The sequence below is a fragment of the Bradyrhizobium sp. SZCCHNR1098 genome (genome assembly GCF_032489375.1).
GTDB lineage: Bacteria > Pseudomonadota > Alphaproteobacteria > Rhizobiales > Xanthobacteraceae > Bradyrhizobium.
The window spans coordinates 1-115,343 of record NZ_JAUEXY010000019.1 but is presented as its reverse complement, the minus strand read 5'-3'; the positions used below and the strand labels follow the sequence as shown (position 1 = coordinate 115,343).

General features: G+C 64.7%; 97 protein-coding genes and 2 pseudogenes. 77 read left to right on the top strand and 22 right to left on the bottom strand.

What is annotated here, in order from left to right; genetic code table 11:
• Positions 1-440 precede the first annotated feature (440 nt).
• The 4 genes from rpoB to QX135_RS30530 all read left to right on the top strand — a co-directional run bounded on the left by rpoB (position 441) and on the right by QX135_RS30530 (position 13,686).
• Positions 441-4,559, top strand: coding sequence for a DNA-directed RNA polymerase subunit beta (gene rpoB / locus QX135_RS30545; RefSeq protein ID WP_315737592.1), 4,119 nt, complete (start codon positions 441-443; stop codon positions 4,557-4,559).
• 131 nt (positions 4,560-4,690) lie between these two features.
• Positions 4,691-8,890, top strand: a complete 4,200-nt coding sequence (gene rpoC / locus QX135_RS30540) for a DNA-directed RNA polymerase subunit beta' (protein WP_315737593.1) — start codon at positions 4,691-4,693, stop codon at positions 8,888-8,890.
• Positions 8,891-9,228: 338 nt separating this feature from the next.
• Positions 9,229-11,292: an FAD-dependent oxidoreductase gene (locus tag QX135_RS30535; protein ID WP_316182119.1), complete on the top strand. Its 2,064-nt coding sequence runs from the start codon at positions 9,229-9,231 to the stop codon at positions 11,290-11,292.
• Positions 11,293-11,379: 87 nt separating this feature from the next.
• Positions 11,380-13,686: an ABC transporter transmembrane domain-containing protein gene (locus tag QX135_RS30530; RefSeq protein ID WP_316182117.1), complete on the top strand. Its 2,307-nt coding sequence runs from the start codon at positions 11,380-11,382 to the stop codon at positions 13,684-13,686.
• Here the strand turns inward: QX135_RS30530 and QX135_RS30525 are convergent.
• Positions 13,629-14,846 (bottom strand): NAD(P)/FAD-dependent oxidoreductase, encoded by a 1,218-nt coding sequence (locus QX135_RS30525; RefSeq protein ID WP_316182115.1) that lies wholly within the window; start codon positions 14,844-14,846, stop codon positions 13,629-13,631. The genes QX135_RS30530 and QX135_RS30525 overlap by 58 nt on opposite strands.
• A 647-nt stretch (positions 14,847-15,493) precedes the next feature.
• On the opposite strand from QX135_RS30525, the gene rpsL reads away from it, so the two are divergent.
• From rpsL to rplQ, 31 genes are all read left to right on the top strand, one after another.
• Positions 15,494-15,865: a 30S ribosomal protein S12 gene (gene rpsL / locus QX135_RS30520; RefSeq protein ID WP_006611834.1), complete on the top strand. Its 372-nt coding sequence runs from the start codon at positions 15,494-15,496 to the stop codon at positions 15,863-15,865.
• A gap of 30 nt (positions 15,866-15,895) precedes the next feature.
• Positions 15,896-16,366: a 30S ribosomal protein S7 gene (gene rpsG, locus QX135_RS30515; protein ID WP_316182113.1), complete on the top strand. Its 471-nt coding sequence runs from the start codon at positions 15,896-15,898 to the stop codon at positions 16,364-16,366.
• 33 nt (positions 16,367-16,399) lie between these two features.
• Entirely contained in the window at positions 16,400-18,472 is a 2,073-nt protein-coding gene (gene fusA, locus QX135_RS30510) for an elongation factor G (protein WP_315737597.1), read from the top strand.
• A gap of 39 nt (positions 18,473-18,511) precedes the next feature.
• Positions 18,512-19,702, top strand: a complete 1,191-nt coding sequence (gene tuf, locus QX135_RS30505) for an elongation factor Tu (protein WP_006611837.1) — start codon at positions 18,512-18,514, stop codon at positions 19,700-19,702.
• A gap of 91 nt (positions 19,703-19,793) precedes the next feature.
• Positions 19,794-20,102 carry a 30S ribosomal protein S10 gene (gene rpsJ / locus QX135_RS30500; protein WP_002712302.1) on the top strand — a complete coding sequence of 103 codons (309 nt, stop codon included), beginning with the start codon at positions 19,794-19,796 and terminating at the stop codon, positions 20,100-20,102.
• Between the two features lie 58 nt (positions 20,103-20,160).
• A complete protein-coding gene (gene rplC / locus QX135_RS30495; RefSeq protein WP_006611838.1) occupies positions 20,161-20,880 on the top strand; it encodes a 50S ribosomal protein L3 in 720 nt (239 codons plus the stop codon).
• On the top strand, positions 20,881-21,501 hold the full coding sequence (gene rplD, locus QX135_RS30490; protein WP_315737598.1) for a 50S ribosomal protein L4: 621 nt from the start codon (positions 20,881-20,883) through the stop codon (positions 21,499-21,501).
• Positions 21,498-21,797, top strand: a complete 300-nt coding sequence (locus QX135_RS30485) for a 50S ribosomal protein L23 (protein WP_315737599.1) — start codon at positions 21,498-21,500, stop codon at positions 21,795-21,797. The genes rplD and QX135_RS30485 overlap by 4 nt, the downstream gene beginning before the upstream one ends.
• A gap of 12 nt (positions 21,798-21,809) precedes the next feature.
• Complete coding sequence (gene rplB, locus QX135_RS30480; protein WP_006611841.1) at positions 21,810-22,643, top strand: 50S ribosomal protein L2; 834 nt, start codon at positions 21,810-21,812, stop codon at positions 22,641-22,643.
• Positions 22,644-22,655: 12 nt separating this feature from the next.
• The gene (gene rpsS, locus QX135_RS30475) at positions 22,656-22,934 is read left to right on the top strand and encodes a 30S ribosomal protein S19 (RefSeq protein WP_006611842.1); all 279 of its coding nucleotides are present in this window, start codon (positions 22,656-22,658) and stop codon (positions 22,932-22,934) included.
• Positions 22,935-22,944: 10 nt separating this feature from the next.
• Positions 22,945-23,325, top strand: a complete 381-nt coding sequence (gene rplV / locus QX135_RS30470) for a 50S ribosomal protein L22 (RefSeq protein WP_315714562.1) — start codon at positions 22,945-22,947, stop codon at positions 23,323-23,325.
• 21 nt (positions 23,326-23,346) lie between these two features.
• Positions 23,347-24,057 carry a 30S ribosomal protein S3 gene (gene rpsC, locus QX135_RS30465; protein ID WP_012045041.1) on the top strand — a complete coding sequence of 237 codons (711 nt, stop codon included), beginning with the start codon at positions 23,347-23,349 and terminating at the stop codon, positions 24,055-24,057.
• A gap of 40 nt (positions 24,058-24,097) precedes the next feature.
• Entirely contained in the window at positions 24,098-24,511 is a 414-nt protein-coding gene (gene rplP / locus QX135_RS30460; RefSeq protein ID WP_315737600.1) for a 50S ribosomal protein L16, read from the top strand.
• Between the two features lie 5 nt (positions 24,512-24,516).
• Entirely contained in the window at positions 24,517-24,723 is a 207-nt protein-coding gene (gene rpmC / locus QX135_RS30455) for a 50S ribosomal protein L29 (RefSeq protein ID WP_006611846.1), read from the top strand.
• 10 nt (positions 24,724-24,733) lie between these two features.
• Positions 24,734-24,982 carry a 30S ribosomal protein S17 gene (gene rpsQ, locus QX135_RS30450; RefSeq protein ID WP_008963469.1) on the top strand — a complete coding sequence of 83 codons (249 nt, stop codon included), beginning with the start codon at positions 24,734-24,736 and terminating at the stop codon, positions 24,980-24,982.
• A 99-nt stretch (positions 24,983-25,081) separates the two neighbouring features.
• Positions 25,082-25,450, top strand: coding sequence for a 50S ribosomal protein L14 (gene rplN / locus QX135_RS30445; protein WP_006611848.1), 369 nt, complete (start codon positions 25,082-25,084; stop codon positions 25,448-25,450).
• On the top strand, positions 25,450-25,764 hold the full coding sequence (gene rplX, locus QX135_RS30440; RefSeq protein ID WP_315737601.1) for a 50S ribosomal protein L24: 315 nt from the start codon (positions 25,450-25,452) through the stop codon (positions 25,762-25,764). The genes rplN and rplX overlap by 1 nt, the downstream gene beginning before the upstream one ends.
• Positions 25,757-26,314 carry a 50S ribosomal protein L5 gene (rplE, locus tag QX135_RS30435; protein ID WP_315737602.1) on the top strand — a complete coding sequence of 186 codons (558 nt, stop codon included), beginning with the start codon at positions 25,757-25,759 and terminating at the stop codon, positions 26,312-26,314. The genes rplX and rplE overlap by 8 nt, the downstream gene beginning before the upstream one ends.
• 43 nt (positions 26,315-26,357) lie before the next feature.
• Complete coding sequence (gene rpsN / locus QX135_RS30430; protein ID WP_315737603.1) at positions 26,358-26,663, top strand: 30S ribosomal protein S14; 306 nt, start codon at positions 26,358-26,360, stop codon at positions 26,661-26,663.
• Positions 26,664-26,676: 13 nt separating this feature from the next.
• On the top strand, positions 26,677-27,075 hold the full coding sequence (gene rpsH / locus QX135_RS30425) for a 30S ribosomal protein S8 (RefSeq protein WP_315714559.1): 399 nt from the start codon (positions 26,677-26,679) through the stop codon (positions 27,073-27,075).
• Positions 27,076-27,088: 13 nt separating this feature from the next.
• On the top strand, positions 27,089-27,622 hold the full coding sequence (gene rplF, locus QX135_RS30420; RefSeq protein ID WP_172108074.1) for a 50S ribosomal protein L6: 534 nt from the start codon (positions 27,089-27,091) through the stop codon (positions 27,620-27,622).
• A gap of 11 nt (positions 27,623-27,633) precedes the next feature.
• A complete protein-coding gene (gene rplR, locus QX135_RS30415) occupies positions 27,634-27,996 on the top strand; it encodes a 50S ribosomal protein L18 (RefSeq protein WP_006611854.1) in 363 nt (120 codons plus the stop codon).
• Between the two features lie 48 nt (positions 27,997-28,044).
• Positions 28,045-28,617 (top strand): 30S ribosomal protein S5, encoded by a 573-nt coding sequence (gene rpsE, locus QX135_RS30410; RefSeq protein ID WP_006611855.1) that lies wholly within the window; start codon positions 28,045-28,047, stop codon positions 28,615-28,617.
• Positions 28,618-28,662: 45 nt separating this feature from the next.
• Positions 28,663-28,854 carry a 50S ribosomal protein L30 gene (gene rpmD, locus QX135_RS30405; protein ID WP_006611856.1) on the top strand — a complete coding sequence of 64 codons (192 nt, stop codon included), beginning with the start codon at positions 28,663-28,665 and terminating at the stop codon, positions 28,852-28,854.
• 11 nt (positions 28,855-28,865) lie between these two features.
• Positions 28,866-29,351, top strand: coding sequence for a 50S ribosomal protein L15 (gene rplO, locus QX135_RS30400; protein ID WP_315737604.1), 486 nt, complete (start codon positions 28,866-28,868; stop codon positions 29,349-29,351).
• Positions 29,352-29,507: 156 nt separating this feature from the next.
• Entirely contained in the window at positions 29,508-30,842 is a 1,335-nt protein-coding gene (gene secY, locus QX135_RS30395; protein ID WP_315714557.1) for a preprotein translocase subunit SecY, read from the top strand.
• 84 nt (positions 30,843-30,926) lie between these two features.
• Positions 30,927-31,808, top strand: a complete 882-nt coding sequence (locus QX135_RS30390) for an adenylate kinase (RefSeq protein WP_316163226.1) — start codon at positions 30,927-30,929, stop codon at positions 31,806-31,808.
• A 196-nt stretch (positions 31,809-32,004) separates the two neighbouring features.
• Positions 32,005-32,373: a 30S ribosomal protein S13 gene (gene rpsM, locus QX135_RS30385; protein WP_006611860.1), complete on the top strand. Its 369-nt coding sequence runs from the start codon at positions 32,005-32,007 to the stop codon at positions 32,371-32,373.
• A 128-nt stretch (positions 32,374-32,501) separates the two neighbouring features.
• On the top strand, positions 32,502-32,891 hold the full coding sequence (gene rpsK / locus QX135_RS30380; RefSeq protein WP_012045029.1) for a 30S ribosomal protein S11: 390 nt from the start codon (positions 32,502-32,504) through the stop codon (positions 32,889-32,891).
• Between the two features lie 112 nt (positions 32,892-33,003).
• Positions 33,004-34,035: a DNA-directed RNA polymerase subunit alpha gene (locus tag QX135_RS30375; protein WP_315737606.1), complete on the top strand. Its 1,032-nt coding sequence runs from the start codon at positions 33,004-33,006 to the stop codon at positions 34,033-34,035.
• A 160-nt stretch (positions 34,036-34,195) separates the two neighbouring features.
• The gene (gene rplQ, locus QX135_RS30370; protein ID WP_315754213.1) at positions 34,196-34,609 is read left to right on the top strand and encodes a 50S ribosomal protein L17; all 414 of its coding nucleotides are present in this window, start codon (positions 34,196-34,198) and stop codon (positions 34,607-34,609) included.
• A gap of 199 nt (positions 34,610-34,808) precedes the next feature.
• Here rplQ and QX135_RS30365 read toward each other — a convergent pair whose 3' ends face one another.
• Positions 34,809-36,809: a HAMP domain-containing methyl-accepting chemotaxis protein gene (locus QX135_RS30365; protein WP_316234445.1), complete on the bottom strand. Its 2,001-nt coding sequence runs from the start codon at positions 36,807-36,809 to the stop codon at positions 34,809-34,811.
• Positions 36,810-37,022: 213 nt separating this feature from the next.
• Here QX135_RS30365 and QX135_RS30360 point away from each other — a divergent pair.
• A pseudogene (locus QX135_RS30360) lies at positions 37,023-37,265 on the top strand (chloride channel protein); the annotation flags it as partial.
• Between the two features lie 4 nt (positions 37,266-37,269).
• A complete protein-coding gene (locus tag QX135_RS30355; RefSeq protein ID WP_316234444.1) occupies positions 37,270-37,449 on the top strand; it encodes a hypothetical protein in 180 nt (59 codons plus the stop codon).
• A 143-nt stretch (positions 37,450-37,592) separates the two neighbouring features.
• Here QX135_RS30355 and QX135_RS30350 read toward each other — a convergent pair whose 3' ends face one another.
• Positions 37,593-39,056: a hypothetical protein gene (locus QX135_RS30350; protein ID WP_316234443.1), complete on the bottom strand. Its 1,464-nt coding sequence runs from the start codon at positions 39,054-39,056 to the stop codon at positions 37,593-37,595.
• 364 nt (positions 39,057-39,420) lie between these two features.
• On the opposite strand from QX135_RS30350, the gene QX135_RS30345 reads away from it, so the two are divergent.
• Positions 39,421-39,717, top strand: coding sequence for a hypothetical protein (locus QX135_RS30345; RefSeq protein WP_316234442.1), 297 nt, complete (start codon positions 39,421-39,423; stop codon positions 39,715-39,717).
• Between the two features lie 79 nt (positions 39,718-39,796).
• On the opposite strand, the gene chrA is transcribed toward QX135_RS30345, so the two are convergent.
• Both chrA and QX135_RS30335 read right to left on the bottom strand, forming a co-directional pair.
• A complete protein-coding gene (gene chrA / locus QX135_RS30340) occupies positions 39,797-41,026 on the bottom strand; it encodes a chromate efflux transporter (RefSeq protein WP_410053234.1) in 1,230 nt (409 codons plus the stop codon).
• Between the two features lie 217 nt (positions 41,027-41,243).
• Positions 41,244-42,260 (bottom strand): zinc-binding alcohol dehydrogenase family protein, encoded by a 1,017-nt coding sequence (locus QX135_RS30335; protein WP_316234441.1) that lies wholly within the window; start codon positions 42,258-42,260, stop codon positions 41,244-41,246.
• Positions 42,261-42,376: 116 nt separating this feature from the next.
• Here QX135_RS30335 and QX135_RS30330 point away from each other — a divergent pair, with 116 nt between their 5' ends.
• From QX135_RS30330 to QX135_RS30315, 4 genes are all read left to right on the top strand, one after another.
• Entirely contained in the window at positions 42,377-42,754 is a 378-nt protein-coding gene (locus tag QX135_RS30330; protein ID WP_316234440.1) for a helix-turn-helix domain-containing protein, read from the top strand.
• Between the two features lie 59 nt (positions 42,755-42,813).
• Entirely contained in the window at positions 42,814-44,208 is a 1,395-nt protein-coding gene (locus QX135_RS30325; protein ID WP_316231720.1) for a DegQ family serine endoprotease, read from the top strand.
• Positions 44,205-45,539 carry a replication-associated recombination protein A gene (locus tag QX135_RS30320; RefSeq protein ID WP_316234439.1) on the top strand — a complete coding sequence of 445 codons (1,335 nt, stop codon included), beginning with the start codon at positions 44,205-44,207 and terminating at the stop codon, positions 45,537-45,539. The genes QX135_RS30325 and QX135_RS30320 overlap by 4 nt, the downstream gene beginning before the upstream one ends.
• Positions 45,540-46,004: 465 nt before the next feature.
• A complete protein-coding gene (locus QX135_RS30315) occupies positions 46,005-47,099 on the top strand; it encodes a hypothetical protein (protein ID WP_315737616.1) in 1,095 nt (364 codons plus the stop codon).
• 133 nt (positions 47,100-47,232) lie between these two features.
• Here the strand turns inward: QX135_RS30315 and QX135_RS30310 are convergent, their stop codons facing one another.
• Entirely contained in the window at positions 47,233-48,180 is a 948-nt protein-coding gene (locus QX135_RS30310) for an alpha/beta hydrolase (RefSeq protein WP_316234438.1), read from the bottom strand.
• 106 nt (positions 48,181-48,286) lie between these two features.
• Between QX135_RS30310 and QX135_RS30305 the strand changes: the two genes are divergently transcribed.
• On the top strand, positions 48,287-49,675 hold the full coding sequence (locus tag QX135_RS30305; protein WP_316231724.1) for an RluA family pseudouridine synthase: 1,389 nt from the start codon (positions 48,287-48,289) through the stop codon (positions 49,673-49,675).
• Between the two features lie 101 nt (positions 49,676-49,776).
• Here the strand turns inward: QX135_RS30305 and QX135_RS30300 are convergent, their stop codons facing one another.
• A complete protein-coding gene (locus QX135_RS30300; protein ID WP_316234437.1) occupies positions 49,777-50,217 on the bottom strand; it encodes a hypothetical protein in 441 nt (146 codons plus the stop codon).
• 89 nt (positions 50,218-50,306) lie between these two features.
• On the opposite strand from QX135_RS30300, the gene QX135_RS30295 reads away from it, so the two are divergent.
• The 4 genes from QX135_RS30295 (at position 50,307) to blaOXA (ending at position 53,976) form a co-directional block, all read left to right on the top strand.
• Positions 50,307-51,089, top strand: a complete 783-nt coding sequence (locus tag QX135_RS30295; protein ID WP_316234436.1) for an ATP12 family chaperone protein — start codon at positions 50,307-50,309, stop codon at positions 51,087-51,089.
• Positions 51,090-51,150: 61 nt separating this feature from the next.
• A complete protein-coding gene (locus QX135_RS30290; RefSeq protein ID WP_316234435.1) occupies positions 51,151-52,800 on the top strand; it encodes a flagellar hook-length control protein FliK in 1,650 nt (549 codons plus the stop codon).
• Positions 52,797-53,078, top strand: a complete 282-nt coding sequence (locus QX135_RS30285) for an EscU/YscU/HrcU family type III secretion system export apparatus switch protein (RefSeq protein ID WP_315714536.1) — start codon at positions 52,797-52,799, stop codon at positions 53,076-53,078. Before QX135_RS30290 ends, QX135_RS30285 begins: the two co-directional genes overlap by 4 nt.
• Positions 53,079-53,157: 79 nt before the next feature.
• Complete coding sequence (blaOXA, locus tag QX135_RS30280) at positions 53,158-53,976, top strand: OXA-1091 family oxacillin-hydrolyzing class D beta-lactamase (protein WP_316234434.1); 819 nt, start codon at positions 53,158-53,160, stop codon at positions 53,974-53,976.
• A 158-nt stretch (positions 53,977-54,134) separates the two neighbouring features.
• On the opposite strand, the gene QX135_RS30275 is transcribed toward blaOXA, so the two are convergent.
• The 5 genes from QX135_RS30275 to QX135_RS30255 form a co-directional block, all read right to left on the bottom strand.
• Positions 54,135-54,620 carry a hypothetical protein gene (locus QX135_RS30275; RefSeq protein WP_315737623.1) on the bottom strand — a complete coding sequence of 162 codons (486 nt, stop codon included), beginning with the start codon at positions 54,618-54,620 and terminating at the stop codon, positions 54,135-54,137.
• A 100-nt stretch (positions 54,621-54,720) separates the two neighbouring features.
• Complete coding sequence (locus QX135_RS30270; RefSeq protein ID WP_410053233.1) at positions 54,721-55,806, bottom strand: dienelactone hydrolase family protein; 1,086 nt, start codon at positions 55,804-55,806, stop codon at positions 54,721-54,723.
• 231 nt (positions 55,807-56,037) lie between these two features.
• Positions 56,038-56,316: a DUF3883 domain-containing protein gene (locus tag QX135_RS30265; RefSeq protein WP_316234447.1), complete on the bottom strand. Its 279-nt coding sequence runs from the start codon at positions 56,314-56,316 to the stop codon at positions 56,038-56,040.
• Between the two features lie 96 nt (positions 56,317-56,412).
• Positions 56,413-58,014 carry an alkaline phosphatase D family protein gene (locus QX135_RS30260; protein WP_316234433.1) on the bottom strand — a complete coding sequence of 534 codons (1,602 nt, stop codon included), beginning with the start codon at positions 58,012-58,014 and terminating at the stop codon, positions 56,413-56,415.
• Positions 58,015-58,056: 42 nt separating this feature from the next.
• Positions 58,057-58,494 carry a DUF4260 domain-containing protein gene (locus QX135_RS30255; protein WP_409998844.1) on the bottom strand — a complete coding sequence of 146 codons (438 nt, stop codon included), beginning with the start codon at positions 58,492-58,494 and terminating at the stop codon, positions 58,057-58,059.
• A gap of 125 nt (positions 58,495-58,619) precedes the next feature.
• Here QX135_RS30255 and QX135_RS30250 point away from each other — a divergent pair, with 125 nt between their 5' ends.
• The 3 genes from QX135_RS30250 to QX135_RS30240 all read left to right on the top strand — a co-directional run bounded on the left by QX135_RS30250 (position 58,620) and on the right by QX135_RS30240 (position 61,658).
• Positions 58,620-60,152: an acyl-CoA carboxylase subunit beta gene (locus tag QX135_RS30250; protein WP_315776609.1), complete on the top strand. Its 1,533-nt coding sequence runs from the start codon at positions 58,620-58,622 to the stop codon at positions 60,150-60,152.
• Positions 60,153-60,382: 230 nt separating this feature from the next.
• On the top strand, positions 60,383-60,850 hold the full coding sequence (locus QX135_RS30245; protein ID WP_315737629.1) for a hypothetical protein: 468 nt from the start codon (positions 60,383-60,385) through the stop codon (positions 60,848-60,850).
• A 448-nt stretch (positions 60,851-61,298) separates the two neighbouring features.
• Positions 61,299-61,658 carry a twin-arginine translocation signal domain-containing protein gene (locus QX135_RS30240; RefSeq protein WP_315737630.1) on the top strand — a complete coding sequence of 120 codons (360 nt, stop codon included), beginning with the start codon at positions 61,299-61,301 and terminating at the stop codon, positions 61,656-61,658.
• A gap of 62 nt (positions 61,659-61,720) precedes the next feature.
• Here the strand turns inward: QX135_RS30240 and QX135_RS30235 are convergent.
• Together QX135_RS30235 and QX135_RS30230 are read right to left on the bottom strand one after the other, a co-directional pair.
• Positions 61,721-61,846: pseudogene (locus tag QX135_RS30235) on the bottom strand (alpha/beta hydrolase); the annotation flags it as partial.
• Positions 61,847-61,970: 124 nt separating this feature from the next.
• The gene (locus tag QX135_RS30230; protein ID WP_315737631.1) at positions 61,971-62,669 is read right to left on the bottom strand and encodes a winged helix-turn-helix domain-containing protein; all 699 of its coding nucleotides are present in this window, start codon (positions 62,667-62,669) and stop codon (positions 61,971-61,973) included.
• A gap of 75 nt (positions 62,670-62,744) precedes the next feature.
• Here QX135_RS30230 and QX135_RS30225 point away from each other — a divergent pair, with 75 nt between their 5' ends.
• Together QX135_RS30225 and QX135_RS30220 are read left to right on the top strand one after the other, a co-directional pair.
• Positions 62,745-63,059, top strand: coding sequence for an NIPSNAP family protein (locus tag QX135_RS30225; protein ID WP_315737632.1), 315 nt, complete (start codon positions 62,745-62,747; stop codon positions 63,057-63,059).
• Between the two features lie 48 nt (positions 63,060-63,107).
• A complete protein-coding gene (locus tag QX135_RS30220) occupies positions 63,108-63,926 on the top strand; it encodes an isocitrate lyase/phosphoenolpyruvate mutase family protein (RefSeq protein WP_315737633.1) in 819 nt (272 codons plus the stop codon).
• A 103-nt stretch (positions 63,927-64,029) separates the two neighbouring features.
• Here QX135_RS30220 and QX135_RS30215 read toward each other — a convergent pair whose 3' ends face one another.
• Positions 64,030-64,347 carry a hypothetical protein gene (locus QX135_RS30215; RefSeq protein WP_315714522.1) on the bottom strand — a complete coding sequence of 106 codons (318 nt, stop codon included), beginning with the start codon at positions 64,345-64,347 and terminating at the stop codon, positions 64,030-64,032.
• Between the two features lie 172 nt (positions 64,348-64,519).
• The gene (locus tag QX135_RS30210) at positions 64,520-64,924 is read right to left on the bottom strand and encodes a hypothetical protein (protein ID WP_315737634.1); all 405 of its coding nucleotides are present in this window, start codon (positions 64,922-64,924) and stop codon (positions 64,520-64,522) included.
• A gap of 155 nt (positions 64,925-65,079) precedes the next feature.
• On the opposite strand from QX135_RS30210, the gene QX135_RS30205 reads away from it, so the two are divergent.
• The 3 genes from QX135_RS30205 (at position 65,080) to QX135_RS30195 (ending at position 69,811) form a co-directional block, all read left to right on the top strand.
• A complete protein-coding gene (locus QX135_RS30205) occupies positions 65,080-65,724 on the top strand; it encodes a trimeric intracellular cation channel family protein (RefSeq protein WP_315737635.1) in 645 nt (214 codons plus the stop codon).
• 317 nt (positions 65,725-66,041) lie between these two features.
• Positions 66,042-69,533, top strand: coding sequence for an indolepyruvate ferredoxin oxidoreductase family protein (locus tag QX135_RS30200; protein ID WP_316234432.1), 3,492 nt, complete (start codon positions 66,042-66,044; stop codon positions 69,531-69,533).
• A 47-nt stretch (positions 69,534-69,580) separates the two neighbouring features.
• Positions 69,581-69,811, top strand: a complete 231-nt coding sequence (locus QX135_RS30195) for a hypothetical protein (protein ID WP_316234431.1) — start codon at positions 69,581-69,583, stop codon at positions 69,809-69,811.
• A 76-nt stretch (positions 69,812-69,887) separates the two neighbouring features.
• Here QX135_RS30195 and QX135_RS30190 read toward each other — a convergent pair whose 3' ends face one another.
• Together QX135_RS30190 and QX135_RS30185 are read right to left on the bottom strand one after the other, a co-directional pair.
• Positions 69,888-70,865, bottom strand: a complete 978-nt coding sequence (locus QX135_RS30190) for a sensor histidine kinase (RefSeq protein ID WP_315798647.1) — start codon at positions 70,863-70,865, stop codon at positions 69,888-69,890.
• A 102-nt stretch (positions 70,866-70,967) separates the two neighbouring features.
• Positions 70,968-72,020: an alpha/beta hydrolase gene (locus QX135_RS30185; protein WP_316182139.1), complete on the bottom strand. Its 1,053-nt coding sequence runs from the start codon at positions 72,018-72,020 to the stop codon at positions 70,968-70,970.
• Between the two features lie 987 nt (positions 72,021-73,007).
• Here QX135_RS30185 and QX135_RS30180 point away from each other — a divergent pair.
• The 8 genes from QX135_RS30180 (at position 73,008) to QX135_RS30145 (ending at position 81,993) form a co-directional block, all read left to right on the top strand.
• Complete coding sequence (locus QX135_RS30180) at positions 73,008-74,156, top strand: thiolase domain-containing protein (RefSeq protein WP_316182080.1); 1,149 nt, start codon at positions 73,008-73,010, stop codon at positions 74,154-74,156.
• On the top strand, positions 74,156-74,545 hold the full coding sequence (locus QX135_RS30175; RefSeq protein ID WP_315811462.1) for a Zn-ribbon domain-containing OB-fold protein: 390 nt from the start codon (positions 74,156-74,158) through the stop codon (positions 74,543-74,545). The genes QX135_RS30180 and QX135_RS30175 overlap by 1 nt, the downstream gene beginning before the upstream one ends.
• Positions 74,546-74,876: 331 nt before the next feature.
• Positions 74,877-75,737 (top strand): MaoC family dehydratase, encoded by an 861-nt coding sequence (locus tag QX135_RS30170; protein ID WP_316182078.1) that lies wholly within the window; start codon positions 74,877-74,879, stop codon positions 75,735-75,737.
• A gap of 140 nt (positions 75,738-75,877) precedes the next feature.
• Positions 75,878-76,756, top strand: coding sequence for an SDR family oxidoreductase (locus QX135_RS30165; RefSeq protein ID WP_315811460.1), 879 nt, complete (start codon positions 75,878-75,880; stop codon positions 76,754-76,756).
• A 75-nt stretch (positions 76,757-76,831) separates the two neighbouring features.
• Positions 76,832-77,785, top strand: a complete 954-nt coding sequence (locus QX135_RS30160; RefSeq protein ID WP_316182075.1) for a dihydrodipicolinate synthase family protein — start codon at positions 76,832-76,834, stop codon at positions 77,783-77,785.
• A gap of 2 nt (positions 77,786-77,787) precedes the next feature.
• Entirely contained in the window at positions 77,788-78,591 is an 804-nt protein-coding gene (locus QX135_RS30155; RefSeq protein WP_315737645.1) for an NUDIX hydrolase, read from the top strand.
• A 113-nt stretch (positions 78,592-78,704) separates the two neighbouring features.
• On the top strand, positions 78,705-81,386 hold the full coding sequence (locus tag QX135_RS30150; RefSeq protein ID WP_316182073.1) for a PAS domain-containing protein: 2,682 nt from the start codon (positions 78,705-78,707) through the stop codon (positions 81,384-81,386).
• A gap of 145 nt (positions 81,387-81,531) precedes the next feature.
• Positions 81,532-81,993 (top strand): hypothetical protein, encoded by a 462-nt coding sequence (locus tag QX135_RS30145; RefSeq protein ID WP_409997751.1) that lies wholly within the window; start codon positions 81,532-81,534, stop codon positions 81,991-81,993.
• A 16-nt stretch (positions 81,994-82,009) separates the two neighbouring features.
• On the opposite strand, the gene QX135_RS30140 is transcribed toward QX135_RS30145, so the two are convergent.
• Entirely contained in the window at positions 82,010-82,393 is a 384-nt protein-coding gene (locus QX135_RS30140) for a VOC family protein (protein WP_315754297.1), read from the bottom strand.
• A 221-nt stretch (positions 82,394-82,614) separates the two neighbouring features.
• On the opposite strand from QX135_RS30140, the gene QX135_RS30135 reads away from it, so the two are divergent.
• The 4 genes from QX135_RS30135 to QX135_RS30120 all read left to right on the top strand — a co-directional run bounded on the left by QX135_RS30135 (position 82,615) and on the right by QX135_RS30120 (position 85,029).
• Positions 82,615-83,319, top strand: coding sequence for a hypothetical protein (locus tag QX135_RS30135; RefSeq protein WP_316182072.1), 705 nt, complete (start codon positions 82,615-82,617; stop codon positions 83,317-83,319).
• Positions 83,320-83,433: 114 nt separating this feature from the next.
• On the top strand, positions 83,434-83,898 hold the full coding sequence (locus tag QX135_RS30130) for a hypothetical protein (RefSeq protein ID WP_315737649.1): 465 nt from the start codon (positions 83,434-83,436) through the stop codon (positions 83,896-83,898).
• A gap of 203 nt (positions 83,899-84,101) precedes the next feature.
• Positions 84,102-84,515 carry a DUF3775 domain-containing protein gene (locus tag QX135_RS30125; protein WP_315737650.1) on the top strand — a complete coding sequence of 138 codons (414 nt, stop codon included), beginning with the start codon at positions 84,102-84,104 and terminating at the stop codon, positions 84,513-84,515.
• 67 nt (positions 84,516-84,582) lie between these two features.
• Positions 84,583-85,029, top strand: a complete 447-nt coding sequence (locus tag QX135_RS30120; protein ID WP_315737651.1) for a host attachment protein — start codon at positions 84,583-84,585, stop codon at positions 85,027-85,029.
• A gap of 72 nt (positions 85,030-85,101) precedes the next feature.
• Here QX135_RS30120 and QX135_RS30115 read toward each other — a convergent pair whose 3' ends face one another.
• Positions 85,102-85,296 carry a hypothetical protein gene (locus QX135_RS30115; RefSeq protein ID WP_315737652.1) on the bottom strand — a complete coding sequence of 65 codons (195 nt, stop codon included), beginning with the start codon at positions 85,294-85,296 and terminating at the stop codon, positions 85,102-85,104.
• Between the two features lie 163 nt (positions 85,297-85,459).
• Positions 85,460-85,642, bottom strand: a complete 183-nt coding sequence (locus QX135_RS30110) for a hypothetical protein (protein ID WP_316182137.1) — start codon at positions 85,640-85,642, stop codon at positions 85,460-85,462.
• 472 nt (positions 85,643-86,114) lie between these two features.
• Here QX135_RS30110 and QX135_RS32475 point away from each other — a divergent pair, with 472 nt between their 5' ends.
• A complete protein-coding gene (locus QX135_RS32475) occupies positions 86,115-86,354 on the top strand; it encodes a hypothetical protein (protein WP_409997750.1) in 240 nt (79 codons plus the stop codon).
• Positions 86,355-86,558: 204 nt separating this feature from the next.
• Here the strand turns inward: QX135_RS32475 and QX135_RS30105 are convergent, their stop codons facing one another.
• Positions 86,559-88,016 (bottom strand): acyltransferase, encoded by a 1,458-nt coding sequence (locus tag QX135_RS30105; protein WP_316182069.1) that lies wholly within the window; start codon positions 88,014-88,016, stop codon positions 86,559-86,561.
• A gap of 313 nt (positions 88,017-88,329) precedes the next feature.
• Between QX135_RS30105 and QX135_RS30100 the strand changes: the two genes are divergently transcribed.
• From QX135_RS30100 to QX135_RS30060, 9 genes are all read left to right on the top strand, one after another.
• Entirely contained in the window at positions 88,330-88,725 is a 396-nt protein-coding gene (locus QX135_RS30100; RefSeq protein WP_315737654.1) for a hypothetical protein, read from the top strand.
• 223 nt (positions 88,726-88,948) lie between these two features.
• The gene (locus QX135_RS30095) at positions 88,949-89,701 is read left to right on the top strand and encodes a hypothetical protein (RefSeq protein ID WP_315737655.1); all 753 of its coding nucleotides are present in this window, start codon (positions 88,949-88,951) and stop codon (positions 89,699-89,701) included.
• A gap of 7 nt (positions 89,702-89,708) precedes the next feature.
• Positions 89,709-93,332: a hypothetical protein gene (locus tag QX135_RS30090; protein WP_316182066.1), complete on the top strand. Its 3,624-nt coding sequence runs from the start codon at positions 89,709-89,711 to the stop codon at positions 93,330-93,332.
• Complete coding sequence (locus QX135_RS30085) at positions 93,329-94,744, top strand: hypothetical protein (RefSeq protein ID WP_316182064.1); 1,416 nt, start codon at positions 93,329-93,331, stop codon at positions 94,742-94,744. The genes QX135_RS30090 and QX135_RS30085 overlap by 4 nt, the downstream gene beginning before the upstream one ends.
• 14 nt (positions 94,745-94,758) lie before the next feature.
• Positions 94,759-105,303, top strand: a complete 10,545-nt coding sequence (locus QX135_RS30080; RefSeq protein ID WP_316182061.1) for a LysM peptidoglycan-binding domain-containing protein — start codon at positions 94,759-94,761, stop codon at positions 105,301-105,303.
• A gap of 1,521 nt (positions 105,304-106,824) precedes the next feature.
• On the top strand, positions 106,825-107,688 hold the full coding sequence (locus QX135_RS30075) for a hypothetical protein (RefSeq protein ID WP_315780885.1): 864 nt from the start codon (positions 106,825-106,827) through the stop codon (positions 107,686-107,688).
• Positions 107,689-108,151: 463 nt separating this feature from the next.
• Positions 108,152-110,887 (top strand): FG-GAP-like repeat-containing protein, encoded by a 2,736-nt coding sequence (locus QX135_RS30070; protein WP_316182059.1) that lies wholly within the window; start codon positions 108,152-108,154, stop codon positions 110,885-110,887.
• A 133-nt stretch (positions 110,888-111,020) separates the two neighbouring features.
• A complete protein-coding gene (locus QX135_RS30065; protein WP_316182057.1) occupies positions 111,021-114,581 on the top strand; it encodes an RHS repeat-associated core domain-containing protein in 3,561 nt (1,186 codons plus the stop codon).
• A 3-nt stretch (positions 114,582-114,584) separates the two neighbouring features.
• Entirely contained in the window at positions 114,585-115,073 is a 489-nt protein-coding gene (locus tag QX135_RS30060; protein ID WP_316182055.1) for a hypothetical protein, read from the top strand.
• Positions 115,074-115,343: the final 270 nt, after the last annotated feature.

The window sequence follows — 115,343 nt, the reverse complement described above, 5'->3', positions numbered from 1 at the left end:
AAAAGAGTTTTGCAGAGGTGTCGGGTCGGGCCGGGATACTGCAAAAGGCGTGCAACAGGATCGCCCGTTGCGGGCCGAACACGGAAAAGTGTGGAGATTTGGGGGCTTCCCCCTCGAATCTCGGCTATCGTCGGCCCATATTGGGTCGGCAGCACGAAAAGCCGGTTATCGGTGGAGTGGCGTCTCCGCCCTTAGACCGTTGGGAGATAGGCAATTTCGGGCTTTTGCAGTCCGTGACGAGATGGTTGTGACGAGCGGGTGCGCCCTCGCGCCTCGCGCGTCGTTTTGCGTTTTGCTGGTCTGAAGAACAGAGCTGGGACGTTTCCGTTCCGGCTTTGGGCCTCAGATCCTCGAAATGGATCGAAATTCAACCCGAAGGGGCGGTGGCAGCCGCTGTTTCGGAAGGTTCGCCCCTCCGGGCGACGAAATGAGAGGCCACGATGGCGCAGCAGACATTCACCGGTCGCAAACGCGTTCGCAAGTTCTTTGGACACATCAAGGAAGTCGCGGAGATGCCGAACCTCATCGAGGTTCAGAAGGCGTCCTACGACCAGTTCCTGATGGTGGACGAGCCCACGGGTGGGCGAGCGGATGAGGGCCTGCAGGCGGTGTTCCGCTCGGTGTTCCCGATCTCCGACTTTTCGGGCACCTCGATGCTGGAATTCGTCCGCTACGAGTTCGAGCCGCCGAAATACGACGTCGACGAGTGCCGCCAGCGCGGCATGACCTTCGCTGCGCCGCTCAAGGTGACCTTGCGCCTCATCGTGTTCGATATCGACGAGGAGACCGGTGCGAAGTCGGTGAAGGACATCAAGGAGCAGGACGTGTACATGGGCGACATTCCGCTCATGACCATGAACGGCACCTTCATCGTGAACGGCACCGAGCGCGTCATCGTCTCGCAGATGCACCGTTCGCCGGGCGTGTTCTTCGACCACGACAAGGGCAAGACCCATTCGTCGGGCAAGCTGCTGTTCGCTGCCCGCGTCATTCCGTATCGCGGCTCCTGGCTCGATATCGAGTTCGACGCCAAGGACATCGTGTTCGCGCGCATCGACCGTCGCCGCAAGCTGCCGGTGACGTCGCTGATGTTCGCGCTCGGCCTCGACGGCGAGCAGATCCTGTCGACCTTCTACAAGAAGCTGATCTACAAGCGCATCAAGGAAGGCTGGCGCGTTCCGTTCGACGCCAACCGGTTCCGCGGCTATTCGACCGTGAACGACCTGATCGACGCCGACACCGGCAAGGTCGTGCTCGAGGCCGGCAAGAAGCTCACCGTGCGCGCCGCCCGCCAGCTCCAGGAGAAGGGGCTGAAGGCGCTGCGCATGTCGGACGAGGAGCTGCTCGGCAACTACATCGCCGAGGATCTCGTCAATCCGAAGACGGGTGAGATCTACGCCGAGGCCGGCGAGGAGATCACCGACAAGCTGTTCAAGGTGCTGAACGAGCAGGGCTACAAGGACCTGCCGCTGCTCGACATCGACCACGTCAATGTCGGCCCCTACATCCGCAACACGCTGTCGGCCGACAAGAACATGACGCGTGAGGATGCGCTGTTCGACATCTACCGCGTGATGCGTCCGGGCGAGCCGCCGACGCTCGATTCGGCGCAGGCGATGTTCCAGTCGCTGTTCTTCGATGCCGAGCGCTACGACCTCTCCGCGGTCGGTCGCGTCAAGATGAACATGCGCCTCGAGCTCGATGCGCCCGACACCCAGCGCACGCTGCGTAAGGAAGACATCCTGTCGGTCATCAAGACCCTGGTCGACCTGCGTGACGGCAAGGGCGAGATCGACGACATCGACCATCTCGGCAACCGCCGCGTTCGCTCGGTCGGCGAGCTGATGGAGAATCAGTACCGCATCGGCCTGTTGCGCATGGAGCGCGCCATCAAGGAGCGCATGTCGAGCGTCGACATCGACACCGTGATGCCGCAGGACCTGATCAACGCGAAGCCCGCCGCCGCTGCCGTGCGCGAATTCTTCGGCTCGTCGCAGCTGTCGCAGTTCATGGACCAGACCAACCCGCTGTCGGAGATCACCCACAAGCGCCGCCTGTCGGCGCTTGGACCGGGCGGTCTGACCCGCGAGCGCGCCGGCTTCGAGGTGCGCGACGTGCATCCGACGCATTACGGCCGCATCTGCCCGATCGAGACGCCGGAAGGTCCGAACATCGGCCTGATCAACTCGCTGGCGACCTTCGCCCGCGTCAACAAGTATGGCTTCGTCGAGACGCCGTACCGCAAGGTCAAGGACGGCCGGGTCACCGACGAGGTGGTGTATCTGTCGGCCATGGAGGAGGGGCGCTACCGCGTCGCGCAGGCCAACGTGCCGCTCGATGCCAAGGGCCGCTTCACCGAGGACCTCGTGGTCTGCCGTCATGCCGGCGAAGTCGTGCCGATGACGCCCGACAAGGTCGACTACATGGACGTGTCGCCGAAGCAGCTCGTTTCGGTGGCCGCTGCGCTGATCCCGTTCCTCGAGAACGACGACGCCAACCGCGCGCTGATGGGCTCGAACATGCAGCGCCAGGCCGTGCCGCTGGTTCGCGCCGAGGCGCCGTTCGTCGGTACCGGCATGGAAGGTGTGGTGGCCCGTGACTCGGGCGCCGCGATCGCGGCGCGCCGCTCCGGCGTGATCGACCAGATCGACGCCACCCGCGTCGTCATCCGCGCCACGGAGGATCTCGATCCGACCAAGTCGGGCGTCGATATCTACCGGCTGATGAAGTATCAGCGCTCGAACCAGTCGACCTGCATCAACCAGCGTCCGCTGGTGAAGGTCGGCGACATCGTCAAGAAGGGCGACATCATCGCTGACGGTCCGTCGACCGATCTCGGTGAGCTCGCGCTCGGCCGCAACGTGCTGGTCGCGTTCATGCCGTGGAACGGCTACAACTTCGAGGACTCCATCCTGCTCTCCGAGCGGATCGTGAAGGAGGACGTCTTCACCTCGATCCATATCGAGGAATTCGAGGTGATGGCCCGCGACACCAAGCTGGGTCCGGAGGAAATCACGCGCGACATTCCGAACGTGTCGGAAGAGGCGCTGAAGAACCTCGACGAAGCCGGCATCGTCTATATCGGCGCGGAGGTGCGCGCCGGCGACATCCTGGTCGGCAAGATCACGCCGAAGGGCGAGAGCCCGATGACGCCGGAAGAGAAGCTGCTGCGCGCCATCTTCGGCGAGAAGGCCTCGGACGTGCGCGACACCTCGCTGCGGGTGCCGCCGGGCGTGCAGGGCACGATCGTCGAAGTCCGCGTGTTCAACCGGCACGGCGTCGACAAGGACGAGCGTGCGCTGGCGATCGAGCGGGAAGAGATCGAGCGTCTGGCCAAGGACCGCGACGACGAGCAGGCGATCCTGGACCGCAACGTCTACAGCCGTCTCGCCGACATGCTGGATGGCCGTCAGGGCATCTCCGGTCCGAAGGGCTTCAAGAAGGACACCAAGATCACGCGCGCGGTGCTCGACGAGTATCCGAAGTCGCAGTGGTGGCTGTTCGCGTCGCCGAACGACAAGCTGATGGCCGAGATCGAGGCCATGCGGAAGCAGTACGACGAGTCGAAGAAGGGGCTGGAACAGCGCTTCCTCGACAAGGTCGAGAAGCTGCAGCGTGGCGACGAGCTGCCGCCAGGCGTGATGAAGATGGTCAAGGTCTTCGTTGCGGTGAAGCGCAAGATCCAGCCGGGCGACAAGATGGCCGGCCGTCACGGCAACAAGGGCGTCGTCTCCAAGATCGTGCCGATCGAGGACATGCCGTTCCTCGAGGACGGCACGCATGCGGACATCGTGCTGAACCCGCTGGGCGTGCCCTCGCGCATGAACGTCGGACAGATCCTCGAGACGCATCTTGGCTGGGCCTGCGCCGGACTCGGCAAGCGCATCGCCCAGACGGTCGATGCCTACCTGTCGAAGCAGGACGTGAAGCCGCTGAAGGAGACCTTGAAGCGGATCTACGGCGATGACGAGACCATCAAGTCGCTCAACGACAACGAGTTGATCGAGCTTGGTCACAATCTGAGCCGTGGCGTGCCGATCGCCACGCCGGTGTTCGACGGCGCCAAGGAGGCCGACATCGAGGAGATGTTGAAGCTCGCCGGCCTCGACGCCTCCGGTCAGTCGACGGTCTATGACGGCCGCACCGGCGATGCGTTCGATCGCAAGGTGACGGTCGGCTACATCTATATGCTGAAGCTGCACCATCTGGTCGACGACAAGATCCATGCGCGTTCGATCGGCCCGTACTCGCTGGTCACCCAGCAGCCGCTGGGCGGCAAGGCCCAGTTCGGCGGCCAGCGTTTCGGCGAAATGGAGGTGTGGGCGCTCGAAGCCTACGGCGCGGCCTACACGCTGCAGGAGATGCTGACGGTGAAGTCGGACGACGTCGCCGGCCGCACCAAGGTCTACGAGGCGATCGTGCGCGGCGACGACACGTTCGAGGCCGGTATTCCGGAATCGTTCAACGTGTTGGTCAAGGAAATGCGCTCGCTCGGCCTCAACGTCGACCTGCACAACTCCAAGCTCGGACCGGCGCCGACGTCGGAAGCCGCCGAGTAGTTCAAGAGGTCAGGCCCGGCCGTCTCGGACGGCCGGGTGCCGGCGCCTTCCCCCGCGGGTCAGGACAAGGCGCCCGTTGAGAGATTTTCGAATTTGCGGCCGACCCCCGATCGGCCCGCGAGGAGAATACGATGAACCAAGAAATTATGAATCTCTTCAATCCGACGACGCCGGCTCAGGTCTTCGACCAGATCCGGATCTCGATTGCGTCTCCGGAGAAGATTCTGTCCTGGTCCTACGGCGAGATCAAGAAGCCGGAAACGATCAACTACCGCACCTTCAAGCCCGAGCGCGACGGCCTGTTCTGCGCCCGCATCTTCGGGCCGATCAAGGACTACGAGTGCCTGTGCGGCAAGTACAAGCGGATGAAGTACAAGGGCATCATCTGCGAGAAGTGCTCGGTCGAGGTGACCCTGTCGCGCGTCCGGCGCGAGCGCATGGGCCATATCGAGCTCGCCGCTCCCGTCGCGCACATCTGGTTCCTGAAGTCGCTGCCCTCGCGCATCGGCCTCCTGCTCGACATGACGCTGAAGGATCTCGAGCGGATCCTGTACTTCGAATACTACGTCGTTCTCGAGCCGGGTCTGACCGCGCTCAAGGACCGTCAGCTCTTGTCCGAGGACGAGTATCTCAAGGCGCAGGACGAATACGGCCAGGACAGCTTCACCGCCATGATCGGCGCGGAGGCCATCCGTGAGCTGCTGCGCGGCCTCGAGCTGGAGAAGCTCGAGCAGACGCTGCGTGCGGAGATGCAGGAGACCGACTCCGACATCAAGCACAAGAAGCTCGCGAAGCGTCTGAAGATCGTCGAGGCCTTCCGCCACTCCGGCAACAAGCCGGAATGGATGATCATGACCGTGGTGCCGGTGATCCCGCCGGACCTGCGGCCGCTGGTCCCGCTCGACGGCGGCCGCTTCGCGACCTCCGACCTCAACGACCTCTACCGCCGCGTCATCAACCGCAACAACCGTTTGAAGCGGCTGATGGAGCTGCGCGCGCCGGACATCATCATCCGCAACGAGAAGCGCATGCTTCAGGAAGCGGTGGATGCGCTGTTCGACAACGGCCGCCGCGGCCGCGTCATCACCGGCGCCAACAAGCGTCCGTTGAAGTCGCTCGCCGACATGCTCAAGGGCAAGCAGGGCCGCTTCCGTCAGAACCTGCTCGGCAAGCGCGTCGACTATTCCGGTCGCTCGGTCATCGTGGTCGGTCCGGAGCTGCGCCTGCACCAGTGCGGCCTGCCGAAGAAGATGGCGCTCGAGCTGTTCAAGCCGTTCATCTATTCGCGGCTCGATGCCAAGGGCCTGTCGACGACGGTCAAGCAGGCCAAGAAGCTGGTCGAGAAGGAGCGTCCGGAGGTCTGGGACATCCTGGACGAGGTCATCCGCGAGCATCCGGTGCTGTTGAACCGCGCGCCGACGCTGCATCGCCTCGGCATCCAGGCGTTCGAGCCGGTGCTGATCGAGGGCAAGGCGATCCAGCTGCATCCGCTGGTGTGCTCCGCGTTCAACGCCGACTTCGACGGCGACCAGATGGCCGTCCACGTTCCGCTGTCGCTCGAAGCGCAGCTGGAAGCGCGCGTCCTGATGATGTCGACCAACAACATCCTGCATCCGGCCAATGGTCAGCCGATCATCGTGCCGTCGCAGGACATCGTGCTCGGTCTCTACTACGTCTCGATCATGCGCGAAGGCATGCCCGGCCAGGGCATGGCGTTCGGCAACATGGCCGAGCTCGAGCATGCGCTGCACGCCAAGGCCATCCATCTCCACAGCAAGATCAAGTATCGCTGGGAGGGCATGGACGAGACCGGCAAGGTCGCCAAGCGCTGGATCGAAACCACCGCGGGCCGCGTCATGCTCGGCAATCTCCTGCCGAAGCATCCGCGCGTCACGTTCGAGGTCATCAACAAGCTGATGACCAAGCGCGAAATCTCGGGCGTGATCGATCAGGTCTATCGTCACTGCGGCCAGAAGGAGACGGTGATCTTCTGCGACCGCATCATGGCGCTCGGCTTCTACAACGCCTTCAAGGCGGGCATCTCGTTCGGCAAGGACGACATGGTCGTGCCGGCGGGCAAGTGGAAGATCGTCGACACCACCCGTACGCTGGCGAAGGATTTCGAGCAGCAGTACAATGACGGTCTGATCACCCACGGCGAGAAGTACAACAAGGTCGTCGACGCCTGGTCGAAGGCCAGCGAAGAGATCGCCAAGGAGATGATGAAGGAAATCTCCGTCACCAAGAAGACGGCGACGGGGGCGGATGCCGACATCAACTCGATCTACATGATGTCGCATTCCGGTGCCCGCGGTTCGCCGGCCCAGATGCGTCAGCTCGCCGGCATGCGCGGCCTGATGGCCAAGCCGTCGGGTGAGATCATCGAGACGCCGATCATCTCGAACTTCAAGGAAGGTCTGTCGGTTCTCGAGTACTTCAACTCGACCCACGGCGCCCGCAAGGGCCTCGCGGACACCGCGTTGAAGACCGCGAACTCGGGCTACCTGACCCGTCGTCTGGTCGACGTCGCGCAGGACTGCATCATCACGCAGGACGATTGCGGCACCCATCTCGGCATCAAGATGCGCGCCATCGTCGATGCCGGCACGGTCGTGGCTTCGCTCGGCTCGCGCATCCTGGGCCGCGTGCCCTGCGATGACGTGCGTGATCCCGCGACCAACGCCGTGCTGGTCAAGGCCGGCACGCTGATGGAGGAGAGCCACATCGACGCCATCCAGCAGGCTGGCGTGCAGGAGGTGAAGATCCGCTCTGCGCTGACGTGCGAGCTTGTCAACGGCATCTGCAAGATGTGCTACGGCCGCGATCTGGCGCGCGGCACGCCGGTTAATCATGGCGAGGCTGTCGGCGTCATCGCCGCGCAGTCGATCGGTGAGCCCGGCACCCAGCTGACGATGCGCACCTTCCACATCGGTGGCGCAGCGCAGCTGAACGAGCAGTCCTTCGTGGAATCGAACTTCGAAGGCAAGGTGGTCATCAGGAACAAGTCGATCGCTCGCAACAGCGAGGGTCACCTGATCGCGATGGTCCGCAACATGGTCGTGACGATCGTCGACCCCGACGGCACCGAGCGTGCGACGCACCGTATCCAGTACGGCTCGCGCATGCACGTCGACGACGGCGACATGATCAAGCGCGGCCAGCGCATCGCCGAGTGGGATCCTTATACCCGCCCGATCCTCACGGAAGCGGAGGGCACGATCGGGTTCGAGGATCTGACCGAAGGTCTGTCGATCTCGGAAACGCTCGACGAATCCACCGGTATTGCCAAGCGCGTGGTCATCGACTGGCGTGGAACGCGCGGTGGCGCGGATCTGCGTCCGGCGATCGTGATCAAGGGCAAGGACGGCAAGGTGCTCAAGCTCGCCCGCGGCGGCGATGCCCGCTACATGCTGTCGGTCGACGCGATTCTTTCTGTCGACGTCGGTGCGACGGTGAAGCCAGGCGACATCCTGGCGCGTATCTCGACCGAAAGCGCCAAGACGCGCGACATCACCGGCGGTCTGCCGCGGGTGGCGGAGCTGTTCGAAGCGCGCAAGCCGAAGGATGCCGCGATCATCGCTGAGATCGCCGGCACCATCCGGTTCGGTCGCGACTACAAGAACAAGCGTCGCATCTCGATCGAGCCGGTCGACAAGACCGAGGAGCCGCGCGAGTACCTGATCCCGAAGGGCAAGCACATCCATCTGCAGGATGGCGACATCGTCGAGAAGGGCGACTTCATCGTTGAAGGCAACCCCGCGCCGCACGACATCCTGGCGATCAAGGGCATCGAGGAGCTCGCGGCCTATCTGGTCAACGAGATCCAGGAGGTCTACCGGCTGCAGGGCGTGCTCATCAACGACAAGCACATCGAGGTGATTGTCCGTCAGATGCTGCAGAAGGTGGAGATCGCCGACCAGGGCGACACCGACATGATCTCGGGCGAACAGGTCGACAAGATCGAGTTCGACCTGCTCAACGCGAAAGCCGTGGAGGAGGCGAAGAAGCCGGCCACAGGCACTCCGGTTCTGCTCGGCATCACCAAGGCGAGCCTGCAGACCCGGTCGTTCTTCTCGGCGGCCTCGTTCCAGGAGACCACCCGCGTCCTCACCGAGGCGGCGGTCAACGGCAAGATCGATCCGCTCGAGGGTCTCAAGGAGAACGTCATCGTCGGCCGTCTGATCCCGGCTGGCACCGGCGCCTCGATGGCCCGCATCCGCGAAGTCGCCTTGAAGCGCGACAAGCTGATTCTCGACGAGCGCGAGAAGCAGGCGGCGATCGTGCCGGCGCAGCCGGAGCCTCAGCCGCTCGCTCTGCCGCCGGCAGAGTGAACGGACGATTGCGGCAGACCCTGACGGTGTTGGGGTCTGCCGTGCGTTCATCGCGCGTAGAAAAAGGCCGGCGGTTGCTGGCCTTTTTTAACATTTTCTTCTCCTGTCGCCGTGCTGCTGCCCCGTTGTTCATCTTCCCTTCAGGGACAGAGGCGCTTTTGGAAGCATCAGATCCGCTGAGCTGATTTCCGTCGACTCCCGTGGCGATGCGCCGATTTGCTCCGGCGCAAATCTTTTGCGGGCCGGGTACGCTATGGCCGATCGAGCCCCGAGGGTGGCAGGACCCCTGATATGGACGACCGGCGATGTCGCTGACAGCCGGAGATGGCGGAACTTCGATGCTTGACCTTGCGATTGTTGGTGGCGGTCCGGGTGGCCTGATGAGCGCCTGGTACCTGAGGCGCAAACTCGGCGATCTCTGCAAGGTGACGATCTTCGAGGCATCCGACCGGCTCGGCGGCAAGATCGTGACGAGCAAGTTCGATACCGCACCGGCGATGTATGAGGCTGGTGTCGCAGAAATCTACGACTACTCGATGACCGGCCCTGATCCGCTGCGCGAGCTGATCCAGCATTTCGGTCTGCAGACGATTCCGATGGATGCGCTGCAGGTCCAGCTCGACGGCGAGCTGCTCGACGACGTGCCCGGGCTGCGCCGCAAGTACGGCCCGAAGACGGCCGCTGCCGTCGAGGCGTTCCGCAAGCGTTGTACGGAGGTAATGTCGCCGGTCGAATATTACGAAGGCGTCGGCGCCCACGATAACGAGCACCCCTGGGCCTACAAGACCTGCGAAGAGCTGCTCGACGAGGAGGTCGAGGATCCCACGGCCAAGCGCTTCTTCAAGGTGATGTCGCGCTCCGACCTCGCGACCGAGGCCCACAACACCAACGGCCTCAATGCGCTCAAGAACTTCGTGATGGATATCGACGACTATATCGGCCTGTACTCGATCCAGAACGGCAATGAGCAGCTGATCGAGTGCCTTCGCTCGGAGGTTGATGCTGACATCAAACTCAATCATCGCGTGCTCCGCATCGGCAAGACCGAGCAGGGCCGCTACCGGCTCAACATGATGAACGGCAAGGGGCCGGAGACGCGCGAGTTCGATCTCGTGTTGGTGTGTCTGCCGCATTCCTGGCTGTCGACGGTCGGCTGGGACGGCGAGAAGCTGCGCCAGTCCATGGTCAAGCACATCGCCTATTTCGATCGTCCCGCGCATTATCTGCGCGTCTCGATCCTGTTCGACGAGCCGTTCTGGGGCGAGAAGATTCCGGGCTCCTGGTTTATGTCGGAGGCGTTCGGCGGCTGCTGCATCTACAACGAGGGCTCGCGCCACGACGTCGGCAAGCACGGCGTGCTGAACTGGCTGATCGCGGGCTCGGATGCGCTCGCCTTCGCCAATCTGTCGGACCAGGAGCTGATCGATGCCGCGCTGAAGTCGCTCCCAGCGGCGCTCGGCGACGCGCGCGCGCACTTCATGGAAGGCAAGATCCATCGCTGGCTGTCGTCGGTCAACGCGCTGCCCGGCGGTCTGCCGGTGCGCGACGTCATGACCAATCACCGGCCTGAGCCGAAGGAGCACCCCGGTATCGTCGTGGTCGGAGACTACCTGTTCGACTCGACCTTGAACGGGCTGCTCGATTCCTCGGATGCGGCCACCGACATCATCCTGACCGAGATGATGCGGCTGCGCCGCGCCCGCTCGCAGGCCGAGATGCCGCTGTCGGACAAGATCGACCGCGACTATTTCGACAATTATCGCGGGCAGGGGCCGTACAGCGAAGCGTGGTCGCAGTTCACCGATCCGGACTATCTGACCAGCCTGATCAAGATCGTCTGGAACCGGGCCGGCAAGGGCAAGGGCTACAAGCTCCTGGTCGCCGGCTCCGCGAGCGGCGAGCTGGTGGGTGCGCTCCGCGAGCGTGGCATCGATGCCTGGGGCATCGAGAACAACCGCTACATCCACGGCAAGACGCCGAAGGCGCTGAAGAAGTACAACAAGCTCGGCTCGATCACCGACATGCCGTTCAAGACCGGTGAGTTCGATTTCGTGTTCGAGACCAGCCTCTGCCACCTCGGTGACAAGCAGGTTGCGCGCGCGGTCCGCGAGCTCAACCGTGTCGTCAAGACCGGCCTCGTGTTCGGCTCGATCACCTCGGACATGGCCCCGGCGCTGGTCGACCGCTACGACCTGCTGCGTGGGGTCAAGAAGCTCGGCACCTGGTGGGAGTGGTCGGAGCTGTTCTTCGGCAACGGGTTTGATCTGGCCATGCACCGCCGCGATTGCACCGACGAGGTGTGGGCTGCGACGCTCGCGGCCAACAAGGGGCCCGGTCAGTGGTACGCCGACGCCGACAGCCTGCGCTATTCGTTCTTCGACAAGGTCGAGGACGAAGATTGAGGACGCTGGCCGCGGCGCTGTGCAGATGTTAAAGGCCTGACGCGCAAGGCTGGCGCTCTCGTCGGCCGCGCTGCTTCGGTTGGTTGCATGGCGCCCAAGAAACCAGAGTCAGAGTCGAGACCGGCTTCCAAATCAGGCTCGAAACGAGGTTCGAAATCCAATTCGACCTCGGCGCCGCCCGGTCAGGCCGCGGACGATCGGATTGCCGGCGAGCGAATTGCGGCTGCCGCGGGCGCCGCAGCCGAGATCGCGAAGCGGCTTTCTGGAACCGCCGCGCCCCAAGCGCCGCAGGCACCCCAAGCGCCGGAAACACCGCTCGCCGCCAACGCGCCACTGGCAGCCGAAGCGCAGCACACATCTGAAGCGCCGCAGCCCTCCGAGCCGTCGCAGCCCTCCGAGCCGTCGCAGGCCGCCAAACCGCCGCAGGCATCCAAGCCGCCGCAGGCCACCAAGCCACCACAGGCAAGCAAGCCTGCGCCGCCGCCCTCCGACGAGGACGACGATGAGGACGGCGAGGACGAGGGCGACGATCTCGACGACGATGATGACGACGACGAGGATCTCGTCGTCTACACGGCCCGCGAGGCCGCCGGTGCGCTTGCGACCATCTACGGCTTCGTCTCGCCGCTGCTCGCCAGATACAAGAAGATGCTGGCTTTCGTGTCGATCGGCGTCCTGATCGAGACGCTGTTCAACGTCATCATGCCGCTCAGCCTCAAGTTCCTGATCGACGATGCGCTCGGCGAGGAGGATTTCGAGGCGCTCTATCGCATCCTCGGCGTGCTGGCCGTTGCGGGCATCTTCACCTCGATCGTTGCCGTGCTCTACGAGCGCTGGGATGCGCGTCTGGCGGCCTGCGTCATCTCGGATGTCCGCACCCGTCTGTTCGACCACGTGCAGAACCTGCCGGCCGCCTATTTCCAGCGCACCAAGCGCGGCGAGATCCTGTCGCGCTTCTCGGTCGACATGTCGGCGTTCGAGAACGTCGTGAAGAGTTTCGCCAACAGCGCTGTGCTGCCGTTCCTCGAGCTGATTGCGGGCATCATTCTGATGCTGTTCCTCAACTGGCAGCTCGCTGCGATCGCGCTGCTGGTGTTTCCGATCACCCTGATCGGCCCGCGCATCCTGACGCCGAAGGCGGTTCAGGCCAATTACGAGCAGAAGCTGAACGAGGCGTCGCTGCTCGGCGTGATCCAGGAGAACATCGCGGCGCAAGCCGTCATCAAGGCCTTCAGCCTGCACCGCAAGGTATTCGGCTGGTTCAGCTTCCGCAACGACGCGGCGCGGCGCAAGATGGCCGATGCGATGTTCCTGTCGACCATGGTCGAGCGCACGGTCACGATCTCCGTGCTGCTGCTGCATCTCGTCGTGCTCGCCCTAGGCGCCTATCTCGCCACCAAGGGCCAGATCACCATCGGCACCTTCGTCACCTTCGAGAGCGCGTTCTGGGAGGTGTCCTACAACATCGCCCATGTCATGCACTTCGTGCCGGTGTCGATTTCCTCGGCGGCCGCAATCCGGCACATGCAGGAGCTGCTGGACGAGCCGACCCGCGGCGCCGACCGGCCGGGCGCGCCGGATCTGCCCCGCATCAGCCACGACATCACCTTCGAGCGCGTGACCTTCCAGTACGAGGGCAGCCAGACGCCGGTGCTCGACAATCTCAGCCTCAAGCTCGACGTCGGCAAGCGGATCGCGATCGTCGGTCCGTCGGGCTCGGGCAAGAGCACGCTGCTCAACCTGATCCTGCGACTCTACGTGCCCAACGAAGGCCGCGTCACCATCGACGGCGTCGACATCCGCAGGGTCACGCGCGATTCGCTGCGCGGCAGCATGGCCGTGGTGTTCCAGGAGAACATGCTGTTCAACATGTCGCTGCGGGAGAACATCCGGCTCGGCAAGGAGGGCGCCACCGACGCCGAGGTGGAGGAGGCGGCCAAGAAGGCCGAGATCCACCGCTACATCATGAGCCTGCCGCAGAAATACGACACGCTCGTCGGCGAGCGCGGCGACACGCTGTCCGGCGGCCAGCGCCAGCGCATCGCAATCGCCCGCGCCATCATCCGCAATCCCTCCGTGCTGCTGCTCGACGAGGCGACCTCGGCGCTCGACCAGACCACGGAAGCCGCAATCAACCGCACCCTGCTCAAGGTCGCCAAGGGCCGCACCATGATCTGGTCGACCCACCGCCTGACCTCGGTGGTCGAGATGGACGAGATCATCGTCATCTCTGGCGGCCGGGCGATCGAGCGCGGCAGCCACGCCGAGCTCTTGGCCAAGAACGGTGTCTATCGCAAGCTGTGGGACGACCAGGGCCACCAGCCGAGTCGGGCCGATCAGGCCGACGACGACAGCGATGAAGACGATGATGATGATGACGATGACGACGAATAAGCGTTGAGCGGCGCAATGGTCTTCGTCAGCCGCTGCCGCGTGCCGCGGCCGAGCGAGACTGCAAAGCGTGCCCAGCGCTGCGCCTGCCAATAGGGGCTGGTCCCGATCGAGACGGATCTGAAATTCCAGGCCTTCTCGAGCGACCACGCATCGCAGGCCATCTTGACCGGGTCCGCATAGAAGGCCGCGATCTTGGCCTCGCCCATGCCGTCAGTCGCCAGCCAGCGCGGAATGTGGACGTTGCAGAGGCGCTCGACATCGGTGAACACCTTGTCGGAGCCGGTGCCGGTGACGGGGCAGGTGGTGCAGAAGGCGTCGCCGACGAGCACCACGCCGGGCATGCGATATCCGCTGTTGGTGATCAGATCGGCCGGCCGGACCTTCACCTCGCCGCTCACGGCGTACTCGCCAGTGATCCGCCGCAGGCCGGGCAGGGCGGTCGTCAGCGTTTCGACCGGGGCGCGCCGGATCGCCCGCAGCCAGGGATCATCCACCTCGCGATAGGCGAACAGGTTCGCCCGCATGCGCTCGCCGATCGGGAACAGGGTGATGTAGGGCACCCGCGCACTGGCCCGCTCCTGGAAGTAGGTCATGGCCGGGAACGGGAAGGCGGCGCGGCCGACCGGCGTCAGGTCGAAGCCGATCGAGACGGAATGCGCGGGGCTGGTGATCTTGCGGGTGATTCCCAGCATGTGCCGCAGCCCAACGTTCAGCCCGTTGGCGAGCACGACGAGGCGGGCCGAGATCGTCTGCCCGTTGGACAGCACGACCGACTGGCGATCCTCGCCTGGCGTGATCGCCACGGCCTTGGCGACGATTCGCGTCACAGGGCCACGGATCTCGTCACGCACGGCCGTCACCAGCGTATCGTACAGGATGCCATATTGCTGGACTGGCGCCCGTTCGAGCACGTAGCCGAATCGGGCGATCCAGTTCTCCGGGGCCAGGGTGGCTTGGGTTAACGCCTTGTCGGCGATCCCGGTGCGACGGAACCGGTCGATCTGCCCGGCACCGGAGATCTTCTCGATTCGAAAGTCGGCCGGGTAGATCGCATGGGGATCGACCAGAATCGCCGGGATGCCCGCACGCCCGAGCATGGCGGCCGTGATCGCGCCGGCCAAGCCGCCGCCAATGATCGCAATATCGGTATGTTCTGTCACCGGGCGCCTCGTCTTGGCGCCATCCTTGTCGGCCAAAGCCGAAAAAAGCCTTATCTTCAATGTCTCTGGATATGTCCCGGGTTGGAGAGGTGACTGCGCAGGCGCGGGTAGGGCTCTGCGGTCTACAGATACCTTAGGACGCGGGGGCACCGTCGGAGCGGAAACTGCAGCGGCCAGAAGCGCTTCTTTGAGCGTCCTGCGGCGTCGTTTTGCTTGACTTGGATATTTACCGCTTATAAAAGGCCGGCACTCAACGACAGGCGGTGAGCTTCGCCAGCGTCGGTACGGATCACCCAGACCACCCAGAACAGGGTGGGACGGGCACCACCCTCGACGAATGCCGCTCAAACGCTGTCGATCATAGCTAGGCAATGCCAAAACGATATTAGATCTCTCGAGCTCGTTCTCCTGAGACCAATTTCGGATGCATGACCTCGGTAGGCCGCCCGCCAGCGCAAGCTGACTGGTGGTGATCGCGGTCCTCTGTGGCGTCAAGCGCTTTCCGTTCAGCGATGAACGGTTGGCGCGATTTCGTTTTGCGTGGGTTTTGATCGCGCGAACGGCCCGGTGAGGCGGGGAACCTCGAACAGAATTTGCGGAAGCCGGTCGCGGTCTCCGTGCGAACGTTGAGAAGGGTGAAGGCCAAGATGCCGACGATCAACCAGCTGATCGCAAATCCGCGCGAAGTGCAGAAGTCGCGCAAGAAGGTGCCGGCGCTGCAGCAGTCGCCGCAGAAGCGTGGCGTTTGCACGCGCGTCTACACCACGACCCCGAAGAAGCCGAACTCGGCGCTTCGTAAGGTCGCCAAGGTGCGCCTGACCAACGGCTTCGAGGTGATCGGCTACATCCCGGGTGAAGGTCATAACCTGCAGGAGCACTCGGTGGTCATGATCCGCGGCGGCCGCGTCAAGGACTTGCCGGGCGTGCGCTACCACATCCTCCGCGGCGTGCTGGATACCCAGGGCGTCAAGAACCGTAAGCAGCGCCGTTCGAAGTATGGCGCGAAGCGTCCGAAGTAAGACGTTCGAGAGAAGCGGGAACAAGATCACATGTCGCGTCGCCATTCAGCCGAAAAGCGTGAAGTGCTTCCGGATCCGAAGTTCGGGAACATCATTGTCACCAAGTTCATGAACTCGGTGATGTACGCCGGCAAGAAGTCGGTCGCCGAAGGTATCGTCTACGGCGCGTTCGGCCTCATCGAGGCCAAGACCAAGCAGAGCCCGCTGACGGTGTTCGAGCAGGCCCTCGAAAACGTCATGCCGACCATCGAGGTCCGCTCCCGCCGCGTCGGCGGCGCGACCTACCAGGTGCCGGTCGAGGTTCGTTCGACCCGCCGGCAGGCGCTGGGCATCCGCTGGCTGATCTCGGCCGCGCGTGACCGCAACGAGAAGACGATGACGGAGCGGCTTTCGGCGGAGCTGCTCGACGCCTCGAACAACCGGGGTAACGCCGTGAAGAAGCGCGAAGACGTGCACCGGATGGCGGAAGCCAACCGCGCCTTCTCGCATTATCGCTGGTAACGGCGACCCGAACGGAAATCAGGGAAAAGATCCATGCCCCGCCAACACGCCATCGAAGACTATCGCAACTTCGGCATCATGGCGCATATCGACGCCGGCAAGACCACGACGACCGAGCGCATCCTCTATTATACCGGCAAGAGCCACAAGATCGGCGAAGTGCACGAAGGTGCCGCGACGATGGACTGGATGGAGCAGGAGCAGGAGCGTGGCATCACGATCACTTCGGCTGCGACCACCGCGTTCTGGAACGGCAAGCGCCTGAACATCATCGACACCCCCGGCCACGTCGACTTCACCATCGAGGTCGAGCGCAGCTTGCGCGTGCTCGACGGCGCCGTCTGCGTGCTCGACTCCAACCAGGGCGTCGAGCCGCAGACCGAGACCGTCTGGCGTCAGGGCGACAAGTACAAGGTGCCGCGCATCGTCTTCGCGAACAAGATGGACAAGACCGGCGCCGACTTCTTCAAGTGCCTGTCCGACATTGTCGATCGCCTGGGTGCGAAGCCGGTGGCTATTCAGCTGCCGATCGGCGCGGAGAACAACTTCAAGGGCTGCATCGATCTCGTGACGATGAAGGCGATCGTCTGGAACGACGAGGCGCTCGGCGCGAAGTTCGACTACGCCGAGATTCCGGCTGATCTCGCCGATCAGGCCAAGGAATATCGCGAGAAGCTGGTGGAAGCCGCCGTCGAGCTCGACGACGACGCCCTGGCTGCGTTCCTGGACGGCAACGAGCCGGACGAGGCGACCCTGAAGCGCCTGATCCGCAAGGCGGTGCTGACCGGCGCCTTCTATCCGGTGCTGTGCGGCTCGGCCTTCAAGAACAAGGGCGTGCAGCCCTTGCTCGACGCCGTCGTCGACTATCTGCCGTCGCCGCTCGACGTGCCCGCGATCAAGGGCACCGACGACAAGGGCAACGAGGTCGTGCGCAAGGCGGACGACAAGGAGCCGCTGGCGCTGCTGGCGTTCAAGATCATGGACGACCCGTTCGTCGGCACCATCACTTTCTGCCGCATCTATTCGGGCGTCCTGACCTCGGGAACCGGTGTCGTGAACTCGACCCGCGAGAAGAAGGAGCGCATCGGCCGTATGTTGCTGATGCATGCGAACAACCGCGAGGACATCAAGGAAGCCTATGCCGGCGACATCGTCGCTCTTGCAGGCCTCAAGGAAGCCCGCACTGGTGACACGCTGTGCGATCCGTCCAACCAGGTGATCCTGGAAAAGATGGAGTTCCCGGAGCCGGTCATCGAGATCGCGATCGAGCCGAAGTCGAAGGCCGACCAGGAGAAGCTGGGCGTCGCGCTGGCGAAGCTGGCCGCGGAGGATCCGTCCTTCCGCGTGTCGACCGATCACGAGTCGGGCCAGACCATCCTGAAGGGGATGGGCGAGCTCCATCTCGACATCAAGGTCGACATCCTCAAGCGCACCTACAAGGTCGATGCGAACATCGGCGCGCCGCAGGTGGCGTTCCGTGAGCGCATCACCAAGCCGGCCAACGTGGACTACACCCACAAGAAGCAGACCGGTGGTACCGGCCAGTTCGCGGCCGTGAGCCTCGTGGTCGAGCCGAACGAGCCGGGCGGCGGCTACGTGTTCGAGTCCAAGATCGTCGGCGGTGCGGTTCCGAAGGAATACATCCCGGGCGTCGAGAAGGGCATCGAGAGCGTGCTCGGCGCGGGCGTCGTCGCCGGCTTCCCGGTGGTCGACGTGAAGGTGGCGCTGGTCGACGGCAAGTATCACGATGTCGACTCGTCGGCGCTGGCCTTCGAAATCGCCTCTCGTGCGGCTTTCCGCGAGGCGCTGCAGAAGGGCAAGTCGGTTCTGCTCGAGCCGATCATGAAGGTCGAGGTGGTGACCCCGGAAGACTACACCGGCTCGGTCATCGGCGACCTGAACTCGCGTCGTGGCCAGATCCAGGGCCAGGACATGCGCGGCAACGCCAACGTCATCAACGCGATGGTGCCGCTCATGAACATGTTCGGTTACGTGAACAACCTGCGCTCCATGAGCCAGGGTCGCGCGACCTTCACGATGCAGTTCTCGCACTACGCTGAAGCGCCGGCCAACGTGTCGGCTGAAGTCCAGAAGAAGTTTGCCTGATTGTCGCGAGCTCAAGTGAGCGACTGAACGGAGAGTCAAATGGCCAAAGCTAAGTTTGAACGTAACAAGCCCCACTGCAACATCGGCACCATCGGTCACGTCGACCACGGCAAGACCTCGCTGACGGCTGCAATCACCAAGATCCTGGCCGAGACGGGCGGTGCGACGTTCACTGCCTACGACCAGATCGACAAGGCCCCGGAAGAGAAGGCGCGCGGCATCACCATCTCGACCGCGCACGTCGAGTACGAGACCAAGAACCGCCACTACGCGCACGTCGATTGCCCCGGCCACGCCGACTATGTGAAGAACATGATCACCGGCGCCGCGCAGATGGACGGCGCGATCCTGGTCGTGTCGGCCGCTGACGGCCCGATGCCGCAGACCCGTGAGCACATCCTGCTCGCTCGCCAGGTGGGCGTGCCGGCGCTGGTCGTGTTCCTCAACAAGTGCGACATGGTCGACGATCCGGAGCTGCTGGAGCTCGTCGAGCTCGAGGTCCGCGAGCTGCTGTCGAAGTACGAATTCCCGGGCGACAAGATCCCGATCATCAAGGGCTCGGCGCTCGCCGCTCTCGAGGATTCGGACAAGAAGCTCGGCCACGACGCCATCCTCGAGCTGATGCGCAATGTCGACGAGTACATTCCGCAGCCGGAGCGTCCGATCGACCAGCCCTTCCTGATGCCGGTCGAAGACGTGTTCTCGATCTCGGGCCGCGGCACCGTGGTGACCGGCCGTGTCGAGCGCGGCATCATCAAGGTCGGTGAGGAAATCGAGATCGTCGGCATCCGCCCGACCCAGAAGACCACCGTCACCGGCGTCGAAATGTTCCGCAAGCTGCTCGATCAGGGCCAGGCCGGCGACAACATCGGCGCGCTGCTCCGCGGCACCAAGCGCGAGGACGTCGAGCGCGGCCAGGTGCTGTGCAAGCCGGGCTCGGTCAAGCCGCACACCAAGTTCAAGGCTGAGGCCTACATCCTCACCAAGGAAGAGGGCGGCCGTCACACGCCGTTCTTCACCAACTATCGTCCGCAGTTCTACTTCCGCACGACCGACGTGACCGGCGTCGTCCATCTGCCGGAAGGCACCGAGATGGTGATGCCGGGCGACAACATCGCGATGGAAGTGCACCTGATCGTGCCGATCGCGATGGAGGAGAAGCTGCGCTTCGCCATCCGCGAGGGCGGCCGTACCGTCGGCGCCGGCGTCGTCGCCTCGATCATCGAGTAACAACAGCGAATAGGGAATGGCGGGTGGCGAATGGAGATTATCCATTCGCCGTTCGCTACTCGCCACTCACTACTCACAGAAAGATACGGCAATGAACGGCCAAAATATCCGCATCCGTCTCAAGGCGTTTGACCATCGTATCCTCGATACGTCGACGCGCGAGATCGTCAACACGGCGAAACGGACCGGCGCGCAGGTTCGCGGACCCATTCCGCTGCCGACCCGCATCGAGAAGTTCACCGTGAACCGTTCGCCGCACGTCGACAAGAAGAGCCGCGAGCAGTTCGAGATGCGCACCCACAAGCGCCTGCTCGACATCGTCGATCCGACCCCGCAGACCGTCGATGCTTTGATGAAGCTCGATCTGGCCGCCGGTGTCGACGTCGAGATCAAGCTCTAAGTTTTTGGATTCACGTTCGCACCTCACGCGGACATAGAGAAGAACAGGAAGCACGCCGATGCGCTCCGGAGTGATCGCACAAAAGGTCGGGATGACGCGGGTCTTCACGGAGACCGGCGAACATATCCCCGTGACCGTGCTGAAGCTCGGCAATTGCCAGGTGGTCGGTCACCGCACCACCGAGAAGAACGGCTACGTCGCTCTGCAGCTCGGCAGCGGCAGCCGCAAGACGGTCTACATGCCGAAGGCCGAGCGCGGTCAGTTCGCGGTCGCCAAGGTCGAGCCGAAGCGCAAGCTCGCCGAATTCCGTGTCAGCGAGGACTCGCTGATTCCGGTCGGCGCCGAGATCCAGGCCGATCACTTCGTCGTCGGCCAGTTCGTCGACGTCACCGGCACCTCGGTCGGTAAGGGCTTCGCCGGCGGTATGAAGCGCTGGAACTTCGGCGGTCTGCGCGCCACGCACGGTGTCTCGATCTCGCACCGTTCGATCGGTTCGACCGGTGGCCGTCAGGACCCCGGCAAGACCTGGAAGAACAAGAAGATGCCCGGTCACATGGGTGTCGATCGCATCACCACGCTGAACCTGCGTGTGGTGCAGACGGATGTCGAGCGTGGCCTGATCCTGGTGGAAGGCGCGGTGCCCGGCTCCAAGGGTGGCTGGATCTCGGTGCGCGACGCCGTGAAGAAGCCGCTGCCGAAGGAAGCGCCGAAGCCCGGCAAGTTCAAGGTCGCGGGTGAGCAGGCTGCCGAAGCGCCGGCCGTGCAGGAGGGCGCATAAATGGAACTGAAAGTCACCACCCTCGAGGGCAAGGAAGCCGGCTCCGTCCAGCTCTCCGACGCCATCTTCGGTCTGGAGCCGCGCGTCGACATCATTCAGCGCTGCGTTCAGTGGCAGCTGAACAAGCGCCAGGCCGGCACCCACAAGGCCAAAGGCCGCGCCGAGATCTGGCGCACCGGCAAGAAGATGTACAAGCAGAAGGGCACCGGCGGTGCTCGTCACGGCTCGGCCCGCGTGCCGCAGTTCCGTGGCGGCGGCCGCGCCTTCGGTCCGGTCGTGCGCTCGCATGCGACCGACCTGCCGAAGAAGGTCCGTGCGCTGGCGCTGAAGCATGCGCTGTCCGCCAAGGCCAAGGACGGTGATCTTGTCGTGCTGGAGAACGCCACCCTCGAGGCGGCGAAGACCAAGGCGCTGATCGGTCACTTCTCCGGTCTCGGCCTGACCAACGCGCTGATCATCGACGGTGCTGAGCTGCACAACGGCTTTGCCGCTGCAGCCCGTAACATCCCGAACCTGGACGTGCTGCCGATCCAGGGCATCAACGTCTACGACATCCTGCGCCGTCAGAAGCTCGTGCTGACCAAGGCGGCGATCGATGCGCTGGAGGCGCGCTTCAAATGAAGACCATTGATCCGCGCCACTACGACATCATCATCGCGCCGGTCGTGACCGAGAAGGCGACGTTCGCCTCCGAGCACAACAAGGTTCTGTTCAAGGTGGCCGCCAAGGCGACCAAGCCGCAGATCAAGGAAGCGATCGAGAAGCTGTTCGACGTCAAGGTCAGGAGCGTCAACACGCTCGTCCGCAAGGGCAAGACCAAGGTGTTCCGCGGCAATTTCGGTTCGCAATCGGACAGCAAGCGCGCGATCGTGACCCTCGAAGAGGGTCACCGTATCGACGTGACCACCGGACTGTAAGGCTGAGCTGCCATGGCACTGAAGACATTCAATCCCACGACGCCGGGCCAGCGCCAGCTGGTGATGGTCGATCGTTCGGCCCTCTACAAGGGCAAGCCGGTCAAGGCGCTGACCGAAGGCAAGCAGTCGAGCGGCGGTCGCAACAACACCGGCCGCATCACGGTTCGCTTCCTCGGTGGCGGCCACAAGCAGTCGTATCGTACGGTCGACTTCAAGCGCGACAAGGTCGACGTTCCGGCCACCGTCGAGCGGCTGGAGTATGATCCGAACCGCACCGCCTTCATCGCCCTGGTCAAGTATCAGGACGGCGAGCTCGCCTACATCCTGGCGCCGCAGCGCCTGGCGGTCGGCGACACCATCGTCGCCGGCAACTATGTCGACGTGAAGCCGGGCAACGTCATGCCGCTCGGCAACATGCCGGTCGGCACGATCGTGCACAACATCGAGGTCAAGATCGGGAAGGGCGGCCAGCTCGCGCGTTCGGCCGGCACGTATGCTCAGATCGTCGGCCGCGACCAGGACTACGTGATCGTCCGCCTGAACTCGGGCGAGCAACGCCTGGTGCACGGCCGTTGCCGCGGCACCATCGGTGCGGTGTCGAACCCGGACCACATGAACACCTCGATCGGCAAGGCCGGCCGCAAGCGTTGGATGGGTCGTCGCCCGCACAACCGCGGTGTCGCGATGAACCCGATCGACCATCCGCACGGCGGCGGCGAAGGCCGTACCTCGGGCGGTCGTCACCCGGTCACTCCGTGGGGCAAGCCTACCAAGGGCAAGAAGACCCGCACCAACAAGTCGACCGACAAATTCATTCTCTTGAGCCGCCACAAGCGGAAGAAGTAAGGAACGACGGACATGGTTCGTTCAGTCTGGAAAGGCCCGTTCGTCGAGGCGTCGCTGCTCAAGAAGGCAGATGCGGCGCGCGCGTCCGGCCGTCACGACGTCATCAAGATCTGGAGCCGCCGCTCGACCATCCTGCCGCAGTTTGTCGGCCTGACGTTCGGCGTCTACAACGGCCAGAAGCACGTGCCGGTGGCGATCAACGAAGAGATGGTCGGCCACAAGTTCGGCGAGTTCTCGCCGACCCGCACCTTCCACGGCCATTCGGGCGATAAGAAAGCCAAGAAGGCTTGAGGATTAAGCGATGAGCAAACCAAAGCGCGAACGGAGCCTCCCCGAAAACGAGGCCAAGGCTGTGGCCCGGATGCTTCGGGTGAGCCCGCAGAAGCTGAACCTGGTGGCGCAGATGATCCGCGGCCGCAAGGCGTCGGCAGCCCTCGCCGACCTGCAGTTCTCGCGCAAGCGGATTGCGGTCGATGTCAAGAAGTGCCTGGAATCGGCGATCGCCAATGCCGAGAACAATCACGAGCTCGAGGTCGACGATCTCGTCGTTTCGCAGGCTTTCGTCGGCAAGGGAATCGTGATGAAGCGTTTCTCGCCGCGCGGCCGTGGCCGTTCGGGCCGAGTTTTCAAACCGTTTTCGCAGCTGACGATCATTGTCCGTCAGGTCGAGGCGAGCGCTTAAAGCAGGCGCTGGGAGAATACGATGGGTCAAAAGATCAATCCGATCGGTCTGCGTCTCGGCATCAACCGGACCTGGGATTCGCGCTGGTTCGCTGGCAAGGCCGAGTACGGCAAGCTGCTGCATGAAGACGTCAAGATCCGCGAGATCCTGCACAAGGAGCTCAAGCAGGCGGCCGTCGCCCGCATCGTGATCGAGCGTCCGCACAAGAAGTGCCGCGTCACGATCCACTCGGCACGTCCGGGCGTCGTGATCGGCAAGAAGGGCGCCGACATCGACAAGCTGCGCAAGCGCGTCGCCGACATCACCTCGTCGGACGTCGTCATCAACATCGTCGAGATCCGCAAGCCCGAGCTCGATGCGACCCTGGTCGCCGAGTCGATCGCGCAGCAGCTCGAGCGCCGCGTGGCGTTCCGCCGCGCCATGAAGCGCGCCGTGCAGTCGGCGATGCGTCTCGGCGCCGAGGGCATCCGCATCAACTGCTCGGGTCGTCTGGGCGGTGCGGAAATCGCCCGCATGGAATGGTACCGCGAGGGCCGGGTGCCGCTGCACACGCTGCGCGCCGACATCGACTACGGTGTGGCCACCGCGTTCACCACCTTCGGCACCTGCGGCGTGAAGGTCTGGATCTTCAAGGGCGAGATCCTCGAGCACGATCCGATGGCACAGGACAAGCGGATGAACGAAGGCGGCGGCGAGAGCTCGCAGCCGCGGTCGCGCCGCGACGCGGCCTGATCGATCAGCCGCGACAAGACAGGTTTGAGGGCTCAAAGCCATGATGCAACCAAAGAAGACCAAGTTCCGAAAGGCGCATAAGGGCCGTATCCACGGCGTTGCGTCCTCGGGCGCGACGCTGGCCTTCGGCCAGTTCGGGCTGAAGGCGATGGAGCCGGACCGCGTCACCGCGCGCCAGATCGAGGCCGCCCGTCGTGCCTTGACCCGTCACATGAAGCGCGCCGGCCGCGTCTGGATCCGGGTGTTCCCGGATCTTCCGGTGTCGAAGAAGCCGGCCGAGGTCCGCATGGGCTCCGGCAAGGGCTCGCCGGAATTGTGGGTGGCCCGCGTCAAGCCGGGCCGGGTGATGTTCGAGATCGACGGCGTGAGCACCCAGATCGCGCGCGAGGCGCTGCTGCTGGCGGCCGCCAAGCTGCCGATCAAGACGCGCTTCGTCGAACGCATTGCGGAGTAATGGTCATGGCCGAGATGAAGATTGCCGACATTCGCGCGATGAGCCCCGATCAGATGGACGATGCGATCGTCAACCTGAAGAAGGAGCGTTTCAACCTGCGCTTCCAGCGTGCCACCGGCCAGCTCGAGAACACCGCTCGGCTGCGCGAGGCGCGTCGCGACATCGCCCGTATCAAGACCATCGCCGCGCAGCAGCGCGCCAAGACGAAGTAAGAGGCTCGACATGCCGAAACGGACCCTCCAGGGCGTTGTCGTCAGCGACAAGCAGGCCAAGACGGTGGTCGTGCGCGTCGACCGGCGCTTCACCCACCCGATCTACAAGAAGACCATCCGCCGCTCGAAGAACTACCACGCCCACGACGAGAACAACGAGTTCAAGCCGGGCGACATGGTGTGGATCGAGGAGAGCAAGCCGATCTCGAAGCTGAAGCGCTGGACCGTGGTCCGGGGCGAGCACAAGAAAACCGCCTGAGGCGCGAAGCGGCCCTCGTCGAAGAGGGCCCATTTCGCTTTCGGGATCAAACAAGGCGCAGCTTTCCTGCGCAGCAGATGAAGAGGACGAGGTGCATCAATGATTCAGATGCAGACCAACCTCGACGTGGCCGATAATTCCGGCGCACGCCGTGTCATGTGTATCAAGGTGCTGGGCGGCTCGAAGCGCCGCTATGCCACCGTCGGCGACATCATCGTGGTGTCGATCAAGGAAGCCATTCCGCGTGGCAAGGTGAAGAAGGGCGACGTCATGAAGGCCGTCGTGGTGCGCGTCCGCAAGGACATCCGCCGCGCCGACGGCTCGGTGATCCGCTTCGACCGCAACGCGGCCGTTCTGATCAACAACCAGTCGGAGCCGGTCGGCACCCGCATCTTCGGGCCGGTGCCACGCGAGCTGCGCGCCAAGAACCACATGAAGATCATTTCGCTTGCGCCGGAGGTGCTGTGATGGCTGCCAAGATCCGCAAGGGCGACAAGGTGATCGTCCTGACCGGCCGCGACAAGGGTCGCACCGGCGAGGTGTTCGAGGTGCGTCCCGACGAGGGCACCGCGCTGGTGCGCGGTATCAACCTGGTGAAGCGTCACCAGAAGCAGACGCAGAACCAGGAGGGCGGCATCATCTCCAAGGAGGCGCCGATCAACCTGTCGAACGTCGCGTATGTCGGTAAGGACGGCAAGCCGACGCGCGTTGGATTCAAGATTCAGGCGGACGGCAAGAAGGTCCGCGTTGCCAAGAGCTCGGGAGTTGAGATCGATGGCTGAGACTGCTTACACCCCGCGCCTCCGCACGGAATATGATCGCCAGATCAAGAGCCAGCTGACCGAGAAGTTCGGCTACGCCAACGTCATGCAGGTGCCGCGGCTCGACAAGGTCGTGCTCAACATGGGCATCGGCGAGGCGGTCAACGACCGCAAGAAGGCGGAGACGGCGGCGGCCGACCTGTCGCTGATCGCCGGCCAGAAGGCGGTCGTGACCTATTCGCGCGTCGCCATCGCGACCTTCAAGCTGCGTGAGAACCAGCCGATCGGCTGCAAGGTCACGTTGCGCAAGACCAAGATGTACGAGTTCATCGACCGTCTGATCAACGTCGCGCTGCCGCGCGTCCGCGACTTCCGCGGTCTGAACCCGAAGAGCTTCGACGGCCGCGGCAACTACTCGCTCGGCATCAAGGAGCACATCATTTTCCCCGAGATCGACTTCGACAAGGCCGGGGAGAGCTGGGGCATGGACATCACGGTGTGCACCACCGCGACGACCGATGATGAGGCCCGTGCCCTTCTGACCGCATTCAATTTCCCGTTCCGGCAGTGAGACGCTGAACAGCTTCTCAAACGCGGATACCCAGGAGCCAAGCATGGCAAAGAAGAGTTCAATCGAGAAGAACAACCGGCGCAAGCGGATGACGAAGAACGCCGCCCCGAAGCGCGCCCGGTTGAAGGCGATCATCGCCGACAAGTCCAAGCCGATGGAGGAGCGCTTTGCCGCGACCCTGAAGCTGGCCGAGATGCCGCGCAATTCGTCGGCGACCCGCATCCGCAACCGGTGCGAGCTGACCGGCCGTCCGCGGTCGAACTATCGCAAGAACAAGCTGAGCCGCATCGCGCTGCGCGAGCTCGGGTCCAAGGGCCTGGTCCCGGGCCTCGTGAAGTCGAGCTGGTAAGGAGGGTCGCACCATGTCAACGCACGATCCCATCAGCGATCTGATCACCCGCATCCGCAACGCGCAGATGCGCTCGAAGTCGAAGGTCTCGACTCCCGGCTCCAAGATGCGCGCCAGCGTGCTCGAGGTGCTGAAGTCCGAAGGCTACATCCGTGGCTATGCCACGCTGGAGCATCCGTCGGGCCGCAGCGAGATCGAGATCGAGCTGAAATATTTCGACGGCGAGCCCGTGATCCGCGAGATCGAGCGCGTCTCCAAGCCTGGCCGCCGCGTCTACACCTCGGTGAAGAACCTGCCGCGCGTGAACAACGGGCTCGGAATTTCTGTTTTGTCGACACCGAAGGGAATCATGGCCGACCATAGCGCGCGTGACGCGAATGTCGGCGGTGAAGTTCTCTTCACGGTGTTCTAAGAAGGATTGAGCCATGTCACGTATTGGCAAGAAGCCTGTGGCGGTGCCGTCCGGTGTGACGGCCTCCGTCGATGGACAGACCGTCAAGATGAAGGGGCCGAAGGGCCAGCTTCAGTTCATCGTCCATGACGACGTGGACGTGAAGTTCGAGAACGGCCAGGTCAAGGTTGCCCCGCGCGCCGAGACCAAGCGCGCCCGTTCGCTGTACGGCACCGCTCGCGCCCAGATCGCGAATCTGGTCGAAGGCGTCACCAAGGGCTTCGAGAAGAAGCTCGAGATCACCGGCGTCGGCTACCGTGCCGCGATGCAGGGCAAGAACCTGCAGCTCGCGCTCGGCTACAGCCACGACGTCGTCTACCAGATCCCGGAAGGCATCACGATCGCGGTGCCGAAGCCCACCGAGATCACGGTCACGGGCATCGACCCGCAGCGAGTCGGCCAGGTGGCTGCCGAAATCCGCGCCTACCGGCCGCCGGAGCCCTACAAGGGCAAGGGCGTGAAGTACGCGGGTGAATTCATCTTCCGCAAGGAAGGCAAGAAGAAGTAACGGAGCCGGACATGTCGAGAGCCAAGGTTACGAATGCCCGGCGCAAGCAGCGTGTGAGGCTGTCGCTGCGCCGCTCCGCCGGCGGCCGTCCGCGTCTGTCGGTGTTCCGCTCGTCGAAGCACATCTACGCTCAGGTCATCGACGACCAGAAGGGCGAGACGCTCGCCTCTGCGTCGTCGATGGAGAAGGAGATGCGCTCGGCCGGCAACACCGGTGCCGACATCGACGCGGCGAAGGCGGTGGGCAAGCTGCTCGCCGAGCGCGCGGTGAAGGCGGGGATCAAGGAAGTCGTGTTCGATCGCGGCGGCTATCTCTATCACGGGCGCGTCAAGGCGCTGGCCGACGCGGCGCGCGAGAGCGGGCTGAGCTTCTAACATCAACGGATTTGGGCGTCAGAGCCCCTCAGAAGATTGGATAGCACCATGGCAGGTGAACGGGAACGAGGCGGTCGCGATCGCAAGGAGCGCGAGGAGCGCGACAGCGAGTTCGTCGACAAGCTCGTCCACATCAACCGAGTCGCGAAGGTCGTGAAGGGCGGTAAGCGCTTCGGCTTTGCGGCGCTCGTCGTGATCGGCGATCAGAAGGGCCGGGTCGGGTTCGGCCACGGCAAGGCACGTGAGGTTCCGGAGGCGATCCGCAAGGCGACCGACTCCGCCAAGCGCAACCTGACCCGCGTCGCGCTGCGCGAGGGCCGCACCCTGCACCACGACATCTTCGGTCGTCACGGTGCGGGCCGCGTCTATCTGCGTGCGGCTCCGGCCGGTACCGGCATCATCGCCGGCGGCCCGATGCGCGCCGTGTTCGAGACGCTCGGCATCCAGGACGTGGTGGCGAAGTCGATCGGCTCGTCCAACCCGTACAACATGGTGCGCGCGACTTTCAACGCGCTGAAGCACCAGGATAGCCCGCGCTCGGTCGCCGCGCGCCGCAACATCAAGGTGTCGACTCTGCAGGCCCGCCGCGTCGGTGGCGATGCCGAGGCAGCAGCCGACTAACGAACGCGCGTCGTCCTGCGGATGGCGCAACTCGGAGTGAACACCATGGCTAGCGCCAAGACGATCAAGATCGAGCAGATCGGCAGCCCGATCCGCCGGCATCACTCGCAGCGCGAGACGCTGATCGGGTTGAAGCTCAACAAGATCGGCCGCGTGACCGAGCTGCCGGATACGCCGGCGGTCCGCGGCATGATCACCAAGGTTCATCATCTCGTCCGCATCGTCGACGAGAAGTAAGGAGAAGGGCGATGAAGCTCAGCGATATCGCCGACAACGCCGGCGCGCGCAAGAAGCGCATGCGCGTCGGCCGCGGCATCGGCTCCGGCAAGGGCAAGACCTCGGGCCGTGGCGGCAAGGGCCAGACCGCGCGCTCCGGCGTGCGCATCAAGGGCTTCGAAGGCGGTCAGATGCCGATGCATCGCCGTCTGCCGAAGCGCGGCTTCAACAACATCTTCGCGCTCGATTTCGTCGAGATCAATCTCGACCGGATCCAGCAGGCGATCGACGCCAAGAAGCTCGACGCCGGCAGCGTGATCAACGCCGAGGCGCTGGTGAAGTCGGGCGCGCTGCGGCGGCCGAAGGACGGCGTGCGTCTGCTCGGCCGTGGCGAGCTCACTGCGAAGATCAACATCGAGGTGCATGGCGCCTCGAAGTCGGCGATCGCGGCGGTCGAGAAGGCCGGCGGCACCGTCAAGCTCCTGGCGCCAGCCAAGGACGAAGGCGAGGCTGCGTAACATCTGCGTCATTGCCCTGCCTCCGGCGCATGCCGGATAGGGCAGGGCAATGGACAGAACGCGCCCGCGCACCAGATAATATCCGGCGTCTGCCCGGCCCTGCGAGCCCTCGCGGGGCCCAATGCGGTGAAGAAGGGCGGCGGGAGAAAGCTAGACATGGCCTCAGCAGCGGAACAACTGGCGGCAAACCTCAATTTCGGCGCGCTCGCGAAGGCCGATGAGCTGAAGAAGCGCATCTGGTTCACCCTCGGTGCGCTGCTGGTCTACCGCCTCGGCACCTACATTCCGCTGCCAGGCATCGATCCGAACATCTGGGACTCGGTGTTCCGGACCCAGGCCGGCGGCATTCTCGGCATGTTCAACATGTTCGCCGGCGGCGGCATTCACCGCATGGCGATCTTTGCGCTGAACATCATGCCGTACATCTCGGCATCGATCATCATTCAGTTGCTCACCACCGTCTCGCCCCAGCTCGAAGCCCTCAAGAAAGAGGGTGAGGCTGGCCGCAAGATGCTGAATCAGTACACCCGCTATCTGACGGTGATTCTCGCCGCGGTGCAGTCGTACGGCATCGCCGTCGGCCTCGAAGGCGCGGGCAACGTCGTTGCCGATCCCGGCCTGTTCTTCCGCCTCTCCACCGCGATCACGCTGACCGGCGGCACCATGTTCCTGATGTGGCTCGGCGAGCAGATCACCTCGCGCGGCATCGGCAACGGCATCTCGCTGATCATCCTGTCCGGCATCGTGGCCGAGCTGCCCTCGGCGCTCGCCAACATGCTCGAGCTCGGACGTCAGGGCGCGCTGTCGACCGGCCTGATCCTGATCGTCATCGTGATGGCAGTCGCCGTGATCGCCTTCATCGTGTTCGTGGAGCGCGCCCAGCGCCGGCTCCTGATCCAGTATCCGAAGCGCCAGGTCGGCAACAAGATGTTCGAGGGCCAGTCCTCGCATCTGCCGCTCAAGCTGAACACCTCGGGCGTGATCCCGCCGATCTTCGCCTCGTCGCTGTTGCTGCTGCCGACCACGGTCGCCAATTTCAACGCCGGCAAGGGACCCGAGTGGTTCCAGTGGATCACGACGCAGCTCGGTCATGGCCGGCCGCTGTTCCTGGTGCTGTATCTGGCGCTGATCCTGTTCTTTGCCTTCTTCTACACCGCGATCGTGTTCAACCCGACCGAGACCGCGGACAACCTCAAGAAGCACGGCGGATTCATCCCCGGCATCAGGCCGGGCGAGCGCACCGCGGAATATATCGATTACGTGCTGTCGCGGATCACCGTGCTCGGCGCCATCTATCTGGCGATCGTGTGTCTGATCCCGGAAATTCTGATTTCCTACGCTTCCGTCCCGTTCTACTTTGGTGGCACTTCGCTTCTGATCGTGGTCAGCGTTACGATGGATACCGTGGCGCAGGTTCAGGGTTATCTGCTCGCCCATCAATATGAGGGGCTGATCAGGAAGTCGAAGTTGCGGGGGCGCCGCCGCGGATAGCGGCGGATCGCGGCCCGGGAACCACAAAGCCAAGAACAAGGTGTGCGGGAGGGTCGCTCACCGTGTGCCGGGGGGCGAAATTCGATGAGACTCATTCTTCTGGGACCGCCCGGCTCGGGCAAGGGAACGCAGGCGCAGCGCCTCGTGCAGCAGTATGGCATCGTCCAGCTGTCGACCGGTGACATGCTGCGCGCCGCGGTGGCGGCGCAGACGCCGATCGGGCTGAAGGCCAAGGACATCATGGCGGCGGGCGGTCTGGTCCCGGACGAGGTCGTGGTCGGCATCATCGCGGACCGGATCGAGCAGCCCGACGCGGCCAATGGTTTCATCCTCGATGGCTTCCCGCGCACGGTGCCGCAGGCCGAGGCGCTGGATGCGCTGTTGAAGCAGAAGCAGATGAAGCTCGACGCGGTGATCGAACTCCGCGTCAATGAAGGTGTGCTGCTTGAGCGCGTCGAGCGCCGGGCCGCCGAGACCCGCGCGCGCGGCGAAGCTGTTCGGGCCGATGACACGCCGGAGGTCCTCACCAAGCGCCTGGCCAGCTACCGCGACCAGACCGCACCCCTGATCCACTATTATTCCGACCATCGGATGCTGGCGACCGTCGACGGCATGATGCCGATCGAGCAGGTGACCGAGGAGATCGGTCGGATCCTGGCCGCCGTTGGCAAGACCGGCGGTAACCGGGCGGCCAAGAAGGCGAGCCCGGCCAAGCGCAGCGCCAAGGCACCGGGCAAGACGGGGCCGGCAAAATCGGCCAAGAAGGCTGCCAAAAAGGCTCCTAAGGCAGCCGCACCGGCGAAAAAGGCAGTCAATAAGTCCGCCAAGACCGCAAGAAAGGCAGTCAAGACGACGCCGAAGAAGGCCTCCAAGGCTTCGAAGAAGGCTGCCAGGCCCGCCGCCAAGGCCACCAGGGGAACCCGCAAAACCTCTGCAAAGGCTGCAAAAAAGCGTGCGGCGAGGTGATCGAATCTTGTAGGGGCGGTTGACGACCGCCGTGTGAATCCATTAATAAGCCCGCATCAAAGTCGGATGGTTTTCCCAGAGATGCCGGGCCCCACGAATCGAGGGGTGGGCGTCTTGTTCGCGTTTGCGGACACCTGCCCGAGATAGCGAGAATGAAGGCCGGTCCGTCCTGGGATCGGTGACAGGAGAGAAGTCCGTGGCCCGTATTGCCGGTGTCAACATCCCGACCAACAAGCGCGTCCTGATCGCGCTCCAGTACATCCATGGCATCGGCCCGAAGATCGCGGGTGAGATCGTGGAGAAGGTGAAGATCGCGGAAGATCGCCGCGTCAACCAACTGAGCGACCAGGAAGTCCTGCAGATCCGCGAGATCATCGACCGTGACTACGTCGTCGAGGGCGACCTCCGTCGCGAGACCGGCATCAACATCAAGCGGCTGATGGACCTTGGCTGCTATCGCGGCCTGCGTCATCGCCGCGGCCTGCCGGTGCGTGGTCAGCGCACCCACACCAATGCGCGCACGCGCAAGGGGCCGGCCAAGGCGATCGCCGGCAAGAAGAAGTAATTGGCGAATTGCGAATGCGCGGATAGCGGGTAGGGGAAGCCCTTCTCGCTATTCGCTATTTACCATTCGCTCGTTTGGTGTAGCCGCTGGCATTACGGCGGCGTTGAGATCTCAAGAAAGGTACTTATATGGCCAAGGAAGCCACACGTGTCCGCCGTCGCGAGCGCAAGAACATCGCCTCCGGCGTCGCTCATGTGAATTCGTCGTTCAACAACACCACCATCACCATCACCGACGCACAGGGCAACACCATTGCTTGGTCGTCCGCCGGTACGATGGGTTTCAAGGGATCGCGCAAGTCGACCCCGTATGCCGCGCAGGTCGCGGCGGAGGACGTGTCCAAGAAGGCCCAGGAACATGGCATGCGCACCCTCGAGGTCGAGGTTGCCGGCCCTGGCTCTGGCCGCGAATCGGCGCTGCGCGCGCTGCAGGCTGCGGGCTTCACCGTCACCTCGATCCGCGACGTGACGACGATCCCGCACAATGGTTGCCGTCCGCGCAAGCGTCGGCGCGTCTAATCTGAAAGAGGCGGACAGCATGTCCGCCTCGTCGTGCTTTTGAGACATTTCGACTGCCGCGATCTGAAGCGCGGTTCTCCAACGCCAGTCAGTCAGATCCCATGACTGGCCCATGGGTGAAACAGTGACGATCCAGAAGAATTGGCAAGAATTGATTCGGCCGAACAAGCTCCAGGTCACGCCGGGCTCCGACGCGACCCGTTTCGCCACCGTGGTTGCCGAGCCGCTGGAGCGCGGTTTCGGCCAGACGCTCGGCAATGCGCTCCGTCGCATCCTGCTGTCGTCGCTGCAGGGCGCCGCTGTGCAGTCGGTGCACATCGACGGCGTGCTGCACGAGTTCTCCTCGATCGCCGGTGTCCGCGAGGACGTGACCGACATCGTGCTGAACATCAAGGACATCTCGATCAAGATGCAGGGCGAAGGCCCGAAGCGGATGGTCGTGAAGAAGCAGGGCCCGGGCGCGGTCACCGCCGGTGACATCCAGACCGTCGGCGACATCGTCGTTCTGAACCCTGACCTGCAGCTTTGCACCCTGGACGAGGGCGCCGAGATCCGCATGGAGTTCACGGTCGCGACCGGCAAGGGCTATGTCGCCGCCGATCGCAACCGCCCCGAGGACGCGCCGATCGGCCTGATCCCGGTCGACAGCCTGTTCTCTCCGGTCCGCAAGGTCTCCTACAAGGTCGAGAACACCCGCGAGGGCCAGATCCTCGACTACGACAAGCTGACCATGACGATCGAGACCAACGGCGCGATCACGCCGGAGGACGCGGTGGCTTATGCCGCCCGCATCCTGCAGGACCAGCTCAACGTCTTCGTCAACTTCGAAGAGCCGCGCAAGGAAGTCGCCCAGGAGATCATCCCGGACCTCGCCTTCAACCCGGCCTTCCTCAAGAAGGTGGACGAGCTCGAGCTGTCGGTGCGTTCGGCGAACTGCCTGAAGAACGACAACATCGTCTACATCGGCGACCTCGTGCAGAAGTCGGAAGCAGAGATGCTGCGCACCCCGAACTTCGGCCGCAAGTCGCTGAACGAGATCAAGGAAGTGCTGGCCCAGATGGGTCTGCATCTCGGCATGGAAGTGCCGGGCTGGCCGCCGGAGAACATCGACGAGCTCGCCAAGCGCTTCGAAGATCATTACTGAGCGAATAGGGAGTGGCGAATAGCGAGTAGGAAGTGGCGAATAGGAAGAACTGTTCGCTACTCGCCATTCGCTACTCGCACTTCTGGGCGAACGCAGGCAGCCCACCTGAGCAACATGTCCGACGAACCGTCGCGGCAGATTGAAATGAAGGACTAAGACAATGCGTCACGGCAAGGTTCATCGGAAGCTCAACCGCACCGCCGAGCATCGCAAGGCGATGTTCGCCAACATGTGCGCCGCGCTGATCAAGCACGAGCAGATCGTCACCACGCTGCCGAAGGCCAAGGAGCTCAGGCCGATCGTCGAGAAGCTCGTTACGCTCGGCAAGAAGGGCGGCTTGGCGCTGCGCCGCCAGGCGATCGCGGAGATGCGCGATGTCGACCAGGTCAAGAAGCTGTTCGACGTCCTGGCGCCGCGCTACAAGGACCGCAACGGCGGCTACACCCGCATCATCAAGGCCGGCTTCCGCTACGGCGACAACGCGGCGATGGCCGTGATCGAGTTCGTCGACCGCGACGTCGATGCCAAGGGCCTGGACTCCGGTCCGGTGCAGGAAACCTCGGAAGCGGCGTAACGGTCGCTCCGATCCAGGGTTTGCAAAGCGGCGCCTTCGGGCGCCGTTTTCGTTTGAGGTGGCGTGGCCGGATGAGGCGGGGAGGGTGTCTCGTCCTCTTGCCACATCGTCACGCGCGCGCAGCGACGCATCCAGGGCTGCGCAAAGTTGATTCCGTCGCTGTGCTCGCAGCGACATGAAGTGAGACGGTCGCGCTCACTCACGCCGCGCGGATGGTGCGGACGAAGTCATCGAGGTCATGGCGGAGGCGGTCGTTGCCTTCGGTCAGCAGCCGGGCTGCGCTGAGGACCTGAGATGAGGCCTCGCCGGTCCGTGAGGCGCCCTGTGTGACCTCGCCGATGCTGTGCGCCACCTGGGCGGTGCGCTCGGACGCGCCTTGGATGTTGCGGACGATGTCGCGCGTGGCATTGCCCTGACCCTCGATCGCGGTTGCGACGTGCGAGGCGATCTCCGAGATGCGGCTGATGATGTCGACGATGGCGCCAATGGCACCGACGGAATCCCGCGTCGCCGTCTGGATGCCGGCGATCTGCTCGCGGATATCCTCGGTCGCATCCGCGGTCTGCTTGGCGAGCGTCTTGACCTCCTGGGCGACCACGGCAAAGCCGGCACCGGCTTCACCGGCCCGCGCGGCTTCGATGGTCGCATTGAGCGCCAGCAGGTTGGTCTGCTGCGCGATCGTGGCGATCAGCTGGATGACGCTGCCGATGCGGTCGGCCGCGGCGGCCAGCATTGCCATCCGCTCGTCGGTCTGCCTCGCCTGATCGACGGCGTCGCGCGCAATGGCTGCGGAGATGTCGACCTGCCGGCCGATCTCGGCCGCCGAGGCCATCATCTGCTCGGTCGCGGCGGCGACGCGCTGCACGTTGTGCGAGGCCTCCTGGGAGGCCGAGGCCACGGCCGCCGAGAGCGCCTGGGTGTGATGGGCCGTCTCGGTCAGTCCATGCGCCGACTGCGTCAGCTCCTGCGATGCCGACGACACCGACACGATCACCTGGCCGGCGGTGGCTTCGAACGCCTCTGCCAGCCGCGCGAGCCCGGCGCGATGGCGCTCGGCAGCGCGCCGGTCCTCCTCGCGGCGGATTTCGAGCTCGGCGTCCGCGCGCTCACGGGCCTTGAGCTTGAACTGCTCGACCGCCTGCGCCATCGCGCCGATCTCGTCGCTTCGTCCGAGGCCGGGCAGCACGATCTCGAAGCGGCCGGCGGCGAGCTCGTACATCGCCGTGCTCATACGCCGGATCAGCCGCGCGACGCGGCGGCCGAACAGCACGGCGGCGACCGCGAGCGCGATTGCGGTCGCACCGGTGATCCATGTCAGCAGCTGCCGGACTTCCGCCGCCCTGCGCTCCCCCGCGTCGGCGCGCTGCTGAGCGGCGGCCGCTGCCTTGACCAGCGCCGGGCGGATGCGATCGAAGATCTGGTCGAGGTCCTCGGCCTGCTCGTCCAGCGCCTGGCGCGAGACCGCCACCGCCGCGAAGGCCTGCTTGTAGGCGCGGACGAACGGCAGGAGCTCCGACTTGCTGGCTGCCGCGACCGGCGCGCGCGCCAGCGCCGCCTCGAACTCGCTTTCGGCCTCGTCGAAGCGGTCGCTGATCCTCTCCTCGCCGCGCAGCAGGAACTCGGTCTCGAGCCGGCGCATGGCCAGCATGGCGAGCGACAGCCTGGGATCGCTGATTTGAGTGACCACGGTCTCGAACGGGCGGGCGGCATTCTGCAGCCGGCCTTGCAGCCCGTCGCCGTCGCGGAAGCCAAGCACGCGCTGCGCGCCGACGATGTTCTGGAACCGCGTCGCGTAGAGGTTGATGCCGGGGCGGAGCGCGCCGACCTCGCCGATGGGGTCTCCCTGGGGCGTGGTCGCGACATAGGCCTCGACGGCGTCGAGCGCGCGCAGCCCCTGCGCGAGGCGATCGGCGTGCCTGGCGATCAGGCTCTCGTCGCGGCTGCGCAGGAATCGCGTGGCGAGCTGTTGGGTCTCAAGAAAGCCCTCCGACAGGGTGGCGATGTGAATGCGGAACCGCATGCCGTCGTCCGCGGCCTGCTGGATCTGGGCCGCATGCTCCAGGCCGCCGAGGCAGAGCGCACCGACCACGATTACGCCGGCGGTGCCGAGCGCCGCGATCTGGGTGGCGAGGCTTGGACGTAGTCGCTGGAAGATAACGGAGAGGAGGCGGCTTGCGTGCGCAAACAGGGCTTGCTGCATTTCTGTCACATCAGGTCTGAACGGGAGCCGTCGGGCGGAGAGACGTCGCAGAGAAGGTTGAGAGTGTTCGCGACGTTTCACACGCGCAACTACGCAAATACCTCGTCGATCTTAAAACGTTCGTGACGGAAAGTTCGAAATGGAGACAAAATCTCCCGCGGAGTCAAACGCATGGACGTTTTCTTGCGCACTGCAGCCTGGTGGTTGTGCGGCGTCGCGCTGGCTGAGCTCGCCGACCTGGCCGGCTCGCCTTCAACTGGCTGCTGTCGAAGTCACGCTACGCGTCGCTGGTGGTGACGCCCGCCGGTTTCGCGCTGTCGGTCTATCTGACCCAGCGCTTCTTCCTGAACGCGCAAGGCAGCGGCAATCCCGCAGGCGATCGCCGCACGCCACCTGACGGATACAAGCGCGCGCAGCCCGCTGGTGTCGATCCGCATCGCCATCGGCAAGGTGCTGCGAGATGACTGACAACCACGTCATGGTGGTGCCGCTGATGACGGCCGCGCTGATCGCCTACGGCACCTCGCGTCTCATCTGCGAGGAGGGGCTCTACCACGCCCTCGCCAAGGGCTTCGTCGCCAGAGCTGAGACAAAGGCTGAGGCAGCGCAAGGACCGAAGCGGTTTGCCGCGCCGTCCTGACCTCGCGCTCATCCACAGTGTTCGGAGCGCGCCGATAACCGGCGTCGGTTCAATCGCTTGATGGCAGATCCTGGGATCTGCCATCAGTTCGAAATGACCGTCGGCGGCCCCGTTGCCGGCGCCGCCGCGCAAGGTTCGTCGCTCTACTTCCTGAACGGATCTGGCCGCATCAGGAGCCGGCCGGAGATCGAGTTCGGCACCTCGTAGGGTGAGCCGATCGACAGCACGTGGCTCAGCGCGATCAGCCGGTTCGGCAGCTTGGCCGGCGGCGGCGTCTGGAACGAATACGACGTCGGGTTGTGGCACAGGAAGCAATTCAGCACGTTCTTGATCGGCGTGTTGTCGGCGTTCTGCACGAAGGTCTCGGCGGTGGCGTTGGCGAGATTGACCGAGCCGACCGCGCTGGTCTGGTTGCTGTTCAGATTATACGAGTTGGGGAGCATCCAGACCGTGCCGTCGAGGGCGTAGTTCGCGAACGTCGATTGCGGGCCTTTCAGGCCGGAGAGAAAGCCCTGGGCTTGCGCCGTGATCGCGAAGATGTTGCCGACGCCATTGGGCTGGTTCTCGCCGCCGGTCTGATTCTCGAGCACGACGTTGCTCACCGGTGTGAGCTTCTGGGTCGCCGGATCGAGCCGCAGTTGCGGCCGGTTGGCGCCGGGCAGAGCCGGGATGTTGACCTGTGAGAACGGCGTGCGGCCCTTGTAGAGCGTGTAGCTCTTCGGATCCGAGCGGCTCGCCGATGGCGCAAAGGTGTTGTCCGGCGTCTGCGGCGAGTTGTTCTTCAGCTCGAACGTACCCCACAGGAATTCGGGGTGGTTCTCGGTGTAGCCGACCACGTGGAGCCCGATCAGCGCCACGGTCACGGTGACGAATTTGCCGGGCACCGGGCGGATCGTGATCAGGCCGGGGGTGATGTTGTTCTCCAGCACCGGCACCTGCGCCTGGGTCGTATAGGCGCCCGCAGGCGGTGCCTGCCCGGGGTCGAGCCGCAGCCACGTCGCCTTGAACACCGCATCGCCAACGGCGAAGGAGGAATCCGCCGGCTGGCTCTGGTAGCCGCCGGTCACGATCAGGTTCTTGCGCGCCGTGCTGAAATAGCTCTGGTTCATGTGAACCGAGGCGTAGACGGGATAGCCGTTCTGCGCGACCAGCATGTTGCCGTCGGCTTCGACGATGGCGCCGGCGCCTTCGGTGAAGCCGGCCGTGCCGTGGAAGACCTGGGCACGGGCCGCCAGCGTCAGCGGGCGCGGCCGTGGTGCGCCGGCATTCTCGGCGTTGCCGAGCAACTCCTCGGGCGTCGCCAAGGTCATGAACCGCGGGACGGCGGCGCCGGAGCCCGAATCCTTCACCAGCGCCGTCGCCCAGACGAACGCCTCCCACGACCATTGATGGAAATTGCAGTCCGGCGTCGGGATGGTCTTGGTGTCGGAGGTGGGGAAGGCGGCGTCCGGCTTGAGATAATTGCCCAGTCCCTCCGACCAGCCGAAGGCCGGGCAGTTCTTCGCCGGCGGTGGAGGGGCGGCGCTGGCCGGGCTGAAGGCGCCGGCAAGGCCGCTTGCGGTGACGGTCGTCGCGAAAGTGAGCATGAGCCACTGAATCGTCTTCATGGCCGGTCTCCATTGATGTGCGCGCTGGGATGGGCCGAAGGTCTCGCCGCCATGCGTCGCAAATGATTGCTGAAAATGATTCATTCAAAAGTAGTGCGTGGCGAACATGCACCCAAAGGTGAGATTTGCAAGACCGGTAGCTCACGCAACCCGCGTTTTTTTTCGGAGGCGCCTCGCGGCGTGAAATGCGGCTCTGCCGGACGGTCGATCGCGGCTGCATTCGTCTTCATCGGCCGACAGGGGCTGCAGTGTGAGCGCGGGCACGGTCGACACCGCTGATCGTGCGCATCCTTGCGGCCGTTCGCTGGAGAAGTGCGGACAATGAGGTCTTCACGCCAGTGGACGACAACCGCAGGAGAGTGAAATGAAGTCCATCATGGCCGCTGCGTTGCTGCTCGTGCTGACATCGGGCGCAAGCCTTGCGGGCACGCCGCTGATCGATGCGCGTCAGCACAACCAGTCACATCGCGTCTACAACGGCATCGCGAGCGGACGGCTGACCTATCCGGAGGCGCAACAGCTCGTCCGCGGTCAGATCCACGTCCAGAAGCTGGAAAACAAGACCAAGGTGGACGGCGTGGTGACGCCGTTCGAGCGTGCCCGCATCAACGTCGCGCAATCCGTGCAGGGCGCGCGCATATTCTGGAAGAAGCACAATTAGCCGCGCACGGCGGTTCGCTGGTGGCAAGGCGCCGCCGCGCACGGCGCTTTGCCACCATGTGATGCGACGGCGGCGCCGCTCACACCAGCGCGACCGTGACGCCGGCAGCGGCGCTGAACGCGACCACGACGAGCGGCGGCGCGCGCCATGCGACCAGCAGGACGAAGCCGATCAGGGCGATGCCAAAATCCGCGGCGTTGTGGATGGTGGTTGTCCAGACCGGGTCGTACAGGGCCGCTCCCAGCACACCGACCACCGCAGCGTTGACCCCCCGCATCATGGCCTGGGCGCCGGCGCGTTTGCGGAACGAGTCCCAGAACGGCAGCGCGGCGAGCAGGACAAGCATGCCAGGCAGGAAGATGCCCAGGAGACCGAGCGCGGCTCCGACGATCCCATGCGGCTCCGGAGCGACGACGGTGCCGAGATAGGCGGCGAAGGTGAAGAGCGGGCCCGGGACGGCCTGCGCGGCGCCGTAGCCGGCGAGAAAGGCGTCGTCGCTCAGCCAGCCAGGTCCGACGAAGGCCTCGCGCAGCAGCGGAAGCACGACGTGCCCACCGCCGAACACGAGTGCGCCCGAGCGATAGAAGGCATCGAACAAGGCGACGCCGGTCGATCCCGTCACGCCGCGCAGCAGCGGAAGTCCCGCCAACAGGATGACGAACATGGCGAGCGCAACCAGCCCCACGGTCCGCGACACCGGGATCGCGACGTGTCCGGACGGCGCCGCCTCGCCGCGGCAGAGCCACAGACCGGCGAGTCCGCCGAGAACGATCGCTCCGATCTGGGCGAGCGAGGCGGTGCTGAATAGGATGACGAGGGTTGCGGCGACCGCGATCGAGGCGCGCGTCCGGTCGGGGCAGAGCGTGCGCGCCATGCCCCAGACCGCCTGCGCGACGATGGCGACCGCGGTCAGCTTCAGTCCATGCAGCAGGCCGTCGCCGACCGGACCACTCAATTGGCCGGCACCATAGGCGAACAGCACGAGAATCGCGGCCGATGGCAGGGTGAAGCCGGTCCAGGCGGCGAGCGCGCCGAGATAGCCGGCCCGCATCAGCCCGATGGAGAATCCGACCTGGCTGCTGGCGGGGCCGGGTAGGAACTGGCAGAGGCCCACCAGATCGGCATAGGCATGCTCGTCGATCCACTTCCGCCTGACGACGAACTCGTCGCGGAAGTAGCCGATGTGGGCGATCGGACCGCCGAAGCAGGTCAGGCCGAGCGTGAGGAAGATCCGCAGGACCTCGAGCGCAGATCCGGAGCGATGCCCATGATCGGCGGACGCATTGGTCTCTGAATTCAGGCTGCTCACGGCCGCTTATTCCAGTTGTAAGGAGGCTCTTCTCGGCTTTCGTTAAGGGGAAACGGGACGGTCGGCCAGTCTCAATCGCTCACGGCCGCTGATCGGACCGCGCGTCGGTTGCCGGCCATCTTATGCTTTCGATCGGCGGGATGGTGGGCACGGCGCCACCGCGATCTCGCGCGTGGAGAGACCGCGTGTGCGCCTTTGCCTACTGTTGGCCTGTTAGTTAGCTCCACCCCTCCAGCACGATCTTGCCGCGTGATTTGTTGCTCTCGATCAACGCATGCGCGCGCTTGAGGTTGGCGGCGTTGATGGTGCCGTAATTGTCGCCGAGGGTGGTGCGGATCACGCCCTTGTCGATCAGATCCGACACGTCGTTGAGCAGATGGTGCTGCGCGATCATGTCCGGGGTCGTGAACGAGGAGCGCGTGAACATCGATTCCCAATGGATCGAGATCGCCTTGCCCTTGAAGGCGGCGATCGAGAACTCGGCGGGATCGTCGATCAGGCCGAACTTGCCCTGCGGCGCCATGAACTCGGCGATCGCCTTGTAGTGCTGGTCGCTGTGGGTGAGGCTCGCCGCGAGGCCGACCGGCGGCAGCTTGAGCGCCTCGATCTGCTCCTTCATGGGCTTGCCGTGATCGATCACGGCATGGGCGCCGAGCGCAAGGCACCAGTCGCGGGATTCCGGGCGAGTGGCGGTCGCGAGCACGGTCAGGCCGGTGAGGCGGCGCGCGAGCTGGATCAGGATCGAGCCGACGCCGCCGGCCGCACCGGTGATCAGCAGCGTGCGGTCGTCGAGGCTCTTGCCCGGGGTGGCGCCGAGCCGGTCGAACAACAGCTCCCACGCGGTGATCGAAGTGAGGGGCAGGGCGGCGGCCTCGGCAAATGAGAGGCTCTTCGGTTTGCGCCCGACGATGCGCTCGTCGACGAGGTGGAATTCGGCATTGGTGCCCTGACGCAGGATCGAGCCGGCGTAGAACACTTCGTCGCCCGGCTTGAAGAGGCTCACGTCCGGGCCGACGGCGTCCACAAGGCCCACGGCGTCATAGCCGAGGATCTTGGTCTCGCCGGCCGGCGGCGCGGCGCGCTTGCGCACCTTGGTGTCGACCGGATTGACCGACACCGCCTTCACCGCGACGCGGATGTCGCGCCCCTTGGGCTCGGGCTTTGCGGTCTCGAAATCGAACAGTGCGCGCTCCTCGGTAATGGGCAGCGACTGCTGGTAACCGACGGCCTTCATGACAACCTCCTGGCTGGCCTCTCCATTGGGTCTACTTGTCCTGCTGGCGCCGTCCTCGCAAGTACTGTAAAAACAGGGAACTAGTCCCCGTTTGGATACTATTGGGCCAAAAGCCGATGAAACGGAAGAATTTCGCCCGCCGTCCGGGCTGCGCGGTGGAAGCCACGCTCGACCTGATCGACGGCAAGTGGAAGGGCGTCATCCTCTACCACCTGCAGGGCGGCAGCCAGCGCTTCGGCGAGCTGCGCCGGCTGATGCCGAGCGTGACGCAGCGCATGCTGACCAAGCAGCTTCGCGCGCTGGAGGAGGATGGGCTGATCGTCCGCAAGGTCTATGCCGAGGTGCCGCCGCGCGTCGAATACAGCCTGTCCGAGGTCGGCGAGAGCCTGCGGCCGGTGATCGAGGTCCTCAGAAGCTGGGGCGAGCGGCGCCAGGAACGGCTGTCCTGCGCACCCGTTGCGGAGACCATCAAAGCGCCGCATCAGACCGCCTGAGCTTGGCCGCACCCGCCGTTCCGCCTATATCGAAGTCCTCATTGTCCGGGATTCTTTGCATGACGTTGATTCGCACTTCCGTGGTCCTGCTGCTGTCCCTGCTGGCCGCCTCTCCGCTCGCGGCCCAGGACCGGCGCGTGCCGCAGTCCCAGGCCGAGCTCCGGCTGTCCTATGCGCCGATCGTGCAGCGGGTGCAGCCGGCAGTCGTCAACGTTTACGCCGCCAAGGTGGTGCAGAACCGCAATCCCTTTCTCGACGATCCCATCTTCCGCCGCTTCTTCGGCCTGCAGGGCGGACCGCAGGAGCAGATGCAGCGCTCGCTCGGCTCGGGCGTGATGATCGATCAGTCGGGTCTCGTCGTCACCAACGTGCACGTGATCGAGGGCGCCGATGAGGTGAAGGTGTCGCTGTCCGACAAGCGCGAGTTCGAGGCCGAGATCGTGCTGAAGGACAGCCGCACCGACCTTGCTGTGCTCAAGCTGAAGGGAACGCGCGAGTCGTTCGTCACGCTCGACCTCGCCAATTCCGACGATCTGCTGGTCGGCGATATCGTGCTGGCGATCGGCAATCCCTTCGGCGTCGGCCAGACCGTGACCCACGGCATCGTCTCGGCACTCGCGCGCACGCAGGTCGGCATCACCGACTATCAGTTCTTCATCCAGACCGACGCGGCCATCAACCCCGGCAATTCCGGCGGTGCGCTGGTCGATATCAACGGCCGTCTGGTCGGCATCAACACCGCGATCTATTCCAAGTCCGGCGGCTCGCAGGGCATCGGCTTCGCGATTCCCGCCAACATGGTGCGGGTCGTCGTGGCGTCTGCCAAGAGCGGCGGCAAGGCGGTCAAGCGTCCGTGGCTCGGCGCGCGGCTGCAGGCGGTGACCCCTGAGATCGCCGAGAGCCTCGGCTTGCGCTCACCGACCGGCGCGCTGGTCGCCTCCGTGGTCGCGAACAGCCCGGCGGCGAAGGCGGGCATCAAGTCGTCCGACCTGATCGTGTCGATCGACGGCCAGACCGTCGACGATCCCAACGCCTTCGACTACCGCTTCGCCACACGGCCGCTCGGCGGCTCCGCGCAGATCGAGGTGCAGCGCGGCGGCAAGCCGATGAAGGTCGCGGTCGCGCTGGAGACGGCGCCGGACACGGGGCGCAACGAGATGGTCATCAACGGCCGCTCGCCGTTCCAGGGTGCCAAGGTCGCCAACATCTCGCCCGCGGTGGCCGACGAGCTGCATCTCGATGCCGACACCGAGGGCGTCGTCATTCTCGAGCCGGGCGACGGCACCACGGCGGCCAATGTCGGCTTCCAGAAGGGCGACGTGATTATGGCGGTCAACAACCAGAAGATCGCCAAGACCGCTGATCTCGACAAGGCCGCGCGCGAGACCGCCCGCGTCTGGCGCATCACCGTGCTGCGCGGCGGCCAGCAGATCAACGTCACGCTCGGCGGATGAGTCCGAAGCGCCCCCAGCAGGGAGGCCCGAGCCTCTTCGCCGCGGCGGGGATGGAGCACGATGCGCCGCGGCCGCTGCCGGAGCGGCTGCGCCCCCACAAGCTCTCCGACGTCGTCGGACAGGATCACATCCTCAGCCCCGACGGCGCGCTGACGCGCATGCTGGAGACGCGGACGCTGGGCTCGCTGATCTTCTGGGGCCCGCCCGGCACCGGCAAGACCACGGTGGCGCGGCTGTTGGCCGATGCCACCGAGCTGCATTTCGAGCAGATCTCCGCGGTGTTCTCCGGCGTCGCCGACCTGAAGAAGGTGTTCGACGCCGCGCGCGCCCGCCGCGAGACCGGGCAGGGCACGCTTCTCTTCGTCGACGAGGTGCACAGGTTCAATCGCGCCCAGCAGGATTCCTTCCTGCCGGTGATGGAGGACGGCACCGTCGTGCTGGTCGGCGCCACCACCGAGAACCCGTCCTTCGAGCTCAACGCCGCTCTGTTGTCGCGTTCGCGCGTACTGGTGTTCCACTCGCTCGACGCCGCTGCGATCGAGCAGCTCTACAGCAACGCCGAAGCGGTCGAGGGCCGCAAGCTGCCGCTCGACGACGAGGCGCGCGCTGTGCTGATCCGCATGGCCGACGGCGACGGCCGCGCCGCGCTGACGCTCGCCGAGGAAGTCTGGCGCTCGGCGCGCAAGGACGAGGTCTTCAACGCGGTGCAACTGCAGGAGATCCTGCAGCGCCGCGCGCCGATCTACGACAAGTCGGCCGACGGCCACTACAACCTGATCTCGGCGCTGCATAAGGCGGTGCGCGGCTCCGATCCCGACGCGGCGCTGTACTATTTCGCACGCATGCTCGACGCCGGCGAGGACCCGCTGTTCCTGGCGCGCCGCATCGTGCGCATGGCGGTGGAGGACATCGGTCTGGCCGATCCGCAGGCGCTGGTCATCGCCAACGCCGCCAAGGACGCCTATGATTTCCTGGGCTCGCCGGAAGGCGAGCTCGCGATCGCGCAGGCCGTGATCTATGTCGCGACCGCGCCGAAATCCAACGCCGCCTACAAGGCCTTCGGCGCCGCCAAGCGGGTGGCGAAGGAGGGCGGCTCGCTGCTGCCGCCGAAGCACATCCTCAACGCGCCGACCAAGCTGATGCAGGGCGAAGGCTACGGCGCCGGCTACCAGTACGACCACGACGCCCCCGATGCGTTCTCCGGGCAGGACTACTTCCCCGAAGCCCTCGGCCGCCAGCAGTTCTACGACCCGCCCGAGCGCGGCTTCGAGCGCGAGATCAGGAAACGGCTGGATTATTGGGCGAAGCTGAGGAAGGAGCGGGGCGGTTGAATAGCGCCTCGTTCCAGAGGCGTTGATCGTTGCTCCGCCGGACTACGTTGATTTTACCGTCCAGCAAGAAAATCAGACTGGTACCGCGGCCCTTCTTCTAGCTTCCGCCATCTTGCGCAGTGCAGCAAGCCTGCCGTTGGGTGCAGCGGTCGCGATGCGGCCTTGTTAAGCAGGCGGGATCGATCTTGGACTTCGCTTGACACCTTCATCGACTCTGGCGACTACTTTTGAAATCCCGAGACCGATTTTTGCGTCGCGCGTCCAGCTCATCTTTCTCGTTGGCCCAACAAGTGCGTTGTCGGTAAGTGTTGTGAAGGCGGGGCTGCAGTTCGACAGCAGCCCTAGTTGTTGTGAGACCCTGTCCGGTCGCAACTCATTTTGGGAGCTGGACAAAGCGATTCTTTAAGGGCAGCTTCCTCTCATTAGGAAAGCTTTTTTTAAAATTCATACCCGCAGGAGCGAGCCATGATATTCAAGCTGGGAGCGGTCGCATCCACTGTAAGCCTTGTGATTTTCGGCGCTGGAAGTGCAGCGGCTGCGTCCTTGTCGGAGTGCAACGCAGCACTGATCGTCTCTACCTACAACAAAATAGATGCTTCCAAGTCCGATTGGCGAATGGCGACGTTCGTAGACAAGGAGGCTTATAACAAGATCAAGGAATCGGCCGGTGCATCTGCTGTCATATACGGAGTGCCGGTGGGCGCAAATTACGACCAGTTCCGCGAGAGTATCGACCGCTACAAGACAAGCACGACGGAGAGTTTTTCGCAGGAGCAATTCCACAACATCTCTTGGACAGGCCTCGGGGCCGAGGCGGCGGATGCTTACAAGGAATGTATCAGGCAGAAGAGTCGAGGCTTGTACATTGTTCCCGATAAGGCAACCGATTCCGACCTGTCGTTCCGTGTAGTTTACGGCGTGGTTGGCGGCAGTCCCAACCCGCTTCCTGTGAAATGGATGGGTGCCGCGGCGAAGGACGCCTCCCTGCCGGGAACGGTGAGTGCCGGTGAAAAAATTATCGTCATCGACAGACCGGCCAAGTCCTCCATGCTGGCGCTCAACGACGATGCAAACGCCGGTTTTTCCGATTCGCTGATTCTGACGCCTTTGCCGCCTCCGATTCCTCCGGAGCAAAAATTCGCCAACCGGTGTGTTATTACACAGACCGATGACCCCGGACCCGTGACTAGAGGCAATTCGTTCTCATGGACTTGCGACAGGTTGAGGGCTGGCACCTACGCAGTTTCGTTGAGCGTTGTGCCCAGTGCGGCACGACCGGTCCGCTTAAACTGGCATTCGCAGATCAAATTCATTGGAGACAAGGAGACCGAGGTCTTCGATCTTGCCAAGTCTTCTGGCGGCACCATCGATACTGTGAATGCCGGCATCGGAACAAGCTTCCAGAGCAACGGTAACAACATCACCGTTAAACAGTCGGGGGCGCTTCCTGTAATCAGCGTCTTCATAGATAATACCTGGTGGCACATGGACTTTGCCAACCAGTCCAACGACCCAATCAACATTCCAAAGAATGTCAGCATATCGGTGATCGGAAAATAGACGCAAGCGCTGCAGCGGAAATGCAGTCTCTCCAATTGCACGCGCAGCGCTAGGGCCGGAGGACGCGCCCGACGACCCGGCGCGTCCTAGGTTGAGAGAGCTGCCGTCGTTGCGGTGACAGCAGAACGTTAGTTTACTTGCCGCTCTGCACGAACTCCACGATCTCCCGCGTCAGCCGGTCGTCCTCGGTGTTGATGGAGTAGACCTCCGACATGTGACTATGCTGCGGCAGCATCACCGCGCGCGCACAGCCCGCAGGCCGTTTGCAGGCGGCCTGCTTCAGGAGGTCGAACTGCTCGACGAAGCGCGGCGGGTCGAGCTCGGCGGAGGCGATCATCAGCGGCAGGCTCGAGGCCTGCAGGCCTGATAGCGACGAGCGCTCCTTGAAGCGCGAGGGATCGGTGCCGAAATAGGCCATCTCCTGGTCGCCGAGCGGCGTCGCGGTGAGGTCGTAGACGCCCGAGGCCATGATCGCGCCCGCAAGGCCGCCACCGGCGACCTTGTGGAATTCGGGATGCGCCACATAGGTCGCGACGTGCACCGCGCCGGCCGAATGGCCCATCAGATAGATGCGCGCGGGATCGCCGCCGTTCTCGGCGGCGTGGGCGGCCACCCATTGCACCGCGCTGGCGACGTCCTCGACGCCGGCGGGCCAGGGGAATTTCGGCGCCAGGCGGTAGGTGATGTTGATGCCGACGAAGCCGTGCTTGGTGGCCCATAGCATGATGTTGTCGTAGAACGGGCCGTCCGGCGTGGTGCGCTTGTTGCCGCCGATGAAGGCGCCGCCATGCACGAAGATCAGGATCGGGCGGGGCGCGGCGGCGCTGTCCGGCGTGAAGACGTCGAGCAGATTGCGCTCGGTCGTGCCGTATCTCACATCGCGCTGAACCTTGACGCCGATGTAGGGTTCCCTGGCCTGCAGCGGCGCGTAGATCGCGGCGGTCTTCGGCGGGTCGATGGCCCGGCCGATCTCGATCAGCTTCCAGGCAATGTCGTCGGGCATCGGGCTTTGTTGAGCTTGCGCGGCACCCAGCGTCAGCGCGGTCGCTACGATGGTCAGGGCCACTTTCGTCAGCGTCATTCAATTCGCTCCGATCACGTCCGATTTCGCGGGGCAAGGCCTCGTCGGGCCGATTTATCCCGATTTCGCCGTGACTGGCAGTGGCTTTTGAGATACGCAACCTGCCATGAGCCGCCGCATCAAGCGAACCCAGAGCAAATCCGACCGTCCCGCCGACCGCCGCAAGGGTGAGCGGCCGAAGGCCGAGGCTGCGCGCAGCGCAGGCGCGCCAGCCAAGCGCGAGCCATCCAAGCGTCCGGATGGCGAGCGGCCGCGGCGCGACCGTTTTGCCGGCGAGCGCGAGGCGGCACCGCGTAGCGAGTTTGGTCGGGGCAAGGGCGATCGCGTCCGCGCCCCGCGCGCCGAGCGCGAGGATCGTCGCGATGCGTTCGAGTCGCGCGAGCGGCCGCCGGCCAAGCGCGCCAGTGCCGGCAAGCCCGTGCGCTTTGGCGCCGAGCGGGCCGAGCGCAAGCCGGTCGCCGCACCGCCGCCGAAGAAGCCCGAGCCCGAGACGCCGGTGCTGCCGACCAAGGTGCAGACCGTCGTCGTCACCGCCGACGAGAACGGCATGCGCGTCGATCGCTTCCTCGAGGCGCGCTTCCCCGGCCTGTCGTTCTCCCACATCCAGCGCATCGTCCGCAAAGGCGAGCTGCGGGTGAACGGCAAGCGCGCTGATAGCAAGGATCGTCTGGAGGAAGGCCAGAGCGTGCGCATCCCTCCGCTCAAGCTCGATGCGCCGAAGGAGCGCGCTGGCCTCACCGAGGGCGAGCGCAAGACGCTCGAAAGCCTGAAGGCGATGACGCTGTACGAGGACGACGACGTGCTCGTCCTCAACAAGCCGGCCGGGCTCGCGGTGCAGGGCGGCTCCGGCATGACCCGCCACATCGACCAGATGCTGGAGGTGATGCGCGACGCCAAGGGCCAGAAGCCGCGGCTCGTGCACCGCATCGACCGCGAGACCTCGGGCTGTCTGCTGGTCGCCAAGACCCGCTTTGCGGCGACCCATCTGACCGGCGCGTTCCGCCATCGCTCGGCCCGCAAGGTCTATTGGGCGCTGGTGGCCGGCGTGCCAAAGCCGAAGCAGGGCCGCATCTCGACGTATCTCGCCAAGGAGGAGAGCGAGGAGGATACCATTATGCGCGTCGCTGCGCATGGCGACGAGGGCGCCAGCCACGCGGTGACCTACTACGCCGTGGTCGAGGCCTCGGCCAACAAGCTCGCCTGGGTGTCCTTGAAGCCGGTCACGGGGCGCACCCATCAGTTGCGCGCGCACATGGCCCATATCGGCCACCCCATCGTCGGCGATCCCAAATATTTCAACATCGAGAACTGGGCGCTGCCCGGCGGCCTGCAGAACCGGCTGCATCTGCTGGCGCGCCGCATCGTCATCCCGCATCCGCGCGGCGGCGTCATCGACGCCACCGCGCCGCTGCCGCCGCACATGCTGCAGTCGTGGAATCTGCTCGGGCTCGAGCACGACCGCTTTGACCCGATCGAGAACGCGCCGGAGGAGTGAGCGGCATCTCGTAGCCCGGATGAGCGAAGCGACATGCGGGTTCATCCGCACGGCGCGTAAGGCCCCGGATGTCGCTTCGCTCATCCAGGCTACGCAGCCGCTCAGTTCCGGAACTGCTCCAGGAACAGCCGCAGTGAATCGTGCGGCGTCTCGACGTCCAGGATGACCCAGCCGTCCGGTCCCTTGACGACGATGAAGTTCAGGGTGATGCGGCGGCCTTGATTGTCGAAGCTGGCGGCGACATAGGTCTTGTCGAACTGCCGGCGCAGGATCGAGATCGCGACCGGGCCGAGCTTCCAGCGCGGGCTCTGCACCAGGAAGTCGTAGGGCTCGCGCCGCGGGGCGGTCCAGGCCTTGGCGAGGCTCGGATCGAAGAACTGCCGGGCGACCTCGGCCGTCCGCGGCAGCCCGGCGGAGAGTTCCGGCACGCCTTGGCCGTAATGGGCATAGACATTGCGGACCAGCGATTCCGGGGTGCGGAAGCCGGCCGCGGCCGGGGCGGCGCTGCCGATCAGGACGAGGGCGGACAGCAGGGCGCGCATCGGCAGCTCGCATTTCGGGCGGACAGGGCTTATCTAGCGCGAAAACGACGGATCCCGTGTGATCATCCCGTGAGAGGGCTGGAATTCTGATGCGTGAACTGTTTGACGACGTCGTCGGCCGGTCGCCGCTCGATCCGCAGGAATCGGCGCGCCAGGCGATGCGGACGCCGCTGCGCAAGCGCTTCTACAAGGAGGCCGGGACCGCCGCCGCCGAGGGCGGCTTCAACGTGACCCTTGACGGTCGGCCGATCCGCACGCCGTCGGGGCGCGTTGTCATCGTTCCCGCCGGGGAGCTGGCGGAGGCCGTGGCCGCCGAGTGGCAGGCCCAGGGCGACAGCATCGATCCCGCCACGATGCCGCTGACGCGGTTCGCCAACAGCGTCGTGCAGTCAGTGGTCGATCGCACCGACGACGTGCGCGAGGACATCGCCAAATATCTCCAGTCCGACCTGTTGTTCTACCGCGCCGGCCATCCCGAGGGGCTGGTCGCGCGCGAGGCCGAGCACTGGGACCCGGTGCTGGACTGGGCGCGCGACCGTCTGGGCGCGCATTTCATCCTGTCCGAGGGCATCATGCATGTGACCCAGCCGGGCGCCGCGGTGCAGGCGGCGCGGGGCGCGCTGCCGACCGGCCCGTGGACGGTGGCGGCGGCGCATGTCGTCACCACACTGACCGGCTCGGCGCTGCTGGCGCTGGCGCTGGTGCATGGGGTGCGCGACCCCGGCCAGGTCTGGGCGGCAGCCCATGTCGACGAGGACTGGAACGTCGCGCAATGGGGGGCCGACGAGGAGGCGATGAGCCGCCGCGCCGCCAAGCAGATCGACTACGAGGCCGCCGTCCGCATCCTCCGGGCGGTCGACGCCGCCCTCTGAGGCCGGTTAACGCCGGGTTTAGGGGCACCCGCTAGGCTCTGCGTGTAACCCGAGTACGCGCATGGTCCAGAGTGTCACCCCGTCGCCTTCCGTGAGCGCCGTCCGCAGCGTCGGCAGCTCGCCGGCCGGAACCGCGCCGCAGGCCGCGACCACGCTACAGGCCGGTGCGCTGCTCAGCGCCAGGGTGCAGCAGGTGCTCGCCGAGAACCTGGTCCAGGTCGCGATCGGAAACCTGTCGATGGAGCTCGCCAGCGAGCTGCCGCTGCAGGCGGGCCAGACCGTGCAGGTGGCGGTGTCGCAGACGGCGCAGGGGTTGCAACTCGCCATCGTCGGGCAGGGCGGCAGCGCTGCCACTGGAACCAGTGGCACCCCGACGCCGGCCGCCACCGTCGTCGACGTCACCGGCCGGCTGGCGCCGACGCCGCCCCCGCCGGCGGATCCGCTGACCGGGCTGGAGCGGCTCGCATTGTCGATCGCCAGCGAGGAGGCGGCGACCCGCCAGGGCAGCCAGGGCCAATTGTTCGCCGATCTCCAGGCCGTCGCCGACGCGCCCAATCTTCCGCCGGCGTTGCGCGCGGCCGTGGCCCAGGTGCTGGCGCAGCAGACCCAGCTATCGCCGGCGCTGACCGCGGAGGATGTGCAGAGCGCGGTGCGGCATTCCGGCCTGTTTCTGGAATCCTCGCTCGCCAATGGCACCGCCGGCGCCGGCACGCCCGACCTGAAGGCGGCGCTGATCGTGCTGCGCCAGACGCTGGCGACGGTGCTGCAGACCGTCGATCCCGGCATGGCGGCCTCGACGTCGGCGTCGCCGGGAGGCTCCTACGCCTCGGTGCTGTCCGAGGCCGGCCGCGCCGCCGCCGCGCAACAACAGAGCACTGCACCCTCGCTGGTGCCCGACGTCGAGATCGAGCTGCCGCCCCAGCCCTGGGCAACGGCAATGGGGCGGCCCGACACCGTGTCTGCCGGCTTCACCGGCTCGGCGCTGATCGAGACCCTGACGGGCGCCAAGGCGCAGTCGCTCACGCCCGGCACGGTGCTGGCCGTGCTGCAGGAAGCGCAGCAGCAGATTCCGCGCGCCGCCGGCCTCGTTCCCGGACGCAACGCCAATGGCCGCGCCGAAATGGTCGTGCGCACCAACACGCCACCGCCGCCGTTCCGCGGGGCTGCGCCGATGCCGCAGGCCGTGGCGACGGCGACGCTCGGCCCGGATACGCCGCTGCCGGCGATCGCGCATCGCCTGCTCGACGAGGCCGACCAGGCGCTGTCGCGCCAGACCCTGCTGCAGGTCGCCTCGCTGCCGGATCGCCCGGACGCCTCGACCGCGCGCACCGATCCGGCGCTGCCGCGGTGGAATTTCGAGATTCCCTTCGCCACCCCGCAAGGGACCGCGATGGCACAGTTCGAGATCTCGCGTGACGGCGGCACGCAGTCGCCGGACGCGGCCAAGCGCGTCTGGCGGGCGCGCTTCTCGCTCGACGTCGAGCCGGCCGGCCCGGTGCATGCCATGATCAGCTTCAGCGCCGAGCGCACCTCCGTGCGGATGTGGGCCGAGCGTCCGGTCACCGCCGCGCGGTTGCGCGCCGGTCTCTCCGAACTCAGCCAGGCCCTCAGCCGCGCGGAGCTGTCGCCGGGCGATCTCGTGGTGCAGGACGGCGCGCCGCCGGCCGTGATGCCGCCCAAGGCCGGCCATTTCCTGGATCGCGCGCTATGAGCATCGAGGTGAAGGCCGCCAACAAGACCCAGCTCGCCGTCGCCTTGCACTATGACAAGGGCCAGGGCGCGCCGCGCGTCGTCGCCAAGGGCAAGGGCACGATCGGCGCCAAGATCATCGAGGTCGCCAAGGCGCACGACATCCCGATCGAGGAGAACGAGGTGCTCGCCGGCGCGCTCTCCAATGTCGAGCTCGGCGACGAGATCCCGGAGGAGCTCTACAAGGCCGTCGCCGAGGTGCTGGTGTTCGTGCTCAATCTGTCGCGTCCGATGCGCTAGCGCCGCATTTGTGATCTCCGTCATGCGTCGGTCGTCACCGCCGTGTGGTAGGGAGGGCGAACGACGACGGAGACTTGCGATGTCCATGATGAGCCGCCGCCATGCGCTTGCCCTGATGGCCGGCGCCAGCCTGTTGCCCGCGCGCTCGCTCGCGCATGTCGCCCCGCCGCGCAACGAGGTCCGTGGCGATCTCGTCAAGCGCTTCACCGACGAGGGCACCAAGGGCACGTTCCTGGCCTACAAGGTCGAGGACTATCTCATCATCGCCAGCGACACCGATCGCTCCGGCGAGGCGAAGCTGCCGGCCTCGACCTTCAAGGTCGCCAATTCGCTGATCGCGCTGGAGACCGGCGTCGTCGAGGATCCCGACAAGGACGTGTTCAAATGGGATGGCGTCACGAGATCGATCGAGGCCTGGAACAAGGATCACACCTTGCGCAGCGCGATCGCGGTCTCCGCCGTCCCGGTCTATCAGGAGATCGCGCGCCGGATCGGTCCTGAGCGCATGCAGAAATATCTCGAGGAGCTCGACTACGGCAATCACGACATCAGCGGCGGCATCGACCAGTTCTGGCTGACAGGCGCGCTTCGCATCGATCCCGTCGAGCAGGTCGACTTCATCGACCGCCTCAGGCGCGGCGCGCTGCCGGTGTCGAAGCGCAGCCAGGATCTGACCCGCGACATCATCCCGACCACCAAGGTCGGCGAGGCCGTGATCCATTTCAAGTCGGGGCTGCTGGGGAAGGAGCAGGGCGCGCTCGGCTGGATGGTCGGCTGGGTCGACAAGGGTGACCAGCCCACCGTGTTCGCGCTCAACATGGATTGCCCCGAGGAGCGCCATGTTGCGGACCGCATGACGCTGGCGCAAGCCTGCCTGAAGGACATCGGCGCGCTGTAGGTGATTGACAGTAGGGTGGGCAAAGGCGCGAGGCACATTCTTAGTCGCAGATGACGCCGTCGCGCGCCGTGCCCACCGTCTTGCCCGGCGCGGTGGGCACGGTGCTCGGAGCGACGCAAGCGTCGCTCCTGCGCGCCTTTGCCCACCCTACATTCTCGTCACCGCCGCGACAGCTCCAAATTGACGCCGGTGATCTCCGTGCCCGCCGGCCGGATCGACACCGTCTGCCGGCGTCCCTGCGTCGTCAGCGACAGCCCGGCCGAAAACGTCTGGCCGCGCGCCTGCGCCTCGATGCGGTTGCCGGCGGCGCGGCCCTCGATGGTGCCGGAGGCATTGTGGCTTGCCTCGCTCCATTGCCCCGAGATCTCGCCGCCGCGATAGGCGACGTCGCTGGAGAGATCGATGTTGTAGCTGTCGCTGGCGCAGCGGATGTTGAGCCGCAGTTGCTCGCCGGCGCCGCCGACGTCATAGGCCGCGCGGCAGCGCAGCCGCTCCTGGTTGCCGTCGGACATGCTGAGTACGCCGCCGCCGCTCCAGGAGCCTTCCAGCCCGCGGAACGGAGAGGCCGGCGCGGCATGGGCGGCGCCAGCCAGAGCAAGGGCAGTCAGCAAAGTGGGGATCGCAAGGCGAGAGGCGCGCATCATCGGGCTCCGTTTCATCGTCGAAAAGTGAGCGACAACGCAGGAACACCCGATGCGTTCGATCTGTCACCTCAAGAATTGATCCAAATCGTTCTATTTTTGCTCACGACAGTTTGAACAGCGTGCGCAGGAAGTCCGTTACCGCCTGGCGCGCGGCCTCGGCGGTGGCGGGATTGCCGCCGACATGCGGATCGAGCTCGACGCAGGCGTCCTGATAGGTGAAGGGCTGCTGCGTCTCGGCATTGATCAGCATCCCGCCGTCGCTCTCCTTGATGCGGCAGTTGCGCACGGTCTGCGCCTTCGGCGCGACGACGAGCATGTTGGCGCCGAGCAGGCCGAGGTCGAAGCCGTGTGGCGAGTCCGGATATTCGGTCAGCGCAACGTCGCGGCCCGCTGCCTTCAGCCGCTCGACATAGGCCTTGCAGGTCCGCACCGGATTGTAGTCGTCCGGTCCGCCGTGAAAGATCCGGATCGGCCGCGCCACCACATCGGTCTCACCGACATAGGTCGTCGAGCAGTCCGGATAGAACGGGATGTAGGCGGCAAATTGCAGCCCGGAATTGTTCCAGCGCTTGTGGAAACGCTCCAGGCTCGCATACAGCGCCGCCTGACCGCCGCGCGAAAATCCCATCAGCACGATGCGCTCGGGATCGACGCGCGGATGCTTCGCCAGCACGTCGAGCGAGCGATAGATGTCCATGATCAAATTGAGCCGGCCGAGCTGCGCCTGGTTGGTGCTGGTGGCGGTGATGCCGCGTCCGGTGAAGCCGTCGATCGCGAAGGTCGAGATCCCCATCGCATTGAAGGTGCGGCTCCACGCCGCGATGTTGCCGCCGACGCCGCCCGATCCATGCATCAGCACCACGACCGGCAGCCGGCCGCTGCCTTGCGCGACGCGCAGCTCGCCCACGACCGTGACCGGCTTGCCATTGTCGTCGCCGGACAGGAACTGCCGGTCGGACAATGTGAGCGAGGGGATCGGATACATCTCGATCCGGGCAGGCGTGTCCTTGGGGATGCCTTGGGCATGGGCGGAACTGACGGAGCCGAAAGCCGTCAGCAGCATCGTGACGGCCGCTGCCGCGATGATGCGTAGCGATCGCAGATCCGTGCGGCGTGATGCACGCGTGCGATTGAAACCAGCGCGCGCGGCAAACGCCAGCGGCGCGCCACCAACATGTCGCTCCATGATCGTCCTCCTGGCTCACCGCTTGTTGCGCGGCTTTGGCACCGAGTAGAACCAGGGATCAGGAGGCTGTCAAACAGACTGGTGAGCGACGCCGACGGACAGCGGTGGACAACGCGCGGAGCAGGCTCAGGCATGGTGCGCCGCGGGAGAGATGCTGTAACGGTTGTTCGCTTGACGTTGCGCGGAGCTCTGCGTTCGGCAGTATGCCACGCAGCGATTAGTTCGTTGTCGTCAAGTCGACGGATCTCGTGCGGTTGGACTGATCGTTATGGAAAGCTGGCCTGAAAGCTCGTCGCCATCAGCGACATATGCGCTTCGGAGAGGAGATCGCAGCTCGAAAGCGCGCGGGGCGCTGGCGAAATTCCACAGTCGCACCAGCCGCCAGTCATCGCGGTACGCCTCCGCAACCGCCAGCTCGTTGCGAGTGACGTAGAACGGTGTCCGTTCCCAGCCGTTGGTGGTCTTGACCTCGATGAGTCGATCCCGTCCGTCGGGTTCGAAGCTCTTGATATCGTAGCCGGATCTCGACCCTACGCGGCGGGACGACCGGCTGCTGTCAGCGAGCAGATCGCCACGCGGCGGCGGCCTTGCCGAGCGCGCGTCGCCTCAGGCGTCGACCAGCCCCGGCCTGCCGGCCAGGGTGACGAAGGATTTCGCGGTCGACACGGTGCCGTCAGCGACGCTGATGCGGTCGACGATGCGGTAGTCGGCCTGCCAGCGGGCCGGCGTCACCACGTGCCTGATGTAGCCGCGCTGGTTGCTGAAGAACTTCAGATGCGGATTGTTGGCGAACAATGTCGGCTCGTTGTCGTAGCGCGCAAAGCCGTCGCCGTCCGACGAGATCGAGGTCGCCAGGAATTCGACGCCGACGCATTGCGAGGCCGGATCGCGCCAATCCTGCTTCAGCTCGAGCGCGACGCCCTTGTGCAGGTCGCCGGTCAGCACGACGGTGTTGGTGATGCCGGCCTCGCGCAGCATCTGCATGACGCGGTCGCGCGCGGCGCTGGCGCCGTCCCATTTGTCGAGGCTGCGCAGCGGCACGTCCGACGACGGCAGCCACGGAAACGAGCGCCAGTCGAGCGGGGCGAACATCACCTGCTGTGCCAGCACCTGCCAGGTTGCGCGGCTGCCGCGCAGACCCTCGGCGAACCACCGCTCCTGCTGCGCGCCCATCATGGTGCGGCTCGGCTCGTCGGCCTCGGGGCAGGCCTTGATGCCGTCGCCGCAGGGCTGCTTCGAGCGGTATTGCCTGGTGTCGAGCACGGCGATGTCGGCGAGCCTGCCAAAGGCGAGGCGGCGAAAAGCGAGGATGTCGGGTCCGCGCGGCAACTGCGCGCGGCGCACCGGCATGTGCTCGTACCAGGCCTGGAAGGCGGCGGCACGCCGGAACAGGAACGCCTCCGGCGGCGTGTCGCGCTTGTCGCGATCGCCGGCCCAATTGTCCATCACCTCGTGATCGTCGAAGCTCGGCAGGAACGGGCAGGCGGCGTGCGCGGCCTGCAGGTCGGGATCGGTCTTGTAGAGCGCATAGCGCTGCCGGTACTCCGGCAGCGTGTAGCAGGTGGCGAAATGCTTCGGCATGGTGCGCGGCAGCGCCACGCCCTTGGACTCGGCGGCGTACGCATTCTCGTAGATGTAGTCGCCATAGTGGAAGACGAAGTCGAGATGGTCCTGCGCGATCGCACGCCACGCCGTGTAGAAGCCGCGGTCCCATTCCTGGCAGCCGGCGGAAGCGAACCGCATCTGCGCGACGTCGGCGCCGGCGGCGGGAAAGGTCCTCGCACGCCCGATCGGGCTCTCCGCCTCCGGCAGGCGGAAGCGATAGAAATAGTCGCGGGCCGGAGCGAGGCCCTCGATCTCGACATGGACGGAGTGCGCCAGCTCGATGCGGGCGATCGCAATGCCGGATTGCACGATGGTCGTCATCGCCGGATCGGTCGCGACCTCCCAGCTCACCTCGCGCGGCAGCGCGATCATGCCGCCACGCGGCTGCAGCGGCTCGGGCGCGAGCCGGGTCCAGATCACGAAGCCGTCGGGGCTGGGATCGCCGGAGGCGACGCCGAGCGTGAACGGGTTGGATTTCAGCGGCGGAGCCTGGGCGAGCGCCGTGCGCGCCAGCGGCGCGCCGAGCGTCACCAGCCCAGCCTGCAGTGCGCCGCGCAGCAGGCTGCGCCGGTCCAGGCCGGCCATGTCTCGGAATCGGATCATGCCGGCATCCTACCCGTCGCGGTAGGTCCCTGCATCCGGCGTTCAGCCTCGCGGCGCGGCAGGCCCGATCCGGCCAAGATGGGTGAAGCCGAAGCCGTCGGTGTATTTCAGGCCGTAGCCGACCAGCCGGTCGACGCCGATATGGGCGAGCCAGATGGTGGCGAGCTGGGTCGCCAGCGGCACGCCGAGCGCCAGTCCGACCGCGAGCAGGGCGGCCGGCAGCAGCGTGGCATGTGCGGCGTTGTACACGGCCGCTCCGATCCGGGGGCCGCCGAGATAGCCGGCAAAGCTGAGGTCGGGCCCCAGGAAGAGGGCCGCAAACAGCCACCACGAGTCCCCTCGATGGGCGTAGAAGGCGATTGCCGCGGCCGCCAGCACCAGCCCTTCGAGCCGCAACAGCAGGCGGACGCCGCCCCGCACGGCGCCCCGGGCTGCGTCGTCAGCCGGATCGGCAAGGCTTGGTCGAGCGGCCATATCCATGATTCTGCTTCCAATTCCGAACTGTGGGAGGAGGGGCGACCCGTCCGAAAGCCGCTTTTCGCCTCCGAAATAGCCGTGTTAGAAGGCCGCCAACACTCACGAGATCGGGAACGGGCGGGACGCGCATGAAGGACATCCTGGACACCTTAGAGACGCGGCGCGCCGGCGCGCGGCTCGGCGGCGGCGAGAAGCGCATCGAGGCGCAGCATGCCCGCGGCAAGCTGACGGCCCGCGAGCGGATCGAGCTGCTGCTCGACAAGGGCAGCTTCGAGGAGTTCGACATGTTCGTCGAGCACCGCTCGACCGAGTTCGGGATGGAGAAGACCAAGGTCCCGGGCGACGGCGTCGTCACCGGCTGGGGTACTGTCAACGGCCGCAAGACCTTCGTGTTCGCCAAGGACTTCACCGTGTTCGGCGGCTCGCTGTCCGAGACCCACGCGCTGAAGATCACCAAGCTGCAGGACATGGCGATGAAGGCGCGTGCGCCCATCATCGGCCTCTATGACGCCGGCGGCGCCCGCATCCAGGAGGGCGTCGCGGCGCTCGCGGGCTATTCCTATGTGTTCCGCCGCAACGTGCTGGCCTCCGGCGTGATCCCGCAGATCTCCGTCATCATGGGCCCGTGCGCCGGCGGCGACGTCTATTCGCCGGCCATGACCGACTTCATCTTCATGGTGAAGAACACGAGCTACATGTTCGTGACCGGCCCAGATGTCGTGAAGACCGTCACCAACGAGGTCGTGACCGCGGAAGAGCTCGGCGGCGCCTCGGTGCACGCGACCCGCTCCTCGATCGCCGACGGCGCGTTCGATAACGACGTCGAGACCTTGCTGCAGATGCGCCGGCTGATCGACTTCCTGCCCTCGAACAACACCGACGGCGTGCCGGAATGGCCGAGCTTCGACGACATCGAGCGCGTCGACATGTCGCTCGACACGCTGATCCCGGACAATCCGAACAAGCCCTACGACATGAAGGAGCTGATCCTGAAGGTCGTCGACGAGGGAGACTTCTTCGAGATCGCGGAAGGCTTCGCCAAGAACATCGTCACCGGCTTCGGCCGCATCGCCGGCCGCACCGTCGGCTTCGTCGCCAACCAGCCGATGGTGCTGGCGGGCGTGCTCGACAGCGATGCCTCGCGCAAGGCCGCGCGCTTCGTCCGCTTCTGCGACGCCTTCAACATCCCGATCGTCACCTTCGTCGACGTGCCGGGCTTCCTGCCGGGCACCGCGCAGGAATATGGCGGCCTGATCAAGCACGGCGCCAAGCTGTTGTTCGCGTATTCGCAGTGCACGGTGCCGCTGGTCACGATCATCACCCGCAAGGCCTATGGCGGCGCCTTCGACGTCATGGCCTCCAAGGAGATCGGCGCCGATATGAACTACGCCTGGCCGACGGCGCAGATCGCGGTCATGGGCGCCAAGGGCGCGGTCGAGATCATCTTCCGCGCCGACATGGCGGACCCGGAGAAGATCGCCGCGCGCACCAAGGAATACGAGGACCGCTTCCTGTCGCCATTCATCGCCGCCGAGCGCGGCTACATTGACGACGTCATCATGCCGCACTCCACCCGCCGCCGCATCGCGCGTGCACTGGCGATGCTGCGCGACAAGAAGATGGAGATGCCGGCGAAGAAGCACGACAATCTGCCGCTCTGAGGGGGAGTGAAGAAGTGGGAGGGCAGCGCACCGGCGTGTCGCCTTCGTATTTGACGAAGTCCGGCGACCGCAGCGCGCTGCCGCCGGAGCGGCGCGGCAATCTGCGCCGTTTCCGCCCCTGGCGTTAAGCCTGTGTCTTAACTAACCTTTAACGATGGGTTTGCGGGAACTGGGCCGCTGGCCTAGCATTTATCGATCGCTGGTGGGTCAGAAGAGTAGGGTCGCGTATCATGGCTGTCGGAACATCGGCATATCGGAATTCCAGAGTTCTGGTCGTCTGCGCGGCAGCCGCCGCGCTGATGTTCTCCTCCGAGGCCGCGTCGGCCCAGTCCGGCGCCGCGGTGGCTGCGCCCGTCGCCGCCGGTCAGGCGGGGCCGAGCCAGGTCGTCCCGCCGGCGCTTGGCGCGCGGCCCTTTGTCCGTCAGCACCACCGCGGCTATCGTTCCTATCTGCCGGCCGCCGGCGCTTTCGCCTATGGCGGCCCTGGCGAGCCCGTGCCGCAGCAGATCCCCGAGCACACATCGGCGGACGTGCGCTACACTTATACGTATGACGTCCCGTGGGACTGGGTTCACCGCTATCCGCCGAATGTCGTGCCGTCCGATCGCCCCTATGTGTCGAGCTGTCCGATGCAGACCGTGACGGTACCGGGCCGCCGCGGCGGCGATCACTCCGTCACGATCACGCGCTGCTACTGACGTTTTGAGCCAGCTCAATGCGATCCGTGTGAACGGGCGCTAGATTTCGTTGAATACCGACCGGCTTCGCTCGCGCGAGGTCGCGAGGTGACGAGGCCCGGACTCCTAGGCACTCCGGGCCTCGTTGATTTTGATAGTCTCCCGTCATCGCGCGGCGATGATCGAGACGACGGCGAGGTCGCGTTTTTGATCCTGCTCCGTGACGACACCAACACGGACCGGAGGAAACTCGATGCCGTCAGCCATCTTCGTCGTACGTGACGCGGACGCGTGAGAGCTTCGTGCTGGCGCAGGCGGTCGAGGAGTGATCGGCCGGCGGCGCGTACCAGGATCGGCGAAGGTGGCAGAGCCATGGTGGTGTCGCGGGCATGCGCCAGTTCAGCTCACGTTCAGGTGATCGGCCGTATACTCACTACATGCTCTGGCTCGTGGATCATGGAGGCGTGCGATGGAACGACGGAATTTCCTCAAGCTGGCATTCGGGTTCGGCTGCGCGGCGGCGGCCGGCGCCGTGCTCCGCACCACCGATGCGGTCGCTGCGCCGCTCTCGCCGTTGCCGCTGAACGAAGCGGCGCCTTCAGCAAGGGATCAGCACGTCGAGCGCGCGGTCGGTTCGCAGGATGAGGCCGATCGGCTCGCGCCGGAGCAGGTTCGCTGGGGGCATCACGGTCATCATCACGGACACCATGGTCACGGCCATCATTGGGGCTGGCGCCGGCGGCATTGGGGTTGGCGGCGCCGTCATTGGGGCTGGCATCACCATCATCGGCACTGGCGCCGCCGTTGGCACCGTCGTCACCACTGGTGATGTCGGCACAGCTGCCTCACGACAAGCGCTGCTTCCGTCGCGAGTGGGGCCTCCGGCGCGTTCTGCTCGCCGTCATTGAACAGAGGCAGCAGGCTGACCGGGTACGGGGTAGGGAAGCCTTCGAGATTGATGCCGTAGGGCTCGCGCGGCGTCGTCCTCTGCGATGCGGTGCTCGCTTTCGCGGCGATTGTCGCGCCCGGCGAAACGGGACATGGAGATTCCAGGAAAGACGGGAATGAGATGGTCGTTCCGTGCCCCGTGTTGGTTTTGGCCGCAAGGCAGGAAGGCGCTGCGATAAAGAGCGCGTGATCGTCAGTCTTCGGCCGGACCGAACAGCGCCGCGAAATGCTTTTCGCCGGCGCGGCTGAAATTCACCACGCGGCTGCCTGGGGTGGCATCGCGCGCCGCCCATTTCAGCTCGGTGAAGCGCTTCATCAACGCTGCGCCAAGCGTGCCCGCGAGATGATGCCGCCGCGCGCTCCAATCGAGACAGGCCTTGCAGACGGGCCGGCGGGGATGCGCCAGCATTTCCGGCGAGATCCGCAGATGCTGCGCCAGGAAGTGTTCGCCGTCCTCGGTCAGCACGATCTCCTGCTTGCGCCGGCGCACCAGCTTCTGCCTCGTCATGCTGTCGAGCATCTGCACGCCGAGATCGCCGGCGAGGTGGTCGTAGCAGATGCGCGCGCGCCGCAGCTCCGGCTCCTTTGGTCCGGTGCGCACCCGCATGTGGCCGGCGCGCGCGGCGAGGCCGGCCAGCTTCTCCAGCACGTCGGCGACGTCGGGATCGGCGAGCCGGTAGTAGCGGTGACGACCCTGCTTCTCCGGCTCGATCAGGCCGCCGCCTTCGAGCTTGGCAAGATGCGAGCTCGCCGTCTGCGGCGTCACGCCGGCCTCCTGGGCGAGCTCGGTCGCGGTCAGCGCACGGCCCGAGAGCAGCGCAGTCAGCATGTTGGCGCGGGCGGGATCGCCGACCAGCGCCGCCACCATCGCAATGTCCGGACCTGATTTCATACTTCGATGCTAGACGAAGCATTCTCGTCGGGCAAGCGGATAGTGTCGATGATACAGAACTCACCGGAGGTTGTCATGACCATCACCGTCTTCATCCGCTATCGCATCGATCCGTTCAAGCGCGACGTGTTCGAGGCCTACGCCAAGCGCTGGCTGTCGATCATTCCTCGCTGTGGCGGCGACCTGATCGGCTATTTCATGCCTCACGAAGGCACCAACGACATCGCCTACGGCCTGATTTCATTCGACAGTCTCGCGGCTTACGAGCGCTATCGCGCGACCTTGCGCGGCGATGCCGAGGGCCGGGCGAACTTCGCGCAGGCCGAGGAGCACAAGCTCATTCTGGGCGAAGAGCGAACATTCTTGCGCAATGTCGTGGCGGCGCAATGATCGCGGCTCTATGCTGCCACACAACGCGACGATGCATGGGAGGATGACATGACGGCGACCAACACGGCGGACAAGCGCGCAGCCTTTCGCAAGTTGCACGAGGCCGGCTGCTTCGTGCTGCCGAACCCGTTCGACGTCGGCACGGCGAAGATGCTGCAGCATCTCGGCTTCAACGCGATCGCCTCCACCAGCGCCGGCTTCGCGTGGTCGATTGGCAAGGCGGACACCAAGGTCGAACTGGATGAGGTGCTCGCCCATTTGAAATCGCTCAGCGCCGCCATCGACATTCCCGTGAATGCCGATTTCGAGGGCGGCTTCGCCGATGCGCCGGAGGGTGTGGCGGCCAACGTCACGCGCGCGGTCGCGACCGGCGTGGCCGGTCTGTCGATCGAGGATTCCACGGGCGACAGGGATGATCCGCTCTATGAGCGCGCGCTCGCTATCGCGCGTATCCGCGCGGCCCGGCAGGCCATCGATGCGACCGGCGCCGACGTGCTGTTGACCGGCCGCTGCGAGGCGTTTCTCTGGGGCAAGCCCGACCTCAAGCTCGTGACCGACCGCCTCGCAGCCTATGCCGAAGCGGGCGCGGATTGTCTCTACGCGCCCGGGATCAAGACGATCGAGGAGATCACTGCGGTCGTGAAAGCCGTGGCGCCCAAGCCGGTCAACCTTCTGATCGGCGCTTCTGGCCTGTCGTTGGGGCAAGCCACCGAGCTCGGCGTGCGCCGCATCAGCGTCGGCGGTTCGCTGGCCCGGATGGCCTGGGCCGGCTTCATCCGGGCGGCCAAGGAGATGGCTGAGCAGGGCACCTTCACCGAACTGGCCAACGGCTATCCCGGCGGCGAGCTGAACAGGATCTTCGGTTGAGATCGGGCTGCGCGCCCGGCCTCCCGCAGATCCCGATCTCATCCGCCTGTAGAAAAGCCGCGGACTCTGCCGCGGCTTTTCAGTCTGAGTTCGCGGAAATCGCTTAGTAGCGATCCGTCCCGATGCCGACGCTCACGCCCGGAGCGCGGAAGCCGATGCCGCCGCGGTCTTCATAGCCGCGCCGCTCGATGTAGCGCTCGCGCGGAGCGTACGCGTAGGAATCGCGATCTTCGCCTTGAATGATGACGCGGCGTTCACTGCGCTCGCGCCAACAGCGGCCTTCCTCGTTACAGACCATCCGGACGTTCTGGATGTCGCGTTGCGGGACCGCCGAGGCTGCGGGAGAGATCGGTGCCGCCGAAGCGGCGGTCACGGCCAGCGTGCTTGCCGCGGCTGCGATAGCTATGGAGAGAGCTTTCATTACGTATCTCCTGGGTGAGAGTGTCAATGAGCCAATCGGTTCGCGCTGCTATGGTTCCACGGCGGCCCTCGCACACTTCGCGTAATTTGTTGGAGGACTCGCCAAAAAAGCGGCGGCGGATGATTGCTCACCCGCCGCCCAGGAGTGAGACCGCTGATTGCCGTCCGCGAGACTACTTGACGGCGTTGGGCTTGTCGCTCGGGGCCGCCGGCGGCGGTGTGGTGCGATCTCCCGCGGCGCCGGTCGTCACGCCGGTCGAGGTGTTATCTTTGGTGGTCGAGGCCGATTGCGAAGCCGGTGTGGTGCTCGTCTGGTCGTTGCGCATCGACATGTTGTTCAGGCCGTAGAACACCGCGCCGAGCAGGATCGCGATGCCCAGGGCATAGGCCGCGATGCGGCCCGTCGAGCTGGGGGCGTTCGTCGGCTCGAGATCGGGCTGCAGCCGGTTGTCCACTGGCGGCGTGCGCTCATAATCTGTTCCCGTCATTCCAGCCCCAGTGATGTCGGGACGTGTGGACATGTCGGGACGGTTCATGCCGTCGGGATAACGTTCGTTGGGAAGCCGTTCGTTGGCCATCTCATCCTCCTGGTGATTGTCACCTGACAACCAGGGCGGCTCCGGGCCGTTCCGCGAAACCTGCGCGAATCCCAATTTGTATCGTTGCACGGCGCGCTAAGGTTCCTCGCGAGCATTGCGATTCTCGTTCTATTGGAACTTCTGGAGCTCACCTCATGTGGAACCTGCCGCCCGGTGACAGCGTGTTGCATCTGTTGACCTGGGTGGCGCTGGCGGCGCAGGCGATGACGGCTGCGCTGGCGGCGGGACGCCGCAGCATGGACTGGATGGGCGTCTGCTTGTTGGGGGCGATCACCGCGCTCGGCGGCGGCACCTTGCGCGACGTATTGCTCGGCCATTATCCGCTCGCCTGGGTCGAGCGCCCGTCTTTGCTGCTGCTGACCGTGCTGGCGCCGTTCGTGACGATCGCGATGGCGCGCCTGGTTCACAGGCTGACCATGGCGTTCCTCGTTCTCGATGCGGTCGGCCTCGTCGTGTTCACGATGACGGGCTGCGACATCGCCTGGCAGATGAACGTGCCGATCGGCATCGTCATCGTCGCTGGGATGATCACGGGCTGCGCCGGCGGCGTGCTGCGCGACATCCTGTGCAATGACGTGCCATTGCTGTTTCGCGCCGAGCTCTACGCCAGCGTGTCCCTCGTCACGGGCCTGGTCTATGCGACCGGCTTGTCGCTCGGCATCGCCAGCGGATGGTGGACGGCGCTGACCTTCGCGCTCGGACTGTCGTTCCGGCTGCTCGCGATCCGCTACAAATGGAACATGCCGCGCTTCGTATTTGCGGGCGACGATCGGGGATGAACGGCGGCGGTCTTGTCGCATCGCACAATTCGTCTGGTGCCGGAATCGCGCCGGCCACAACGCTTCAGTAACCGTCCGCCGAGCCGCCAAAGCCATGGCACGCATCATCCCATTTCGCGGCGGCGGGGGTTTTCGACACAAACCGCAAAAGCCGCGGCCGGCTCCCGCCACGAAATTGCGATTTCGGTTGGCTGCCCTGCGCAAACGAGATTTGTGATGCGCATTCTTCAAAAGCAGACATAAATGATTGGCAGAACGCGCGCTTCCGCCGGCCGGCGGCAGCCGCGCACCCCGACAAGGCACGGCAAGAGGGCGGAATGGGACTCAACGAGAGCGAGATCAATCTCGACCAGAAATACACCGCAAGCTCCGGCCACATCTTCCTGACCGGCATCCAGGCGCTGGTGCGGCTGCCGATGGCCCAGATCCGGCGCGACCGCGCCGCCGGCCTCAACACCGCCGGTTTCATCTCCGGCTATCGCGGCTCGCCGCTCGGCGGCTACGACCAGCAGCTGTTCTCCGCCCGCAAGCATCTCGAGCAGTACAACATCAAGTTCCAGCCCGGCGTGAACGAGGACCTCGCGGCGACCGCGATCTGGGGTTCGCAGCAGCTCGCACTGTCGCCCGGCGGCAGGTATGACGGCGTCGTCGGCATCTGGTACGGCAAGGGCCCCGGCGTCGACCGCTGCGGCGACGTGTTTCGCCACGGCAATGCGGCCGGCTCCGCCAAGAACGGCGGCGTGCTCTGTCTCGCCGGCGACGACCACGGCGCCAAATCCTCGACCGTGCCGCATCAGTCCGACCATGCCTTCATCTCGGCGCTGATGCCCTATCTCTACCCGTCCTCGATCCACGAGATGATCGAGATGGGCCTGCTCGGCATTGCGATGTCGCGCTATTCCGGCTGCTGGGTCGGCATGAAGGTGATCACCGAGACGGTGGAGACCACCGCCGAGATCAACCTCAACGACGAGATGACGCCGTTCGTCATCCCCGCCGATTTCGAGATGCCGCCGGGCGGCCTCAATCTGCGCTGGCCGGATGACCGCTTCGAGCAGGACCGGCGGCTGCAGGACTACAAGGGCTTTGCCGCGATCGCCTTTGCCCGCGCCAACAAGGTCAACCGCATCACGATGGACTCACCGAACGCCCGCTACGGCATCATGGCGTCGGGCAAGAGCTACGAGGACATCCGCCAGGCGCTACGCGAGCTCGGGATCACCGAGGAGGTCGCGGCCAAGATCGGCTTGCGGCTCTACAAGATCGGCATGCCCTGGCCGCTGGAGCCGGAAGGCGTGCGGCAGTTCGCGGTCGGCCTCGAGGAGATCTTCATCATCGAGGAGCGCCGCGAGATCGTCGAGAACCAGGTCAAGCAGGAGCTGTTCAACTGGCGCGACGACGTCCGCCCGCGCATCGTCGGCAAGATGGACGAGCACGACAAGCGCTTCCTGCCGTTTGCCACCGAGCTTTCCGTCGCCTCGCTCGCGAGCTCATTGACGGAGCGTCTTCTCCGCCTCGACCTCAATCCCGAGATCAAGGCGATGCTGCGCGCCAAGGCCGACTGGTTCAACGGCCGCGACGCCTCGCAGATGCAGCTGATCTCGCCGGTGGCGCGCACGCCGTATTTCTGCTCGGGCTGCCCGCACAACACCTCGACCAAGGTGCCCGAGGGCAGCCGCGCGCTCGCCGGCATCGGCTGCCACTTCATGTCGCTGTGGATGAACCGCAACACCGAGACCTTCACCCATATGGGCGGCGAGGGCGTGCCATGGGTCGGCATCGCACCGTTCACCGACGAGAAGCACATCTTCGCCAATCTCGGCGACGGTACCTATTTCCACTCCGGCAGCCTCGCGATCCGCCAGTCGATCGCCTCCAAGGCCAACATCACCTACAAGATCCTCTACAACGACGCGGTCGCGATGACCGGCGGCCAGCGCCATGACGGCGATTTGTCGCCGCAGCAGATCACCTTCCAGCTCCATGCCGAGGGCATCCGCGAGATCTACCTGGTCTCGGAGAATCCCGACGCCTATCCGGCCGACAGCATTGCGCCCGGCGTCAAGCTCGCGCATCGCGACGAGCTCGAGAACGTCATGAAGACGCTGCGCGAGACCAAGGGCGCCTCGGCCATCGTGTTCGTGCAGACCTGCGCCGCCGAGAAGCGCCGCCGCCGCAAGCGCGGCACGATGGAGGATCCGCAGCGCCGCGTCTTCATCAATCCGGCCGTCTGCGAAGGCTGCGGCGACTGCTCGGTGCAGTCGAACTGCATCTCGGTCGAGCCGCTGGAGACCGAGCTCGGGCGCAAGCGCGTCATCAACCAGTCCTCCTGCAACAAGGACTATTCCTGCGTGAAGGGCTTTTGCCCGTCCTTCGTCACGATCGACGGCGGCAAGCCGCGCTCGCGCGCGCCGGCCGAGCTTGGCGACATCGGCGTGATGCCGGAGCCCCTGACCAAGCCGTCGCTGGAGCGGCCCTACAACGTCGCGGTCGGCGGCGTCGGCGGAACCGGCGTGCTGACGATCGGCGCGCTGCTCGGCATGGCCGCCCATATCGAGGGCAAGGCCTCGATGATCCTCGACATGTCGGGCCTCGCGCAGAAGGGCGGCGCGGTGCTCAGCCACGTGCGTCTGTCGGAGAACACCGCCGACGTGACCTGCTCGCGCATCGTCACCGGCACGGCCGATCTCGTCATCGCCGCCGACGAGGTGGTCGCGGGCGCGAAGGAGACGATCACGCTGTGCGACAGCGCGCGCACCCATGGCGTCATCAACAGCCATCTGATCCCGACCGCCGATTTCGTCCTCAACCGCGACTTCAACTTCCAGAACCGCAAGGTGACGGGCCTGCTGGAAACGGCGCTGCACAAGGACTCGAGCTTCCTCGATTTCACCAAGCCGGCCGAGGCGCTGCTCGGCGACAGCATCGCCACCAACATGATGATGATGGGGTATGCCTATCAGAAGGGCCTGCTGCCGCTGTCGGCGGAGGCGATCGAGAAGGCGATCGCGATCAACGGCGTCGCGATCAAGATGAACACCGAGGCGTTCCGGCTCGGCCGTCTCGCGGTGGTCAATCCCGAGCGGCTCGCCGACATGATGACCGGCAAGGACGAGGCGGTGCCGCCGAAGTCGCTGGAGGCGATGACGCTCGACGAGATCATCGCCCATCGCATGGCCTTGCTCACCGGCTATCAGAATGCGCGGCTCGCCAAGCGCTACCGCAAGCTGGTCGATCAGGTGCGCGACGCTGCGGACCAGGGCGGCTACGGCGAGGCGCTGCCGCGCGCGGTCGCCATCAACTACGCCAAGCTGCTCGCCTACAAGGACGAGTACGAGGTCGCGCGGCTGTTCTCCGACGGCACGTTCGAGAAGCAGCTCCACGACGCGTTCGAGGGCGATTACAAGGTCTCGTTCAACCTCGCGCCGCCGATCCTCAATTCCGGCCTCGATCCGCAAGGGAGGCCGAAGAAGCGCAGCTTCGGGCCGGGCATGATGAAGATGTTCCGGCTGTTGGCGAAGCTGAAGGGCCTGCGTGGCACGCCGCTGGACGTCTTCGGCTACGCTGCCGAGCGCCGGATGGAACGTGACCTGATCGCCGGCTACGAGAAGGACGTCGCCACCGTTCTCAGCCTGCTGTCGCCGGCCAATGCCGAGGTCGCCGTCGAGCTCTTGTCGCTGCCGGACCGCATCCGCGGCTACGGCCCGGTGAAGGAGAAGGCGGTGAACGATGCGAAAGCGCGCTACGCCCAGCTCGCCGCCGACCTCGCCAATCCGCCGCCGGCCCCGCGCCAGATGGCGGCGGAGTAGGGCGCTACGGGCCGTGTTCGTAGTTCGTAGGGTGGGCAAAGCGTAGCGTGCCCACCATCTCCCTGCGCAGCGGAGCGGCCGTGATGACGATTGAGCGTATGGCAGACGGTCGATTCGCGATCACTGCAGCGGCCAATGAGCTGATCGCATTGGGGAACTGCTTGAACGAAGTCTGCAATGGAATCGAGCTGTTCGAGTTCGAGACCAGGGTGGGCACAAGCAGAGAAACGCTTGCTGCGATGCTGGCAGCTATTTTGTCTGCACAGGATCGCCCTTAGCAAGTCAGGTGGGCACGCTGCGCCCTGCCCACCCTTCGACGTTCTGTCCCGAGGGCGAACATGCGTCCTCTCGCCCTCAATTCGCCATCCGCTCGCGGCTCATGCGCAGCGTTACGACCAGGCCTTCGTCGGACCAGTCGAAGGCGATGGTGCCGCCGAGCTGGGCGTTCACGCTGCGATGGATCAGCTTGCTGCCGAAGCCTTCGCTGGTGTCGGCCGACTTCGGCGGCCCGCCGCGCTCGGTCCACGTGATCGCGACCTCGTCGTCATGCGCGCTGCATGACACGTCCAGCGTGCCGCTCGAAACCGACAGCGAGCCGTATTTCGCCGAGTTGGTCGCGAGCTCGTGGATCACCAGCGCCAATGTCGTGCTCGAGCGTTCTCCGACATTCATCTTGGGCACCGACACACGGATGCGGACGCTGGCGCCTTTCTCGTCATAGGGGGCAAGCAGCACCGAGACGAGATCGCCGAGCAGGGCTGCTTGGTTCGTCCCGCCCGGCCGCGGACGTATCAGATCCTGGGCACGGCCCAGCGCGATCAGCCGGCTGGCGAGCTCGTGGGCCATGTCCTCCTTTGTCGCCGCCGTGCGCGACGTCATCTGCGTCAGCGCGGTGGCGATCGTCAGCAGGTTCTTGACCCGATGGCTCATCTCGCCCGCCAGCAGCTCGTTGGCTTCTTCGGCCTGCTTGCGCTGGGTCACGTCGAGGAAGATGCCGAACATCAGCCGCTCGGCGATGTCGGCATCGTCACCTTGGCCGCGGGCGGAAATCCAGCGGATTTCGCCATCCGCGAGAATGCGAAAATCGATCTCATAAGCGCCGACGATCGCCCGCGTCGCTGAAAACGCCGATCTCACCCGTTCGAGATCGGCGGGGTGAATGTTCTGGGAGAGCACCTCGAACGTGATCCTGCTCTTGCTCTTGGGCACCTCCCACAGCTCATAGGCGCGCTCGTCCATCGTGATCGCATCGGTGTCGACGTTCCACGACCACAAGGCCACGCCGGCAGCTTTGGTAGCGGCCCGCAGATGCTTTTCGTGCCAGATCGGCATGCACGCGTCCTCGGCCGGCATGAGTTCGCTTCCCCCTTTCGTCGCTGCTCCGCAAGCTACGGATCCCGCAATCCGGCAGCCGCAGCCATATTCGCCCTCCGACTACGCCGCCGCTGCGACTTCGTCGATCGAGGACATGACGGCCTCGGTGGCCGTCTGATGCACCATGTGGCCGGCGCCGCGCACGCGGCGAAAGGTGCTCTGGCTGACGTCGTGATGAAGCCGTCTGGACTGCGCGTCGATGTCGATCAGGCGATCCTGATCGCCGGCGACGATCACGACCGGCATCTTCAGCTCACCGTACGCTCTCCTGAAGCGGAAAGCATCGGGAATCATCAGCGCGGCCTCCGCGGCGGAGGCGCGGATCTGCGACGGGCGAACCGCCATTTCCTTGGGGAAGCCGGCAAACTTCGCCGGAACCGACCGCGGGCCGAACAGCTTGGCCATCAGCAGCGGCCACATCATGCGGCTGATCAGAGGGGAGATTGTGTAGCGCAGAATATCGCCCAGCAACGGAATGGCCGGAGCCGATCCGGCCACCACGTCGGACCGGAAGGTCGGATAGTAATAGCCGGAGGCGAGCACCATGCCCTTGACCATGGCCGGATGTTCGAGGGCGAGCGCCACCGCCACGGATGCGCCCCAGGAGTGGCCCAGCACGAAGGCCTCCGATACGCCCAGGCGGTCGAGTGCGCTCTTGATTAGCCGGGCCTGCGCCGTCGGCGTCCAGACGACGTTGCGCGGCCGGTCGCTATGGCCGAAGCCAGGCCGGTCGAATGCAATGACACGGTAGTTCTGCGCCGCCAGATCGATCAGGCCGCTGGAGGCGAAGTCCTGGATCATGCTGCCGTTGCCGTGCAGCAGCACCAGCGGCACGCCGGTGCCGCGCTCGACATAGTGCAGCCGGACGCCGTCGACGTCCATGAACTGGCCGGCGGGGGGATTGGCCCGTTCGGCCGACTTGGCGAGGCGGCGATTGATCAGTGCTGTGACGGCCAGGACGGCCGTGGCCGCCGCTGCCGCCAGAAGAAATGGATGAGTCTTCGCCAGCGACCGGCCGCGACGCGTCAGGGGCCGGAGGGACGGTGTCGAGTTGGTCAGGCGGCTGGGCGTCGACGCAGCGAGCGCGCGCGCTGTGGTCCGGGCTGCGGTCATCATCTGCCCTCATGGAAAGGCGTGCACGACAACCGGAGGATCCGAGAAATGATGCAGCGGAGGGGCAACGGCCGGTCACGCGGTTCGTTCCGTTACACGGTCCTGGCAGCCATGATCGGGTGTAGGTCGACCTCCGAGCGGTCCGGCCCGATCTCGAACGGAGCAATCGGTCCTGCTGGCTCGAGGCATGAGTCGCCACAGATGTGCCCTGCGCAAACTGCCCGTCGGGCAGAATCTTCTTTACGAAATTCAGAAATTGTGCTTTGATGAGCGCATCCCGCCTCACTTCGGAGGGGCGTTGCGCGCGATCGTCACGACACGCGAGGCGGGGAGCGGTGGCCGCGACGTGCCGCAGCGTGTCCTCACGGATGCGCGGACGAACGGCATGGCGCGGACGTGAAGTCGCAGCGTGCTGACACCCCGATGCTGGTGTCCCGCGCAATGCGCAAGCATTGTGCGCATGGTGGCCAACAAGCCCGGTGCACCAAGCAGACTGCGTATAAGCGTGAAGACCATCGCGCAGGGAAGGCCGGGCGTTTTCCGGCTGCACCTGTGGTACCTGCCGCCTGCATTTTTTTCGCAGGCGGGCCGCAGGCGTCAGCCGACGCCTGGCCTTCCCTGCGCCCTCCGACTTGATGAGGGTGAGCGAGACCAGCATCACCCGGGCAGTGTCTGCCGCGGGAATGCGATGTCGTGCGTAGTTCGATATGGGCACGATCGCGCGTCATCACCGGTGTCGTCCCGGGCTTGACCCGGGACCCATATCCACAGGGAGAAGTTGTCGCGCACGCTGGTCGACCATCGCGCTTAACAACATTGGCCGGTGGGTATGGGTCCCGGGTCAAGCCCGGGACGACAGCGGAGTGAAGGGCAAGACCACGGCTCATCTCCACCTCGCGGAATATTTTCCACGCTTGCCAACCCTCATGCAACGGTCCAGAAAATCTCCAACCATTCGGGACGAAACGACGAGCAGCGGAGACGGAATTGACCATCAAGGGCAAGGCCTACATTGCCGGGATCTATGAGCATCCCACCCGGCATGCACCGGACAAATCCACGGCGCAGCTGCATGCCGAGGTCGCCAAGGGCGCGCTCGAGGATGCCGGGCTCAGCGCGCGGGATGTCGACGGCTATTTCTGCGGCGGCGATGCGCCGGGCGGTGCCTGGCCGATGATCGACTATCTCGGGCTGAAGGTGCGCCACATCGATTCCACCGAGACCGGCGGCTGTTCCTATCTGATCCACGTCGGCCACGCTGCGGAAGCGATCGCGGCCGGCAAATGCTCGATCGCGCTGATCACCTTGGCCGGCAAGCCGCGCACCGGCCCGATGCCGCCGCGTGCCGCCGGCGCCGAGGCCGATTTCGAGATGGCCTATGGCGCCACCACGCACAACGCCTATGGCATGTGCGCCATGCGCCACATGCACGACTACGGCACCACGAGTGAGCAGCTCGCCTGGATCAAGGTCGCGGCCTCGCATCACGCGCAGTACAATCCGCACGCGATGCTGAAGGAGGTCGTCACCGTCGAGGACGTCATCAACTCGCCGATGATCTCCGATCCCTTGCATCGCATGGATTGCTGCGTGGTCACCGACGGGGGCGGCGCGCTGATCGTGACCACGCCGGAGATTGCCAGGAGCCTGAAGAAGCCGCTGGTGCGCCTGATCGGCCATGGCGAGGCGATGAAGGGGCCGCGTGGCGGCAAGGACCTCGATCTCACTTATTCCGCCGGCGTGTGGTCCGGCCCGCGCGCCTTCGAGGAAGCGGGCGTAACGCCAAAGGACATCAAGTACGCCTCGATCTATGACAGCTTCACCATCACCGTGCTGATGCAGCTCGAGGATCTCGGCTTCTGCAAGAAGGGCGAGGGCGGCAAGTTCGTCGCCGACGGCAATCTCATCTCCGGCGTCGGCAAGCTGCCGTTCAACACCGATGGCGGCGGCCTCTGCAGCAACCATCCCGTCAACCGCGGCGGCATGACCAAGGTGATCGAGGCCGTGCGCCAGCTGCGCGGCGAAGCCCATCCCAAGGTGCAGGTGCCAAACTGCGATCTCGCCATCGCCCATGGCACCGGCGGCCTGCTCGGCGTGCGCCACGCCGCCTCGACCTGCATTCTGGAGCGCGTGTGATGTCTGAAGCGAAAAAGCTGCCGGCCCCCGTCACCAATCCCGAGACCAAGGCGTTCTGGGATGCCGCCGCCGAGGGCAAGTTCATGATCAAGCGCTGCACCGCCTGCGGCGAGGCGCATTACTTCCCGCGCTCGATCTGCCCGTTCTGCTTCTCGGACCAGACGGTGTGGGAGCAAAGCGCAGGCGAGGGCGAGATCTACACGTTCTCGATCATGCGAAAGTCGCCGACCGGCCCTTACGCGATCGGCTACGTCACGTTGAAGGAAGGCCCATCGCTGCAGACCAATTTCGTCGACTGCGATTTCGACAGCCTGAAGATCGGCCAGAAGGTGAGGGTGGTGTTCAAGCCGACCGACGGCGCGCCATTGCCGTTCTTCACGCCGGTGTAGTTGAGGAGCAACAATGCCGGTGGACGTCATTGCGAGCGAAGCGAAGCAATCCAGGGCTATTTCCAAGACTCTGGATTGCTTCGTCGCTGCGCTCCTCGCAATGACGACCGAGTGAGTGTGGGGCTGACGTCGGCGGAGCCCTCTCCCGCCCTTGCGAAGCTCCGCTTCGCTTGGGGGAGAGGGCGCAGCAATGGGCGCCGCGCAACGACAAGCGCGTAGGGTGGGCAAAGGCGCGGAGCGCCGTGCCCACCGTTGCCAGACGAAAAGGCGGTGGGCACGCTTCGCTTTGCCCACCCTACAAGGAACGCGTTTCGGGGAGGACACCAACAACATGCCGATCAACTACGATGAGCTGATGGCGATGAAGGCGATCGGGCAGCCCTATGCCTACGGCGATCGCGAGGTGATGCTGTACGCCTATGGCATCGGCATGGGCGCCGATCCGATGGACGAGAGGGAGCTCGCCTTCGTCAACGAGGCCACCGCCGAGCCGCGGCCGTTGAAGGTGGTGCCGACCTTTGCCTCCGTCGCCGCCTGGGGCGCGGGCCCCGGCGACATGAAGCTGAACCGCGTGCTGGTCGTCGACGGCGAGCGCGACATCACCTTTCACAAGCCGCTGGCGACCGCGGCGAAGATCACGGCCGACTCCTCCGTGCTCGCGGTGTCCGACAAGGGCAAGGACAAGGGCGCGGTCATCCGCCATCAGACGATCTTGCGCGACGAGGGCGGCGCTCCGCTGGCGACCCTGGTGGCCTCGCGCTTCGCCCGCGGCGATGGCGGCTTCGGCGGTCCCTCGGGCGGCATCCCCGAACCGCATCCGGTGCCGTCGCGTGCACCCGACCGCAGCGTCGAGATTTCGACGCGGCCCGACCAGGCGCTGATCTACCGCCTGTGCGGCGACCGCAACCCGCTGCATTCGGACCCCGAATTCGCGCGCCGCGCCGGCTTCCCGCGGCCGATCCTGCACGGCATGTGCACCTACGGCCTCACCTGCCGCGCGGTGCTGCAGACCTATGCTGACTACGATGCCTCGGCGTTCCGGCAGCACGCCGCGCGGTTCTCCTCGCCGGTGTTTCCCGGCGAGACCGTCACGGTCGATCTGTGGAAGGACGGCGACGTGATCTCATTCGAAGCGCGCGTCACCGCGCGCAACGTCACCGTGATCAAGAACGGCAAGACGGTGCTGGGATGATACTTGGCATGTGAGACACGTCTGTTCGTTGTCGTCATGCCCGGGCTTGACCCGGGCATCCATCCGCTTCCGAAGATGGATGGCCGGGTCAAGCCCGGCCATGACGAACAAGAGCAAAGAAGACAGCGGAGGAGGCACACATGGGACTGCTCGACGGCAAGGTGGCGCTGATCACCGGCGCAGGTGGCGGTCTCGGCGAGGCCTACGCAAGACTGTTCGCGCGCGAGGGCGCGGCGGTCGTCGTCAACGACCTTGGTGGGCCGCGCGACGGCTCCGGTTCGGACCTGTCGATGGCCGAGCAGGTGGTTGCCGCGATCGAGGCCGAGGGCGGGCGCGCGGTCGCCAACGGCGCCGACATCTCGACCATGGCCGGTGGGCAATCGGTGTTCGACGACGCCATCCGCCATTTCGGCCGCGCCGACATCCTCATCAACAATGCCGGCATCCTGCGCGACCAGACCTTCGCCAAGTCGAGCGAGGCCGACTGGGACAAGGTGATCCAGGTGCACCTCAAGGGCACGTTCTGCTGCACCTTGCCGGTGTTCCGCTGGATGCGCGACAACGGCGGCGGCGTCATCGTCAACACCTCCTCGACCTCGGGCCTGATCGGCAATTTCGGCCAGTCCAACTACGGCGCCGCCAAGGGCGGTATCTGGGGCCTGTCCAACGTGCTGGCGATCGAGGGCCGCAAGTACAACATCCGGGTGTGGACGCTCGCGCCGGGCGCGCTGACCCGCATGACCGCGGACCTGCCGCGCTACAAGGAGAACCCGGACGCGGCGCTGACGCCCGAGGGCATCGCGCCAGCCGTGCTCTACATGGTCAGCAGACTCTCGGGGGATCAGACCGGCAAGGTGCTCGGCGTGTCCGCCGCGCGCGGCGTCCGTGAGATGCGGATGATGGAGATGGAGGGCTGGAAGCCACCGTCCTCGGCTTGGAACGCCCAGGACATCGCCGCGCACGCAGAGGAGATATTCTTTTCGGAGGCCGATATAGCCAAGTCCGCACGGCGGTTTTGATGTATTCAGGACGTCATTTCGGGCCTGCGCTTGGCGCGTCCGGAATGACGCCAGAGAGATTGGAGACCAGACGAGATGAAGCTCACCGCCGCCGCCAAAGGCACCTTCGCGATCGCGCCGACGCCGTTCCATGATGACGGTCGCATCGACGAGGCCTCGATCGACCGTCTGGTCGATTTCTATGCCGAGGCCGGCTGCGACGGCATCACCGTGCTGGGCATCATGGGCGAGGCGCCGAAGCTGGACGCCGCTGAATCCGAGCAGGTTGCAGTGCGCTTTGCCAAGCGAGCCAAGAACCTGCAGATCATCGTCGGTGTCTCCGCGCCGGGTTTTGCCACCATGCGCGCGCTGGCGCGCGCCTCGCTGGACGCGGGCGCTGCCGGCGTGATGATCGCGCCGCCGCCGAGCCTGCGCACCGATGATCAGATCACGGGCTATTTCAAGCAGGCCCAGGAGGCCATCGGCGAGGACATTCCGTGGGTGCTGCAGGATTACCCGCTGACGCTGAGCGTCCAGTTCACGCCGGCTGTGATCCGCAAGATCGTCATGGAAAGCCCCTCCTGCGTGATGCTCAAGCATGAGGACTGGCCGGGCCTGGAGAAGATCTCGACGCTGCGCACGTTCCAGAAGGACGGCTCGCTGCGGCCGCTGTCGATCCTGTGCGGCAATGGCGGTCTGTTCCTGGACTTCGAGATGGAGCGCGGCGCCGACGGCGCCATGACCGGCTATGCCTTCCCGGAAATGCTGGTCGATGTCGTCAAGCTGTCGCAGGCCGGAAAACGCGACGCCGCGCACGACCTGTTCGACGCGCATCTGCCTCTCGTGCGCTACGAGCAGCAGCCGGGGGCGGGGCTTGCCGTGCGCAAATACGTGCTGCAGAAGCGCGGCGCCATTGCCTCCAGCGCCCAGCGCAAGCCGGCGTCCGGCATCAGCGCCGCGGCCAAGGCCGAGGTCGACTATCTCTTGTCGCGCGTGGCGCGCTATGATGCCCGCGCCAACCTGCAACCTCGTGCCACCGCCGCGGAGTGACTATGGCTGACGCCGCCGCCGTCCGTCCCGCCTCGACCGTGCTGCTGCTGCGCGACAGCGCAGCCGCACGCGAAATCGAGGTGTTCATGATGGTGCGTCACCATCAGATCGAGTTCAACTCGGGCGCCCTGGTGTTTCCTGGCGGCAGCGTCGACAGAGGCGATCAGGAGATCGCCGGCAGGCCGGAGCTCTATGCCGGCGATGAGGGCCTGGAGGCCGAGGCGCTCGGCTTCCGCATCGCCGGGGTGCGCGAGACTTTCGAGGAGAGCGGCATCCTGCTGGCGCGGCCGGGCCGATCGGACGCGCTGATCGATGCTGCTGCCGCCCGCGAGATCGAGGCTGCGCATCGTCTGGCGCTGTGCGAGGGCAAGATCAGCTTTTTCCAGGTCCTCGAAGCTCACGGCCTCGTGCTCGCGCTCGATGCGCTCGTTCCCTACGCCCATTGGATCACGCCCGAAGGCATGCCCAAGCGCTTCGACACCTGGTTCTTTCTGGCGGCGGCGCCGCCGGACCAGCTCGGCGCCCATGACGGCCGGGAATCGACCGACTCCGTCTGGGTCTCGCCGCGCGAGGCGCTGGCCGGCGGCGAGGATGGCCGCTTCAAGCTGCCGTTCCCGACCACGCGCAACCTGATCCGGCTCGGCAAGCAGCCCGCGGTGGCCGACGCCCTGGCGGCGGCGCGGAACATGGACGTCGTCACCGTGATGCCGGTCATGACCAAGACCGCCGAGGGCGGTCGCCAGCTGCGCATTCCGCGCGAGGCGGGCTATGATGGCGAGGTGTTCGAGTTCGGTGCGGCCGGTTAACCGCACAGGCTATTTTTCGTCCGGCGGATGATGCGCGGACGAGAATTGTTCTCTATATGTTCATTTGGCCGCCCGGCGGCTCGTATATAGTGCGGTTCCGACCATCGGATCCCATGAGTAGATTACCGGACCTCGACACGGCCTGCAGCAGCCTCCGATCGATGACGATCGGGCGGATGATCTTTGGCAGCTTTTTGCTGCTGCTTGCCGTGATCACCGCGACCAGCATGGCGAGCGTGATCGCCATCCGCCACATCGATTCGACCTTTGCCGAGTTGCAGCGGCTGCAGGGCGTCGGCGATCTCGCCGAGGAGATCGACCAGCGCATGAACGAGCTGCGGCTCGCGGCGCGCGATTTCGTCACCGATCCCGGCTCGCGCTCCGACCGTGCCATGGAGGCGGCGACCGAGCTCAGCGCGCTCCTGAAGAAGACGCGCCTGCAGCTCGCACCGGAGCAGCAGGCGACCATCGATGGCGTTGCCCAGCGGCTCGCCAATTACCGCGAAGGCATCGACCGCATCAGCGCGCTGATCGCCCGGCGTGCCGAGCTGCTGTCGGGTTTGCCGGCGGCGCGCGAGAGCTTCGAGGACGCCATCGCCGGCCTGACTGATCGCGCCACGGCGCGGGCCTTGTTCCAAGTGCAGAACCAGGTCGGCGCGGCGTTGCTGGCGCGCGACCCGGCTGGCGCCGAGCAGGCCGCCCGCAGCATGCGCGCAATGCCGATCGAGGACAGCGCCCTGCGCGCGGCAGCGGACCGCTACGCCGAGGCGATCATCGCCATTGCCGGCACCGAGGACGAGATCGCACGCCTCGACAAGGAGGTGCTGGGCATCGAGGGGCGGCTGATCGGCCGGGTCACGGAGCTGCTGCGCGCCTTGAGTGCCAGCCAGGGCAAGGTGCTGTCGCGCGACTTCGCCCGCACGCTGGCGGAGACGAAATGGCAGAGCATCATCTTCGGCACGGCGGGCGTTCTGATCGGCATCTTTGCTGCCTCGTTCGTGGTGCGCCGCACGGTGAAGCCGCTGGCCTCGATCGCACGCTCGATCCGGGCGCTGGCGGCGGGCGAAAAAGCGGCGTCGATCCCGCAGACCGACGTTCAGAACGAGATCGGCGATATCGCGCGGGCGGCAGAAGTCTTTCGGCAGACTTTGCAGGATGCCGACGCGGCGCGCGAGGCGGCCGTCCGCGCGCTGGCCGAGCAGCGGCTGGCCGAGGAGAGCTATCGCAAGCTGTTCGAAGCTTCGATCGACGGCATCTATGTCACCACACCGAGTGGTCTCGTGCTCAATGCCAATCCGGCGCTCGCGCGCATCATGGGCTACGAATCCGCGAGCGAGCTGATCCAGAGCGTCAACGACATCGCGGATACGATCTATGTCCATCCCCTGGCGCGCGAACGCTATCAGCGGCTGATGCGGCGCGACGGCATGGTGCGCGAGTTCGAATACCAGGTGCGCCGGCGCACCGGCGAGATCCGCTGGCTTTCGGACAGCGCCACGGTGGTGCGGGATGAGAACGGCGAGGTAATTCGCTACGAAGGCGTGGTCCGCGACATCACGGATCAGAAGCGCGCCGAGGACGCGATCGCGGAAGGCCGGCGATTGCTGCAGCAGGTCATCGACACCGTGCCGGCGGTGATCAACGTCAAGGATAGCGAGCTACGCTATGTCCTGATGAACCGCTACATGGCCGGCATCTTCAACGTCGAGCCCGAGGATGCGCTCGGCCGCACCACGGGCGAGCTGATGTCGCGCTACGGTGCGAACAAGACGGACTCGAACGACAAGCGCGTGCTGGCGACGAAGGCCGGCCTCGGGTTCTACGAGGAGGAATACCTCGATTCTTGCAACATCATGCGGCAATGGCTGGTCAACAAGCTGCCGCTTCTCGACGCCGACGGCGAGGTCGACAAGATCGTCACCGTGGCGCTCGACATTGGAGAGCGCAAGAAGAGCGAATTGGAGATGCGCAAGGCCAAGGAGGCCGCCGAGACGGCGCTCCGGAACCTGCGCGAGACCCAGGCCTCGCTGATCGAAGCCGAGAAGCTCGCGGCGCTCGGGCGCATGGTCGCCGGCGTTGCCCATGAGGTCAACAACCCCGTCGGCATCAGCCTCACGGTCGCCTCCGCGCTCGAGCGCAAGACCGAGCGCTTCAGCGAGGCGGTCACGCGGGGCGAACTGCGGCGGTCGAGCCTCAACGAGTTCATCGAGATGAGCCGCAGTGCGGCTGGGCAGCTCGTCGCAAATCTCAATCGCGCGGCCGAGCTGATCCAGTCGTTCAAGCAGGTCGCAGCGGACCGCAACTACTCCGACAAGCGCACCTTCGATCTCGCCGATCTCACCGAGCAGGTGGTGATGAGTCTGCGCCCGGGCGTGCGCAGACAGAACCTGACGGTGAATGTGGATTGCCAGCCCGATCTGGTGATGAACAGCTACCCCGGGCCTTATGGGCAGGTTCTGACCAATCTCTTCCTCAATGCGGTCGCGCACGCGTTTCCGGACGGCAGGAGCGGTGTGATCGAAATCAGGGCGCGGGAGTCCGGGCGCGACAATGTCGAGATCATCTTTTCCGACAATGGCTGCGGCATGTCGCTCGACGTCCGCCGCCGCGCCTTCGATCCTTTTTTCACGACGCGCCGCGACCAGGGCGGCACCGGCCTCGGCCTGCACATCGTCTACAGCATCGTGACCAACCGGCTCGGCGGCCGGCTTGATCTCGACTCCGAGCCGGGCGCCGGCACGCGCGTCCAGATCATTCTGCCGCGGGTCGCGCCTCTCGAGCAGGCGGCCGAGTAGGGAGATCCGCAATGCGCGGGGATGCCGCGCCGCTGCGTGAAACTCCGGATTGACTCTCACGAAGCCGAGATCGAATCGAAATCTGGCCCAGTTGATGCATCATTATCCGTGCACCCTGGGGTGGTGCAGGAGCCAGATGGACCAGATGGAAATGAGCAAATGGATCGTGTCCCGCGGCCATGAGCCGCATCGAGCTGATCGTGCCGACATCAGCAACACGGGTTCGAGGCGACCGGCGGTCGCTCCATGGAAGCCGCCCATCCAGGTCGGCGGTGCGGCGCTGCTGATCGCACTCTGCGCGCCACCGTCACTGGCGCGCGATCGCGGCCAGTATGCGAACTCGTCGCCGGAGATCAAGGCATGGTTCGACGGCCTGCGCAGCGGCAAGGGCCCGTGCTGCTCGGATGCCGACGGCAGCGCCGTCAGCGATGTCGACTGGGAGAGCAGGGGCGGTCACTACCGCGTCCGCATCGAGGGGGAATGGCTCGACGTTCCCGACGAGGCGGTCATCACCGAGCCCAACCGCGTCGGGCGCACCATGGTGTGGCCGATGCGCGGCTATCAGGGCCTCTCGATCCGCTGCTTCATGCCGGGCAGCATGACGTAGCCGAGCGGGGCGGCGCTCAGACGTATTTCTTGTCGCGCTCCAGGAGCTCGATGGAAATGCCCTGGGGCCCGCGGATGAAGCAGATGCGAACACCGGGGCGGATCGTGGTCGGCTCGGTCGTGAAGGTGACGCCCTTGGCCTTGAGCTCGGCGGCCGCTGCGTCGATGTCCTTCACGGTGAGGCCGAAATGATCGAGGCCCTGGTGCGGGGTCACCGGCGGCTCGTTCACTCCGTCGCCCGGCTCGACCTTGGCGATGAACACGCTGGCGCCGCCAAGCTTGACGTCGATGCGGCCGGGATTGCGGACGATCTCGCCGCCGAGAATGTCGTGAAGCCAGTTGGCGGTGGCTTCCGGGTCAGGGCTGCGCAGATGGATATGGTCCCACGTGACATTCAACATCGTCGAGATCTTTCGAAAGAGTGAACCGCTTGCGGCGCGGCGGCGTTCCTTGGGGCGTCGGCAGCGGAGCGGATGTTTACCGGCCCGTCGCCGGCCGCGCCAGCCGGCAAACCGACCGGTATCCGGGCCTGCCCTCCAATTGTCGGCTTTGCATGCAACCCTATCGATGTTTGCCGATTGAAGCTTCCAGATGCCCCCGCCGGGCAGCCGATGGTGCAGACATGAGCGCGGGTCTCTCTCGTTTGCTGGGACGCAAGCCCGATGCCGCGGCGTCGCTGGCCATGCGCCGAAGCGGCGGAGCGTCGATCCCTTTGGGAGCCGCCGTGTCGGGGTTGGCGATCCTCGCGCTGATCATGTTCGGCGCAGTCGGGTGGCTGATCATGTCGGTCGAAGAGGAGGAGATGGCCGACCTCCGCCTTGCGCAAGTCACATCGGCCTCCCCGAGCGGCCGGTATGAAGGAGATGAAGACGGGACGGAGCCGTCGCATGGGCTCTCGTCCGTGGTGCCCAGTCTGGGGTCCAATGCGCACCCCGATTCGTCCCCGGTGGTCGGCTCCGGCCGGAACGTCATGGACGCGCATGCCAGTCTGTCGCCGACGATTCTACCTGTGTCATCCAGTGCGCTCGACCCGGCCGCTCTGTCCGGCCTGCGGATCAGTTCCCAGTCCTGGCGGCGCGGCGGGCTTGGATCGAAGGCGCTGGTGACCTTCACGCTACGGAATGCCAACGGTTTCGCAGTCAAGGACGTCGAAATCAGCTGCGCCTTCAGCCGGCGCGACGGCAGTCACGTCACCGACCGCCGACGGATCGTGCCCGGCCAAGTCGGGTCGCGCAGCCGCAAGACCTTCGCGGCGGTCCACGTCGGATTCGTCAACGTTAACGTCAGCGCGGCCAAATGCGCGCTGGTTGCAGCGACCAAAATCTAATTATGTCGCGCTAGTCTCCCACGGTCTTTGAACCCGAGCGTTCGACGCGGGAACATACTGTCATGATCCTCCGTTAGGTGGATGTCGGCGCAGGTGCCGACGGAGCGGTAAATTATGCCCATTCTCCGTTACTTTCTTTTCGTCGGTGGAACTCTGCTGGCGCTGCTCGTCCTGGCGGATGCCGTGCTTCCCAGCGTGCCATTGCCTGCAAGCCTGTCGTCTGCGTCGGATCTTCCCCCGGTGCGCATTCAGTCGACGCGAAAGTGGCCGGAGCGGATCGTGATGGACACCTCGATCGCCACGCCAACTCCGGTGAAGCTCGCGAAGGCGGAGCAGCCTCCGGCAGAACCTGCGGGAGAAGTGGCCAAGAACGGTCTTCGCGACGCCTTCGCGCAGATGAGCGCCGTCGAAGCCAACCCGCAGGTTGCGGCCGTGAAGGCCGCCGAGAAGCCTCGCGCGACGCGGATTGCCGACACGAGCAAGGCGAAGAAGCGAAAGGTCGCAAGAGCTCATCTGGGCAGACCGATGATCCTGGTCGCGCAGCAGCCGCATGTCGGCCCTTTCGCTTGGACCTGGTAGTATCGATTGCCCGCAGTCCCCGGTCGATCCAAGCAGTCCCGGTGCAATCGCGCGCCGGGGGCGGTCGAACTGACGTGGGCTGCTGCGCCGTTTTCACGCCGCCGCGCTGCCTTGATCTTGCGCAAAGTGCGCTCCTTCCGGAACGCCTAGCGTCCCTTGCATGGGACCTGGGAGCGTTTGCCCGGGGACCCAGGAGACGCTGAATGACGACTACCACGCCCACCCTCTCGATCTCGCCGGAGAAGGTCGCCTTCGTCGTGACCAAGATCCACAAGCATGAAATGGAAGCGGCCGAACCCGAATTGCTGGCAGATTTGGCGGATGACGACGCGGCGCCCGGTACCGGTGGGCGAGGTTTGAACACGGACAGGTCGGAGCTCGTCAGCTTCATCAGGGGCCTCAATGTCGACGAACAGATCGATCTGGTCACGCTGATGTGGCTGGGCCGGGGTGACGGCTCGCTGGACAATTGGGATGAGCTTCGTGCGCAGGCCGCTCAGGCGCACAACAATCGCACCGCGACGTACCTGATCGAAACTCCGATGCTTGGCGACTATCTGGAGGAGGCTCTCTCGGAGTTCGGCCTTTCCTTGGAAGACTTCGAAGAAGGCATATAGCTGGGCGGCGTCTCCCGATGGATTCCCAGCACGTTCTTCGTTGCAATTCGGATGATGGAGTAATCTCATGGACAAGCTGAAGGTCGGAACCGGTGATTGGATCGTCGTGTGCGACGGCCGCAAGGCACTGATCCTCGAGAACGTCGGTGACAGCATGTTTCCGAACCTGCACACCAAAGAGGTCCGTGAGCAGGAGAACGACCGCACGAGCGCTCAGGGCACTGATGCGCCCGGCTCGGTGCAGCAGTCATTTGGCAATGCTCGGAGTTCGGTGGATCAGACGGATTGGCATGATCAGGCTGAGCGCGCCTTTCTCAAGCAGCTTGCTGATCGCCTGCATCAGGCTGTCCTGTCGGGCGAAACCAAAGCCGTCACGATGGTGGCGTCGCCGCGCGCGCTCGGGATCATCCGCGCCGACTATTCCGACGCGGTACGAAAGGTGCTGCATGGCGAGGTCCACAAGGATCTGGTCAAGCTTCCGGTCTACGAAATCGAGAAGCAGCTGCTCGCCTGAGGCCGGCTTTCTCATACCAATGAGCGCCCGGAGGCCCCGTTCGCGGTTTCGACCGCGACGGGATCGACGGGATCAATGTGTGCTTTCATGCGACGGTGTCGATTCCGGCGCAGCAGGCACCAGACTTGTGTCCAGGTGCGCGGCTCCTTTTTCGACGATCTCGTAGCCGCAATCATCCAGCCAGGCGATCAGGCGATCGGCCATGGCGTAATCCCAGGTCGGGTAGGAGCGTGCGATGACCTGGCGTGGCGTGAGCTTGCGAGACATTGGTGATCCTTCCCTGATCTCATGGTGCTCGATGAGACGTCGAGCGTCTGGTCTTGTCATCTTGAACCCCAGAACGCGATGCGCGGTTCCTGCGGCGCCCGAGCGCTGCCGCTTGAGGAGCGCTGATCATTCACAGCGCCTCGGCGAAACGGGGCAGAATTCATCAAGCGCTGATCACCTGTGGCTGCGCGTCGTCGGTCACGGGAGCCGCGGTGCGCTCCGGCTTCTTCTCCACGATCTCGTACCCACAATGATCGAGCCATGCGATCAACCGGTCGGCCATGGCATAGTCCCAGCTGGGATAGGATCTGGCAATGACTTCGCGGATTGAAAGCTTTCGTGCCATCATGTCGATCTATCGCTCCCTGCATTCGCCACGGGCTCGTCCGGCGCGCATCCGGACGATCCAAGGCTGGCCGGCAGTTCGTGCCGCCGGCTCCTGATGTTGTTCGGCTCGTCACGTTTCTGAGCGCGCGCGCCCCAACGCCTTGCTGGCTCACCACGATCAAATTGGCGTGGAGAGGTGATTTTTCCGCTTATCGCTCGCCCAGGCTGCGCAATCATCGCCCAACATGGTGAAAACCTTCTCGCTACGATGGTCTCCCATTTCCGTGCACGGATATGGCGCGGTCGTGCGCGTAGTAGGGCTAGAGTGTGGTGACGGCGCGATGTTTCGTCACAGGCTGGCGGCGACCATCTCCGACGAGATCTCAGCGCGAGCAGGCTGCGATCAACGGGGGAACGGTTTGATACGTTCATGGTTTCCGCTGGGGCGCGGTCGCAGGGGCTCGTCGCCTCGGAGTCAATGGAGCAAAGCGATGAGGCTGATGTTTTGGGTTGTGCTGCTGACTGGCCTTGCGGCAGGAGGCGGCCGGTCGGTCGCCAATGAGTCCTGCGGCCCAGGGTGCCACGTCGCGCCCAATGGCGGCTGCGTCGTGAATGGCTGGGAGGTGGGAGCGCCGGTGTGGAACGAATGCCCTGCGGGCGCTCGGCCAAGGCCGCCATGCGGAACCGCGTTCAAATGGAGCAGACAGGCGAGGGCCTGTGTCAGTAGGTGAATATGCGATGGCTGATCATCGCCGCGGGAGGGTGCATCGGGCTGCCGGCTGCCGCGAGGGATCAGCGACTGTTCACGTTGGACGTCGCGCCCTGTCGTTAGCGGCGGCAGCTTCGTCTGGCTCCTGATTCAAGGCACGGCAAGGCTCCGGATAAGCCGCTGGTAGAGGCGCACCGCGAAGCACGGACGGCCGGTGACACGGCGCTCAGACCGGCGTCGCATGGATCACGTCGCGCGGTGCGCTGGTGCGGAAGGCTCTCCGTAACCATGTTCGCGAGGGCGCCTCGATGAGCATGTAGGTGACCCAGGCCACCGCCGTCGCAATCGCAACGAACAGACCGAGCCGCAGTGCGAGCTCGAGAGCGCCGGGAGCATCTGACTTTCCGATCATCGCAAGCCGAATGAGAAAGGGATGCAGCAGATAGATCGAATAGCTGCATTCGCCACCAATGATCAGGGCTCTGGACGACAGCCAAGCGGCATGGCCGTACCGACTGGCTGCGACGAAGACGATCGAGAATCCCGAGATCTCGATGAGACGTACGGCAAGTTCGATCGCGAACGACCAGCCGGGCAGACGAGGCTGCAGAAACAGCAGGACAGGCGCACAGATGAGGCTCACCAGCGCAAGCCAGAACAGGAGCCTCACGCAGCGTCGCTCCCCGTCACCGATGCTGGCATCGGCGCGGTTCTTGTAGATCATGGCGGCAAGGCAGCCAGCCAGGAACTGAGCGATGTGAAGATAGGGAGAGTAGTAGGTGAGCCACTGCATCCCGTTTTGCGTGAGGCTTGGCGCGGCGGCCCGCAACAACGCAGCGCCAAAGGTGAAAGCGGCGGCGATCGTCAGCGCGAAAGTCACGATGTTCGCAAGCGCGATCCAGATGATCGTGGGCAGCCTGGCGACGCCTGCAAACAGCAGGCAGACGAACGGAAACAGCAGGTAGAAGAACAGCTCGACGCTGATGGACCAGAGGTGCTGCAGCGACGGCACGACCGCGACCAGCATGGTGCCGTTCTGCACGGGAAACCAGGCTTGCGTCATCGTGAGGATGAAGCCGAGCGACGGGGCCGAGAGACCTCGCGCAATCACGACGTATGCGACGACTGCGAGCGCAATCACGGCGTACATGGGGTAGAGTCGGGCGAAGCGTGCGATGGCAAATTCGCGAAGAGCGCTTCCGAGCGGTTGCGAGTGGAAGCGCGCGGCATAGTTGAGCCAAAGGACGAATCCGCTCAGCACGAAGAACATTGTCATTCCGATGCTGCTGACCTGAGCGATGAGCTCCGGCAGCAGGCCTTGCGCCAACGACGGGGCGCCATGGCCGACGGCGACCGTTGCGGCCGCGACGAAGCGTAAGCCGGTCAGCGAGCCGATGAAGCGTTGCTCGTTCACTTTGAGGGATGGTCCTGATACTTGGGAGGCGCTGCCGCTGTTGTAGAAACAGCAGGGTCCGGAGGCAACCCGACGCACGCCGGCCGGAGACGGGATTGCCGCCCGCTTGAGCGACGATCTGGCGTTCAGGCCAGAGATGACTCTGCGCCCGATCGGTCCGGCGTCTGCCGTTTGCGGCGTCCGACGCGGCGGCGTCTCACATTGCTGTCGACAACAACGAGCTGAAAAATAAAGAGAAATCAGCCTTGGCGTCGGCGGCGTCCCACCCAAGGGGCGAGGCGTTTCCCGGTGCGGCATGCGATCGGCGGGAGGGGCGGGCAACAGGCTGGTAGGTTTGAAGAAATCCGGGAAGAGCAGCTTTTGCAGCGGATCGTGCCTGTTGCGAAACCCCGCCGGGAATCTTGGCCAGGGGAGGTTACGGCCAGGGCCTTGGTCGCACCTGCGTGGGATGCGGAGCCTCGGCCGGATTGCTGCAGGGGCCGGATTGCAAATGGACTCGCAAACCGACGGCGGCTAGTTATTTGTCACCTCCGGCTGGTCATCTTGCATGACGCTGAGCGTTTGAACGAGGACGGAAGCCGCCTTGCCCGCTGCGCCATCTCAGCTCACCGATCAAACCGTCGACACCCAGCTGACGACGAATTGCAATGCGCAGGTGGCCGCAACGTTCGACACCAACGACAGCACCTGGGTGACCTTCTTCGTCAACGGTACGATCCCGTGCTGGAGGACGCTCGTGTCGATTGGCGAGGTGAAGGTCACGCTGGCCGAGGATGTCGCTGTTGCCGGCATTGTCCTGTGCAAGGGGCTGACCGTGACCATGAACCCCATGGGTCCCTACTACACGGTCACGATGACAGGAGCGATCGTCGATTCCGGAAAGGAGAGCAGCTTTACCGGAATCGTGCTCGGCTCGTTCACCCGGTCCGCAGCGATGAAGCGTGCGATGCAAATGCTTCGGAGACAAGGCAGCCGCTGAGGGCCGGCCCGGCTTCGCGTGAGATGTAAACACCAGAATGTTATCGGGCGTGGGGGCAGGACTGTGATCTGGCCCGATTGACCGCCCCTACGAACTCTGTTACACGATGCAACCTCTGATAGATTTCGATCATTGGTAGTTTATTGATTTTCGACTCGCCTCAGCTGCGCTCAGCAGCTGCGCGCTGCAGGTTTCGACCTGTGTTTTACAAAAGGAGATAGTCATGTCTGATCGTGAAGGTATTCGTTTCACCGCTCCCGCCGTCGTAAAAACCCCCACGAGTCCCAACACCGATGTCGTCGCGACGCCGACGGGCGATCCCAACAACACGACGCAGCTCGTCTTCGAGTATCAGGGCCGCATTCCGGTCTGGACGCCGGTGGTTTCGCAGGCTCAACCTCAAGTCGTCTTGGGGGCCGACATCACGATCGGCGCAACGACTTGGCGCAAGGGCATCACGGTCCAGTATGCGGCGCTGGGATCGACCCAGTACACCGTGACCATCATCTCGGGCGAGATCGTGGACGATCGTGGGCTCTACTCGCTCCAGGGCGTGACGCTCGGCATCTTCCCGATCAGTTCGTCCGTCAAGTCAGCGGCGCCCGCGGCGACGCGGACCGAAGAGTATCCGCGCGCGGCCTTCACGGCGCTGCCGACGGTGAACACCCCGACCAGTCCGAACAGCAACGTGGTGACGACGCCGAGCGGCGACACCAACAATACGACCTACGTCTCGTTCCAGTATCAGGGCCGAATCCCGGTCTGGACGCCGATCGTCTCGCAGTCGCAGATCACTGCGGTCCTCGGTGCTGATATCACGATCGGGGCGACGACGTGGAAGGCGGGCATCACGGTGCAATATGCGGCGCTGGGCTCGACGCAATATACGGTGACCATCATCAAGGGCGACATCATCGACGATCGCGCCCTCTATTCACTGGCGGGCACCTTGCTCGGCATCTTCCCGATCGGGTGATACGAGCATGGACGCGTCCGCGTCAGCGCAGTTCGAGCAGGTCGACTCCTCCGCGATCTACGAGACCAGGGTTGCCGGCTCGGTTGGCTGGGCCGGCTACCTTCTCGGCGCGGGCTCGTCGCTGCCACCGTTCATCAACTACGATGACTCGCTGAAGAAGTACGGTGGCAGTTATCTGTTCGCGACACAGCGGCCCGCCGATCTCGATCGGGATCCCGGCGGGTTCGCCGAGCGTGCACGGACCTATATCAGCAAGGCGACGCGCAATCGCGCCGTCGTCTGGCTTGCCTCGGCCAATCCGGTCGTGTTTGGCGACTTCGAGCGCTATGGCGTCTCCTTCATCAATCTGCCGCCGGTCTACCAGGTCTCGGGCAACATGAACCTCTGGTTCGCCAGCAACGCCAAATTCTACATCCTCGATCAGAGCCGGATCGATATTGACGGTGGGGCGCTGCGCCTGTCGGGCTCGGCGCTGAGTTCACCTCCGTTCATCGGCTTCGCGGGCAAGGGCGACAACCCGCTCGGCATTCGGCTTGCGCCGGCCTCCAATAATCGCATCTACGCCTACGTGCCCTTCGGCGGCGCCAACACCGGCTGCGTGACCTTTGATGGGCTGCTCGATTCGAAACAGGCGTTCGTCAGCCAGGGCTTGGGGCAGGGCGTCCGCTACGTCATCAACAACAATGCGACGGCGTCGCTGCAAGCTGCGCAGTATGCAGCCATGACGGTGGCGGCGTTGCCATCGCAGCTTTCGATCGCGGGCGCTTTCGACCTCGGCGATCCGGCCAACCGCGTGATCAGCCGAGAGCAGCTCGAACAGGGCTATCTGCGTTCCGGTTTTGCCATAAAGGGGGCGCTTGCGCTGACCAGCGAATTCCGCACGACCGGCGGGCGTGTCGTGCAACTGACACCGCTCGGGGCTGGCAGCGGAGATACGGCGCCGGCGCTCGGCGCCGGGGGCTTCGCCTTTGCCACCAGTGTCGCGAGATCGGCCAAGACCGACACCGGCACTGCCTATCTGAGCCTGGCCGGCCACTATGCGCTCAGTGCAGACGGCAGCGCGGCCGGCCAGGTCGCGAAGCTGATGGGCGGACTGTTCGGATCGGAAGCGCTCAGCTTCAAGGCGTACGACGTCAGCCTGCCTGCAACACAAAACGATCGCCTCAACGCGATCCCCTCGAAACCAGGCTACGCGCCGGTGTTCCCGTTCGAGACGGCGGATCTCAACCGTCCCGCGAGCGGCGCCGTTGCGCCGCGCCTGACCGACGACCACCAGACCTCCTGGGTGACCATCGTCGCCGGCAGCGGGACCGTCGACTATCTGGCCGAGCCCGAAGGCAGCGCGATCTACGGTGCGGCCGCGGCCGGCGCCGCGAATGCGGAGATACTCCAATCCGCGCCGCCGTTCATGCCGCTCGCCCAGGGCAGCGACAAGACGTTCCCGCTGGCGCCTTATGGCGCTGCTGCGAGCAGCGGCCTCGATGGCGCGACGCTCGTCCAGTTCGAGAGCCAGATTGTGGCCGCAACCCGCAAGTCGCTGATCTCGGGCTATGGCAGCAAGACGTGGTCGGCGCGGGTGCAGGCGGCGCGGGCTCATGCGTTGCACGGCACGCTGGCGGATGGCCCCAGCACCGATGGGACGACGCCTCAGGGCTTCATCATCGAGCGCGATCCGGCGACGGGGGCCTATCTGAAGGTCAGCATGGCGCAATCGCTCGACCGCGACGGCAATACCCTGCCATTCGCGCTATCTGCTCCAACCCAGGCGATGCAGGACGCCTTGCAGACCAACCAGCTCTTTCTGGTCGCCGTCAATCCGGAGCCGTTCGGCACCGGCGCCCAGTTCGCCAACACCGTCAACATTGCGGGCTGGACCATGACCGCGGCGGTCGGCGCCGGTGCGTCGGCGACCGCCTACCGCAACGTGATGATCATGAAGTTCTGCTCCGGCTCGTTGCTGGAGCGGGTCACGAATGCCAATCGTTGGACGTCCGCGGAGCAGTTCTCGCTGTTGCCCGGCACACCGCCGGTCACCGCCGCGCTGTCCTACACCGGCCTCTCGCAATGGCTGCAGGACTACATTGCGGACGCCATCGCACGGTCGAAGGGAGCGTCCGGCCCATTCTATGAGAATTTCGCGCGCATTGCCCAGGACCCGAACTGGACCGGCGTCATCGTGCTCGCGGCCGATCTCGGCCAGCGCGACATGCCGCCGGAGATTGCGGGTCTTGCCGCCGGCATCGACTTTACGCGCTTCAACGCCCATCATTTCGGCTTCACCGTCAGCCGCGTCACGGTCGACGGCCGGAGCGGCCGGATCACGATGCCCTCGGGCAGCTCGAGCCTGTTCGGCCTGATCGACTACGAAGATCCGCGCTATGCGGTGAACGTCTCGAGCGGCGTTGCGCCCGACGTGCCCGTGGCGGTGCAGATGAGCGGCGAGTTCGACTTCACCGTGCTGCAGCTGCAGTCGTTGTTCGAGAACGCCAGGCTGACGCGGTTCGACAGCCACGTCCAGCTCTCGGTCGCGGCGCTGTTCGGCGCGCCGGTGTCGCGGCTGTACTCACGCGGCAAGCCGCAGCCATTCACGGGAATCGTGCTGAAGGGCAGCTATGTCGATCAGGGCGGCCGCGGCGCCTATGTCTTCGAGCAGAACACGACCAACGTGCTGACCAGCCCATCGAACGTGCTGCCGGCCGTCGCCTTCGACCGTGTGCAGTTCAACACGATCGGCACCCAGGACCAGGGCGCCACGGTGGCGAGCAACTTCCTCATCTGGGGGCAGCTCGATTTCACGGCGCTTCAGAGCACCGCCGAAGAGACGCTCGACCTGTTGTCGTTCGGCAGTCCGCCGGACACGCCGGAGGCGGCGCTCGGCGTCGGCCTCGCCTTCTCCGGTCTCGCCGTCGGAATGACCTATCCGCAGGCGACGCCTGGCGCCAAGCGGTTCGAGGTCGCGACCGGCAACCTGGCCTGGAATCTCAACGGCTCGACGATGCGCGACACCAGCCTGTTCCGCGGCTTCGCGCTGCAGCTGAAGAGCTTCGTCAACGCGACCGGCGATCAGAAGCCGTCCGATCTCGGCTTCCTGCCGGTGACGTCGCAGCTCAACCTGACCGAACTCGAGGGGCCCTGGTTCGGCGTCGTCTACGACATCACGCTGGGCGGTCCGGGGGCGCTCGCCTCTGGCGTCGGCTTCCAGTCGCAGCTGCTCGCGGCATGGTCACCGATCACCACCGGCTCGGATGCGCAGCATGCGGTCTTCATCGGCATGAGCCTGCCGGGCGCGGCGCCCGGCGCCAGCCTGTTCAGCATCCAGGGCGTCATCAAGGTTGCGGTCGGTGCGATCTCGATCCTGCGCCAGCCGGTCCCGACCGCATCGGGACGCAAGCTGTCTGATGACGGTCCGAAGTGGTTCTACTGCCTGCGGATCGACGATATCGCCATCAAGATCTTCGGCATCGCCAAGCTGCCGCCGTCCGCCAACATCCAGTTCTTTCTGTTCGGCGATCCCGACAACACCGGCAGCCTCGGCTGGTATGCGGCCTATGTCGCCGACGACAATCCGGGCTGCGAGCAGTCGCTCGCATTCGCCCCACGCAAGCCCGAGCTGCAGGAGCCGTCATCATGACGCGGATCCTGTTCTGGAATATCGAGAGCTTCTCGGTCAACAAGATCTTTTCCGCGTCGATCAAGCGGCAGCGTGGCCATGGCGGCCTCAACGACATGCAGAGCGCGATCCAGCGCCGCGCGGTGATCAATGCCGTGCTGACGGCCACGCAGCCGGACATCATCGTCATCATCGAGGTGAGCTCCGGCGACAATGCGCCCAACGCGCTGGCGAGCCAGACCGGCGGCATCAATGCACTCGCCATGGTGCAGTTCGGGCTCAACAACCCCGCCACGATGGTGGCAGGCGGCTGGAACGCCGTGCCGCCGCTCTACACCGGGACCGGCGGGCGCGCCGAAACGGTCGGCATTCTCTATCGCCGCACCGACACTGCAGGCAACCTCCGTCGCTATTTCACCGGGCCCAACATCTGGACCGGCGGTCATGGCGGCCTGTCGGTGCCGCCGGGCGGCGGCGCCGCCGCGCCGTACAATGGCATGGTGGTGCCTATCGGTGCCGTGAACGTCAACGGAATGCTGGTGCCGCCGGGGCTTGGCGGCGTGCGCCAGATTCCTGCGGGCGCCCAGCACAATGGCGGCCTCAATGAGGACGTCGTCGCCGCGCGCATCGCCTTCACGACCACGCTCGGTGCGCCCGTTGCCTTTGGCGGATTGCGCGAGCCGTTCATGGCAACGTTCACCGAGACCGATAATCTCGGCGTCGTGCAGCGAGACCTCACCATCTTCGGCATCCATTCCCCGCCGAACAATCCCGCGGCGGCGAACTACATCACCACGCTGTCGACGATCAACGATATCGTCGGCGCCCTGGGAGTGAATGAGACGCGGGTGATCGGCGGCGATTTCAACGTCAATCTGTTCGCCGTCAACGGCACGGCCTCGGGCCTCTATAATCCGCTCACCGGGGGGCCCGGTGCCTACACGCTGCTCGTCAGTCCGACGGCGGTGGGAGTTCCTGTCAATCTCGACCAGTATAAGGGCTATTTCTCCACCCATATCCGCGGCAAGGACAAGACGGCGGCCTCCAAATTCCTCTGGTCCAACGGCGGCGGGCCGGGGCAGAGCTTTTATCCCGGCTACGGCTATGTCGGCTCGAACTTCGTCGCCGCGCCGTTCTACTCGATCGACAACGTCCTGGTCTGGCCGCACAACGGCATGCACAACTATCAGACCACGATCATGAACACGGTGACCGGCACGCCGATGAACGGGGTCATGGCGCCGCCGGACAATCCTCCCCCCGGTGCGATCGCTTTGGCCAACCAGTTCACCGCGCCGCCGATGGGGTGGCCGGGCGCACCGACGGCGGCGAACTATCCCGGGATCGGCGGCGCCGGAAATCTGACCGGCTGGAGCAATTACGGGCGCGTTCGCAACACCAGCGATCACTTCGGCATCTCTGCCGACATCTGAGGGAGCGCCGGCTCATGAGCGCTATCGACAATCTTCGCGCCGCTGTCGAGGCCGCCGCCGGCGACACCGCCTTCGCGCTCGATGCAGCGTTCCTGACGGCAGGCCTCGCCGATCCCGCCGTGAAGGTTCCCGCCGACTACGACACTTGGCTGAGCCAGGCCTTTTTCCTCAAGGCCGCGGCCGACTTCAAGGTGACGGTGGCAAAATCCGACGTCGGCCCGGTCGAGGGGACGGCGTTCACGGTGCAGTCGGCGACGATCCCGTTCATCGGCGCCGCGACCCCGCTGGCCGCGAAGGCCACGCTCGTGTTCACCGTGGACGGCGACCAACTGATCGTGCAGGCCGAGGCGACGCCGTCGAACTGGACCTGGACCAGCAGCTTCGCCTTCATGGGGGGCTTCCCGTTCAATCAGTTCGGCACGCTGAAGAACGTCAGCTTCGTGTTCTCGACGGCGACCGGCACCTACCCGTATGGTGACTCCGCAGGGCGTGCCGTGAGCGGCGGCGCGGTGCAGAATTTCGTTGCCAAGGTCGCTCTGCCGGATGTCGCCAAGCCGTTCCTGCTGCTGTTTCCCGGCCTCACCGCGCCGGCCGGCGATCTGCTGCTGAGCGGCGCGCTCAACATGGGCATCTTCAACGGCGAGACCGTGCTGTTCCCACCGGGGCAGTTGCGGGCCGCGATCCAGGACGGCACGTTCAAGCTCGCGTCGCAGTTCACGGTCAAGGATCCGAGCCTGGCTCTGACCATTCCCGCGCCCGATGGCGCGGACGAGGTCGATGGCGTGCTGGTGCTGGCCGATCCCGGCGATCCGGATGCCGGCGATCAGGCGCCGACGCTCGCGATCTCCTCGCAGTTCGACGTCGGCAGCACCGGCTCCTATCAGCTCGACGTCGAGATCACGCCCGGCGCGGACACCAGCTATTCGGTGGCGCTCGCGGTCGTCGAAGGCGGCGCGCCGCTGACGCCGGCCACGGTGATCGAGGTGATGGGCGGCAACGGCGGCTATCTCGCCGCGACCCCGGACGTGCTGCAGCAGTTCCTTGCCTTCGTCGGTCTCAACGGCTTCTCGATCGCCGGCACGCTCGGCCGCTCGCCGACGATCACGGCGGTCTCGATCGAGATCGGCAGCTCGAAGGATACGAGCTGGCAGGTCCTGCCGCCGACCGGCGTCCTCGACTTCAAGATCACGAGCTTCGCGCTGCAATGGTCGATGGCCTATCCGTTCGACGGCACGAAGCGGCAGCAGACCTACGACTTCACGACCGAGTTCGTACTGGCGCCCAGCGTCTTCAAGGGGCCGGACGGCGAGGGCGACGGCGTGTTCACCGTCCAGTTCACCTCCGCGAAGCAGTTCTTCGCGTCCTTCGCCGGGACCGCGAAGCTGAGCGACTTCCTGACGGCCCTGTCCGGCGGTGCCGTCGTGCTCGACGTCGAGAATGTCGGCGATTTCGAACTTGGCGACATCGCGGTCGCGGTCGATTACAGCGCGCAGAGCTTTCAGTTCGATGCTGGCTTCAGCCTGACGCTCAATCTGCTCAAGATCAACAACCAGCCGATCCTTGCCGTGCGGGAGGGAACGGTCTCAATCGCGGCGCAGACTCCGACGCAGACGCCAGACGGGGGCAATGCGACGACGCTGTTGCGGGCGGCGCCGCTCCCGATGCTCCGGACCTCGCGAGTGGTCGCGCTGCAGACCGCCTCGCAGACGCAATGGAAGTCGAGCGTCGGAGGCTTCCTCGATGTCGGGCCGTTGCACACCAAGGTCAGCGTGACCTATGACGGGTTCGAAACGCCGAAGCGGTGGGACCTCGCCGCCTCGCTGGAGGAGCCGCTCGAGGTCTCGGAACTGATCAACCAGTTCTTTTCGCCCGGCAGCGCCTATGGATTCCCCAGCTTCCTGCCCGGAGATCTCATCATCTCCGAATTTGCGATCACCGCGACCATTCCGGCCGAGCAGGGCGAGCTGAAGACGAGCTACGACATCACCGTCGGCTTCAGCTGGACGTTCACCTTCGGCGATCAGACCGTCGGCATCGATCCGGCGCGGCTCGGCGTCAGCTATGACGGCCAGAAGCCGGCCCAGCAACAGTTCGCCGGCTTCGCGCAGGGAACCTGGGTCTACTCGGCGATCAACCTCAAGCTCACGATGGGCTATGAGTTCAAGACGACGGAGGCGGGCTCCAACAACATCCTGTTCGTCGAGTGGGAAGGATTCCGCGCGGATTGGGAGAGCGGCAAGGAGCTGGTCACCTTCAGCCTCAAGGGCTGGAGCATCGGGTCGCTGGTGCAGGCGCTGGTGCGTACGCTCGGCAATCCCTACTTCACGCTGGATTCGCCATGGGACCTGCTCAACCAGATTTCGCTCGATGCGCTCCGTGTCAACGTCTCGCTCAAGAGCGGCGAGAGCTTCTCGCAACGCCTTTCGGCCAGCTACGAGCTGTCGAGCCCGATCAATCTCGGCTTCATCAGCATCACGGCGCTGACCTTTCGCCGCGGCACCGACGGCAAGGTGACCCTCGCCATCGAGGGCTCGAGCCCGCTCGTCGCCGATGATCCGGCATTCAAGAATCTGCTCGATCCCGCCAAGGGGCAGGACGTGCAGAACCTGCCGTCGGTGCCCGGTCGGGGCGAGGAATGGTTCAAGCTGTTCCTGCTCGTGCTCGGACAGCGCATCGGAATCACCGGCCATTCCAGCTTCAACAGCACCAAGGAGGTGATCTGCGCGCTGCAGTCCGTCCCAAGCACGACGGGCAAGATGAATCCGGTGGATCCCAATGCGGACGAGGGCGGCGCGCCGGGCCTGCCCTATTACGACCAGTCGAACAACTGGCTCATTGCCGGGCATCTCGGCCTGATGAAAGTGGCCGGCGCCTGGTCGATCGATGCCATGCTGGTGTTCAACGACCCCAATCTCTACGGCCTGCGGCTGGCGCTCGCCGGCGAGAAGATGGGCGGGCTCGCCAATCTCGTCGTCGACATCCTCTACAAGAAGATCACCGACGATATCGGCGTCTACCAGATCGATTTCACCTTCCCGGACATCATTCGCAACCTCAATTTCGGCGCGGTGTCGATCACGCTGCCGCAGCTCGGGATCAAGGTCTACACCAACGGCGATTTCTTCATCGACATCGGCTTCCCGTACAATCTCGATTTCCGCCGCTCCTTCTCGATCTCGGTGATCGTGTACGGCGTGCCGGTGCTGGGCGCGGGCGGCTTCTACATCGGAAAACTCTCTAATGCGACATCGACCAAGATCCCGAAGACCAACCTCGGCACTTTCGATCCCGTCATCGAGTTCGGCATCGGACTGCAGCTCGGCCTGGGCTACAATTTCGAGAAGGGGCCTCTGAAGGCGGGCTTCGCGCTCACGGTGTTCGGCATCGTCGAAGGCGTCGTGGCGCCGTGGCATCCCTACAATCCCGCGCGCACGCTGGCATCGCGCGCCAGCAGCGGTGCGCTGCAGAGCGACTATTATTTCAAGCTGTCGGGAACGGTCGGCATCATCGGCCTGCTGTACGGCAGCGTCGATTTCGCGATCATTTCGGCCTCGGTCAACGTCAAGATCGTGCTGTCGATCCAGCTCACCTATGAGAGCTATCGCGAGATTCCAGTGATCGCCAGCGCGAGCGTGACGATCAGCCTCAAGGTCAAGATCAACCTCGGCCTGTTCTCGATTTCGATCAGCCTGTCGTTCTCGGCTCAAGTCTCCGCGACCTTCGTGATCGGACAGACCAGTACGGCGCCGTGGGAGGTCCAGGGGGCGCGCGCGGATGCCTTGCTGATGCAGCGAGCCCATGCACGCGGACCGGACGCGGCCATGCGGCTGGCGCGCAGCCTGAAGCCGCGGCCGAAGCGGCTGGCGCCGGCCGCCGCTCATCGCATGGGACTTGCCGCCACCGCCGGCGACAAGCCGAGACTGTCGCTGATGGCCGGCGCACAGTACACTGTGCTTGCTCCGGAGGGGGCCACGGACGCAGCCTCGAACCAGGGGGCATTCGTGCTCCTGCTCGCGATGGACGCGCCGGATGCCGCCGCGAGCGTGCCGTCCGCGACGAAGACGTCGTTCGATGTGCTGGCCGAGGTCTACTTCCCCTGGATCATCGATGCGCTGGGCAACGAGAGCGGCGATGCGGCCGAGCTCGCCGAGACGCTGGCCACGTCGGTGACGCTCACCCAGCTCGAGGCCTATGTCGCGCGTCTCGCCGACACGGCCGATCCGTCCCTGTCGATCAAGGGCCTGCTGCAGTTCCTGGCCGACGGATTCACGCTCGACATCTTCAATCCGGCGACGGCGCAATCGTCGGGGCTGAAGACCAAGCTCGATGCCGGTTCGGTGCTGTTTCCGGTGTTCGACGGATTGAAGCTGCAGGTCCCCGGCATGTCCGGTGGCCAGACCTCGCCGATCGCGTTCGAGACCTACACCACGGCTACGCCCGGCTACGCGACCGCGGTCAGCAAGATATTCGCGCAGGTCGCCGCGAACATCGAGGCCCAGAACAAGGAAACGCGCCGGCTTGCCGCGGAGGACGACACCAGCTCGGCGGAGTCGATGGCGGCCCTGGTGTTCGTCGACACCTTCACCCTGATCGCACGCCAATTGCTCCAGGCCGCGGCCGACGCGCTGCAGAGCTATGCCTATCCGTTGACACCGACGAGCAACGTCGGTGGTATCCTGGATGAGCTGAACGGGATCGCCGGCAATGCCTTGACGATTGCCGATATCGTGCAGCCCAACGTCGATCATGCCTTGGGGGCCGGGCTGTCGCTGCATGTCGACGGCCTCGAATATGTGGTGCAGAGCGGGGACACGCTGCAAGGCATCGCTGGCCGCTATTCCGATGCGGCGTCGCCTCCGCGCTGGACCACGACGCCGGACCGCCTGATCGTGGCCAACCGGTTCCGCCACATGCTGCAGGGCGGCGTCGTCCTGCTGCTCACCAACAGCCAGGGTCAGGAGCAGATCTATGTGACGCGGCAGGGCGACAGTTTCGACGACGTCGCGCTGCAACTCGGCGCGATCTCGATCGACGCGCTCGCTGCACAGAGCGTGCTCTACGGCGTCGCCGGCCTGCTGCAGCCGACCTTGCCGCTCGCGATCTGGCCGATCGCCTACAAGACCGCAGGGACATCCGGCCCGTCATCCGATACGCTGGCGACGGTGGCGAGCCTCTTCCAGACCACCGCCGTTGCGGTTGCGGACGCCAATCGCGGCGTCGCCGGCCTGTTCGCCGTGCAGGCGGAGCGCGGCCTGCTCACGGTCGCCAATCTTCAGGCCCTGTCGGTTGGCGCGCTGTGGTCGGCCATCGCGGCCACGGGTCAGGTCGGGCAGACCGCCGGCATGGTCTCGCGCTTCCTGGTCTATGGGTTGCGGCTGCCGGTCCAGGACGGATTGACGCTGTCCAATGCGTTCCTCTATCCGAGGACGCAGTCGGCCTATGGAGTCTATCAGCTCACCGGCCAGCAGTTTCCGACACCCAGTTCTGCCACGAGCTACAAAGTCGGCTTCGCACGCGAGACTCAGAGCCACGGCGTCCCGCTCGATTTCATCTTGCTGAACGACGGCACCGACCTCAGCATGGAGGTTGATCTGAGCCAGGCCTATGCGGCGCTCGATGTGGTCGTCAGCTGGGCCAGGGGGCCGGGCAATTTCGTCCCGAGCCCGACATTTGCGGCGCTGCCGCTCGCCGAGCGCCAGCCGCGGCCGTTTACCGCCAGCGGCTACGCGCGCTGGTCGAGCGGCTCCGTCGCGAGCCTGTTGGCCCTGACGAACCGCGGCGGCGTGGCCGCGGCGGCCGATGCCGGCGCGCAGGTGCAGCCGACGCTGTGGAGCCTGCCGCCGGCGCAGACCAATCTGGTCGCCACGCGGGAGCAATCGATCCGCGCCGTCATGCCGGATCTTCGTTCGACCTTCGCGCTGCTGCCGAAATTCCAGCCGCAGACCGGCCGCAGCAATCCTGCAACGGGACGCACCGACTATGCCGACATCGCACGTTGGGCCTGGTGCACGCGGCTCGACGTTCAGATCAAGCGTCTGCCCGACGCGGCGGCGCTGGCCGCGCAGGGCGTGGGCGCAGGCGATCTGCCGAGCGGTCCGGCGTCCGCGCCGTCGCTGCCGTTCGTCTATGAGTTGGTTGGCCCCAGCTCGGAGGATGCGGTGCGACTGCAGCGCATCCTGACCGCCATGGACGCCCTGGGCGAAGGCATCGCCTCCGCCGTCTTCCTGCTCTACAACCAGTCTGGACCCGGCGCGCCGATGCTGGTGACGCCTGCGGATGCCAACTTCCTCGCCTTCATCACCCAGACCAACCTCTCGACCGAGACCAATCCGGCGGCGGCGCTCCGGCTGACGCTGGCTACCGAGGACGCTCCGCCGCGCGGCATTGCCAACTCCCCGGCGCAGTTCATCCGCCTGATGTGGGAGCTCAGCACGGTCCGCAGCGGCGGCTACTATCTCTATTACGAGAACGTCGAAAGCGGCGAGGGCTTGCCGGCCGCCGTCTTCGATTCCTCCGGCTCGGGCATAGTGACGGTGGTCGTGACGTTCGCGACGCAGGGCAGCGAGTCGTTCGGCACCACGCTTCCCGATTTCGTCAACGCCTTCGTGACGACCGACGCCGTCGATCCGCAGAGCGATCTGGTACAGACGGTGTCGCTCGCCTCGACCGGCCAGACGGCGCCGGTTGCGGCGGGGGCATCGCTCGATGCGCTCGCGGCGATCTACGGCCCTGGGCCCGGGCGGATCGCCGAGGTCAACGCGACCAAGCCGCTCGCCGCGGGCGCGCTGGTGCCGATCGTGGGCGCGGTACGCCAACTGACCGACGCGGATCTGGTCCGCGCCGCCGGCGGGTCCATCGACGCGCAGGCCACCCTCGACAAGCTCGCCAGGCTGTTCTCTGCCGGCGCCATCCACTCCATCAGCGGCCAGGACATCGCCGCGTTCAATCCGCAAGTCGCTGTTGCGCTCGCGGCCGTCTTCTACATCCCGCCGCTGACCTATCAGGTCAGTTCCTCCGCCGCGCCCGGGATGAACTTTGCCAGCATGGCCGCCTATTACGGGTTGGATGCCGACCTGATCGCCCGTGGCGCCAGCGCAGCGCCCGGACTGTTCCCGGTCAATGCCGTGCTCGATCTCGACCCGCAGCTGTTCTCGCTGCGCGACCAGCTGCCGCCGCAGAACATCGGGTTCTCGTTGACGCGCGACAATCTCGGCCTGCCGCCGGACGATCCAGCGGCGCCGGACTTTGCCAAGAAGACAATGTATCAGCTCTACACCTCGCTGGCCGCGGGGCTCGCGGGCAACGTCTTCTGCAAGGCTACTCCGCTGGGCATGCCGTTCGGTCCTCAGGACCATGACGACGATCAGTCCGGCGCGTTCGAGAGCCATGCGCGCTCGGCGCGGACGCGCGGCAACCGGTTGGCGCAGGTTGCCCTCGCCGATTTCGACTATCGCCAATCGATCGGCATCGGCGCGCAGTTCGCGCTGGTCAACGCCGCGCCGGACCCGTCTGATCCGGATCTGCCGCCGAAGGCAGCCAACCCCTATCTCGGCGTCGGCACCATGGCGCAGGTCGCGCTGCAGTGGCGCGACATCTTCGGCAACACCACGGTGACGCCGTTCGAGGCACCGCCGCAAGGGTACCGCGGCGCGCTCAACGGTGCGGCGGTGCCGATGCTGTATCGCGACGAGCTGATCGGGCTGGGGTCCTGGATCAATACCAACGCCAGCTACAGTTATGACGGCACGGCCGGTGCCGCGTTCAAGCTCGTTCTGTCCCTCAACGCCGCCGCCTATGCCGGGCCGGACGGCGCGGCGCGGGCCGCCGACGATCTCTCGCTCTACACCCGGATCTATTATCAGCTGCATCAGGACTATTCGGCCGATGTGGCCGTGCATGTGCCGGGCGTCTCCGGCAACGCGGTGGCGATGCGGCTATCGAATTCGCTGATGGCCAAGCCCGATGTGGACCTCAGCGACCCGCAGGCGGACATCATTCGCGGCTATGTGCGCGCCTGCGTGCTGTATCTGAAGCTCGTGACGCGCGGCCAGGTGCCCGCAGCCCCGGCTGTGACCCTGTCGCTTCCGGTCGACGTCAATGCGATCGCCGCCGGCAACATCCTCGAGCTGGATGTAACACTCGCGTTCAGCCGCAATCCGCTGCTGGTCGATTCGGCGGTGGCGGCGTTGCAGGGCGGCAGCGGCGTGGCCGCGGCGATCCTGCCGCGTGCCGATGGCGACGGCAATGTGTCCTATACGGTCTTCAGCAAAGCGGTCGAGGCCGTGTTCGCCACTGCCGACTGGTATCTCAAGGTCGGGCAGGGGCTGTCCCGCGACGGCGAGGATGCGGCCGACGGCGCTCAGCAGCTCTGGGCGGTGCGCTTCGGCAAGGCGGCAGGGCAGGGCATCCATTTCAAGCTCGGCACGTCACCGAGCTATTTCGCGCCGAAGCCGATCGCCAAGGCGCTGGCCAGCGGCGATGCGACGATCACGCGCTATGACAGCGGCGACACCGACACGCTGCATCTCGACGGCGTCGACCTGAACCAGTGGTTCCAGAGCGCGCTGGATGCAATCGATCAGTTCCTGTCGGCCGACTACGCGCCGCACGCGTTCATCCTCGACCGGATCGACGGCGTGACCGATCCGCTCAAGGACGGTTCGCTGGGAAGCGTGCTGTCGGCCAAGGAATCCCTGGCCGATACGATCAGCCTGAAGACGCTGCCGGTGCTGTCGACCAGCGCGGGCGATCCTTCAACCGGATTCGCCGCCAGCGAGAAGCTGCGCCAGCAGCTGCTCAATCAGCTCGGCGCAGCCTATCGCGCCGGTGCGGCCGTCGTGTTCGGATTGACCGAGGTGACCGGCGGAGGCGACAGCAACCCGGCCGGTCCGCCGAACCTCTACGGTCAGCCGGGCGGCAGCATCAAGGGCGCCGCGGACAATCAGAATTTCACGCTCACCCCGACGCGCATTCCGCTCGGCGAGGTGTACGATCCCGCCAGCAAGACCTGGTACGATCCGCGGCTGGCCTTCGTGTTCGCCACCAAGAATGTCGTCGACCAGGCGTATGTGCCGCTCGAGCTCACGCTCTCGCTCACCCATCTCGAGTTCGAGCGGCGGACTGTCCCCGGCATCGATGGCTATGTCGATTCGCGATGGCTCGCCTTCGTCAATGGGCCGTTCAGCTATCCGCTGGGCACGCAGGTCACCAACATTCCAGTGGTCAACCGCGATCTGCCGACGCCGCCGACGGTCTCCGCGCAGCAGGCGCGGCAGCTCACCGGCGAGGGCACGACCGATCCATCGAAGCTGAACGCCTGGGGTTATTCGTTCGACTATCTCTATCAGCAGGCGGCAGCCGACGCAGTGTCCTGCACGATGGAGTTCAACCGGCCAGCGGAGCCGACGCTGCGCGGCTCGGCCAGGCTGAGCAGCGAACCCGATCTGTTCACCGCGCTCGCGCAATTCGTCACCAACTATCCGGCGATCCTGCGCGACCTCAATCAGTATCTGGTCGGCATCGATGGCGCCGAACCCGATCCGACGACGCTGGCCGCTGCGCGCAAGGCGACCGCTGCCTTTGCCCTTGAGACCAGGCAGATCGCGGATGCCTATGCGCGGGAGACGGTCGGGGCTGCAAGGCTAGCGGTCGCACCGGCGCATGTGATCGTGAAGTTTCTGTCGACGCTCGACGGCACCAGCGACGGGCACGCGCGGACCAATCTCGTCAACATCACCATCGATGGCAAGGCGGCGAGCTGGAATGCGGCGGCCAATACGATCTCGAACGGCACCACCACGCTTCCGGCGCCCGTGATCGCAATCATCGCGCCCGAGCTCTATACGCCCCAAGCCGTGCCTCCGGCGGAACTCCCCCCGGGTGTAGAGATCGCCTACCTCTATACGCGTCAGGTCGACGGCAAGACGGTCTATCTCCGCGAAGCGGAGGCGCGCGGGCTGCCGGCGCGGACGGTGTCGATCGCTCCGCTCGATGTGCTGCTGTACCAGAGCGGCTGGGCGTCGGTGTTCGTGCAGCGCAATCTCGCGCTGTTCCCGCTGGCAGATCTCAAGACCACCAGCACCAATCCGGCATTCCTGTTCCAGACGCCCGAGGTGCGTTTCGCGTCCACGGTGGTCCCGCAGCTGAACTACACGGCGTTCTCGCTCGACGCAATGTCGGGCGCCTCCGGCGACCTCGACGCGCGCCTGACCAAGTTCTTCGCGGGACTCTATGCTGACGGCAATGGCAGCACCAGCGACGAGGTCGCGATGCAGGGCATGTACAGCTACGAGGTCGTAGCCGGCCAGCCGGCGATCCCGCGCGTACGGCTGCCGATCAACCTGCTGACGCCGACCCCGTCAGCGGTCGATCCGGGCGTGAAGCCGCCCTTCGTGGCCCCGTTCGCGCAGATGATCGATATGTGGCGGGCGACGACCAAGCCAACGACGTCGGGCCATGCCCGCGTCGAGATCGAGCTGAAGGTCTTCGGTGGCGTCGGCGATGCGACGCAGCCGTTGATCCAGGTCGGCCGGCTCACTCACGACATCGCGAGCGCCTGAAGGCGGTACCGGCATCGAAACTGCGGCCGTCGCCGGAGATCATCTGGACATGCCGCCCGCAGCGTCGGGTGGTACGGGCTCAAGGGTCGAGTGCTGGGTCGGGTGATGGCTGGCGCGCTCGGAGAGATTCGAATTGTAAAGCTAAGATACTTATATATCGCCAATTTCTCTCATTTCTGAGGTCCGAGGGACAAATCGAGGGTGAAACCGGACGGTGTCTGCTCTCGCAACTATTTCCGGGTTCAAATCGCTTACGCGACGATGTCAGCGCTGGTCGAGCCGCCGAGCTCGCACCTGAGCTGGGCTACCTCTGCTGCGGCGAGTTCGATGAGTCTTGCTGATCTCATGCTTTGCGCGGCAGAACGGCCATCTAGTGCAAATTCTAACCGGCGCAATTGGCTGCAATTGGCTTTTCCCGGCACTGGCTCACCCATTTGCGAGCGCGACGACAGCCTTTGGGCGACCGGCTGGGAGAGGCCGCTGGACCGTTCGAGAACAGATCGTTCCTGGAGGAGTTAGCTGCCAAAGGGGAGGGGTGGTATGCAAAGGCCCCCTCCTAAAAGACGGAGGCCCGCCCGAGGCAAGCGCAGGCCAAGGGCGTACGATCAGCTTTACGAGACAGCCCGTCATCAATCTAAAGCACTACGCCGATCCATGAGATCGCGATCACGTGCAGACCGAACCAGGCCGTTCGGCCGCTGTCATAGTTTGTCGTGGCGCTCGGTGGACCCGCCGTAACAATCGCTGTGGAATAGCCGTTCGCCAGCGACGGGTTTTGATCCTACCTTTCTCCGTTGCCGATCGATAGGATCGCGACAAATGACAGTGCGGCACCGGCCGCCATTCGTCGGCAGGTCTTCGATCGCCTTGATCGAACAGACTGGCCTCGTGGCGAGCATATCGAGGCGATATGTTCGGCGGGATCTTTCTTGGGCAAGTTCACGCGGGGCCGGCCGGCGGTGAGCACGGAGACTCCTCAAGCTCGACTTTTCGTCCGCGCCTAGACCGCCAAGTCGAACTCGCCCTTTTCCGACAGCGCACATTGATGTTGCACTCGTCCGCATAGCGCACGAAGCCGGTTAAGGTTCGTGCGGATCAAAATCGGCCCCAGTGCAAACGCGGCGCTTCCATTCATTAGTGCAATATGTGGACGGTCTCTGCTCGCAAATGTGGAGTCAAATTTGGAGTACGTAATCAAGGGTTGTGTTATCCGCTTTGTCATCTTTATGTTGTGAATAAATTGCAATGTTCGTTGATCGCCAGATACGAATGACGTCTGTTTATGCTTCGGAATGTACAGAGACTGCGGGGGCAGGAATGGTCCGTACTTCGACTCAGGCTGGTCGGGGCAATGTCGCGCGCGGACCAACAAAGAGAGCTGGGAGGATCGACCCAGGCGCTCTCTTTGAGGCTCATTTTCTACTTTAAGTAATTGCTTGGTGAAGTTGTGCTTCTTTTGCATTTCATCTGCGGCCGGTGGCGCTCTCCCGAGCGGTAATCTCTATCATGGGTGGAGTTCAGATGCGTCTTCTTGCTTGTCTTCTTGCTCTTTGGTTCCTGCCGGCTAGCGCAGATGCCCGTACCTCGGTGACTTCATATACGTGGTACGTCGCCACGAACGGCTCCGATACGGGACGCGCCGGACAGGGGGGGTGCGGTAGTGGGACCGAATTTGCGACGCCGTATGGAGCGATCCGATACATCGCAGCTAATATTGACCTGGCAGGTAATCAACCGACGATACAGTTGTGTAATGGTTACTACTCAATCGATAGCACGCAGAACTTCTTCGGTTCGCCGGTTGGAAGCTGGTTGTACATTCTGCAGGGCGATTGCTCCAACGTGCCTGCCACAGAAATGAACGTAGTCTTGCGCTACACAGGGGCACCTGGTGGAACGTTGATTCAGTCTCGTGACCTCGGCATTGGCGTATTGCAGTGCCTCACCGTGGACACCATCAATCCAGGGGCGGATACCGCTTTTTATGCCGCTCAGTTCAGTGTACTCGATATCAACAGTGTGCGTGTTGGCGCGTTCAGATACGTCTTTATGGCTGATGCCCTCGGCGCATACAACATCGCACAGTACGGAGCTGTCGGCGCGAGCAATCCGGGAATAACTCTCGGTGGGCAGATCGGCGAGCTTGTCTTTACCAATTCCTCTAGCAAGTTTTCAGTGGGCACATTTATCGACATGAATGGCGTCTCGCCCTCCTTGCAGTTCATGGAGCTTCATGGCGGGTACGCAAACTTCACGGGTGGATTCCTCAATGTCCCGGGAGGCGGCCGCGGCAGCCTTTGCGACAGCTACGCGGTGCTCGTTATGAACGGCCTGACCCCGCCGGGCGGACTTCCCGCGGGTTCGGCGTCCTGCAGCATCAGGTAGTTGATCTGCCGTTGATCGAGGGGGGACTCCTGGCTCATCGACAAATGAAGCAGCGCGCTACCGGCTTATTGGCGCGCGCTTTCCCTCCGCATGAAGAGTGCGGTTGATGCGGTACGCTTTCGATCCTTGCTCCTCACAAAAGTATCTGACCGGAACAGGAGTCGGGGCGCGCTGTCATTCTTCCCTTGAGCGGAAGGCGTGATCAAAGAATCAAGTTGAGATTGCGCTTCGAAAACTAATCGCTCTCCTATTGTGGATAAGTTTCGACGCATATTGATCGTCGGACGCAGATACCTTTTGCTGTGTCCAGTGCTTTACACATGCTGCGGGGGCAGGGATGTTGGCTATTTCGACTCGGGCCTGTCGAGGGGGCTTCGCACGGGGCGGCATAAGAGGGGCTGCAAATGTCGGTCTTGCCGTTATTTTTTGTGCGTTGAATTCAACTTTAAGCAGTGCAGGTGGGATGTCGCTGCCTGGGAGCTTCTCGGTCAACCAGGGTGGCGCGGCAGCCTATTCGATTCCGATTGCTGTTCCTCCTGGAACGGCTGGCGTGGTGCCCTCGCTCTCGCTCGACTATAGTAGCTCCGGGGCCAACGGCATCATGGGTGTCGGTTGGTCTCTCGGTGGACTGCCTTCCGTTGGTCGTTGTCCGCGGACAATGGTGCAGGACGGTGTCATCGGAACTGTAAATTTCGACGGCAGTGATCGGTTCTGCCTCGACGGTCAGCGCCTTATTCTAGTGAGCGGCTCATACGGCGGCGACGGCGCCGAATATCGCACCGAGATCGACGTTTATTCGAAGGTTATCTCTCACGGGGCGGCCGGCAATGGGCCGGCGTGGTTCGAGGTGCGCACCAAGGCGGGCCAGATCATGGAGTTTGGTCATACGGCCGACTCTCAGGTCCCGGTGGTCGGGAGGGCCACAGCTCGCGCTTGGGGGGTGAACAAGGTCAGCGACACCAAGGGCAATTACTTCTCCGTTACGTATGTAACCAACGCATCGACGGGGCAGTCGGTCCCAAGTTGGATTGTCTATACCGGCAATGCGTCCGCCGGTGTGGCACCCTATAACTCTGTGGCGTTTGTGTATGCCCAGCGATCAGACGTCATTCAGCACTATCATGCGGGGTCGCTGGTCCAGACTTCCGATCGGCTAACAAATATCAAGACTTTCGCCGGGGCGACGTTGGTCGCCGACTACCGGCTCACATATCAGCAGAGTCCGACGAGCGGCGTCTCTGAGGTGACATCCATTGCCGCCTGTGGGGGTGACGGATCGTGCCTTCCGGCGTCGACGTTCCAGTGGGCTAGCGGAGGGGGAGACTCTTTTTCGGCGGCGGTGATGGCGGTCCCGAACGGCGCGAATTTCGGCTCGCCATCCTCGACCACCAGCGGTGTCGGCCGAGGCCATGTCTTGCAGGGCGCAATTGGGTTTACGCCGATCTATAGTGATTTCGATGGCGACGGAACGACTGACTTCCTGATGCTGTATGGGCCGAATCTCTTCGCCTTCCTTAGCAAGGGCGACGGGACTTACACGTTCGTCAATTCGAGTGCGCCGAACAGCTGGAATTTCGGTAACGATCCTTTCTCTAGCTACGCCCTGATTTCTGGCGATTTCAACGGCGACGGCAAGTCCGAATTCGCGATGCTGAGCGGAGGCGTTCTGTACACTTTTCTGAGCAATGGGGACGGAACGTTCCGGGGTGTGGCGACACCGTGTCCTAACGGCTGGAACTTCGGCACTCCGCCGCAGGCGACCTACACAACGATTGCCGGCGATTTCAATTCCGACGGTAGGTCAGACTTTCTGCTGATGAGTGGCCAGTTCATGTACGAGTTCCTCAGCAATGGGGACGGCACGTTCAGTGGCAACACGATAAACATTGGCCCCACCAATTTTGGCAATCGTCCCTCAGATAACTATACGCCGATCTCAGGTGACTTCAACGGAGATGGGAAAGCCGATTTCATCATGATGGGGGGCGCCTATCTGTACGAGTTTTTCGGCAATGGAGATGGCACGTTCGCGTACAGCGCCCTGCAGATCTCGAACGGCTGGAACTTCGGCAATCCGCCTGACAACTCTTTCGTGCCCATCAGTGGCGACTTTAACGGCGATGGGAAAACCGACTGGGTGATGCTACAGGGCACCTATCTCTACGAATTCCAGAGTAAAGGTGATGGGACATTTAACTACATCACGATCCCCATCCCGAGCTCGGTCGGCTGGAATTTTGGAACGCAACCGGCTGCATCGTTCAGTCCTCTCTCCGGTGATTTCAATGCAGATGGAAAGTCGGACTTTGCGTTTATTGGCGGAAACAGTCCGTACATCTATCAATTCCTGAGCAACGGCGATGCCACGTTCAGCTACCATTTGCTTCCGATGCCGAACAACTGGAACTTCGGCGCGCCGGTGACTGCCAGCTACTGGTTGTTTGGCGGTGACTTCAAGGGCGATGGCAAAGCAGGATTTACTCTGCTTGACGCGACGCATGTGTATTCGGTCATGGTCAACGGAGGAGCGGGCGACTATATCGTCGGTTTCACGACCGGTCTGGGCGTGACGACGGCGGTGACGTACAAGCCAATCACGAGCAGTGCGGTCTACACCAAGGACACCACGGCCACTTATCCTTACGTTGATCTGCAGTCTGCCTCATTTGTCGTCTCGCGTGTCGACGCGTCGAACGGGGTGGGCGGGACGTACAGCTCGACGTATGCGTATGCGGGAGCCAAGGCAGATATCACCGGGCGCGGGATGTTGGGTTTCCGTCAGATGACGGTGAATGATCTGCAGACCGGGATCTCGGACGTCACGACGTTCCGACAAGATTTCCCCTATATCGGTATGGTCGCGTCGACGACACGGACGCTGGGCAGCCAGACACTTGGGCAGTCGACCAACACCTACCAGTTCACCAACGCAGCCGGCACGACGACGATCAGTCCGTCGAGCGCGCCCTATCGGGTATCGCTAGCGCAGAACGTGGCGAGCGGGTCGGACCTCGACGGTTCGGTGCTGCCGACGGTAACCACCGCGAACCAGTATGACGCCTACGGCAATGCGACGCGGGTCACCGTGTCCACACCTGACGGCTACAGCAAGACGACGGTCAACACCTACAGCAACGATCCGTCGCTCTGGTATCTCGGCCGTCTCACGAGAGCTTCCGTCACGAGCGTCGCGCCATAGCGGCACGGCATCACGAAGGTTCGTGGCGTGGGTTGGCCCACGCCACCGGGGAAACTGTGTCCTGCGTTGCGCCGGTCAGGGGCTGACCGGTCAGTCTCAGCAGCTTCATTCGGCGACTTGGGGGCTTGGCGCCATGACGATCTCGATCAGAACTGTGTTGCCGCAGGTCGCGGCGGTGATTGCTCTGGTGCTGGCGGGGCCAGCCTGGGCCTCGAGCAGCATCACGCGAACCTCGTCGTTCGCTTACGACGCCGCTTCAGGCCTTCTCACCCAAGAGGTGGTGGAGCCGGATACGCCGGCGCTGCGGCTGCAGACCGACTATGTCTATGATGCGTTCGGGCATAAGCAGTCAGTGACCGTGAGTGGCGCCGACATCGTCAGCCGCTCGAGCTCAAGCACCTATGACGCGCGGGGAGAGTTCGCGACCTCCAACAGCAACGCGCTGGGGCAGAGCGAGAGCTTCCAATATGACGCACGCTTCGGCCAGCCGACTAGCCACACCGGACCGAACGGGCTGACCACGACCTGGAGCTACGATTCGTTCGGCCGAAAGATCCAGGAGGTGCGGCCCGATGGCACGATCACGCGCTGGCTGTATCAGTTCTGCAGCGGCGTCAACGGCGGCGCAGCCACCTGCCTCTCGGGCGCGAGCTACCTGGTCCAGGAGACATCATATGCCGCCGACGGCACCACGGTAATCGCGCCTCCGGCGACGCTGTTCTATGATTCGCTCGAGCGCGAGATGGGGCGCCAGACCCAGGGCTTTGATGGCAGCGTCATCCAGGCGACGAAAACCTATGACGCGCTCGGGCGGGTGACGCAGACCAGCCGGCCATACTTCCTGAACGGCGGCACGCCGCGCTACACTACCTTCACTTACGATACGTTGGGACGTGCAGTAACGACCACGCAGCCGGACGGCAGCGTGTCGCAGATGGCCTATCACGGCCTGACCACGGTCGAGACTAACCCGCTGGGCCAGACGCGGACGACGACCAAGAACAGCCAGAGCCAGATCGTGTCCGTGACCGACGCGATGGGCAAGACGCTGACCGCCGCCTATGACGCGGTCGGCAACATGGTGCAGACCACCGATCCCGTCGGCAACGTCGTCACTGCGACCTACGACCTGCGCGGCCGCAAGATCGCCAGCGCCGATCCGGATCTCGGTAACTGGAGCTACAGCTACAACACGCTGGGGCAGCTGACGACCCAGACCGACGCCAAGGGCCAGACGGTCAGCCTGAGCTACGACCGGCTGGGCCGCATGGTGCAGCGCGTCGAGCCGGACATGACCTCGGTCTGGACCTACGACACCGCGGCCAACGGCATCGGCAAGCTGGCGTCGACCGGCATCACCTCAGGCTCCGGCAACGGCTTTGCCCGCAGCGTCAGCTATGACAGCTTCGGCCGCCCGCAGCAGGTCGCGACCACGGTCGATGGCGCGACCTATACGATGGGAGCTACCTATGACGCCAACAGCCGGCTGACCAAGGTCAGCTACCCCTCCGGCTTCACCGCCCGCTATGGCTACAACAGCCTCGGCTTCGCCAACCAGCTCCAGGACGACGCCTCCAGCCAGTCCTACTGGGCGGCCTATGCGATGGATGCCGAGGGGCACATCACCCAGCAGACCGCCGGCAATGGCCTCAGCACCATCAGGGGCTTTGACCCGCTGACGGGGCGCCTGACCAGCATCGCTGCCGGCGTCAACAGCGCAGTGCAGAACCAGAGTTTTGGCTATGACCGGCTCGGCAATCTGACCTCGCGCAGCGATGCCAACACCAATGTCAGCGAGATCTTCGTCTATGACGCGCTCAGCCGGCTGACGACCTCGACCACCAATGTCGACACGACACCGCTGGTCAAGACGTTCTCCTACAGCCCGATCGGCAACATTCTGTCGAAATCGGACGTTGGCACCTACACCTATCCCGCTGCCGGTCAGCCGCTGCCGCATGCCGTGACCGGCGTCTCCGGCACGATCAGCGCTACGTTCACCTATGACGCCAACGGCAACCAGACCTCCGGCCTCGGCCGCAGCATCGTCTACACCTCCTACAACAAGCCGGCGAGCATCACGCAGGGCGCGCGGACGATCTCCTTCGTCGACGACACCGACCACCAACGCTTCAAGCAGGTGACCCCGGAGGGCACGACGCTCTATATCGCCGCGTTCGGGGTTGCGGCCGAGGTGCAGAACCCCGGTATCGTGACGCAGAAATGGACCGATTTTCTGCTGGTCGGCAACGCCAGGGTCGGCATGCGGGTGGCGCAGACGTCGGGCGGCAGTACGACGGTCACCACGCGCTACTTCCACACCGATCATCTCGGCTCGATCTCGGCGATCTCGGACCAGAACGGCCTGCTGGTCGAGCGTCTGAGCTACGACGCCTGGGGGAAGCGCCGCAACGTCGACGGCACCGACGACACCACCGGCAGCATCGCCAGCCAGACCACCCGGGGCTTCACCGACCACGAAGAGCTGTCGGTCGCCGGCCTCGTCCACATGAACGGCCGCGTCTACGATCCGCTGCTCGCGCGCTTCACCAGTCCTGACAGCATGACGGAGAGCCCGTTCAGCACCCAGGGCTGGAACCGCTACTCTTATGTCGGCAACGACCCGCTGACCTTCACGGATCCGTCCGGCCACTGCTTCCTCGGCTGTTTCTGGAACTCAATCGGCAGGGCGGTGAGCAGTGCCTGGAAGTCGGTGACACACTTCTTCCAGACTAACCCCATTGCCAGGTCGATCCTGCAGATCGGCGCGACGATCTTGTTGAACTTAGCCCTTCCTGGGCTCGGCTTCGCTGGCATGTCGCTGGCCGTGGCCTCCGCCGCCGGCGGTGCAATGATCGCAACCGGACTATCGGGGGGCAATCTAAGTCAGGTACTGAAAGCAGGGCTCATAGCAGGCGTCACGGCCGCGGCCTTTTACGGGGTGGGCGAGCTTACCACCCACAATCCCGACTTCGGTACCCTGAAATACGCCGAGAATGTTGCCGGTCATGCACTGGTTGGCTGTGCCTCGTCGGCCGCATCAGGCGGCGACTGCAAATCCGGTGCTCTATCAGGAGCGGTCGGATCAGCGTTGGCGCCGCTAAACAGTAAATTGTTCCCGGATGCCCAGACCGATATCGGCCAGCGCATTGGCGGCACGATTGTGTCAGCTACGGCGGGTGGTCTCGCGTCTGTCGCAGGTGGTGGCAAGTTTGAGAATGGAGCCATCACCGGTGCTTTCGGATATCTATTCAACCATCTCCTCGAAAAGCCAGAGTTGAGGAGCCTTTATGCCATGGCAAGGGGGCATCACCTTTTCGCAAAGCAGTGGGCTTACGAATTCCGGGACCTTATAAGTACGGATGCCCTCGCCGTTTTTTCGTCCACGACCGTTGGCGCAGATGTAATTTGGGAAGGAGACCACCCAAATCGCTATCGAACAGGAAACCCGCATGATGAATACAACAATGGTAGTGGCCGAGAGACTGTAAACCGTTATCTCGCTGAGAAAAACATTACTCCAGCAAATCAACTGAACGTTGAGCAGGCCTACGAGGTCATAAACCGATTGGAGAAGCTTGATTTTAATCGGCAGGTAATGGATTATGTCGCCCAGCAGAGACTAAGTGGGCGAACTAATGTGCGGAGCGTAATCCGCGGTATTCGTGGTAGTCTAAGCCAACCGACGGAATAGACCGTGCAGATCCTCTCGGACGCAGTCGGCTTTGATGTAGGAGAAGCTAGGGAGCTTCTTAGACAAGGTGAAGAGGAAAGGGCTGTTGCCTATTTAGAGCAGTTCATAGCAAAGGGCTCTATTTTGGCCATGATCGAGATGGCGGAGTATTTGCAGGACAAGGGAGACAGCTCTTCTAGTTTGCGCTGGATGGAAAAGGCCGAACGGGCAATCGGACCCGAGGACTTCGATTCACTTCTCTATCTTTCGGGAGCTCTTCGGCGCGGACTTGGAGCCGGGACTGCCAAGGAGCGTTATTTTCGAGCCTTCGACTTGAAGGAGCGAGTGGCAGAAGCGGGTAATCTGGCGGCCATTCGGGAAATGATAGTAAACTACGCTCATGGCCTAAATGGTGCTGCAAAGGATCCAGAACGGGCTATCTATTGGGTGAGGAAAGCTGCTGCGCTCAATGACGAAGAGGCGAAGCAAATTCTTCGAGACGAAGGGCTCTGATAACGCGTAACCCGGAAAAGGTCCGTAGGGCGGATCGTGATCCGCCGTCTCGTGGCTCCATTGGCGTTGCTCCTGAATAGCGCATGGATATCAGCGACTCGCCGTAGGTGATTGGCTGCGATGCGGTGTATCGAACAAGGGACGTTGGGTTGCAGTCTGAGACGTGCCCAGCCTTGGGATTACGTGACGGTTCTGGACTGCACCCCTTAAGTGAGACACGATAATTTCTGTGACAGTGGGGTTGCCACGACGACTATCGTGCCTTGTTTT

Bases quoted from the DNA above. Each gene is read 5' to 3' on its own strand.
- rplP (WP_315737600.1), top strand. From the start codon at position 24,098: ATGATGCAACCAAAGAAGACCAAGTTCCGAAAGGCGCATAAGGGCCGT.
- rpsQ (WP_008963469.1), top strand. From the start codon at position 24,734: ATGCCGAAACGGACCCTCCAGGGCGTTGTCGTCAGCGACAAGCAGGCC.
- fusA (WP_315737597.1), top strand. From the start codon at position 16,400: ATGCCCCGCCAACACGCCATCGAAGACTATCGCAACTTCGGCATCATG.
- rpsE (WP_006611855.1), top strand. From the start codon at position 28,045: ATGGCAGGTGAACGGGAACGAGGCGGTCGCGATCGCAAGGAGCGCGAG.
- rplN (WP_006611848.1), top strand. From the start codon at position 25,082: ATGATTCAGATGCAGACCAACCTCGACGTGGCCGATAATTCCGGCGCA.
- QX135_RS30225 (WP_315737632.1), top strand. From the start codon at position 62,745: ATGACCATCACCGTCTTCATCCGCTATCGCATCGATCCGTTCAAGCGC.
- blaOXA (WP_316234434.1), top strand. From the start codon at position 53,158: ATGTCCATGATGAGCCGCCGCCATGCGCTTGCCCTGATGGCCGGCGCC.
- QX135_RS30130 (WP_315737649.1), top strand. From the start codon at position 83,434: ATGCCCATTCTCCGTTACTTTCTTTTCGTCGGTGGAACTCTGCTGGCG.
- QX135_RS30085 (WP_316182064.1), top strand. From the start codon at position 93,329: ATGACGCGGATCCTGTTCTGGAATATCGAGAGCTTCTCGGTCAACAAG.
- rplO (WP_315737604.1), top strand. From the start codon at position 28,866: ATGAAGCTCAGCGATATCGCCGACAACGCCGGCGCGCGCAAGAAGCGC.
- QX135_RS30530 (WP_316182117.1), top strand. From the start codon at position 11,380: ATGGCGCCCAAGAAACCAGAGTCAGAGTCGAGACCGGCTTCCAAATCA.
- QX135_RS30260 (WP_316234433.1), bottom strand. From the start codon at position 58,014: ATGATCCGATTCCGAGACATGGCCGGCCTGGACCGGCGCAGCCTGCTG.
- tuf (WP_006611837.1), top strand. From the start codon at position 18,512: ATGGCCAAAGCTAAGTTTGAACGTAACAAGCCCCACTGCAACATCGGC.
- QX135_RS30315 (WP_315737616.1), top strand. From the start codon at position 46,005: ATGATATTCAAGCTGGGAGCGGTCGCATCCACTGTAAGCCTTGTGATT.
- QX135_RS30220 (WP_315737633.1), top strand. From the start codon at position 63,108: ATGACGGCGACCAACACGGCGGACAAGCGCGCAGCCTTTCGCAAGTTG.
- QX135_RS30155 (WP_315737645.1), top strand. From the start codon at position 77,788: ATGGCTGACGCCGCCGCCGTCCGTCCCGCCTCGACCGTGCTGCTGCTG.
- rplX (WP_315737601.1), top strand. From the start codon at position 25,450: ATGGCTGCCAAGATCCGCAAGGGCGACAAGGTGATCGTCCTGACCGGC.
- QX135_RS30335 (WP_316234441.1), bottom strand. From the start codon at position 42,260: ATGAAGGCCGTCGGTTACCAGCAGTCGCTGCCCATTACCGAGGAGCGC.
- QX135_RS30140 (WP_315754297.1), bottom strand. From the start codon at position 82,393: ATGTTGAATGTCACGTGGGACCATATCCATCTGCGCAGCCCTGACCCG.
- secY (WP_315714557.1), top strand. From the start codon at position 29,508: ATGGCCTCAGCAGCGGAACAACTGGCGGCAAACCTCAATTTCGGCGCG.
- rplF (WP_172108074.1), top strand. From the start codon at position 27,089: ATGTCACGTATTGGCAAGAAGCCTGTGGCGGTGCCGTCCGGTGTGACG.
- rpsG (WP_316182113.1), top strand. From the start codon at position 15,896: ATGTCGCGTCGCCATTCAGCCGAAAAGCGTGAAGTGCTTCCGGATCCG.
- QX135_RS30285 (WP_315714536.1), top strand. From the start codon at position 52,797: ATGAGCATCGAGGTGAAGGCCGCCAACAAGACCCAGCTCGCCGTCGCC.
- QX135_RS30080 (WP_316182061.1), top strand. From the start codon at position 94,759: ATGAGCGCTATCGACAATCTTCGCGCCGCTGTCGAGGCCGCCGCCGGC.
- QX135_RS30205 (WP_315737635.1), top strand. From the start codon at position 65,080: ATGTGGAACCTGCCGCCCGGTGACAGCGTGTTGCATCTGTTGACCTGG.
- QX135_RS30485 (WP_315737599.1), top strand. From the start codon at position 21,498: ATGAAGACCATTGATCCGCGCCACTACGACATCATCATCGCGCCGGTC.
- QX135_RS30300 (WP_316234437.1), bottom strand. From the start codon at position 50,217: ATGCGCGCCCTGCTGTCCGCCCTCGTCCTGATCGGCAGCGCCGCCCCG.
- QX135_RS30320 (WP_316234439.1), top strand. From the start codon at position 44,205: ATGAGTCCGAAGCGCCCCCAGCAGGGAGGCCCGAGCCTCTTCGCCGCG.
- rpsJ (WP_002712302.1), top strand. From the start codon at position 19,794: ATGAACGGCCAAAATATCCGCATCCGTCTCAAGGCGTTTGACCATCGT.
- QX135_RS30170 (WP_316182078.1), top strand. From the start codon at position 74,877: ATGCCGATCAACTACGATGAGCTGATGGCGATGAAGGCGATCGGGCAG.
- QX135_RS30270 (WP_410053233.1), bottom strand. From the start codon at position 55,806: ATGGAGCGACATGTTGGTGGCGCGCCGCTGGCGTTTGCCGCGCGCGCT.
- QX135_RS30345 (WP_316234442.1), top strand. From the start codon at position 39,421: ATGAAGTCCATCATGGCCGCTGCGTTGCTGCTCGTGCTGACATCGGGC.
- rplE (WP_315737602.1), top strand. From the start codon at position 25,757: ATGGCTGAGACTGCTTACACCCCGCGCCTCCGCACGGAATATGATCGC.
- QX135_RS30210 (WP_315737634.1), bottom strand. From the start codon at position 64,924: ATGGCCAACGAACGGCTTCCCAACGAACGTTATCCCGACGGCATGAAC.
- QX135_RS30070 (WP_316182059.1), top strand. From the start codon at position 108,152: ATGTCGCTGCCTGGGAGCTTCTCGGTCAACCAGGGTGGCGCGGCAGCC.
- QX135_RS30295 (WP_316234436.1), top strand. From the start codon at position 50,307: ATGCGTGAACTGTTTGACGACGTCGTCGGCCGGTCGCCGCTCGATCCG.
- QX135_RS30185 (WP_316182139.1), bottom strand. From the start codon at position 72,020: ATGACCGCAGCCCGGACCACAGCGCGCGCGCTCGCTGCGTCGACGCCC.
- rplV (WP_315714562.1), top strand. From the start codon at position 22,945: ATGAGCAAACCAAAGCGCGAACGGAGCCTCCCCGAAAACGAGGCCAAG.
- QX135_RS30230 (WP_315737631.1), bottom strand. From the start codon at position 62,669: ATGAAATCAGGTCCGGACATTGCGATGGTGGCGGCGCTGGTCGGCGAT.
- QX135_RS30325 (WP_316231720.1), top strand. From the start codon at position 42,814: ATGACGTTGATTCGCACTTCCGTGGTCCTGCTGCTGTCCCTGCTGGCC.
- QX135_RS30145 (WP_409997751.1), top strand. From the start codon at position 81,532: ATGGAAATGAGCAAATGGATCGTGTCCCGCGGCCATGAGCCGCATCGA.
- rplC (WP_006611838.1), top strand. From the start codon at position 20,161: ATGCGCTCCGGAGTGATCGCACAAAAGGTCGGGATGACGCGGGTCTTC.
- QX135_RS30330 (WP_316234440.1), top strand. From the start codon at position 42,377: ATGAAACGGAAGAATTTCGCCCGCCGTCCGGGCTGCGCGGTGGAAGCC.
- QX135_RS30305 (WP_316231724.1), top strand. From the start codon at position 48,287: ATGAGCCGCCGCATCAAGCGAACCCAGAGCAAATCCGACCGTCCCGCC.
- QX135_RS30375 (WP_315737606.1), top strand. From the start codon at position 33,004: ATGGGTGAAACAGTGACGATCCAGAAGAATTGGCAAGAATTGATTCGG.
- rpsN (WP_315737603.1), top strand. From the start codon at position 26,358: ATGGCAAAGAAGAGTTCAATCGAGAAGAACAACCGGCGCAAGCGGATG.
- QX135_RS30200 (WP_316234432.1), top strand. From the start codon at position 66,042: ATGGGACTCAACGAGAGCGAGATCAATCTCGACCAGAAATACACCGCA.
- QX135_RS30310 (WP_316234438.1), bottom strand. From the start codon at position 48,180: ATGACGCTGACGAAAGTGGCCCTGACCATCGTAGCGACCGCGCTGACG.
- rpmD (WP_006611856.1), top strand. From the start codon at position 28,663: ATGGCTAGCGCCAAGACGATCAAGATCGAGCAGATCGGCAGCCCGATC.
- rplD (WP_315737598.1), top strand. From the start codon at position 20,881: ATGGAACTGAAAGTCACCACCCTCGAGGGCAAGGAAGCCGGCTCCGTC.
- QX135_RS30350 (WP_316234443.1), bottom strand. From the start codon at position 39,056: ATGAAGACGATTCAGTGGCTCATGCTCACTTTCGCGACGACCGTCACC.
- QX135_RS30255 (WP_409998844.1), bottom strand. From the start codon at position 58,494: ATGGATATGGCCGCTCGACCAAGCCTTGCCGATCCGGCTGACGACGCA.
- QX135_RS30365 (WP_316234445.1), bottom strand. From the start codon at position 36,809: ATGCAGCAAGCCCTGTTTGCGCACGCAAGCCGCCTCCTCTCCGTTATC.
- QX135_RS30165 (WP_315811460.1), top strand. From the start codon at position 75,878: ATGGGACTGCTCGACGGCAAGGTGGCGCTGATCACCGGCGCAGGTGGC.
- rpmC (WP_006611846.1), top strand. From the start codon at position 24,517: ATGGCCGAGATGAAGATTGCCGACATTCGCGCGATGAGCCCCGATCAG.
- QX135_RS30250 (WP_315776609.1), top strand. From the start codon at position 58,620: ATGAAGGACATCCTGGACACCTTAGAGACGCGGCGCGCCGGCGCGCGG.
- QX135_RS30245 (WP_315737629.1), top strand. From the start codon at position 60,383: ATGGCTGTCGGAACATCGGCATATCGGAATTCCAGAGTTCTGGTCGTC.
- rpoC (WP_315737593.1), top strand. From the start codon at position 4,691: ATGAACCAAGAAATTATGAATCTCTTCAATCCGACGACGCCGGCTCAG.
- QX135_RS30065 (WP_316182057.1), top strand. From the start codon at position 111,021: ATGACGATCTCGATCAGAACTGTGTTGCCGCAGGTCGCGGCGGTGATT.
- QX135_RS30125 (WP_315737650.1), top strand. From the start codon at position 84,102: ATGACGACTACCACGCCCACCCTCTCGATCTCGCCGGAGAAGGTCGCC.
- QX135_RS30355 (WP_316234444.1), top strand. From the start codon at position 37,270: ATGACTGACAACCACGTCATGGTGGTGCCGCTGATGACGGCCGCGCTG.
- QX135_RS30240 (WP_315737630.1), top strand. From the start codon at position 61,299: ATGGAACGACGGAATTTCCTCAAGCTGGCATTCGGGTTCGGCTGCGCG.
- QX135_RS30150 (WP_316182073.1), top strand. From the start codon at position 78,705: ATGAGTAGATTACCGGACCTCGACACGGCCTGCAGCAGCCTCCGATCG.
- rpsS (WP_006611842.1), top strand. From the start codon at position 22,656: ATGGTTCGTTCAGTCTGGAAAGGCCCGTTCGTCGAGGCGTCGCTGCTC.
- rpsL (WP_006611834.1), top strand. From the start codon at position 15,494: ATGCCGACGATCAACCAGCTGATCGCAAATCCGCGCGAAGTGCAGAAG.
- rplQ (WP_315754213.1), top strand. From the start codon at position 34,196: ATGCGTCACGGCAAGGTTCATCGGAAGCTCAACCGCACCGCCGAGCAT.
- QX135_RS30160 (WP_316182075.1), top strand. From the start codon at position 76,832: ATGAAGCTCACCGCCGCCGCCAAAGGCACCTTCGCGATCGCGCCGACG.
- QX135_RS30075 (WP_315780885.1), top strand. From the start codon at position 106,825: ATGCGTCTTCTTGCTTGTCTTCTTGCTCTTTGGTTCCTGCCGGCTAGC.
- QX135_RS30110 (WP_316182137.1), bottom strand. From the start codon at position 85,642: ATGGCACGAAAGCTTTCAATCCGCGAAGTCATTGCCAGATCCTATCCC.
- rplB (WP_006611841.1), top strand. From the start codon at position 21,810: ATGGCACTGAAGACATTCAATCCCACGACGCCGGGCCAGCGCCAGCTG.
- QX135_RS32475 (WP_409997750.1), top strand. From the start codon at position 86,115: ATGAGGCTGATGTTTTGGGTTGTGCTGCTGACTGGCCTTGCGGCAGGA.
- rplR (WP_006611854.1), top strand. From the start codon at position 27,634: ATGTCGAGAGCCAAGGTTACGAATGCCCGGCGCAAGCAGCGTGTGAGG.
- QX135_RS30120 (WP_315737651.1), top strand. From the start codon at position 84,583: ATGGACAAGCTGAAGGTCGGAACCGGTGATTGGATCGTCGTGTGCGAC.
- QX135_RS30190 (WP_315798647.1), bottom strand. From the start codon at position 70,865: ATGCCGATCTGGCACGAAAAGCATCTGCGGGCCGCTACCAAAGCTGCC.
- QX135_RS30215 (WP_315714522.1), bottom strand. From the start codon at position 64,347: ATGAAAGCTCTCTCCATAGCTATCGCAGCCGCGGCAAGCACGCTGGCC.
- QX135_RS30290 (WP_316234435.1), top strand. From the start codon at position 51,151: ATGGTCCAGAGTGTCACCCCGTCGCCTTCCGTGAGCGCCGTCCGCAGC.
- QX135_RS30535 (WP_316182119.1), top strand. From the start codon at position 9,229: ATGCTTGACCTTGCGATTGTTGGTGGCGGTCCGGGTGGCCTGATGAGC.
- QX135_RS30115 (WP_315737652.1), bottom strand. From the start codon at position 85,296: ATGTCTCGCAAGCTCACGCCACGCCAGGTCATCGCACGCTCCTACCCG.
- QX135_RS30390 (WP_316163226.1), top strand. From the start codon at position 30,927: ATGAGACTCATTCTTCTGGGACCGCCCGGCTCGGGCAAGGGAACGCAG.
- rpsK (WP_012045029.1), top strand. From the start codon at position 32,502: ATGGCCAAGGAAGCCACACGTGTCCGCCGTCGCGAGCGCAAGAACATC.
- QX135_RS30095 (WP_315737655.1), top strand. From the start codon at position 88,949: ATGTCTGATCGTGAAGGTATTCGTTTCACCGCTCCCGCCGTCGTAAAA.
- QX135_RS30135 (WP_316182072.1), top strand. From the start codon at position 82,615: ATGAGCGCGGGTCTCTCTCGTTTGCTGGGACGCAAGCCCGATGCCGCG.
- rpsC (WP_012045041.1), top strand. From the start codon at position 23,347: ATGGGTCAAAAGATCAATCCGATCGGTCTGCGTCTCGGCATCAACCGG.
- rpoB (WP_315737592.1), top strand. From the start codon at position 441: ATGGCGCAGCAGACATTCACCGGTCGCAAACGCGTTCGCAAGTTCTTT.
- QX135_RS30275 (WP_315737623.1), bottom strand. From the start codon at position 54,620: ATGATGCGCGCCTCTCGCCTTGCGATCCCCACTTTGCTGACTGCCCTT.
- QX135_RS30090 (WP_316182066.1), top strand. From the start codon at position 89,709: ATGGACGCGTCCGCGTCAGCGCAGTTCGAGCAGGTCGACTCCTCCGCG.
- QX135_RS30175 (WP_315811462.1), top strand. From the start codon at position 74,156: ATGTCTGAAGCGAAAAAGCTGCCGGCCCCCGTCACCAATCCCGAGACC.
- rpsH (WP_315714559.1), top strand. From the start codon at position 26,677: ATGTCAACGCACGATCCCATCAGCGATCTGATCACCCGCATCCGCAAC.